The sequence below is a fragment of the Flagellimonas aquimarina genome, from assembly GCF_003149745.1.
Taxonomy (GTDB): domain Bacteria; phylum Bacteroidota; class Bacteroidia; order Flavobacteriales; family Flavobacteriaceae; genus Flagellimonas; species Flagellimonas aquimarina.
The window spans coordinates 115344-230686 of sequence record NZ_QGEG01000002.1 but is presented as its reverse complement, the minus strand read 5'-3'; the positions used below and the strand labels follow the sequence as shown (position 1 = coordinate 230686).

Genomic DNA, 115343 nt, shown 5'->3' with positions numbered 1-115343 from the left:
CTTCTTCCAAAATTTCTGCCGCCAAATCCTGTCCATCTTGTTCAATGGTAAAATCATGGATGGGAGGTTCATATCCTTTTTGGATTTCTGTTGTTTCAACATCTATAAATTCTCCATCCACGCTGGGGTACTCCCCATTTGTAACAACAATCTTGTCATCCCCATTTACTTTAAACCGCCATGCATACTCATACAATGCTTTGGGAGCATTATCCGGAACACTCATACCCTGTTGAATATTTGCTCCAATTTTGTAAGGCCTAAAATCTACCGATGGAAGATGGTTCAATACCTGATTGGCGAACAAAATACAACCAACCAATGATACTCCTCCAATAATCCAATTGACCTTGGAACCAAATATGGGCTTTATGTATTTTCTGCCAAAAAAGAGAATTAAAATAAAACCAAGTAGAATGATATCTTTAGTGAAAGACTCCCATGGAGTCAGTTTTACGGCATCTCCAAAACAACCGCAATCCGTTACTTTGTTGAAATACGCTGAATAAAATGTTAGGAACGTAAAAAACACTATCATGGACAAAAGGCTCCAGATAGTAAATTTTGGTTTAAAACCAATCAGTAAAAGTATCCCCAGAAGCACCTCAACAATGACGACAAAAATGGAAATTGACAATGCCAAGGGCATTAGAAAAGGTAAATTTAAAACCCCTTGACTAAAATATTCCTCAAGCTTAAAAGAAAAACCAACAGGATCGTTCAATTTTATAAGTCCACTTATTATAAATAAGACTCCAACAACAATTCTAGAAATCCATACCAAGTACTTCATCTTTTTTCACTTAAATGAATTAACGCAAACACCGCATAATTAATAATATCCTGATAGTTGGCATCTATACCCTCACTAACCAAAGTAGCTCCGGCATTATCCTCTATTTGTTTTACCCGAAGTAATTTTTGTAAAATCAAATCTGTTAGTGAGCTTACCCTCATATCTCGCCAAGCCTCCCCATAGTCATGGTTTTTGTTCTCCATTAAACTTTTTGTGATGGAAACTTCTTTATCATATAATTCAATAGCTTCATTAGCCTCAAGGTCCGGTTGTTCTGCAATACCTCTTTCCAACTGGATCAATGCCATTATGGAATAGTTAATTATTCCAATAAATTCTGACTGTTCTCCCTCATCCACCTTGCGCACCTCATTTTGTTGTAAGCTACGAATGCGCTGAGCCTTGATAAAAATCTGATCGGTCAGGGATGGGAGTCTCAAAATACGCCAAGCGGTACCGTAATCTTGCGTCTTTTTTAAAAATAGTTCCCGGCAGGTATTGATCACTGCATCATATTGTTGGGAGGTCTGCTGCATGTATTCTTGCTAATTTGCGTAAATTTCGTCCAAATAAATGGTACTTTAAAGCACTTCGCCAAAGATAATCAAACACAATAAAGCAGGAATTTTTTATGACCATAAACTGCAAAGGAGCACTCATAGACTTAAGTACCCCAAAAATAATGGGTATTCTTAACCTTACCCCAGACTCTTTTTATGATGGTGGAAAATATAAAGATGAAAACTCCATTCTTAAGCAGACAGAAAAAATGCTCTTAGATGGCGCCACTTTTATAGATATGGGGGCTTATAGTTCAAGACCAGGGGCAGAACATGTACCTGAAGAGGATGAGTTGAACAGGATGCTTCCCATACTGGAATTGGTACTCAATAATTTTCCGGAAACCTTGGTTTCAATAGATACTTTTAGAAGTAAGGTGGCATTGGAAAGTATACAAGCTGGTGCTGCAATCATCAATGATATTTCTGCCGGGAATTTGGATGCCGAAATTCTTAATGTAATAGCAGAATATCAAGTTCCGTATATAATGATGCATCTGAAAGGAACGCCCCAATCCATGCAGAAACAGGCTGTCTATGAGGATTTGATGAAAGATTTGTTGTTCTATTTTTCAAAAAAAGTAAAGGATGCAACCTTTAAAAAGATAAATGACGTAATTATTGATCCGGGATTTGGGTTTGCAAAAACAACAGCACAAAATTACAAGCTGCTTGTCAACTTAGATTTATTCAAGACTTTTGGCGCACCAATATTAGTTGGGTTAAGCAGAAAGTCCATGATATATAAAGTTTTGAAATCATCTCCAAGCGAAGCTTTGAACGGGACCTCTGCCCTGCATACGGTCGCTTTGTTGAAAGGAGCAAATATTTTGCGCGTACATGATGTTAAAGAAGCTATGGAATGCATTAAACTTGTGGAAGAATTAAATGTGAATGCCATGTAATTTTTGGTTCTTCTATTTTTGCTAATTTTACAAAAACACCGCGGTTGGATTTTTTTAATTTTCTTGAATTCAAAATCACAGATGTCATAGACATTGTGCTAGTAGCCGCCCTACTTTATTACATATACAAGTTAGTTAAAGGCACTGTTGCCATTAATATTTTTATTGGTATTGTAATCGTCTGGGCACTCTGGAAACTTACGGAGCTGTTACAAATGAAAATGATCAGCAGTATGGTCGGCGGATTCATGAACATTGGCCTTATTGCTCTAATCATTGTTTTTCAACAAGAAATTAGAAAATTTTTACTGATGGTCGGTTCTACCAACTTTGCATCTAAACGAAATTTTATTAGGCACTTTAAGTTTCTAAAACAGGAGGCCATGCCAACGGATACAGATGTGGATGCCATTATTGGCGCCTGTGAAAGAATGGGGAGTACAAAAACAGGTGCAATCATTGTTATCGAACGAACCAATTCCCTGGATTTTGTAAGGTCTTCTGGCGACTCAATGAACATTGAAATAACACAACCCATTCTGGAAAGTATCTTCTTTAAAAACAGCCCCTTACATGATGGAGCAGTTATCATTCAAGACAATTACATTACCGCTACACGAGTAATTTTGCCAGTCTCCAATGACCGAGATATTCCTTTGCGTTTTGGACTAAGACACCGTGCCGCTGTTGGAATTACCGAAAAAACTGATTCTATTTGTTTAGTGGTCAGCGAGGAAACCGGTTTAATCTCCTACATAAAAAACGGCGAGTTTGTTCCTTATAAAGGTTTAAATGAACTAACCAATTTCATCAAAAAGGATTTGGAATAGATGTATTGTAAAAATTGTGACAATTCATTAAGAACAGATTTTCGTTATTGTCCAAATTGTGGCGGAAAAGTTGTCAAAAACCGATTGTCACTAATGAATGTATGGCAAGATTTAAGTTACCAGGTATTTAACTTGGACAACACGCTATTCAAAACATTTAGACATTTGTTTTCCAAACCAGAAGTTGTTGTTGAAAGCTATATATCAGGAACACGAAAAAAATACATGAACCCAATAAGCTATTTTGCTATTGCGGTAACACTTTCGGGGGTCTTATTTTTTGTGCTTAGGAATGTATATGATGTGGAACTAACACGTAACAGTTTCACCGAAGCCCAGACGCCAAACTTGGATTTTGTGTTTGACTATCAAGGGTTACTTTCTTATATCATAATGCCCATTTATGCTTTAATGACCTGGCTACTTTTTATTGACAAGAAAAAGCTCAATTATACAGAACACTTGGTAGCCAATGCTTATATAACAGGTCAGACTTCTTTCGTTCAAGTACTGCTTTGTTTACCCTTATTTGGTTTTTTTGACATTAGATACGATATTTTCAATTGGGTATTCTTGCTTGCGATTGTGGTGTACCAATTCTTTGTTTTTGGAAGAATACACCAAACCCGATTTTTAAGCACCTTGTTTAGAGGGTTGGTCTACTTAATTCTATTTGTTATAGTAATGCTTGCCCTAGGAGTGGTAATTGTGCTGCTAGCAATGCTAATGGGACAGTTCACTATAGAAGACTTTGCTCCAAAATAGTTTAGGCAACTTCTTCAGCCAAAAATTGAGCTTCATATAAATCACTATAATAACCGCCATTTTTAAGAAGTTCTCGGTGCGTCCCTATTTCAACAATTTTTCCAGCATCCATTACAATAATTTTGTTTGCCTTCTTGATGGTTGCCAATCGGTGCGCAATAATAATAGATGTGCGCCCTTCTGTAATTTTATCCGTAGCTTTTTGTATCAATTGTTCAGAATAGGTGTCTACAGATGAAGTGGCCTCGTCCAAAATTAGAATGCTAGGATTGCTAACGTATGCTCTTAAAAATGCTATTAATTGACGTTGTCCACTAGAAAGCATGGTTCCACGTTCTTTAACGTTATATTGATACCCTCCCGGCAAACTTGAAATAAACTCATGCACTCCAATTTGCTTGGCAGCGGCCTCTATTTCTGATAGGGTAACAGATTCTTCTCTAAGTGAAATGTTATTTGCTATTGAATCAGCAAAGAGGAAAACATCCTGCAACACAATTGCAATATGAGAACGAAGTGACTTTAACGAATAGTCGCGTATGCTATGGCCATCAATTAAGATGTTTCCTGAATTTATTTCATAAAAACGGTTCAATAGGTTAATAATGGTGGACTTTCCAGCACCGGTCGCCCCTACTATTGCAACAGTCTCTCCCGCCTTTACATTAAATGAAATGCCATGTAAAACCTCTTCATTCTCAACGTAACCAAAACGAACATCAGAGAACTCAATGTTTCCTTTAACATCAGTTTTCTTCAATTTGCCTTCATCAGAAATGTGGCTTTCGGTATCTAAAATCTTAAATACTCTGTTGGCAGCAACCATCCCCATTTGTAATGTATTGAACTTATCCGCAATCTGGCGAAGTGGCCGGAAAAGTAAATCCATCAAGAAAAAGAATGCAAAAATGGATCCCGTATCATTTAAGGCAACATTTTCAATGTTTTGGATAACACCAAAATAAACCACTAAACCAATACCAATGGAATAGGAAATCTCTGCAATTGGAAAGAAGATCGAATTGTACCAAACAGTCTTCAACCAAGCATTTTGATGTTTTTCATTGATTTTTCTAAACTTCTCCTTTTCAATTTCCTCTCTATTGAAGAGCTGAACGATCTTCATTCCCGCAATTCTTTCCTGAACGAAAGAGTTAAGGTTAGAAACTTGGGCCCGTACTTCAATGAAAGCGATTTTCATTGCCTGTTGGAACAATCGCGTAGCCACAAGAATTATTGGCAAAATGGCAAAAACAATTAAAGCCAATTTCCAATTGATATAGATCATCACTGCCGCCCCTGAAAGCATTTTAAGCAAATCTGCCACTATAACAAAAAACCCTTGGCTAAAAATCTCCCCAATACGCTGCATATCTGCAACTGCTCTAGTAACCAAAACACCGATCGAGGAATTATCAAAGTATGTCATCTTAAAGCCCATCATCTTTTGAAAAAGTCTGATGCGAATATCTTTGATCACAGATTCCCCCAAGAGATTTGCATAATAGTTGAAAGAAAGTTGACATAATACCTGTCCAAATAAGGCACCCAGCATGGCGAGTACAACAAAAACCAGTTTTTCACTGTCTTTGTTGGATAACGCCTCATTAATGATATCTCTGACCAGAATTGGTGTTAAGACAGCAAAAGCAGCTGATAGGATAGCAACAATGGCCACGACCCAAAAAATAGTTCTATAGAGTTTAGTATGCGCAAAAACTCTTTTGAACAGACCAAAATCAAAGGCTTTTCCTATTTCATCATTCTTACTCATTAAATATATTTTTTGGGTATGAGACCTTAGTCAAATATAATCCTTTTGCGGGGACAGAAACTCCTGCTTCCCCCCTATTCTTACTTGTTATTATTGAATTGATTTCTTCCGGTTTCATCTTTGCAGTGCCAACGTCCAACAACGTGCCTACAACTGCTCTAACCATATTACGGAGAAAACGATCTGCGCTAATGGTAAAAATTAGTTTGTCCTCCTCTTTTTTCCATCCCGCCAGACTAATATCACAATTGAATGTCTTTACATCTGTATTGGATTTTGAAAAAGATTCGAAATCAGAATGCTCAAGTAAAAAAGAAGCTGCACGGTTCATGGCTTCAATATTCAAAGGTTGTTTAACGAAATGGGCAAAATCTGAATAAAAAGGGCTTTTTTCTTGGACCACCCAATATTCATAAGACCTTTCTATTGCATCGAACCTAGCGTGTGCATCTGATGTTACTGGGATAATTTTTTGAATAGATATATCATCTGGAAGGAAAGCATTAAGACGATATGCAAGTTCCTCTCTGTTCGGGATTAGATCAAAGTCAAAATGTGCAAACATTTCTTTGGCATGCACACCAGCATCTGTCCTACCTGCCCCAACCACTTCAATTTTATTTCGCAATAGGGTAGACATGGCATTTTCCAACACTTCTTGAACTGTAATGGCATTAGGTTGGTTCTGCCATCCATGATAAGCCTTTCCGAAATAAGAAAATCGGATAAAATATCTCAATTGGATTCTTTAAATTTAAGGCATTAAAGATACTTGAATCCCCCGCAAAAGATATCTAACCACTATTTTTTAGCATATTTTTAGCGTTATGACCAAAATTCTTTTGCTTTCAGATACTCACGGACACATTGACGAAGCTATTTTAAAATACGCCAAACAGGCAGATGAAATTTGGCATGCCGGTGATATTGGAAGCCTCGATGTTACAGACAAGCTTAAGGCTATTAGGCCCTTACGTGGAGTTTATGGAAATATAGATGACCACATCATACAGAAAGAGTTTCCAGAACACAACCGTTTTTTTTGTGAGGAGGTAGATGTATGGATAACGCATATTGGTGGTTATCCCAACAAATACAATGTTAGAGTGAGGGAGGATATAAAAAAGAACCCACCAAAACTATTTATCTGTGGCCATTCACATATTTTAAAGGTAATGAATGACAAAAAACTAAATCTATTGCATATGAATCCGGGAGCATGCGGAAAGCATGGGTTCCATCATGTAAGGACTATGCTCAGGTTTGTAATAAATGGAGACAAAATATCTAATTTAGAAGTAATTGAACTGGAAAAAAGATAACCTATGAAAGTAAAAGGTCATCTATTACTATTCATGTTTTTTGCAATTGCATGCTCTAAAAAAGAAAAAAAAGCAGTTCTTCATGCTTCTGCCCCCAAGTCGGGTGTTTCTCTTTACATTCTAGGAACCGCGCAAGATGGAGGAAGTCCACATATTGGTTGCAAAAAAGAGTGTTGTTCCATTTTATTTGAAAATCCAGATCATGAACGCAAAGTTGTTTCTTTGGGAGTTGTTGATCATGAAAATTCAAAATCATTCCTTTTTGAAGCCACTCCGGACATGCCTTCGCAACTAAGACTTTTAAAAGAACACTCCCAAAAAGATGAAGAAGCCCCTGACGGAATTTTCTTGACCCATGCGCACATAGGGCACTATACAGGTTTAATGTATTTAGGCAGGGAGGCAATGGGCGCTAAAGCAGTTGTGCTTTACTCAATGCCAAAAATGAAATCGTTCCTAGAAAACAATGGTCCTTGGAACCAGCTGGTAGACTTGAAAAACATACTTATTACAGAAATTGAAAACGAAAAAAGGGTACAGCTTACCTCAAACCTGAGTGTGATTCCTTTTACCGTTCCACATAGAGATGAATACTCGGAAACTGTAGGTTATAAAATCATCGGAAACCATAAATCTGCACTTTTTATTCCTGATATTGATAAATGGTCCAAATGGGAGAAAAGTATAGTTGAAGAGATAAGCAAAGTAGATTTTGCCTTTTTAGACGCTACTTTTCATGATGGAAAAGAGATAAACAACAGGGATATTTCAGAAATACCACATCCTTTTGTGATAGAAAGCACGAAACTTTTTGAAAGACTTCCGGACAAGGAAAAGGCAAAAATCCATTTTATTCATTTCAATCACACCAATCCTTTGCTCAATGATAATAGTGATGAATTCAATAACCTAATCAACCAAGGCTTTAACGTTGCTCAATTCAATAAAAAGATTGATTTGTAATTTCTTCTTTGTTCGTTTTTTTTGATGGTAAGATTTTTACATGTATTGCGTCTAAAGGAGCAAACAATTATTCAAAACAACATGAAAACACTTAGTTTAAAACTATTGACCATTACTGCATTTTTACTTTTGGCGTCTTGTGCGCAAAAAGCTAAAAAAGGAGAGACAACAGAGGTTGAGCCTGTTGAAGAAGTTTCTAAAGCCCCAGTTTATGACACAAACGAACCAAGGACGATTATGGCAGCCATTGCACACGCGCATGGTGGTTGGAACGATTTATGGAAAAAAGGAGATGTAGAATACACCTATGACTATAGATCAAATGGAAAAGCAGACGTATCCACAGAACGTTACATTTTTAACTCCGAAGCATCATACGGAAAGTACGCTCAACATGAAATCAATGTGATGCCTGATACAGAAGGTGAAGTAGTTCATTATTTTAATGGCAAGGAAACCGTTGTTTTTGTAAATAAAGAGAAAACTGAAGATCCCCAAGGCAATGCAGTGGGTGAGTTTTTAAGAAAGGCAAACCATTTTTGGTTTGTGATGCCATATAAATTGAACGATAAAGGAACCATTATCACTTATCAAGGCCAAGAAGGGTATAATGGCACAACTTATGACAAGGTTCACGTAACCTATGACCCTGCAATTACCGGAAAAGAACAAAATGACATCTACATTTTGTTTGTAAATCCAGAAACTAAAATGATTGATAGGTTTTTCTTTTCATTACCATTCTTGGGTGTTGAAGAACCTGTTATCCTCGCCAACTATGAATATGAGAATATAGATGGACAAATGATTTCAACAAAACGAACCTATTTTATGCCAAGCGAGCAAGGTTATGCAGACGAACCCAGCATTGTACAAACAATGACCAATGTAAAATTTGGCAATGGGTTTACTGAGGAAACATTAATGCAATAGTAAAGACCCTTTTGCATAATAAAAAGAAATAAAAAACCCGGCCAAGGCCGGGTTTTTCTCGCACTAATACTACTAAGATGTTAGGTTTAACGTAAGCGATCAACAGATTTTACAAGATCTTCATCCTTTTTGATAGCTCTGTTGGCCAGAACTAGAAAAACGATAGAAAATACAGGAATCAGCATCCCAATACCCTTCTCAGAAATAACATTTTCTCCGGATAAGTTTAGCGATCGGTAAACGAAAAATCCTAGTAAAAAAAGATTCAATATCATATTCAATCTGTTTACCACAAATTGATTTTGTCTGTTTTTGTACATAAAAATCGAAATCAAAGCTAAAGCTGCAGAGGCATAAAACCCAATACTGATCCACAATTCGCTTTTAGCAAAAAACTTCGTTCCATCGCCATCAATCCATAAATTCAATACAAACGGCAGTGCACCGGAAATTAGTGTCACTAAACCTAAAAAAAATGTTTGTATTCGCTGAATCATTGTTTAAATTGATATTGGATGGCAAAAATAAGTGTCTTTTCGGTAAATGACCTCTATTGTTGAAAAATAATTTGTATACTTGTGTCGTTATTAGCGAAGCACTTACCCAGGGAAATCTTTCCTATCGTAGTACCCCGATAACTTTTTACTTCAATTATACACATTATACAAGTTTAATTTATTCATTACTTAATGTTCGAGATTTCAGATCTAAAAGCTAAAAAGCTTCCTGAATTACAGGAAATTGCAAAAGGCCTCAATGTCCCAAAGTTTAAGACCCAAAAAAAACTGGACTTGGTTTACCAGATACTTGATGTGCAAGCATCCAATCCAAAAGTTTTGCAAGAAAGCGCTATAGTACCTAAAGAAAAAACTGCTCCAAAACCAAGAAGGGAAAGAGCTCCAAGACCTAAAAAAGAAACAAAGGAAATTGTTTCTGAAACTGTTGTTGAACCTGTTGTTGAACCTGCAAAGGTAAAAGCGGAATCGGAAACTGTTGAGAAAAAAGAGAATACACCAACAACGCAGCCCAATAAAAGGGAACCGCACAAGCAAGGTGGGGGGCAAAAACCTCAAAACAATAGAAGAAACAACCCTCATCAAAGAAATAGCGGCCATGAAAAAAAGAGCAGCAATTTTGATAAGGATTTAAAAAATAGGTACAAAGAACCTGAATTTGAATTTGATAGCATTATTGAAAGCGAAGGTGTTCTTGACATTATGCAAGATGGCTATGGCTTTCTTCGTTCTTCTGACTACAACTATTTGTCTTCTCCGGATGACATTTATGTTTCCCAATCGCAGATTAGGCTATTTGGCTTAAAGACAGGAGATACCGTACTGGGTAACGTAAGACCACCTAAAGAAGGGGAAAAGTATTTTCCTTTAATTAAGGTTAGCAAAATAAATGGATTAGACCCACAGGTGGTCAGGGACAGGGTTTCATTTGAACACCTCACCCCATTATTCCCTAAGGAAAAGTTTAAACTGGCAGAAAGACAAAGTACATTATCTACAAGGATAATGGATTTGTTCTCACCTATAGGTAAAGGACAACGCGGTATGATCGTTTCGCAACCGAAAACGGGTAAGACCATGTTGTTAAAGGATATTGCCAATGCAATTGCTGCCAACCATCCAGAAGTTTATCAAATTATCCTTCTAATAGACGAACGTCCTGAAGAAGTTACAGATATGCAGCGTAATGTGCGTGGTGAAGTGGTTGCCTCTACTTTTGACAAAGAAGCCACAGAACATGTCCGTGTTGCAAATATTGTGTTAGAAAAAGCAAAACGCTTGGTAGAATGCGGACACGATGTAGTCATTCTTTTAGATTCTATAACACGATTGGCCAGAGCTTATAATACAGTACAACCCGCCTCTGGAAAAGTATTGAGTGGTGGTGTTGATGCCAATGCCCTTCATAAGCCCAAACGTTTCTTTGGTGCGGCTAGAAATATTGAAAATGGGGGATCACTTTCCATTATAGCTACTGCTTTAACAGAGACAGGCTCCAAAATGGATGAGGTAATCTTTGAAGAATTCAAGGGTACCGGTAATATGGAACTGCAGTTAGACAGAAGAATTTCCAACCGAAGAATATTTCCAGCTATTGACCTTATTTCATCTTCTACGCGTAGAGATGATCTATTGCTGGATGAAACCACCATACAACGTATGTGGATCATGCGTAAATACTTGGCAGATATGAACCCTGTAGAAGCTATGGAGTTTATGGAACAGCGTATAAAACAGACCAAAAACAATGAAGAATTTTTGTTGACCATGAGTCAATGATCCATTGTTTCTAAAAGCTTGAAAATAGTAGATTTTAAAACCCTTTGAGTGATATCAAAGGGTTTTTTTATGTATTAATTTTGAAGAAAAAACATATCTTTAGAGCAGTTTCCTCATACTATGAACACTAAAACACTTACAAAATGAAAAACACAAGAAAAATAGCCACCCTTCTATTGGGTTCCATGTTTCTTATTTTAGGAGCTTGCCAAGAAAAAACTAAAAAAGAAGAACCACCACATGAAGAACCTAGAGAAAGAGTAAAACCACCAGAACAAATTATTTCCTTGGAAGAGTCCAAAGAACTGTATGACAATTATTCAAAGAATAGGGTAGAACTCATACAATCGTATGAAAGGGAAGAAAATGATGATGAAAAGTTTAAAGCAGCCAGATATACCTCATGGGATTATAAAACCCTAAAACAATATATGGCATTTATTGAACAAGAAGCAAAAGATGCCAAGGTCGATATCTCCACGGTTCGTTTTTATTTTGGCAACTACCCAAACAAAGAAAAATTCCCTGATGGAAAAAAAGTGGTGCACCCAAGACAAAACTCTATTTTTATGCTTCCCACCATAAAAATTGATAGCCTGGATTATGGATTCTATATAGGTGAGGATGGTAAGGCCAAATTAATCAAGGATGCTGTTGGTGCTAAAGGCATGGGGAGTATTTCTAAAAACGATGAAAAGTCTTATGCAGGTTTTGCTCCCAGCTTTTCTTCTCCACCTGCACTATTTGCAGGGCAAAGCTTGAATATGAATCATGGTTCTTCCGGACCTCCCCCAAACAACGATTTTTAGAATTACATGACCCAAGAGTTCATTCAATTTATTAAAGAACATTTTTATATACCCTTGTATTTACTTACATGGCTTATTGCTGTATATAGGTATAGAAGGTATTTTGATACAGTATTGAAATACCTTCCTATACTTATCATCTATACTTTTTTTACCGAACTCTTGGGTTACTTTATTAAAAACCATGCAGATTTTCAGTTTTTTTCAGACTATAGATATGATTGGCATAATGTCATCATATATAATATTTATCAGATAGTAACTTTTCTTTTCTTCTATTGGGTCTATTGGAAAACCTTAAAAAACAAATCTTCAAAAAAAATGATCAAGTATGGGGCTTATCTATGCTCTCTATCCTATTTGGTTAGCATTTTCTTTCAGAATCCATTGCACAAACAACTAACCTATGCTCATGCTATTGGTTCAGTAGCTTTGGTGTTGGCAATTATACTTTATTTTAAAGAAAAAAAATCAGAAGATAATCCTTATCCTCAAAAACACAATTTGCTATATTGGGTAAGCGCGGGTTTATTTGTTTTTTATACTTTTTTCCCTTTCATTTTGCTTTCAGATTATTTTAATTTTAGCATTTCCACCCAGTATCACCTTAGAATTACATTACTAACCTTTATAGCATTAATGTATTTGCTTTTCATTATTGGGCTTCTAATGGGAAAAAGAAAGGCTTTTAGGTAAGCCCTTTTCTGTTTTTACAATTACTTCCCAAATACCACATGTTTCACTTCTTTCACAACTTTATGTGGTCATTCATCGATTATAAATATAATTTTGTAAGTTTTTTCGTTCAAAAAAAGTAAAATTTATTTTATCGATTAAAACATGCCATTTATCGATACCTAAAAGTAAATCAACTAAAAACAAAATGTACCTCATTTAAGGGTACATACTTTTATTTAAAATTCGGATAGTAAATCCGCCAAATAGTTACAAAGATGAAGACATCCCAAATTGTTTTATCTGCTTTATGCTTGATCACAGCAATAACCTACACCTCTTGTGTAAAAGATAGCTTAGATGCCCCTGTTGAGCCAGACCCCCAAGGAGAAACCAACCCGCCTGTAGAAGAAATCCCTGTAGATGAGTTGGAACTTGCAGAATTACAAATACCAACTGATTTTGAGTTTAAGACGGAGAAAGAGGTAAGCTTAGTCATCAACGACAACACTTTAAATGTTAAATATGATGTCTATGCCTATAATGATGAAATAGTGATTGGTGAACAGATAACTTACCTAAACGAAGAAGACGAGGAAGAAACAGATTTTGATATTTCAGTGGATAACCTAAACCATCTTATTTTAAGCGGAGTTCCATCAGGTGGTAAAATTGAACATTCTTTTATAGTCCCAGACTATTTTGAAAAACTTTACATCCGCAGAAAAGAAGGTTTTAAATACTCATCGGCTGTAGTTGACATAGTTTCAAGTTTGGTCACCTATACATATCTACCCGATAATAGTGGAAAAAGAGCATCTAATGGTAAACCAATGGTAGAAGACTACTTGTACTGCGTTAACGGCGGAGGAGATTTATTCCAAGTAGATCCCGTAACAGGTGTTTATACCTTTATTTCCGATATGCCCATGGGAAGCTGGACAGCAGCCATTGACCAGGAAAACAAAATATTGTACTCCATAGGAAAGAGCAGCCCATATCCACTTATGAAATATGACATTGTCAACGACCTTTGGACTACCATTGGTAATGTTGGAAAAGGTGGCCCCAGATTAGATTTTAACAGTCAAGATGGGTTGTTATACTTTTCTACAGGAGAAAAACTATATACCATTGACCCCCAAAATGCCAATATTCTTTCAAATTGGGATATAAAAGGCTTAGACAAAAAGCAAGGAGGAGATTTAGCTTTTGCAGAGGATGGTACAATATTTCTTTGCTCGTTTTCTGGATTGTATAGACTGGCCCTAAATTCCAATGGAGATTATGATTCCACAAGAATCAGTGGTGAAGATCTGCCGTTCCAACCCACTTCCATGACATTTGACTCAAATAATGAATTATGGTTAGCCAATAATGGTGGAAATAGCAATCTAATTGTCATGGACACGGAAACCGGAGGATGGGAATATCGTTATGGCCCAAGTTCAACATCAGGCATAACATATGATAGAGCCATAAATGACTTGACCACATTCAGGATTTTTGATGAAGTTACTGTCGACCCCGATACAGATGGTGACGGAATTACCGATAGCAATGATGAGTATCCAGATGATGCTGACAAAGCTTTTGAGCAGTTTACCCCCAGTAAATATGGTTGGGGAACTTTGGCCTTTGAAGATTTATGGCCTTTTCTTGGAGATTATGATTTTAATGACACAGCAGTAAATTACCGGTTTGTGGCCGTATTGAATGCAGATAACATGGCCGTACAGTTAGATATCCATTTTGAGGTAACATCAGACGGAGCTGGCCTAATCAATGCCTTTGGTATAGAATTGGAAAGTATAGCCCCAAGTCTAATCGAATCTGTTACAGGAACCGTTTTGACAGAAAATTTTATCAACGTTGCGCCAAATGGGGTGGAACAAGGACAAAATAGAGCTGTAATAATATTATTTGATGATAACCACGCCATGTTAAACATACCTTCAATGGTGTCCATAAAATTTACAACTCCCATAACCACCAATCAGTTGGGCTTGGCGCCATTTAACCCTTTCTTAATTGTTAATGGGGACAGGGGCAAAGAAATTCATTTGCCAAACAGGTTCAGAACAACTTTGGGTGTGAATGATGCATCCGTAGAAGGCGTGAATAGAGATATTGATGGAAATTATCAAACCGACACTGGATTGCCATGGGCCATAAACGTTGTTCACAATTTTAAACCCCCAAAGGAAAATGTCCCAGTAAACCAAGCATATAATTTCTTTAATGAATGGGCCACTTCAGGTGGAACTTTGTTCCAGGATTGGTATAAAGATTCAAATGGTTATAGAAATGAATCGGAATTACAGGACTAGCCAGTTTAGTGATAATTATAAAAAAGAAACGCCTCATAAAGAGGCGCTTCTTTATGGTAATAGCCCCCAAAGGTAAAACCTTCTCCTTGCAACGTTTTTAACTGCTTTTACAACTTTGCAACGTAGTTCATCGACAAAATATAGGTTTTTGTAGGTTTTTTCGTTCATTTAATGAAATTCTTATCTATGAAGACGAAGAATAGGATTTTTAAGTTATTACTTATTTCAATTACGGCCTTTTTTATGCAAGGTTGTTTAAAAGAGAAGTACAATAACTATCTTGAGTCCATTGCCAATGATTCTACAGCTGTTGAGGATTTAATTCTTACAGATTTAAAATTTCCTTCCGACTTTGATTTTAGGACCGAAAATATTGTATCAGTCAATATCACAGATAATTCTCCCAATGCGCTTTATGAAGTTTACGCTTATAGCGATGAACTCATAAATAGCTTAGACAGCATTACGGGGCCCCTACCCAATAAACTTTTTGAGAGATTACCTTTTAACGGGTCCATCCAAGAAAGTGTAACACTATCATCCATAATTGACAATCTGTTTGTTGTTAGAAAATCAAACGAACACATTGATGATTTTGTGGTGCCAATAATACAAAATTCCGCTTCTTATACTTATAATGGCACTTCTGGAAAAAAAGCCATTTTTAAAACAACTATAGAGGAGAATCAGCGCAGCACCGATTGTGCAAATGTTTACGGTCAAAGATTTTACACAGATCTTAGCAACACAATAATTACAGATGATGGTGATGTTAACACCATATCTAACATCCAGTTTCCTAAACAAGGGGTAACTTCAATTATCACAGCTACCTCAGTAGATGGTGTGGAGCTTAAAAACCGTCTTTCACTTGCCGGTGCAGGTTTCTCTACCCCAATTTTCACCTTTTCAGGCTTTAATTTTTGGATAAGCTCAAGGATTGATACCAATAATGATTCAGATGGTTATGTGGAATTCGAAATGACATTTGATACTCCTGTTCAAAATCTGTTAATGCACTTTAGAAGTGTGGATGCATCAATGTATCAATTTGTTGGTGAGCAGCATGAAGAAACCATATTATCTGGGGGTGGAGAGTTCTTTTATGATGATTCGGAAAGAATACTAAAGGACATTGATTCTCGATCCAAGGGAAGATATTATAGAGATGGTTACGGATCTATTTTGATATCAGCAACCTCAGGAACTTTTGACAAAATTGTCTGGAGAAGAATTGATGACCCTACAACCAACTCCCAAAATGACTCTAATTGGTTTACATTTTCGGAAGTTGAAATTTGCAATGATCAAGATGGCGATGGTGTTGTAGATTCTGTAGATGAGTATCCGGAGGATGCAACCAAAGCATACTCAATAACCTATCCTTCAAGTTCAACAAAAGCTTCTATAGTTTTTGAAGATCTCTGGCCTTTTAAAGGAGATTATGATTTTAATGATACAGCTTTGGACTATTCAATAGTCAAGATTTTTAACTCATCAAACCAAATGGTAGCAATTGATTTTGATTATGTTGTAACCTCGGATGGTGCTGGTTTTGTTAATAGTATGGCTTTTGAAATAGAAGGACTCAACCCAAACAATGTAGCATCCGTAACAGGCCAAATTTTGGAGAGGAATGTTTTTAACCTTGCCAGTAACGGAACGGAGTTAGATCAACAGCATACAGTGATTGCACTATTTGATGATCATTCAATTCTGGTAAACCAAGAAAACAAAGTTAGTGTCACATTTGTCAACCCAATTTCCAACACTTCATTGGATTATGCTCCTTTTAATCCATTTTTAGTGGCCAATGGAGAAAGGGAAAAAGAAATCCATCTAGCCAATTACGAGCCAACAACATTAGGTAATTCCCAACCAGAAGTACAAGGAAACAATGCAGATACAGATGGTAGCTACACAACGGAGAATGGTCTGCCCTGGGCCATAAACGTAATTGAATCTTTTCCTCTATTACAGGAGAAAGAACCCATAAATACGGGCTATCTATATTTTGAAGAATGGGGATTATCTGGTGGTAACAACAGAAAGGATTGGTACAAAGATTTTCCTGGTTATAGAAACAAGTCAAAACTAAAAGGGAACTAAACTAATTTAGCAACCTTATTAAAGGAATTTTTAAAAAATTGAGGTAAAGCTTCAACTTGTTTTTAAGCGAATCAGAATTGTATATTAAGCAACTAGCATAAAACTAAAAGCGCCCCTTAAACAGGGGCGCTTTTAGTTTATAGAAATGAAATGGAATTACATTGCTGCAACTCTAGTCATTAACTTACTCTTTAAGTTAGCAGCCTTATTATTATGAATGATATTTCGCTTTGCTAACTTATCTATCATACCCACGACTGTAGGTAAAAGTGTTTCAGCAGCTTTTTTATCTTCTTCATTTCGCAGTTTTTTAATAGCATTACGCACAGTTTTGTGTTGATATCTGTTACGTAAACGTACTGCTTCGTTTCTTCTAATTCTCTTTAATGCTGACTTATGGTTTGCCATTGTCTTAATTTAAATGGATAACAAAAGATTGAAACTGGTAATAACCTATAATTTAAATCTTTCTTTTTTACTTTTCAATTATTCTTGTAGCCCGTAGGGGAATCGAACCCCTGTTACCAGGATGAAAACCTGGCGTCCTAACCCCTAGACGAACGGGCCATTTAGGTAAACTGAACAACTAAGAGTTAAATGAGCATGTTTCATCTCATATGACTTTTAATCAATCTACCCAGTATTTCACTGAACTTCGTAGCCCGTAGGGGAATCGAACCCCTGTTACCAGGATGAAAACCTGGCGTCCTAACCCCTAGACGAACGGGCCGGGTGCATAATTGCGGATGCAAAAATACAACTATTTTTAAGTCTTGCAAGAGTAAATTTTATTTTTTGCCGCCTTTTAGTAAGCCTTGGCAAACAGCACTCTCTGTATTGATGGTTTTCCGGTAACCATACACTTACCTTCCTCTTTTTCAGCATCTAAAAGAATACATCGTATTGTAGCCTTGGTCTCCTCCTTTATTCTATCCTCCGTTTCTGGGGTACCATCCCAATGGGCCAATACAAAACCTCCTTTTCCTTCTATAACTTCCTTAAATTCATCGTAGGAATCCACTTTGGTTATATGGGCTTCTCTATAGTCCAAGGCTTTCTTATGAATGTTTTCCTGAATTTCCTGCATTAAAGATTCAATTTTAGCAACAACATCCTCAGCCTTTACAGATTCTTTTTGTAACGTATCCCTTCTTGCAACCTCATATGTTCCATTTTCCAAATCTCGTTGTCCAATGGCTAAACGCACCGGCACACCCTTTAATTCATATTCATTGAATTTAAAGCCTGGTTTATGGGTATCCCTTTTATCATATTTTACAGAAATTCCTTTGGAGCGTAATTCCTTTACCAAAGGATTTACTTTTTCAGAAATAGCATCTAACTGCTCCAATCCTTTATAGATGGGAACGATCACAACTTGAATAGGCGCCAATTTAGGAGGAAGTACCAATCCATTATCATCACTATGAGTCATTACCAGTGCCCCCATTAATCGGGTAGACACTCCCCATGAAGTGGCCCAAACATGTTCCTGTTTTCCTTCTCTTGTGGCAAACTTAACATCAAAGGCCTTTGCGAAATTCTGTCCAAGAAAGTGCGAGGTTCCAGCTTGTAAAGCCTTTCCATCTTGCATTAAAGCCTCAATGCAATATGTTTCCTCAGCACCAGCAAAGCGTTCGCTTTCCGTTTTCGTTCCTTTTATTACGGGAACTGCCATATGCTCTTCCGCGAATTCTGCATATATATGCATCATCTGCTCGGCCTCATCTACCGCCTCTTGTCTTGTCGCATGGGCCGTATGACCTTCCTGCCATAAAAATTCAGCTGTGCGTAAAAACAAGCGTGTACGCATTTCCCAACGCACCACATTGGCCCATTGATTGATTAGTAGCGGTAAATCACGATAAGACTGTATCCATCTTCTATAGGTGTCCCATATAATGGTTTCTGATGTAGGGCGAACAATAAGTTCTTCCTCTAGCTTGGCATCTTCATCTACAATGATTCCGCTCCCATCTTCGGCATTTTTTAATCGGTAATGGGTAACAACTGCACATTCTTTTGCAAAACCTTCTACATGGCTTGCTTCTTTGCTCAAATATGATTTAGGAATAAATAGAGGAAAATAAGCGTTCTCATGCCCAGTTTCCTTAAACATTTTGTCTAATTGAGCTTGCATTTTTTCCCATATGGCAAAGCCGTATGGTTTAATCACCATACATCCCCTAACCCCTGAATTTTCAGCTAAATCCGCTTTTACTACAAGTTCATTATACCATTTGGAATAATCCTCGCTTCTACTCGTTAAATTTTTTCCCATCTACAATAGTTTGGCACAAAACTTGTGACTTTGTCTTCAAAATAGTTCGGTAAAACTAACTATTTTTAGTATGTTCAACAATAAAAATTGTGCAATGATAAAGTCTCTACTCCACTCCAAATCTCAAATCCTTACAGTATCCGTAATGGGCATTCTTCTTATGGCCTCTTGTGGTTCTTATCAAACGGCTTCATATTATGATGACGATGGAATTTATTCCAACAATAACCGCACAGTCCGTGTAGAAAAAAAATCAGCTGAAGCAGTTAGAATAGAAAAGCAAGAGAGTGATATTTATGGAGATTATTTTGGGCAAAAAGCAAATGAATACGATGAAATTTTAGAAGATGAGATTTTCACTGACGTAGACAGTTATTCCAGTAATATCGAGAATGACAGTATCCCTTTGGGCGAACAAACCGACTATTTTGCAAATAACAATTCCTATAATGGTAATCCAGGCTGGGGAGATAACCCTTCAAATGTAACAATAAACGTCTATGACAATTGGGGCGGTGGCTTTGGTTGGGGCGCCAACCCTTGGCTATGGAATAACTGGGGCTGGGGTGGCTTTGGTTATGGATGGGGCTGGAACAACCCATGGAGATGGAATCGTTGGGGCTGGGGCGGTGGCTTCGGTTGGGGCGGTGGTTATGGCTGGGCCGGTGGCTGGGGATCTCCCTATTGGGGTGGTGGCTTTGGCTGGGGCTGGGGCGGCTATGGCTATGGCTGGAACAGAGGATATCATAGAGGATATTACAATAGAGGCTATGCATACAATAGAAGTAGAAGAGGATATTCCAATAGTATAATTCCGGGGACATCACTTCGAGGAAGATCTAATTTAGCATCCAGAAGAAGCGGTTACTCCTCAAGATACAGAACCAGTGCTGGGCGTTCCAATGTAAGCAGGAGTGCATCTGCAGGAAGAAGCTCAAGAACATATAGAAGCGGAACCACTACAAGAAGGTCTGTAAGTGCTGATGCCATAGCAAGAAACCGAAGCTATAGAACAAGCAGAAGTACCAGAACAACTCCAAATGTGAATAGAAACTCTAGAACATACCGTTCTTATGGAACTTCGCCATCTACAAGAAGTAGCGGCACATACCGAAGAGGCACTACAAATAGAAATTCCTCTTCTGGTTACAGAACATCTGGACGAAGTACCAGAAGTTATCAATCTTCCGGTAGAACTGCACCGCGCAGTAGCAACTACAATAGATCATCTGGTAGCTCAAGAAGTTCCGGAAGTTATAGAAGTTCTGGAAGTAGCAGAAGCTCAAGAAGTAGCGGAAGTTACAGAAGTTCAGGGAGCAGCTCAAGAAGTTCTGGAAACTATAGAAGCTCTGGAAGATCTAGTAGGTCTTCAGGGTCTAGTTCAAGGTCATCATCTGGCAGAAGTGGAAGAAGGCAATAAATCTTAAAAAATTACGGTAAAAAAATCGCGAGAAATGAAAAGAATTTCAACTTTCATAATGGTATTGGCATGCGCATTGGCAAGTGCTCAAAACATAAATGATGTATTACGTTATAGCACGGAAAACATTCAGGGAACAGCTAGATTTCAATCCATGAGTGGTGCCTTTGGCGCCTTGGGAGGAGATTTATCTTCTCTCAATGTAAATCCAGCCGGTTCTGCTGTTTTTAATCACAGCCAACTTACTGTTTCCGGTTCCAATTACAATAGAAGCAATGATGCCCTTTTTGGCAACAGTCTTCGAAACACGGACATCAACTCGTTGGAGTTAAATCAAGTTGGAGGTGTTTTTGTTTTTAAATCTTCGGACAGTCCATGGAAAAAACTTGCATTGGCCTTCAATTATGATTTAGTACAAAATTTTGATGATGAATTTGTGGTTTCAGGAAATACTAATCAAGGTATAGACAATTACTTCTTAAATTTTGCCCAAGGGCAAGCTCTTGGACCCCTACGCATCCAACAAGGAGAATTCATTGAAGATGCTTATTTAGATATAGGTTCCAATATTGGCTTTGGTGCACAACAAGCATTTCTTGGGTTTCAAGCAGGTATAATTGAACCTACTGTTGATGAAGACACGAATACTTCTTATTTCTCAAATGCTCAATATAGCAGTGTAAATCAGGATTATCTGCAAAGCACCACAGGTTACAACAGCAAATTCACCGTAAATTTCGCCGGACAATATCAAGAGAACCTCTACCTAGGAGCTTCCTTGAACTTTCATACTGTTTTATATGATAGATTGACTTTGTTGGATGAAAATGGCTATGATGCCGATTCTCCGGTGCAGTTTACCACATTTGATAATCTTCTTCATACCGAAGGTTATGGATTTTCCTTTAGTTTGGGTGGTATAGCAAAGTTGAACGATAACATTCGTGTAGGTGGTAGTTACCAATCTCCAACATGGTACGAATTGACTGATGATACATCTCAACGCATTAATTCCACATTGGCAGAGCAGGATATTGACTTTATCAACTTCAGTATTGTCAATTTGTTTGAAGAATATAGAATAAAAACTCCGGCCAAACTTACTGGAAGTGTGGCTGTTGTTTTTGGAAAAGATGGTCTTTTGAGTTTTGATTACGGATATCAAGATATGTCTCAAGCTGAACTTAGACCAACTACGGACCCTAGCTTTGTATCTGAAAATGATTTTATCGCCGGCCAGCTAGGTGTTGTGAACACATATAGGGTTGGAGGGGAATATCGTATTGATGAAGTGAGTTTACGTGCAGGATATAGATATGAGAGCAGCCCTTATGAAAATGGAGATATGATAAGTGATTTAAACGGATACTCCGGAGGGATTGGTTATAATTTTGGAGGAAGCAGATTAGATTTAGCTGTCAATAGAACAGAACAAGATGTAAATACTTTGTTGTTTGATGCGGGAATAAATAGTTCCGCTATGATAAACAGGATAAACACCAATGTTACTTTGGGGTATACCTTAAAATTCTAGATAACTAAGACGTTATAACAAAAGGCCAGAGCGATCTGGTCTTTTTTGTTTAGCGCACTAAAGAAAAGTGCCTTCTTACCGATCGTGCAACAATGACCCCTGCATCATCACGGTCATAATCCAAACGGAACCAATAGTCCGAAGAGGGTAATTGTCTACCATTAAAAGTACCATCCCAACCTCCTGTTACATCTAATTCCTTTAATAGTTTACCATAACGATCAAAGATAAAGACACTGGGGTCCGTAAGGGTTTCAATTCCCAATACATTCCAATTATCATGTATTCCATCGCCATTGGGAGTAAAGAATTTTGGGTAACCAACCACTAGAAAAGGAAGAGGTTCGGTAATGCCACAACCATTTTTATCGTTTATGATTACCGTGTTTTCACCTGGTGGTACATCAAAAAATAATGGATCGTCTTGAAATTCGCCACCGTTAATGGCATATTCATAATCACCATCACCCAAAGGAATAATTTCAATATTGTAAGGATCTGTTTGATCGCTATTTACCAAATCATCTACCACACGTACTTCGTCCAATTCTGGAACTCCGTAAAATGTGATAAGAATATCATCCGTGATAACAGTGGCCAAAGTAGTTTCTATAGTCACTCTATAACGTCCAGAATTAGGACTTGTAACCGTAAATTCCGTTTGCGCCGGTCCACTTGCCAAAACTGTTTCATAAGTACCATCGTCATCCGCATCCAGTTCCCAAGTAACATTAGCTATTGCAGGTCCTGCTGGAGAATTTAAAGCACTTAACACTATATCTGGATCGCCTTCACAGGCAATAATATCCAATCCTAAAAATTCATCTCTTAATGTACAATCCAAAGCGGTATTCTGATCTGCATCTACAGAGGTTCCGGTAAATGTCAACGAAAAAGGCTCTGCATCACCATTAAAATTGGTATTGTAATTATTTATGAACAAATAGTAAATCTCTCCCGCAACTACATCTAACCATTCATCATAGGTATTTTGGCTTCCCACCACAAATGGTGCCCCTACTCTACCATCTATGGGATTAACTCCAATACCTGTAAAACCTGTGTCATTTACCTCGTAATTACACCGAATGGGTTGCGAAGTTCCATTACCGACAATTGTACAGAAATTTTGTCCACTGGTTTGATCAAAAGGACCGTACAGTGCAAAATCCAACTCGGAAGTAACAATTCCTCCAGGGGTAACAGGAAGTGCTTCAAGATCAAAACCGATCTGACCATCCGTTCCCGCTCTAAAAACATACCATGAAGTGTTGTTCTCAATATTGGCAGAACTGACGCTACCTTTTTCTAAACAACCAGATTGCACGATTACATCTGGGTCAAAATCGTCAATATCACCGCTTCCGTCCGTAGCTGATAAAATTGGCATATCAGCACAAACAGGAATTGCAGTTCTACAATCTGGGGAGTTTTGAGCATTTGCTCCTATAGTAAATAGAAATAAACAACAGATAGCGCTAAATAGAGCTCTCATAGAATTTTGGGGCTAAAGGTTATTCTGTAATCTACCTTGTATAACTGCCCAAAACACGCTTTTATTATTTTTTAACCGAAAAATTATACACTTAATCGATAAAATGCACGTTATCTTATCTTCTCAGGGAAAAATGGTTCTGTAAATATTTGGCATCTGTCCTATTTCCGTTATCATCGATATAGGATAATTTAAACCAATAATCTGTAGAGGGAAGCGGCTTTCCGTTTAAACTACCATCCCAACCAGCACTAAATTCTGTCATTTCCTTAATTAGTTTTCCATAACGATCATAAATGGTAACAATCGGAGAATTCAATACTGAAAGACCATCAATATGCCATGTTTCATTAAGGACATCACCATTAGGAGAGAAAATTGGTGAAAAACCGACAACAACAATATTTTCCGTCACTTCCCCACAACCAAAGATATCTCTCATGGTAACTGTGTGCATTCCTGCAAAAACTCCATCAAAAACATTGCTTGTTTGAAAAGCCCCATCGTCCAGACGGTACTCAAAGTTCCCATCTACCTGGGTGACAACGGTCACGGTATTGCTAGATTGCAAATCTTCTATTTCAATATCATATATGGCTGGCAAAACAGATGTCCTAACACTAACATTTCTATTTGTTTCACAGTTTATTCCGTTTGAAGAGTTGGTTACGGTCAACATGTATTCTCCTTCTTGTGAAACATTTATGGTAGGTGTTACTTCTCCCGTACTCCATGAATAGGAATAATTAGGGTTTGGCATAGTCTCACCAATAACAATTCCGCTAGAATCTTCACAAATAGTCACCTCTTCTGAAAAGGTAAGGTTTGGTGTTTCTATTGCATCAAAGACAAAACTTTCTGAAGCATCATAGCAATTAGGATTTGCCAAAGAAGCTGTTCTAACATAAATCACTTCTTGGCCAGAACTTTTTGCATATTGCTTCATCAAAGGATTAATACCTGTCAAAGCATCTGCCTGAGAACTATGGTAACTAACAATATAACTGTTTGGATCCTGCGCACCAAGTGCTTCTATATCTTTTGTTTCCAAATCAAAGATCATACCCTCTATATGGCATGAAATCTCCTCCATCATCGCTCCTGTTACGGGCACTGGATTGAATGCCACTTGAACATCACTAATTACCGTGCCAGTAGCGGTTGTAACCACGGTGCGGTACATAGCAGAATTTAAAACATTTAACGTTGGCGATACAGCCCCTGCTATTAACTGAAATCCACTGCCGGTATCAGCATACCATTCATAACCTGTTGCAGCGGGGGTTGTGGCATCTAAAACAACAGTTTCATTCTCACATGCTGCAATTGGTGGGCCCAGCAAATTGTTAACTATGGAGCAATCAAGTGCACTATTTGGGTTTGTAACCCAAATATCCCCTGTAAATTGAATGGAAAATCCGGAATTTACATTACTGAAATTGTTGATAAGGAGGTAATAGTCTTCACCCGGACTTACATCCACCCAATCTTCGTAATGGACTGAATCCATATCTCCTGTTGGGTCCTCTCCTACACCAATGAACGTTTTAAAATCACTGTTATCAAAGAAATTACAGCGTATGGGGTCCCCCAAATTGTTGCAATTACTGGCTCTGTAAAGAGCAAAATCCCAATCTTCAGCACTGTCATGACCAATATTGAATCCTAGCTGACCCGTGGCAGCTGTCCTAAATCTGTACCATACCGAATTGGATTCGATAGCTCCAGAAACAGTTTGCTCCAGACATCCGCTGGAAGTAGCTCCATTGAAATCATCTATACCATAACCATTGGCTCCTCCATTTATTGGTGTATTGCTGCAAATTGGGGTAGCATCAGCACATTCTGAAGTAACTTGAGAATGTGCCATTTGGCAAAAGAAAATAACCGCTAAAACTTTTGTTAACAATTTCACCATAAAGGGTTGTAAGTTTGGGTGTTATAAAAATAAATAGCCTTTTGCCTTAACAATAATTTATGTTGTCAAACTATACATACCAGATGTTAAATAGGCTATTAATGTATATCTTTGCTTTCTTGAAGAAATAGGAAATGAAACTAGAGCAGGCTTTGGAAGAACAGTATGAGGAAAGAGGCAACGACCATGTTGGCTCTTCAACAGAGACCCCTATTAGGGAAGACGCCTTTGTATTGAGTGAAGATGAAAAGATAGAAAGAATACAAAAAAGTGTAAGGGAAATAATGTTGACCCTCGGCCTTGATTTGGATGATGACAGTCTTAACGGCACACCAAAAAGAGTGGCCAAAATGTATGTAAAAGAGATTTTCGGAGGACTTCATCCTGATAGAAAACCAAAATCCTCTACCTTCAAAAACAAGTACAAGTATGGTGAAATGTTAGTGGAGAAAAACATTGTTCTGTATTCTACATGTGAGCACCATTTACTACCCATTATAGGCAGGGCCCATATCGCTTACATTTCTAACGGAACTGTTGTAGGCCTTTCAAAAATGAACCGTGTGGTCGATTACTATGCAAAACGTCCTCAGGTACAGGAAAGATTAAACATTCAAGTTGTTAAGGAGCTTCAAAAAGTGTTGGGAACAGAAGATGTTGCCTGTGTAATAGATGCAAAACACTTATGCGTAAATTCCAGAGGAATACGTGACATTGAAAGCAGCACTGTTACGGCAGAATATGGTGGAAAATTTAAGGATGAAGCCGTTAGAAGAGAATTTTTGGACTACATCAACCTAGATACCGATTTTTAATCATTAGTTTTTCAATGCAACTTTATAAGAACCAAAACCTAAAAGTACATAATTCACTTTCAGGAAAGAAAGAGGTTTTTCAACCCATAAATGAAGGCCATATTGGCATGTATGTCTGTGGGCCAACGGTCTATAGCAATGTTCATTTGGGAAACTGCCGCACGTTCATGTCCTTTGACATGATTTTTAGGTATTTTAAACATTTGGGCTTTAAAGTTAGGTATGTCCGTAATATTACGGACGCCGGGCATTTGGAGAATGATGCAGACGATGGAGAAGATAAAATCGCAAAAAAGGCAAAGTTAGAACAAATTGAGCCTATGGAAGTGGTGCAGCGATACACCGTTGACTTTCATAACACACTACAAAAGTTTAATTTTTTGCCCCCCAGTATAGAACCAACTGCCACTGGTCATATTATTGAGCAAATAGAAATTATAAAGGAAATCCTTGAAAAAGGATATGCATATGAGGCAAATGGTTCAGTATATTTTGATGTTCTAAAGTTTAACGAGAACAATGAATATGGCAAACTCAGTGGAAGAAAGCTGGAAGATATGATTGCCAATACCCGTGAACTTACGGCACAGGATGAAAAAAGAAATCCTCAAGATTTTGCACTTTGGAAAAAAGCAGAACCACAGCATATTATGCGTTGGCCTTCTCCATGGGGAGATGGATTCCCGGGTTGGCATCTGGAATGTACAGCCATGAGCACAAAATATCTTGGTGAAACATTCGATATTCACGGAGGTGGGATGGATTTAAAATTTCCCCATCATGAGTGTGAAATTGCCCAGGCAGAAGCTAGCAAAGGAAAATCCCCGGTTAAATATTGGATGCACGCCAATATGTTGACCCTAAATGGGAAAAAAATGTCAAAATCCACTGGGAACAACATATACCCTTCAGAAATATTTAGTGGTGAAAATGACATCCTAAGCAAAGCATATGCTCCCTCTGCAGTTAGGTTTTTTATGATGCAGGCCCATTACACAAGTATTTTAGACCTTAGTGATGATGCACTATTAGCCTCGGAAAAAGGGTATAATCGCTTGATGGATGCTATGGAAAATCTTCAGACCCTTAGCACAGGGGCCAAGTCTGATTTTGATTTTGGCGCATGGAAGCAGAAATGCTATGACGCCATGAATGACGATTTTAATACACCCATTCTTATTGCACATCTTTTTGATGCGGTCAAACACATCAATCTAATCAAAGAAGGTAAAGAAAGTATTACCAAAGAAGACAAAACATTGCTTGAAAATACACTAAACACCTTTGTTTATGATGTTTTAGGGTTGGAAAATCAATCTGCTGTAAAAGATGATTCCAATGCATTGAACGGTGTTATGGATTTGTTGATAGAGTTGCGCAATCAAGCACGGGCGAATAAAGATTTTGCCACTTCTGATCAGATAAGAGATAGGTTGACCGCCCTTGGCATTCAGCTTAAAGACGGAAAAGATGGTACCTCTTTCAGTGTAAATTAAATAGATATATCATATTGAACATAAAGGAATGTCAATTAAAAAAATTCTTATTGCGCCTTTTGTTCTTTTGGTCAGGTTGTACCAACTACTAATATCCCCGCTAACTCCGGCCACATGCAGGTATTCACCTACCTGTTCTGCCTATACCTTAGAGGCTTTGAAAAAACATGGCCTTTTTAAAGGAGGTTGGTTGGCTCTAAAGAGAATTTTTAGTTGTCACCCTTGGGGAGGAAAAGGATATGACCCGGTGCCCTAATAAAACCTTCTTTTTAAAGAGATGAATTTGCTAATCCGTGATTAAAGCAGAACTTCCAAAAATCAAGTTAATCTAACTTGGCAACCATTCAAAACATTTATCTTAGCTCAAAAATTTTTATACATGTATTTCCTTGGCTTTAATTGGAATCCAGATGACACGCTGCTTACATTAGGTTTTATCCAAATTAAATATTACAACTTACTTTGGATCGCTGCTTTTGTTGTGGGTTGGTATATCATGAAGAAAATCTTCCTGAACGAAAAAAAATCCATGGAGAAATTGGACTCCCTTTTTATCCACGGGGTGGTATCCATTATGTTGGGGGCACGCTTGGGACATGTCTTTTTTTATGATTGGGACTATTACAAAAATCATTTGTTGGAAATATTATTACCAATTAGGGAGAGTGCGGATGGATCATTGTTCGGGTTTATAAATGGATATGAATTTACAGGGTTTACAGGATTGGCAAGTCACGGGGCAACCATCGCTGCAATTATCGGTGTTTGGCTTTATTGCAGAAAATGGAAAGATATAAAAATGCTATGGTTGTTGGACAGAATGGTTGTTGCCTCAGCTATTGGAGCCGGTTTTGTTCGAATAGGGAATTTCTTCAACTCCGAAATCAATGGGAAAGAAGTGAAAGAATCTTTCTTTATGGCAACAAGATTTATTAGGGATTCAGATGATATGCCTGCTTACAAGGCAATGTCCATTACCAAGGAAAAAACCGCAAGCGCGGCATATAAAGCAATTGAAAACAATCCAGAATTTTCAAGTGTTCTAGAGTCTATCCCATTTCGTCATCCAGCACAATTATATGAGGGCATTTGCTACCTTTTTGTGTTTTTGGCCTTATACCTTTTATACTGGAAAACAGACAAAAAAGACAAGACAGGTTATCTCTTTGGAGTATTCATGGTAGCCCTCTGGACCATACGATTCTTCATTGAATTTGTCAAAAAAAGACAGAATGACTTTGACGAGTCTCTTGAGCTACTTTCAATTGGGCAATGGTTGAGCATCCCTATGATTTTGGTTGGTTTATACTTTATGTTCAGACCTGTTCCCAGTAAAATTACCAAGTAAGAATGAAAGCGTTTTTCACCACTCTGTTTGTTTTGGTTCTTTTATTGAATTCTTGTAAAACAGATACAAAAAAGGAGATAAAAACAGATGTTATCAGCTTCACTAAGGAAGGAAGTCTTGCCATTTTAAAATCAGAAACCGACTCAATAATAACCAGATTGGATATTGAGTTTGCTGAATCTGAGTATGAAACTCAAACCGGATTAATGTATCGAGAATCCATGGAAGAACATCAAGGAATGTTGTTCATTTTTCCTGATGTGGCCATGCATTCCTTTTACATGAAGAACACACAGATTCCCTTAGATATTATTTACATTGATGAAAACCTAAAAATTGCCAGCTTCCAAAAAAATGCCCAACCTTTTAATGAAAATGGGCTTACATCCAAAGTTCCCGTAAAATATGTTTTGGAAATTAATGCAGGCCTTTCAGAAAGATTGGGTTTAACTATTGGCGATAACATATCTTTTACCAAAGAATAGATGTCACGTTACCTATTAGAAAACCAAACCTCAGAACGACTGCAGTTTAGAAAATTTCTTCCCTCTGATTTTGACGATTGGATACCATTCTATCACAACCCATTGTCCACCAAATATTGGGATGGATTGCCCCTGGACCCCGTTGTAGCATGTAAAGAGCAATTTGCACGAGTTTTTGAGCGATATGAAGAGGGATCGGGCGGCATGAATGCCCTTGTCCTAAAAGAAACCAACGAGCTAGTTGGCATGTGCGGCCTTTTGGTTCAAATTGTTGATGGACTTGAAGAACTAGAAATTGGGTATTCTATTTTACCAGAATTTTGGTTGAAAGGCTTTGCTTTTGAGGCTGCCCAAAAATGTAAGGATTTCGCCTTTAAAAATAACTTTGCCAACTCCTTGATATCAATAATTCATGTTGATAACATGCCTTCAAGAAAAGTTGCGCTTAAAAATGGCATGTACTTGGACAAAACCACATCTTACAAGGACAATCCTGTTCATATTTTTAGGGTAAACCAAGTATAATCTTTATTTTCAAATTCATTTAATCCAATTCTGGATATTGACAGTTGAATGAATCAGCCTAAAAACTACGCTATACTCATCAATAATACATCCCAAACCAAAAGTTTGGTAAACAGTTTATTAAACAACTCGGTTGTTGAAGAGTTTAAAGAGTTCCATAACAAAAAAGGATTACTATTTTCAAGATCCGAGATTGAACGTTTCATGGATGAAGAGGAACGGCACGACGCTAAAATTCTAACAAGCGGAATTTCTCAATCTCTAAAATCCATGAGCAGTGGGGAACAGAAAAAAGTTCTTCTTCGTTATTTACTGGAGCAAAAGCCCCATTTTTTGGTATTGGTCAATCCCTTTGACAATTTGGACGTTGCCACCCAGAGCAATTTAAAAGAACAATTATTATCTATTTGCAAAACTACCAGTTTAGTACTGCTAGTAAGTCGTTCAAACGACGTTTTACCAATAACTACGGATTTCTTCAAATTAGATGGAAACAAATTGTTTTCTTACGCTTCGCCAGAAACATTCTGGAAAAAGCACAAACAAGCTTCCACTAAATTTATTGAAACAATTCCGCCACCAATTAAGCCACCAGAAGTTGAGGACATACGGCTTATCAATTTCAAAAACATATTCGTTAGCTTTGATGGTCGCCAAGTTTTAGACAACATTAATTGGACTATTAATAAAGGAGAATTCTGGCAGCTCATTGGTCCAAATGGAAGTGGAAAAACTACCCTGCTCTCTATGATTACAGGCGATAGCCACAAAGGTTATGGGCAAGACCTTACTTTGTTTGGCCAAAAAAAGGGGAGCGGTGAAAGTGTATGGGATTTAAAAAAGAACATTGGATATTTTACCCCGGCAATGACAGACAAATTTAGAGGCTACCATACCACAGAAAACATGGTCATCTCAGGGTTTTATGATTCTGTAGGTCTTTATACCAATCCGTCTGATCAGGAGAAGCGTACAGCAGCTCAATGGTTAAAACTTTTACATCTTTATGAGAAAACAACCACTCAGTTTTTGGAACTGACCACTGGTGAGAAAAGATTGGTTATGGTGGCAAGGGCCATGGTAAAGCACCCTCCCTTATTAATCTTGGATGAACCTACCGCTGGGTTAGATGATACCAGTGCAGCATTGTTCATTGCTTTGGTCAACAAAATTTCTCAAGAAAGCGAAACGGCAATCATTTTTGTCTCCCACAGAACCGAGGTTGGATTAGAACCACAATTTCATTACATTTTAACTATGAATAAAAATGGTTCCACCGGAAAAGCAACAAACCATGCGAATAGTTGAAGCAAACGCATCAGATGCAGCTCATATTGCCCTTTTAGCCAGAATTACTTTTACAGAAACCTTTGGCCATTTCTTTACGGATAAAACAGATTTGCATCAATATTTAAATCAAACTTTTGGGGTTAAAAAAATTCGCAATAGCATTGAAAAACCAAATAACATCTTTTGGCTTGCCTTTATTGAAGAGCTTCCGGTTGGGTATGCTAAATTGAAACTAAATTCTCCATCACAATTTATTACAGCGGAAAATCTGTGTCAACTTCAGAAAATATATGTCTTAAAAGATTTTCTGTCCAAGAAAGTTGGTCATTCGCTGCAAAATGAGCTTTTAAAAAGAGCAGCCGAAAGTAACTCAGAAAGAGTTTGGTTATCCGTGCTAAAAAGTAATGTCAGGGCAATCAAGTTCTATGAAAAAAATGGTTTTGAAACTATTGGCGACCATGATTTTCAAATTGGGAAGGAGCATTTTGAGTTTCAGGCAATGGCTAAAAACTTAACTTAAACCGAAATCCTTATGCGAGAAGACGTACTCAAAATATATGATAAGGTAGTAGAAGCAAATCCCAACTTCATAAGGAAAGGAAAAACCATGCCTTATACTTCTGCAAACGGATACATGTTTTCCTTATTAAACAAAGACGGGGAGTTTGGGATTAGACTTTCTAAAGAAGATACCCTTGAATTTGATAATGCTTATGGTGCCAAACCCCTTAAATCTCACGGAGCTATAATGCGAGAATATGTCCTGATTCCAAAGTCGCTTTTAACAGATGAGGAAACACTAGGAAAGTACCTTCAAAAAGGACATGAATATGTAATGTCCCTACCTCCAAAATAACATTCTTAACTATGGGGTTCTACGATTTATCCAAAGGTGAGCGAGAGGAATTGGTAAGCACAATTGAATCTAACATACTGGACGATTTTCAAAACGGACTAACAGAACATATCCATAGCTTTTTTTCAAATCAAGACACCTATATCAGAAAAGCCGCATATTTAGCCGTTGGAAAGATCTACAAAGACAACGGAATTGCAGCTACGGAGATTATTTCTGTTCTTGATAAACTTCTAGAGTCTGAACTTGAAAAGGTAAGACAGACAACTATCAACGCTGCGGGAGAATTAGGAAAAACCAATTTTGAAAATGTAGAACACTTTTTTGACAAGGGTTTGTTTGATGAGCATCACTCCGTTAGAAATGCCGTAATAGGTTCTATAAAAAAAATGGGGGAGAAAAATCCAGTCCCCGTTCTAAACTGGGCAAAGAAATACCTCCATCATCCCGACAAAGAAGTTAGACGCGAAATTTGTCATGGTATAGAACTTCGAGGACGAAAACACCCTCAAGATATCCTTCCATTGTTAAAACAGCTTCAGCATGACCCAACAGCTCGCGTAAAAAACACGTTGATTCATGTCTTGGGGCAAATTGCTTATAAAAAAGGGTGCTTGGAAACGGTAGTTAATGCTTTGAATACTTGGAAAAACAAAGAACTGGTCGAAAAAGCCTTGGATGAGATTGTAGACGTACACCATCGGTATAAAAACTTTGCTGTGCTTACTCAAAAACAAGCCATAGACTATATTGATGAAAATTATGGCCAAAAAAGTAAATAGATTTTAGGGATATAAAAAAAACCACCTTAAAGGTGGTTTTTTACATTTAAATATCTTAAAGAAGTCTATTCGTCAGCTCCTGCTATTTTCTTTTTTAATGCGTCAAACATAATAGGCGTTGCAATAAATACGGATGAATATGTACCCACAATTACACCAACAATCATCGCGAACATAAATCCTCGCAAGCTTTCCCCACCAAAGACGAATATAGCCAACAATACTATCAATGTAGTTAATGAGGTATTCAATGTTCGGCTCAACGTACTATTCAATGCTTGATTAATATTTTTACCATTGTTCCAACCTTTTAATCCGACAATTTCCCTAATCCTATCGAAAACAACCACGGTATCATTTAAGGAATAACCAATCACAGTAAGAATTGCCGCAATAAAGGCTTGGTCAATTTCCATGTTAAACGGCATGATACTACCAGTTAAAGAGAAGATTCCCAATACAATCATTACATCATGGAATACCGCCATAACAGCTCCTAAAGAGAATTGCCATTTTCTAAATCGTAATAAAATATAAAGGAACACAACAGCCAAAGAACCTATAATGGCTAAGAAAGCGTTGTTCTTAATATCATCCGCGATCGTTGGACCAACTTTAACAGATTGTAATATACCTATAGACTGTTCCGATGCACCTACTGTAAAGTTTTCAAAAGAAGTGCCATCCGGTAAATATTTTTGTAGTGAGGTGTACAGTTTATTTTGAATTTCGTTATCTACTTCAATACCTTCAACTTCAACTTTGTACGGTGTAGTTACTTTTATTTGATTGGCCTCTCCAAAAGTTTTCACATTTGTTCCGCTACCAAAAACGGCATTTAGCTCGGAAGCTATCTCTGATGGATTAACCGCTTTTTCAAAACGAATTTGATAGGAACGTCCTCCAACAAAATCAACCCCTTGCTGCAACCCTGTTGTAAATAATGAAAATACTCCAACACCTACTAAAATAAAGGAAACAACATATGCTATTTTTCGTTTGCCCAAGAAGTCGATGCTCATGTTCTTGAAAAGGTTCTTGGTCATAGCTGTAGAGAAATCCAAGCTTCTTCCTTTTTTGGAAACATACCAATCCACCAACAATCGTGTTATAAAAATTGCAGTGAACAAAGAGGTAACAATACCTATTAATAAGGTAGTTGCAAAACCTTTAATTGGACCCGAACCGAAAATGAACAATATGATTGCGGTTAGTCCTGTTGTAATGTTCGCATCTAGAATAGAGGACAGTGCATTACTAAAACCATCAGCAACGGCCTGCGCTTTTCCTTTACCTCGTGCCAATTCTTCCTTGATACGTTCAAATATCAAAACGTTGGCATCAACAGACATACCAATGGTCAAGACAATACCGGCAATACCAGGTAAGGTCAATACAGCACCAAGGCTTGTCAAAACTCCAAAAATCAAGAGAATGTTCAATATTAGGGCAATGTCTGCAAAGATTCCAGCTTTACCATAATAGAAAACCATCCATACAAGTACAAAGGCCATTGCGATCAAGAAAGACATAAAACCACTGTCAATTGCTTCTTGACCTAAAGATGGACCAACAACTTCTGATTGTATGATCTCTGCTGAAGCAGGTAATTTACCCGCACGTAATACGTTAGCAATATCTTTAGTTTCATTCACGGTGAAAGTTCCAGTAATCTCTGAACGACCACCAGATATTGGTCCTGTTGAAACCCCAGGAGCTGTATACACTTTGTTATCCAAGACTATGGCAATACCGGTCTGGTTGTTAAATGCATCGCCGGTCAACTTCTCCCATTCCTTTGCTCCTTTTGTGTTCATGGTCATGCTCACCGCGGGCTTATTGTACTGGTCAAAAGTATCTTGGGCATCAGAAACCACATCTCCGCTTATTCTAGGGGTATTGTCTCTGTTGGACTTTAAGGCATACAATTCAGCTAACTCAGAATCTTTAGCGGATCTTTCCCATAGAAACTTCGTAAACTGAACATCGTTTGGTAAAAGTCTTTTTATTTCTCGCATTCTAAGGTATCCGCCTATTTCCGCAGTATCTGTAACCAATACCCTGGCAATTGCATGGCTTCCCGGGCTAGCAGGAATTAATTTACCTAATAAGGGATTCACTTGAGCTGTTAGGTCCAATGAATCTTGAGCAACATCTGATAACAAAGAATCAATCTCAGATTCAGGCTTGGAAATTTCGTCTTCTGACTCAACAGGTTCCAAAATCTCCTTAAGCTTTTCATTAGCGCTTACAAAAAAGCTTCCCAGGCTCTGATTGCTCTGCGAATAAGTCTCCCAAAACTCCAATTGGGCTGTGCTTGACAACAATTCCTGTGCTCTGGCAATATCTCTTGCTCCAGGTAACTCGACCAAAATACGCCCAGAATTTCCTTCTCTCTGAATATTAGGTTGTGTTACTCCAAAACCATCAATACGCTCACGAAGCACTTCAAAAGCGGAAACGATAGATTCATCAATTTTGGTCCTAATGATAGGTTTAACCTGATCATCGGTCATCTGAAAATTGATGACATCACTCAATCCCTTGTTTGCGAAAATATCGGGAGAAGCTAGTTTAGCATCCCCTTTAATATTGTCAAAAGCTTCAAAAAACAATTCCAAATAGGTATTATCACTATTCTTAGAGGCACTGTCCGCATCTGCCAAAGCTTTATTGAAAATTGGGTTTTTGGTATTGTTCGCTAGACCTTTCAATATATCTTTTACCGAAATCTGTAGCGTTACGTTGATACCACCTTTAAGGTCCAACCCTTTGTTTAACTCTTTTTTCTTAGCATCGTCATAACTAGTGTAACCCAAAACCGGATTGCTCCCAATAGAGTCTAAATATGATGCTTCTAAAGCCTCACGCTTTGCTACATAGTCTTCTTCAGCTTCCGAAATTTGGTTAACGGCGAATGTTTCAGCATCCTTTTCCAACTTACTTGCGATGAAAGTATAGGAAAGCTGATAAATACTTACCAAACCAAAAAGGAGCGCAAAAAGCTTTATAAGTCCTTTATTTTGCATTGATTATTAAATTTTTAGAAGTTTTCTTAAACAGCGTGCAAATATATCATTTCCCACAAGATTTGCCAATAGAATTTATGGGAATTACAAATGGGCGGTTTCCCGCCCATTTGTTTTAAATCTTAAAATGCATCAAAGTTTACAATTGAAGTAGGCCATTGGTTTTTTTAACTCCTTCGGCACTTTCTTGCATTTTGGCTTTTTCCGCATCGCTTAATTCGATTTCAACAATCTTCTCAATACCATTTCTACCCAACAGTACCGGCACCCCTATACAAATATCGTTAAGACCGAACTCTCCTTCCAACAATGTGGAGCACGGAAACATTTTTTTCTGGTCGCAAGCAATTGCCTGCACCAATCCAGAGACAGCTGCTCCGGGAGCGTACCAGGCACTAGTTCCTAAAAGCTTTGTGAGTGTAGCACCTCCTACTTTGGTGTCTTCAACTACCTGTTGCATACGGTCTTTGGACAAAAACTCAGAAACCTTAACACTATTCCTTGCCGCATGTCCAATTAGTGGCACCATACCTTTATCACTATGACCTCCAATGACCATACCGTCTATATCAGAGATTGGAGCTTCTAAGGCTTCTGCCAATCTATATTTGAAACGAGCGCTATCTAAAGCGCCTCCCATTCCTATGATTCTATGTCTTGGTAAATCTGTGGTTTTATGAACCAAATAGGTCATTGTATCCATTGGATTGCTTACCACTATCAAAATAACATTGGGAGAATGTTCCAAAAGACTAGAAGATACCGTCTTTACGATCCCAGCGTTAATCCCTATAAGTTCTTCTCGTGTCATTCCTGGCTTACGAGGAATACCTGAAGTGATTACAGCAATATCACTACCAGCCGTCTTAGAATAATCACTTGTACTTCCAGTAATTTTGGTGTCAAAACCATTTAGTGAAGCCGTCTGCATCAAATCCATTGCCTTGCCTTCAGCATATCCTTCTTTTATGTCCAATAAAACAACTTCTGATGCAAAATTTTTCATTGCAATATATTCGGCACAACTTGCACCAACGGCGCCTGCTCCAACTACGGTAATTTTCATCTTTATAGGTTTAAATTTTAATGGTTCAAAAATAAGGCATTTAGGTAAGAAAAAAACTGATTTTTGGCATTTTAGGTAATATCTATTTTCCTATGGCTTTGTAGGTAAATTATCCTTAATGTTAACGAAATATGCAGTTCAACGAAGAAATATAAACTAGATCTACCATACATCGAATTTGTAACAATAGTTCTTCATAAATCAGCGTTCTAATAATCCCAAATTATGTTTAACCTACTTAACCTATGAAAAAATTCTTTTCATTGTTGTCAATTGTATGCATAATTGCAATTAGTAACTGTACAAGTATTCCAGAAAACAATGACCCTATTTTGGGTATCTGGGCACGTGCGAACTCCGCTTCTGACAACAAAAATGAAAATACTACTCGAGAGGAGTGGATTTTCAACGACGTATACTTAGGTAGATATCAAAGTTATTCTGACTCTAACCTATTGTATTATACCGATTTTAAATGGTCTGAAGAAAATGGCGTTTATACCATTATTTATTCTGATACTGAAATAACCGATGTTAGTGTAAGTTTAGAACAGACCAATGACCCAGAAATATTAGCTCTGGATAATGGTACTGTCTTCGCCACCAGAGAGTAATCAAGAAGACGCGCAATATGAAAATTATAAAGGCCCCGACTTTCGTTGGGGCCTTTTATATTTTATATGATAAATCTATGGACTATCTAAATCCAAAGTTCACTCCAAATGTAAAGGTGCTAAACTCAGCAATATTATAGTCTGCGTTTAATCTAAAGAAACCTAACTTCAATTTTGTTCCAATATTACCGGAGACTCCACTAATATTATTACCAATTGCAAATGGGTCGTTATAAACGATTGGGGCACCAACGGTTGTTTCAATTTCATACCTACCTAAAATATCGGTATCGGCTTTTCCTGTGATATAATTTAGTCCTCCATAAAAATTGATGACCGGCAAACGAGTAGAAACTACGGCACTAAAGTTCCAAGAACTAAATTGGGCGTCAATACGTTGGTTTTCTCCATTTATGACATCTGTACTTGTAAAATCATACTCGCCACTTAATTTGGTGTATCCAATTACTGCAGAAATTGCAACAGGCAACAATTTATCTGCTGGAAGGTGTTTTGTGAAATCATGCTGAACCCCAAAGCCAATTAGCCCAATAGAGACATCATCTGTCTTTATTTTAGGTAAGAAGCGTGCTTTTACCTCTGTTCCTTTAATAAGACCTACACTAGCTTGAATGTATCCTGAAGGAACAAAGTTCAAATCTTCGGATGAAAGACCAGAAGGCAGTTCAAAGACTGTGCTAACTTGCTGGCCTTCAATGGTTGCGTTGACCGCAACATCCACCCCTTCAATGTCACCTAATGCAGTTGCAACCTCTTTGGAAGTACTGCCATCGGTAAACGTAAGGTTTTCATAATCTGCCGTATTCAATGTGAAGGCCTTTTTATCACCTTTATTTTTAAATCCAGTAATATTACCAATGATCGAAATTTCAAAACCGCCCAGTGGTTTTGCATCGGCTGAGTTATACCATCCATTGGAGATGCTATAAACCCCTGCTTCCGTAACTGGCGCGAGCCAAGCCGTTGTAAAACGCTCGGCATCATTTAAACCTGCAGCTAAAAGATCATTTAAGTTAGATTGCGCCATTCCTAAGGAAAAACTACACAATGCGAGTAAAAGAACAATTCTTTTCATCTTGTAAAATTTTTCCTAAAACTAAAAAACTCGCTTTGTAGGAGCGAGTTTTTGTTGTGAAATGCTATTATCTATACATCTATGTTCGCATAGACAGCATTTTTCTCTATAAATTCACGTCTTGGAGGTACCTCATCACCCATTAACATGGAGAAAATACGATCAGTTTCTGTCGCATTATCTATGGTAACTTGTCGTAAAGTTCTAAAATCGGGATTCATTGTAGTATCCCACAATTGCTCTGCATTCATTTCACCAAGACCCTTATACCGCTGAATACCGGCTCCACCATTCATGGACTCTACAATCTCATCACGTTCCTCATCGGTCCAGGCATATCTTCTTTTAGTACCTTTCTTAACCAGATATAATGGTGGGGTTGCAATGTAAACATGTCCTCCTTCTATCAATTCACGCATATATCTGAAAAAGAACGTAAGAATCAAAGTCTCAATGTGGCTACCATCCACATCCGCATCGCACATGATCACTACTTTGTGGTAGCGTAATTTTTCAAGATTTAATGCTTTACTATCCTCTTCGGTTCCAATCGTGACACCAAGTGCGGTGTAGATATTTTTAATCTCCTCGTTTTCAAAAACCTTGTGCTGCATGGCTTTCTCAACGTTCAAGATTTTACCACGTAGTGGTAATATTGCCTGAAATTTTCTATCTCTTCCTTGTTTGGCTGTTCCTCCTGCGGAGTCACCCTCTACCAAGAACACTTCACAATTGGCCGGGTCCTGATCTGAACAGTCTGATAATTTTCCTGGAAGACCTCCAATACTCATTACCGTTTTACGTTGGACCATTTCTCTAGCTTTCGCAGCTGCATGTCTCGCTGTAGCCGCCAAAACCACTTTTTGGACTATTACTTTTGCATCGTCTGGATGTTCTTCCAGATAATTAGTCAGCATTTCTGAAACTGCCTGACTTACCGCACTAGTCACCTCTCTATTACCTAGTTTAGTTTTGGTCTGACCCTCAAACTGAGGTTCTGCAACCTTAACCGAAACAATGGCTGTTAATCCTTCCCTAAAATCATCACCGGCAACCTCAAATTTTAGTTTATCAAGCATTCCAGAACTATCTGCATACTTTTTTAAAGTAGAAGTCAACCCTCTTCTAAAACCTGACAAATGAGTCCCCCCTTCGTGAGTGTTGATATTGTTCACGTAAGAGTGAAGATTTTCTGTAAACCCTGTATTGTAGACCATGGCCACTTCTACAGGAATTCCATTTTTTTCGCCCTCCATTGAGATTACACTTTGGATAAGTGGCTCACGATTACTATCTAAAAACTTGATAAATTCTTTTAATCCTTCATCAGAATGAAAAGTTTCCGAGATAAATTCTCCTTTATCATCTTTATTTCGCTTATCCGTAAGGGTAATCGTAACCCCTTTGTTCAAATAAGAAAGCTCACGCATTCTATTTGCCAAAGTGTCATAATTATATTCTGTGGTTTGAGAGAAAATAGTGTTATCTGGCATAAAGGTTACCTCCGTGCCCGTTTCTTTACTCTCACCTATACTTTTAACAGGGTATGAGGTTTTACCTCTTTCATATTCTTGCTCCCATACTTTTCCTTCTCTAAATACCGTAGCTTTTAAATGAACAGATAAAGCGTTGACCACGGAAACACCCACACCATGAAGACCTCCAGAAACTTTATAGGAGTCTTTATCAAACTTACCACCAGCACCAATCTTTGTCATTACAACTTCCAAAGCTGAAACTCCTTCTTTTTTGTGCAATCCTACTGGAATTCCTCTACCATTATCTTTGGTTGTTATGGAATTATCCTCATTGATAGTAACATTAATAGTATCACAATGACCACCCATGGCCTCATCAATGGAATTATCCACTACTTCATATACCAAATGATGCAATCCTCTGGAACCGACATCTCCAATATACATGGAAGGTCGCATACGTACGTGTTCCATCCCTTCCAGGGCTTGGATACTATCCGCTGAATATTGGTTTTTTTTAGCTTCTTCGCTCATATAATTTCTGTATTAGCCTTGAAATTTTCAAATCTTACAAATATAAGCAATACCCAGTGAAATTAGGTGCTTGAAGCCTTTTGCACCTCTCAAGTTATCAACAAGTGAATGTGGAAAAAAAGGTTTGGTTTTTTGGCTCAGAACTGACCATAAAATGCATCAAAAAGCCCCTTAAAAAGGGGCTTTTCTGACTAATTGAAAATGAAACAAAACGACATCTTCCTACTACATATCTCTTTGGTTGGTTAGTTATTTTGCATAGGCGTCTTCATGGACATTGGCTACAGCCCTTCCTGAAGGGTCATTCATATTTTTAAAGGCTTCATCCCATTCCAAAGCTATTTTGGTGCTACAAGCCACAGAAGGTTCTTGTGGAACGCTCAGTGCAGCGGCATCTGAAGGGAAATGCCCTTCAAAAATGGAGCGGTAATAATATTCTTCTTTGCTAGTAGGGGTCTGTATTGGAAATTTAAAATGTGCGTTAGCCAATTGTTCATCACTCACCTCCTGCTCTACCAGCTCTTTTAATGTATCTATCCAACTGTACCCTACACCATCAGAAAACTGCTCTTTTTGCCTCCAAGCCACACTGTGTGGCAAATAGGATTCAAATGCTTTACGAACAACCCATTTTTCCATACGCTCACCATTGATCATTTTGTCTTTTGGGTTGATACGCATGGCAATGTCCATAAACTCCTTATCCAAGAAAGGAACACGCCCTTCTATTCCCCATGCTGCAAGTGACTTATTTGCTCTAAGACAATCATACATGTGCAGCTTATCTAGTTTTCTTACTGTTTCTTCATGAAAATCTTTAGGGCTTGGGGCTTTGTGAAAGTATAGATATCCTCCGAATAGTTCATCTGCACCTTCTCCTGATAAAACCATTTTTATACCCATAGATTTTATTACCCTGGCCATTAAATACATAGGAGTGGAAGCCCTAATGGTAGTAATATCATAGGTTTCTAGGTTAAAGATTACATCCTTAATCGCATCTAAACCTTCTTGTATGGTAAACTTTATCTCATGGTGAATAGTTCCAATGTGCTCCGCAACTTTTTGGGCGGCCGCTAAATCTGGCGAACCTTCCAACCCTACTGAAAAAGAATGCAACTGAGGCCACCAAGCTTCTTTTGTATCACCTGATTCAATCCTCATTTGGGAATATTTTTTTGCGATTGCAGAGGTTACAGAAGAATCCAATCCACCAGATAACAACACTCCATAAGGTACATCTGACATTAGTTGACGATGAACCGCAGCTTCCAAAGCATCTCTAATCTCCATAATACCGGTTTCATTTTCTTTTACAGCTTCATAATCCATCCAATCCCTCCTATACCACCTTTTAAACTTACCGTCTTTACTATGTAAATAATGACCGGGAGGAAACAATTCAATTTTTGAACATATTCCCTCTAAAGCTTTAAGTTCTGAAGCCACATAAAAGGTTCCATTTTTATCCCATCCAATGTAGAGCGGAATGATTCCCATATGGTCTCTTGCGATGAAATACTCGTCTTTTTCACTATCATATATGGCAAAACCAAAGATTCCGTTTAGCTCATCAACAAAATCAACGCCCTTTTCTTGGTACAGTGCCAAGATTACCTCACAATCAGATTTGGTTCTAAACTCATAGTTTCCTTCAAACTGCTGTCTAAGCTCTCTATGATTATAAATTTCTCCGTTAGCCGCCAAAATTAATTTTCCATCAGCGCTGAAAAGAGGTTGCTTTCCAGATGCCGGATCTACAATGGCCAATCTCTCATGAGCCAGTATCGCTTTATCATCTGAATATATTCCACTCCAATCTGGACCTCTATGCCTAACTTTTTTGGACATTTCCAATAGTTGGGGTCTTAACGCTTCTGTACTTTCCTTAACATCAAACGCACATACTATTCCGCACATAACTTTTATTTAATAACAATTTTAATACAAATATGGCCCCATGGTTTCATTAATAAAACATTAAGCCATTATTTAGTTATAATTTGATATCAAATATTTGATATTAGAAGAGAATCAACACTATATAAAGTTATTTCACATAAATATTGAACATTTTGAAAGGTTGGCAAATTTTAACGTCTCTTTATAAAAACCTCATTTAATTACGCGCTAGTTTTGGGGACAACTAAAATTTTAATCATGAAAAATGTATTCTTACTTACTTTCTTAACCCTAGCAATGGTTTTTTCTACAGAAGCCACAGCCCAAAAGTTTGGTGGTTTAGATAAAAGTCCTGCGGACATTGCCGCTTATCCTTCCAGTTATAGAGTTTCGGATAAGGCCGTTCGTGTAATTTATAGTCGCCCTCAATTAAAAGGTCGAAGTCTTTCAGAACTTGCCCCTGCTGGTAAAGTTTGGAGAACTGGAGCTAACGAAGCGGCGGAAATCACCTTTTACAAGGATGCCACTGTTGGTGGAAAAGCTGTAAAAGCTGGAACGTATGCATTGTTTACAATTCCTGGAGAAGATGAGTGGACCGTTATTCTTAACAGCAATTTGAATCAATGGGGCGCATATTCATACGACAGTGCTTCAGATGTTGCTAGAGTAACTGCAAAGGCCAGTACTGATAGCGAGTCTTTGGAAGCATTCTCTATTGCTTTTGATGAAGCTGGAAGCAATATGGTCATGGGATGGGGAACCACTCGTGTTTCTTTAGCTATGAGCCTGTAATCAAAATAGTTTTAATGTTGAAAAAGCGAGCCCTTTGGCTCGCTTTTTTATTTTACTTGATTCCCTCCAACAAAAACCTGCTCTGCTTTTAAGTTGGGAATACCATCAACTGGCATGGTCATAATATCATCACTTAAAATCACAAAGTCAGCAAATTTGCCAACTTCTATACTTCCTTTTTCACTTTCTTCAAAATTTGAATGTGCTGCCCAAATGGTCATTCCCTTTAAGGTTTCTTCTCTCGAGAGTGCATCCTTCATTTGAAAACCTCCTTCAGGGTATTTTTCCAAATCTTGACGTGCAACAGCTGCATAAAATGTTAAAAAAGGACTTACATGCTCTACTGGAAAATCGGTACCTAAAGCCACCGTACCCGCTTTATCCAACAATGTTTTAAAGGCATAGGCACCTTGTACACGTGCCGCTCCCAAACGATCTTCCGCCCAGTACATATCACTGGTAGCATGTGTAGGTTGTATGGAGGGAATTATTCCATTTTCAAAATAATCAAAATCCGCTTCTGAGATTACCTGTGCATGCTCCACCTTCCATCTTCTATCTTGTTTACCTTCCAATGCTTTTTTATAAGCTCTTAAAACAACAATATTTGCAGAATCTCCAATGGCATGGGTATTCATCTGATATTCGGAAGCTGCTATACGTTCTGCCAAACCTTCAATTTGGTCTACTGGAGTAACCATTGCCCCAAAATGCCCTTCTTTATCTGAATACGGTTCTCTTAATGCCGCACCTCGGGAACCCAAAGCACCATCGCCATAAACCTTTACAGAACGCACATTTAACTTATCTGTCTTAATAATTCCCTTATCCAAATAATAATCCAGATTATCATTGGTATTACTCACCATAGCATAGACTCTTATTGACAATTCTCCTGCATTTTGAAGACTATCAATCAGCTCAATTGTGGATTTGTACAAGCCTGCATCGTTAACAGTGGTTAAACCATAATCCAAACATAAACGCTCTGCATCTTTTAAAGCCTGTATTTGGGTGGCCCTATTAGGCTGCGGAATAACAGCATCTATCATTCTCTGTGGATTGTCCACGAGTACACCTGTTATTTTTCCGTCTTTTTTTACGATTTCTCCTCCTTCAATTTGGGTACTGGCAGTAATCCCTGCTAAATCCAAAGCTTTTTGGTTCACCAAATATGCATGCCCATCTACTCTCTCTAAAGCAATTGGAGTATCAGGAAATAGTTCATCCAACTTTTCTTTTGTAGGAAACTCTTTAATGTCCCAATCGTTTTGGTCCCATCCTCTTCCTTGAATAAAATTGGCTGGGTGTTCTTTTTGAAAAGCCACAACTTTGTCAATAATCTCATCAAAACTAGAAGTGCCTACCAAATCAACAACCTGCTGGGTAAGGCCCAATCCATAAAAGTGACAATGTGCATCTATCAATCCAGGAACAATGGTTTTTCCTTTGGCATCTATCTCTTTCTTTGCTTTATATTTTTGATTGATGTTGCCTGTATTAGAAACGGCCACAATTATTCCATTATTTACGGCAATACTGGTTGCCTTGGAAAAATTGGCATCTACCGTATACACATTGGCATTGAAAACGATTAAATCTATCTCTTCTTTTGGGTTACAAGAGACAAATAAAAGAGTGATTGAAAAATAGAAAAGAAACTTATTCATTTTTGAAGGTTTCCTCCAAAAATAGAAAATGTAATCGTATGTATTTGTTATCCCCTTACTTATCTTCAAATTGGGTCATCACAAATTCTACTCTGCGATTAGAAAGATGGCTCTCTTTAATTTTCCCATTTCCGAGCGGTCTTGTATCCCCAACACCTTCCCAAACAATACGATTGTCGTCAATGCCAAGGTTTTTTAGATAAAGCGCGACTGCTCTAGCTCTTAAAGATGATATGAATTTGTTGTATCCAGGCTGCCCAACATTGTCCGAGTGTCCAGTAATCTTCATCTGCACCTCTGCATTTTCTTTGAGGTACTTGAATATTTTTTTGACGCTTGCTATCGCCTCCGCATCCAGTTCGTATCCTTTGGGTTCAAATGGGTTGCGCTCTAGAACGTATATCTTGTCTTTTTCATAATTAACCCTTGGCAACTCTTCCAGAGCTAAATTATCAACATAATAATAGGAGAAATCGCTTGATAATACAGCCCCCTCTTGATCTAACAACTCTGTATTTACATTGTTGCTAAAATTACCCACAATGATATGGTTTTCATAGCCTTTAGCCTCAAATTCAGCTGTTAGGGTAACCCAACCATCGGTGCTAGCCAATGATTTGTTCGGTTTTAGCCTTACCTTATGAAACGCTATATCCTCTTGTAAATCCATGCGTGAACCGGTTAAAGCTGAACCGTTTGGGAACTTTACTTTTTTATTGACCAATACAATGGACATATTTTTCAACGCTAAGCTAGATGTTTCGGCTAAACTTAATTGTAATGTAATTCTATAAGGATGTTTTTCTCTGAGCGTTTTACCTGTATTCAACTGAACATACTCACGGTAGTCATTTAATGCATAGAAATAAAGCCCTACATAGCCTGAGCCCTCAGCTGCTTTTTGAGAGCCTTTAAAGTTAGATGGTATTCCAAAATCACTTGATCCACATGCATTAAAATAGTCACCGGAACTTGACGTTGGCAAAGAAACATTCTCTAACAAAGTCCCAAAATTGGTGATGTTCAACGGGCAAGATTTGTAGTTTTCAAAGCTTGGGTTTAAAATTAAATTCTGTCCAAAAAGTGAAGCCCCTGTCAAAAAACAAAAGATGGTAAACAAAAAAATACGAGTAACCTTATAAAACATAGTTATGTTGATTTTAGGTTCTCGTACCGCCTATACAAACGTGATTTTTTAACCCATATTGTTTAACTTCAGTTTTTTTGGTGTTGTCAATTTCATCTTTATTATGATACTAACTTCCAATAAAATTCGTTAGTATAGTCCAAATCTTACTAGGATGCGCTTAGTGACCTATATGCTAGTATTGTGTATTGTTCCCTATTTTGGTCTTGGCCAAAATAAGATAACCGGTAAAGTTGTTGACCAGCTTGGATTTCCTGTTTACCGTGCTTCTGTTGAAATAAACGGAACGGACATTGTTACCTACACTGATTATGATGGCTCCTTTTTACTAAACAGTGAAAAAGACTTTCATTGGAAAATCAACATCAAGTCCAAAGGGTATAAACCAGAGTCTTTCTTTGTTTTAAGTGGTGGTAACGCCGGCAATATTGTCTTGGAATATGATGCTGATATAAAGAAACTCCTAGATGGTAGTTCTAGCTTACATCAAAAGTTTTATTGGGATTCATGGAACGAAGCAATTTTGTTCCCCAGATCGGAAAATCTTTTGGCAAGTGTTTTCAGTCTATCAAACTAATTGAATCGTTCTTCTTGCCGGTTTAAGGTTTCTTATTGATGATAGATCATCATTCATCTACAAATTCGGTCATCACAAATTCAACTCTGCGATTTTTTCTTCTTGCCTTATCTGTGAATGTGCTATCCAGAGGGATTTTATTTCCATAACCGGTATAGGTAATACGCTTTTTTTCAAGTCCCAATCTAATTAAATGGCGTGCAACGGTATTGGCCCTTTCATTGGACAGTACATCATTGTATTCTTCAGAACCCAAATCATCCGTATGTCCGCTAATGGATACTTTTAGGTTAGGGTTCTTTATTAGATACTCATAAACATCCTTCAAACTTTTTTTTGCTTTAGGCTCAAGCTCAAAGCGATCAAAATCAAAATTTACATGATTCAGCACGTAGCTCTGATTTGGCTTGTATTCGGGGCCCAAATAAATAAGGGTTACATCATCTAAATAGTAATATGAATATCCTTCATCATTGACCGTGTTCTTTCCAAAATCCAAATAATGCGTACCTCCGTTACTTTTAAAATTTCCTAAAACCAAGTTGTTTTCAAATCCTTTTGCGACCATGTCCAATTCAACTTGCATCCAGTTCTTTTTATCGTCATAAAATCCATGGGAAGAAAACTGTTTGGCATGAGTTGTTTTGGTAATCACAGAGGACAGGGTAGCATTGGAAAGCTGCCTCTTGGTATGAATGGATAACGGTTTTTCGGAAAACACAGCTCCAATATCCATTACCGCCCCATCGGATTTTTCAGAAAGACTCAAAGAAAGACTCAATTTATATCTATGCCCTTTTTTCAAGGTTTGGGATAACTGTACTTGGATATATTCTCTATAGTCTTTTGGAGCAAATAAATACAGACCGGCATAGCCGTTTCCTTCAAAAGCTTCTTGTTTTCCTTTAAAATTAAGTGGAATTCCTAGTTTGGTCTTGCTACATTCGTTAAAGTAGTCTGTGGTGCCAAGCGTTGGAGCACTCCAGTATTCTGCATCCTTGTTTAGATTGCTCATCTTAATAGGACATTCTACAAAATCTTCAAAACCGCCATTGTGCACCAGGTTTTGTGACACCGCCGATGAGAAAATCAGGGTAAAAAGTGAAAGGGGCCATATGTGAATAAATCGTAATCGCATGACTTCCAATTAAATTGGAGCAACCGACCTTGATTAATTAAGCAGGTCATTATTGAAGAATATAACGATTTTCCTAATGTTTTATTGCGTTTTTACTTACAAACGGACACTGTCTGATAGGTTCGCTCCTATTATCATCATTAGTCAAAACCAATAATTGTAAGATGTGTAACAAATACCTTTTCTCTACATAACAAAAAGATCCTGACAAATTCAGGACCTTTTTAACACCAACAAGAATCTTGTTTTTAGGAATACAATTTCTTGACCTTCCTAAAATTTTCCTTCGTCACCTTCTCTCCTGTCTTAGCGTGATGTTCAATAGCAATGAAATAATCTCGAATTAATTTTTTAAAACTACCTTTTGCCATAGCCCCCATAAATGCCGGTTTAGTTCGAAAGTGCATTTCAAATGTGATTTTACTTTTCCCATTCGCCAAGGCCTTTACACTATAATATGCCTTTGTATATTCTGAGTCCACAGGAAAACGACCAGCTTGATATACCGTATTGGTAAAACTCATTTTCTCTGGATTATAGTCTACCATTTTTTCTTTCAGGAATTTGGTTCCCTTTTCATTAAAGTGGCAAACTCTTTCTGCTCCTTCTCCGGCTTTCAACGACCCGTTAATGTAATTGGAGGAAATAATCTTGGGGTGCGAATAGGCTATTGCCCCATAATCTTCACCTATAATGGCCCAAACTTTTTCAGCAGGGAGATCAATTACTTTGGACTCAGTAAATTTTTGCACTTTTTTTTGTGCCCTAACTACCTGAGTGGACACCACGGTTAAAAGTAAAACCGCACTTACTACAACTGGACTTTTCATTTTTAAATTGATTTTAGAATGAAACAATATTTGATGAAGTAAAGTTGCTGTTCTTTGAAGTCTTTTCTTTGTTCTTTTAGGCCAAAGAATTGGACTTATGGTCCATACGGAACACTGAGGGAGAAACTGAAAACTGTTTGACAAAGGATTTAGAAAAACTGGACAGGTCCAGAAATCCGCAGTCATATGCAATATCTGATATCCTTAAATCCGTGCCCTTTAAAAGTTTTGATGCCTTATTTAGCTTTTGTTTTCGAATGTACTTTGCCGGAGAGTCCTTATAATGTTTGGCAAACTCCCTTTTAAAAGAAGATACGCTTAGGCTGGTCAACTTGGCCAGTTCGTCAATATTCAAGTTGTTGAAAATGTTTGTTTCGATCACAGATTTAAAATCGAACTCTATTGTAGAAAAAAGTCTTGAAATCAATTGTTTTAAAACTTCGGCATTATTGGACCTAGCCAATAACAACATAAGTTCTTTAAGTTTCAAACGCATTAGCTCCTCACTCACCAACGCGGGATTCTTAAAATAGAACTGAAGACTCTCAATATAATTTCCAAGAAGTTCGGAAGCTTCATATTTCTCTATTGGTGCTTGACTTACTTTGTCTAAATCCAGTAAAAAATTGGGAAAATCCTTGTCGTAAATCATTTTCAGCACATCTGGATATAAGTGTACCGCCACCGCCTCACAATACTCGCTCCCTGATCCTTTTACCATATCAGCAAGATAATTTCCGCACTGCAGTACCACACCTTCATGAGTATTTATCTGCATTGTATTGTTGGGCGTCATCAATTTAGAATTTCCATGAACCAAATAAAAAAAACATGCCTCATTGGGCATTCCATAAAAAAACCGAAAGGGTGGTGATACCACTGCCTTTTCGAATATTTTTTTTCCAAAAAGTTCGATTTGTCGGTGTTCTTTAATCACAAGTTTCCTATAATGATTAAAGTTAGGGGTTTACAATGAAAATGATAAGGTCTAAAAGTTCATTGACTTGTCATTTTAGTCCAATGACACTTAAAAATCAAACTTGTATGAAACCCCGGCAAGGGCCTGAAAACCTTGAACCCTAAAATTGGACCAACGCTGATAGTCATTATTGGCAATATTGGAGGCTTTTACAAAAACAGAAAGTTGCTCATTGAAACGGTACCCAACATGAGCATTGGCATCGAAAAAACTGTCCAACGTTACAATGGTAGAAGGAAATAAATTGGGCGGAGTACTTGCCAATGCCGTTGATATTAAATCCTCACGTTCTCCAACATAAAACAAACTAGCGCCAAGGTACCATTGTTTGTCTATTTGGTAATCCATGAACAAAGATCCTTTAATACTTGGCAAGTTCCACGCTGGGTTATCTGTTTCTGTATCGTAATCATAGAACTCAGCATTGATTCCTAAAGTAAAGTTTCGGTTTAGATCTATGTTCAATTCTCCAAAAATTCCAAGTGTTTTTACATCATCATAAAAGACCTGAAAGGAATTCCCATAGAAATAACCTTTTTCATCATCTCTTACTAAGTTCTGCGGATTTAAAAGGAACAATGGCTTTCTATTTTCTGCAGTGTACGAGCCTTTAATGTTATAACTAACGTTAGATAGCAATTGACCTTTTAAACCTAAGTATCCCTCGTATTGTTGATCTGTTGGCAATACGGATAAGGTTGGAGATACATAAGGGTTCTCCTGTACAAAATCATAATAAGAGTTTTGTTTTAGTTCCCCTTCTATTCCACCGTATGCGATTACGGTTTCATCCAGCAACCGATAAGAGGCGGTCACCGCCGGATAAATATAAAAATTGCTGTCGCTATTTTCCGTATCCAATCCATACACAAGATTGGCACCCAAATTAAGGGTAAGATCATCTCTTAGTATTAAAAGACTAGGGTTTACACCTGCTTGAAATTGGCTATAATTTATTTCACCATCGTTTACGGTATTGTTTAAAGATGCATTTTTAAAGTTTCCGTTTACATAATCCAATTTTGTGTTGATCGTCACCAACTCCTCGGTAATAGGCAGTTCTATGCTCGGGCTAATAACTGCCCGGTTCTCTCCTGATTCTGTAGCATCCCAAAACCGTCTCAACAAGATATTTCCCTTTTTAAAAAAGGAATCTTCCAAATTCAGATGTGCTTTCGCTTCAGCGTTAAAATAATTTTGTCTTTCATCAATTGTGCCAACAGTGGCATCATCAAAAGCACCATTTTCTATTCCGTACCAATTGTATAGTTGATGTTGGAGCCCAATGTCCGCGCCCCATTCCATGTCTCTATCTTTTTTAGCATAAGAAACATCAAATTTTGTATTATAAAAATCTGCATCCAGTGGTGTGGTTTCTATTGCTCCACGGGATGAATGATGGCTTAACCCAAAATCCAACAGGTCTTCTCCCCTATTAAATTCCCGGCTAGTATAAAGATCTACCAGAGCATTGTTGAAATTCCCAAGCCCTACCGAGGCGTATGAATTATACAAAGTAGGTGGCGGAGTTTTCTTTACTCTTGATGCTTTTCCTTTAGCAGGTGTAAATGTAGAGGCCACAGGAACGGAGAAAATGCTATAATTAATTTTCTTTTTTTGAAGGACGATGGAATCATTAAGGTTAGGAGTAGATTTTAATTTAAAGGCATCTGAAACAGTAGGGGAATACGGTTTTACAACAGTAACTGTTTCAGTGCCTATATCATCGGTTTCCTGCGCTAAAACAGTATCCCAAAGGCTCAAAAATAGAATGGATAATATATAGATGTTCTTGTACATGACTTGCTGTGATTTAGTTCCCATTTGGGTCTACTGAGGAATTACTTTGTGCTTCACGGGCCTTAATAATGGACAACTCTCCTTTTGCTTGGGCCACAATATCATCATACTCGGTAAAATTGGTGATTACACTTTCCAAGATATACGTTGCTTGAAAAGCATCCTCCAAACCATAAAAGTTCTTAGCCATAATAATAAGACCTTTTCCGCCCCATTTCTTATGCCCAGAATAGTCCTTTGCCAGTTTTTGAACAGATACATTGGAAGCTTCAAAGTCCTGGTTCTTATTTTTGAAATAGGCATCATAAAACCAAGCTTCTGCTGCCATTTCTCCAATTGCTATTTTCCTAACTTCTTTATATGCCGTCTCCGCCAATACTTCATTATTGGTTGCAATGGCCGAACGGGCAATCATAATTTGCGCATCACTCTTAATGCGATTATCAATTTTTGGGGCTTTCAACACCTTTTCTGCATATGTTATGGTCTGGCGATAATCTTTTTGTCCATAATAACCTTTCATTAAATTGGACTGTGCAAAGGTTCTGTTCTGTACAATCTCTGCAGTGTTCTCTAATTTTTCCAAATACGGTATGGCACTCTGGTAATCTTGTTTTCCAACGTAAATCTCGCAAACTCTGGTAAGTGCTTGCTCAGTAAATTCTCCATTGCCCCTATCTGCAATAATCTGATATTTGGGTAACGCCAGGTCCTTGTTCCCTTTTGAAAAATAAATCTGGGCCAAATTAAAATTCACCTTTAACGCATGAAGTCCGTTTGGAAATTCTTTTAGGTAATCTTCGTACCCTCGAATGGCCATGTCAGTTTTTCCTTCTACATATTTTCTCTCTGCGGATTCAAAACTTGCATTGTCCAGTTCAGTATCCGTAACTTCAACAAAATCCAAATTTCTTGCCCAAGCTGCATATTCACTAACCCTGCCTTCATCTACATACACCAATTTAGCTGTAGCCACAGCTTGTTTTGCTTCTTGCGTTTTTGGGTACTTCTGCACAACTGCCTTTAATTTTGTTAAAGCCTGGTCATTTCTATTGGCATTATAGTGCACTAGTCCTTGCCGCAACATGGCGCGCGGTGCGAATTTGCTCCTGCTAAATTCATCTACCAATCTATCATACGTTTGCAAACCAATGGATTCTTTGTTGCTTTTGATATAAGAATTACCAAGTTCAAATAGCGCGTCATCTCGTAAGGAAGATTTGGAATACCTGGTTAAAAATTGATTTAACTCATCAATCTTAACGGAATTATTTCCTAGAAATCCACTGCACATGGCTTTTTGGAATGCTGCATAATCTCTTTCTGGGCCATTTAGTTTTGAAGATTCATGATAAGCGGATTGAGCGGAGCGGTATTTACTGGTAACGAAGTAACTGTCCCCCAAGCGTAAATAACTATCGTTCAATCGTTCGTTATCATCTGTATCAGAATTCGTTACATTCTTAAAATATGCAACTGCCCTGCCATAATCTTTTAATTTAAAGTGGCAATATCCCAAATTATAGTCCAAGTCTTGGTATTCCTCCAATTTCTTTGAAGCTGGAAGTTTCTCAAATTGACTAAAATCTGTAAGTGCTTCATCAAAGCGATTTAGTCTGTACGCCGATTCAGCTTTCCAATATAAGGTCCGTGCTTCAAAATCTGGATTTTCTACACTTCTTAAGGATTTTGAAAACCTTTCAAATGCAGGCTCATAATCCCCATCCATAAACAATTCTATCCCTCTGTAAAAAGCTACTTTTTGATAGGTTTCCTTGCTTGCATAGCCCTTATTCTTTTCCAATAACACCATAGCCCCCTCAAAATTCTTGGAGGTGATATAAGAATCCACAAGCAATTCTTGTATTTCCTGTTGGTGCTCATCTTTAGGATACTTTTCCAAATAAGTGGTCATTACCTGCGGAACTGGTTCATAAGCATTTCCTATTTCATAGCTCAATCTTGCGTAGTTTAAAAGCGCGTCTTTTTGGATCTCTGCACTAAAATCCATTTCAGATGCATTTCTAAAAGCATTAAGCGCTTCTGGCTTTTTATCCAACTTCAAATAACATTCTGCCAAATGATAATAGGCGTTTTGTGAAACACTGTTTGTGCCTCCTATGATTTTATTAAACTGTTGAATGGCTCCTTCATAATCCCCTTTTTTATAGTGGCTATAGCCCGTTAGGTAGTAATCCGTATTACTCAGTTTGCCTCTTCTTCCCCTGTATTTTTTTAAATAGGGTATCGCTTCATCGTATTTTTCAAGGTTAAAGTAACTCTCACCTATGATTTTGTTTAGCTCTGATATTTCTTTTCGGTCGGACTTTGGCAAGTGATTTTTTGCCATGGCAATGGCTTCTTCAAAATTCCCAAGCTTAAAATTTAGGTCAGCTTGGTAATAGGAAAGCTTTTCATTGAGCAACTCAGGATCTGTAATCTGGTCAAAGCGTGCACTTGCTTCATCATAATCGTCCTGTTCATATGCAATGTATCCCAAATAATATTTTGCCTGCGAACCATATTTAGGTGAATTGCTCACCTTGCTCAAATAGCGTTCCGCAGCCTTGGGCTTTTTGGAAGCATATAGCGCATAGCCGTTATTGAAGTTAAAACGTTCCTTGTCTGTATTGGACATTGCAGACTGATCCACCTTTTTGTACCATTTTAAGGCGTAGGGGTATTTTCCTGTCTCAAAATAGTAATCGGCCACATCTAAAAAAGCAGAGTTTCGCTTTGTGGAGGTGGGATAGCGCTCTACAAAGTCCTCCATTTTTTTATCCGCTCCACGCTGACCCAATCTAATTGCGGCATTAGCTGAATAATAAGCGCTGTTAGCTTCGGTCTCAACATCCTTGGTTGTGACTTTTACTTTTTCAAAAACAGCCTGAGAGGCTTGATACTGTTGATTATTATAAAGGGCCAATGCATCTTGAAAAGCCTTGTCCTTGTGTGAATAAATTTTGGTTTCTTGAGCTCTAACAATAAAAAGAGCACCCAACAAAATGGGGAAAAGAAAGAGATTTTTTCGATTCATAGTGTTCTACGCTGTTCTCGATTGATTGTTTACATAACGTCAAAATTTGGGCCAAAGTATATTTGAAAGTGAAGAAGCGAAATTTGGACAGGCTTAACGCTTTATAATTTTAGAACTTAGTACCTTTATTTTTTTAATGTGAAACTATGCCCGAAACTATCGTAAAATTACAGGACGTCGCTGTTTTTCAAAATGAAAATTTAATTCTGAACAATATTACCCTGGAAGTCAAGAAGGGGGAGTTTGTCTACGTCATTGGAAAAACAGGAAGTGGTAAAAGTAGTTTTATGAAGACCCTGTATGCAGATATTCCTTTAAAACGGGGAACCGGAAGTGTGGTAGATTTTAATTTAAAAAAACTTCAAGAAAAAGACATTCCCTTCTTGCGGAGGAAATTAGGTATTGTTTTTCAAGATTTTAAATTACTTCCAGATCGTAACATAAACAACAACCTTCGTTTTGTTTTAAAAGCCACTGGATGGACAGATGCTGCGAAAATGGATAACAAGATCGAAGAGGTTTTGGACAAGGTAGGAATGAAAACCAAAGGTTTTAAATTTCCACATGAGCTTTCTGGGGGGGAACAGCAGCGCATAGCTATTGCCCGAGCGCTACTTAATGACCCAGAACTTATCCTAGCAGATGAGCCTACAGGAAACCTAGACCCCCAAACAAGCGTAGAGGTTATGAAGGTGTTGCAGGATATCAACCAAAGTGGACGTACAATAATCATGGCCACCCACGATTATGCACTCATCTTAAAATATCCCCACAAAACATTAAAATGTGATGGAAGCAAGGTTTTTGAAGTTATTCAAAAAGCGATATAATCATGATTCTTAAAAAACAAGATTGTAAAAGGGACAAAAAGTCTAGACCCTTTATTGGTATACTTCTATTTTTAATATCAATAGTTTTGATGGCCGTAACGGGGCCTGTAGGACTCATTTACGGTTTTTTTCAGCAATTGTTTACCAAAGGCTTGGGAGGAATAGGTGAGTTTGCTCTAAAAATTGCTGTCTCCATAGATCAGCTTGGGAATGTTATTATGCAACATCTTTTTAACTTATTATGGATAAAAAATGGAGGGTATGAATTTGGGAACAGCGATGAAACCATTTCTAGTGCTCTTGGTAAAAACAAGCAACTAGGCACATTATCTGGTTTTGGAAAGGCGATAGACAAAATTTTGGACAGTATAGATGCAAATCACTCTCTAAACTCTATAGACTACTATATTCAGCCTAACGAAAAGGACCGTTGACAAATAAATGAATATTGTTGACCAGTTAATCCTTTGACCGCCAAAAGTTTTTTGTTTATTTGTTAAAACTAAATTTTCTTCCCTTTTATGGAAATTCTTGGTATTGATATAGGCGGATCGGGCATTAAAGGTGCATTGGTGAATGCCGAAACCGGAGAAATGTTGACAGAAAGATATCGCATACCCACTCCTAGTTCAAGAAAACCAGAAGATATGGCGGAAGTCATATCTCAAATTGTTGATCATTTTGATTACAAAGGCCCTGTGGGCTGTGGTTTTCCTACAATTGTTAAAAACGGGGTTTGTATGTCGGCAGGAAACCTTCATTCAAGTTGGGTAGGTGTAAATATTGATGAATTGTTCACCAAGGTCACCGGCCATGAGTTCACCGTTTTAAACGATGCTGATGCTGCGGGCTATGCTTCAATGAACTACGGGGTTGGAAAAGGAAAAGATGGTCTAGTACTTATGATTACCATTGGTACGGGATTGGGCAGTGGTGCTTTTTACAATGGTGTATTGCTGCCAAATTTTGAATTGGGTCAAATTCCATATAAAAAATACAAGAAAATTGAAGAGTGGGCAGCTGCATCAGCAAAAGAAAGAGAAGGCCTAACTTTAGAAAGATGGGGCAAACGCTTCAACAAATTCCTAAAATTGGTAGAATTGATCATCTCACCAGACTTGATTATTGTTGGTGGGGGCACATCAAAAAAATGGGGGGAATTCAACCATTTGATAACCATTGAGACCGATGTTGTAAAAGCAGAACTCATGAACCATGCTGGTATTATTGGGGCTGCTGTTGCCTGCCTGAGGGAACAGCATCATGGTCATTTAAGTGAGAAAGCCTAGTCTATCTTATTCCGTTTTCTATCTACTTCTTTTAGATAAATCTTTCTAAGTCTAAGGTGACTTGGAGTTACCTCAACATACTCATCTTTTTGTATGTATTCCAACGCTTCTTCCAACGAAAATTTGATAGCAGGAACTATTTTGGCTTTGTCATCTGCCCCTGCGGAACGCACATTGGACAACTTCTTTGTTTTGGTCACATTCACTGTCATATCATCGCCACGTGAATTTTCCCCAATGACCTGCCCTTCATAAATATCTTCTCCCGGATCAATAAAAAACTTGCCCCTGTCTTGAAGTTTATCAATAGAATAAGGAATGGCTGTGCCATTTTCCATGGAAACCAACGATCCATTTTGTCTTTGAGCAATTTCTCCCTTTAAAGGTTGGTACTCTAAAAAACGGTGTGCCATTATGGCTTCACCTGCGGTAGCAGTTAGCAATTGGTTTCTAAGACCAATTATTCCTCTGGATGGAATCAAAAATTCGCATAGCATTCGAGAGCCCTTGGCTTCCATGCTGGTCATTTCACCCTTTCTAATAGAGACCATTTCCACTGCTTTTCCAGACACTTCTTCTGGTAAATCAATGGTTAAATGTTCAACAGGTTCACATTTTACCCCATCAATTTCTTTGATAATAACCTGAGGTTGTCCTATCTGAAGTTCGTAACCTTCTCTGCGCATGGTTTCAATCAATACGGAAAGATGCAAAACTCCTCGACCGAAAACCATGAATTTATCGGCGCTATCTGTTTCTTCAACGCGAAGTGCCAAATTCTTTTCCAATTCTTTTTCCAAACGTTCTTTAATGTGTCTGGATGTAACAAACTTACCATCCTTGCCAAAGAATGGGCTATCATTAATCGTGAACAACATGCTCATGGTAGGTTCATCAATGGCAATGGTCTTTAGCTTTTCAGGATTTTCTAGATCAGCAACGGTGTCACCAATTTCAAAGCCTTCCATACCGACTATTGCGCAAATATCCCCCGCTACAACTTCTTGTACTTTTTTGCGACCCAATCCTTCAAAAGTAAAAAGTTCCTTCACTTTGGTCTTTACGATACTACCATCCCTTTTAACCAAGGAGATCTGTTGACCTTCCTTTAAAGTACCACGTTGTAATCTACCGATAGCAATACGTCCTGTAAAAGATGAAAAATCCAAAGAAGTGATCAACATTTGAGTAGACCCTTGCTCTGGCTTAAATTCAGGAACATGATCGATGACCATATCCAATAGAGGTTCAATATTTTCAGTAGGTTTTTCCCAATCTTCGCTCATCCAGTTCTGTTTGGCTGAACCGTAAACTGTTGGGAAATCCAATTGCCATTCTTCAGCCCCCAATTCAAACATTAAATCGAACACCTTTTCATGCACTTCTTCCGGAGTACAATTTTCTTTATCCACTTTATTGATAACAACACAAGGTTTTAATCCAAGGTCAATAGCTTTCTGTAAAACGAATCGGGTTTGCGGCATAGGCCCTTCGAAGGCGTCTACCAATAACAGTACACCGTCTGCCATATTAAGCACACGCTCCACTTCCCCTCCAAAATCGGCGTGACCGGGAGTATCTATAATGTTTATTTTAGTGTCTTTATAAACAACAGAAACGTTTTTGGAAACAATAGTAATTCCTCGTTCCCTTTCAAGGTCATTATTATCCAAAATCAAATCACCTTTGTTCTCATTGTCCCGGAACAACTGGCAATGAAACATGATTTTGTCAACCAAAGTTGTTTTACCGTGGTCAACGTGTGCTATGATAGCAATATTCTTAATTTTGGACATAACCTGATTTTTAAGCCTGCAAAGATACTGCTATTTTCTGCTTGTTGGCACTATCAAATGTTATTTTTATCTTATTGATTTTTAGGGAGTTTGCATTAACTACCTATCCGTTTATTTTCATCTTCAAGCCCTGTCTTACGTTTTCTGGCCTTTTTTATTTCGTTTCGACCAAAATCATAGGTAAAGCTGAATGCCACTTGCCTAGAATCACTTCCTCCTCTCCCATCTATAAAGAGCGTTCCAAACTGGGTTGTCCCCGTCCAAGGAACGGTATATAAAATATCGTTAAAGGCCAATCTTCCAGTCACCCTATTATTAAAGAACTTCTTTTGAAATGCCAAATTCAGAGAGCCTAAGGCTTCAGTCTGATAGGTACCTCCCCAAATTGACGGTGAACTATACCAACCAGAAACTTCCATTTTAAAACCTTTGGACAATGTAAAAGTGTTCTGGGCATAGAAACTTAAGGTTTCTTGCCTTACAGGTAAAAACTCAAGGCTTGTGGCTTTGTAATCACTGATGTAAGCGTTAAGGCTAAAATAGATATTCCACCATTCATACATTTTCTTGGGATATGAAACCCCAAAATTGATGACTTCCTGATCTGCTACGTTTAATGTGGTTAAAAAATTGGCACTCTCTCCATCTGCTACGGTAACACGGGCAAAAAAATCTGAAATGTACGAATAACTCAAAGAGGTGGTTAAACGATAATTAAAGGTGTGGGATAGTTTTATGTTATCTGTGTACTGCGGTTGGAGAAAGGGGTTTCCTTTGCTAAATGACAGCTCGTCCAATTTATACTCAAAGGGATTTAAGGATTGATAGTTGGGTCTCTGTATGCGCTTGCTATAGGTAAGTGCAAATTGGTTTTTCCGATTCAGTTGAAAAGTCAAGCCCCCAGAAGGAAAAAAATCAGTGTAATCTCTTTGTACTCTTTCATCACTACTATCCTGAGTACTTTCCAATTCACCATCAGATACTGTATTTTCCACTCTAAGACCTGCCTGAATGTTCCATTTGCCCCATTTACGATTGAAATTTACATAACCGGCGTTTATATTTTCAGCATAAGAGAATTGATTGCTCTGTAAAGCATCTAGAACATTCTGACCGTTGATTTGGTTGAAAAAATCAAAAGTATTATCCGTATTGACTTGGGAAAACTTAAATCCAATACCCAACTTTCCTTTTAAAAAGTTTTGCTCAAAATCCGTTTTAATGGTAACAATATCTATATCTATTGGTGTTTGCTGAAAAGTGATGCGTTCATTCAGTATCTGAGTCTCATCCCCATTAAAATATACATTGGGCTGAAACGCGTTCCTATCACTGTTATATTTACCATAATCCAAATCAACATTTACACTGTAGCCTAACGTATCTGAGTATTTGTAGTTAAAGTTTGCATTGATGTTGTAAGAAGTATTGTCTGTCTGGTTCAACGCAACCAATACACTGTCTATTTGAGCGCTATTTGCCAGCCTAATTGGTGTTCGGGCGTTATTTGTACTGAAACCATTGTTTAAATTGGCATTAAAAATAGCACCAATGGTGTTTTTGGAATTTAAATAATGATCATAGCCCAGCTTCAGATTGTTGCTATTCCTATCACTTATTCTATTGCTTCTTGAATCAAATTGTGTCTCGGACTGTGTTCTTAAAAGGTCTATGAAGCTGGTACTTTTCCCAAATCGATTGCTGTAGGTACCGTATAGATTTCCTATTCTACCTCTATTGTTAAAGTTTAAGCTAGAGTTATACCTTGCAAAATCCCCATTGGTCAGTCCAGAGGTGTATGTTCCATTGGTACCTAAACTTTTATCCTTCTTCAGCTTTATATTGATGATTCCTGCATTACCTGCAGCATCATATTTGGATGAAGGTTGGGTAATAATCTCCACTGCCTCAATATCCGTTGCCTGAATGCTCTCCAAATAATTGAACAAATCCTCTCCTTGTAAAACGGATAATTTTCCATCAATAAAAATTTGAACACCGGTTTTACCTTCTAAAACAATCCCTCCATTGTTGTCCACTATTACCCCTGGTGCTTTCCTTAACAACTCAAAAGCACTTGTCCCCGTTGCATTGATGGTATTCTCCACATTGAACACGGTTTTATCTGCAAAAACCTGTACCATAGGTTTTTCAGCAACAACTGTTACTTCTTCCAAACTTTCGGTAGTTTCATATAACAGAATTACTCCTAAATTAAGATTGCCGCCATTATAGTTTAGGTTTCTATCGTAATCCTCATACCCAATGCTAGAAATGTTTAGATTATATTCTCCTGGCAAAATTCCTTGTAATACAAAGCCCCCATTTTCTTCACTTATAGTAGCCTTGACCAAAGTAGAATCAATGGCCCTATTAAGGGTAATAGCTGCATATGGAACCGAATTCCCTAGTTCTGATTGCAGGACCCCATTTATACTTTGCGCAAACGATAGACTTGATAGGAATAAAAAGAAAGCCGAAATACTGATTTTCATGATATTTATTTTAAATAGATACCCAAAATTTCCAATTTGGTTACATATTTAAAAGGAGAATCTGCCCAATGGCCTTATTTGGTGATGAATGGACCGGACCATCCATCGACGTATAGGACCATTCACCTGTATTGGTTTTTATAAAATATGCTTTGTCATTACCTTTCGTGAAAGAAAAATAATGGGCAATAAGGTTATTTGGGGCATTACGGTAAAAGAGCTTTTAATCGTTTTATCATTCTACATTGTATCTGCGTTTTTTTATCATCTTACCGTCTGGTCCAGCTCAGCGCAGTATACCACTACCAATTCAGCACTTCTTGGACTTAAAGCATTTGCTGACGGCGGAGGGCTTCAATATGGAATATTTTTATTGTTCACTATTCCTATTTGGTGGTTAATTTTTATAAAGTTGAAGCACATTAAGCTTTGGAAGCGTTTGCTATTGCACATGCTCTTTTTACCTATTTTTATTTATACCGCCCAAATACTGTATTATTATGTTTGTGAAGCATTGGGATGGTTTCATCTTGAAGGTACCGGACAAGTATGGGATCTGTACATTCCCGCTCTCTTTTATCTTATTCAGTTTGGGATATTTCATGCATATGAGCATTACAAGGATAATCAAGAGAAGTTGAAATTGGAAGGAGAACTTAAGCAAGCCGCCCTAAAAAGTGAGTTGGCCGCCATAAAAGCACAATTAAATCCACATTTCTTGTATAATGTATTTAATACCATCAATGCTTCTGTTCCTCCCAAACAAGAAAAAACCAGGCAACTTATTGCCACACTTTCCGATCTGTTTCGGTATCAGCTCAAAGCTTCTAAAAAGGAATTTGTAACTCTTGAAGAGGAACTGGATTTTGTAAAAAAGTATCTGAAATTGGAAAAAGCACGTTTTGAAGAACGACTTAACATCGAGATTAATGTTCCGGAATTCTTATACAAAGAACAAATCCCTCCAATGCTTTTGCAGCCTTTGGTAGAAAATTCGGTCAAGCATGGTATTTCCAACAATTTAAAGGGCGGAACTATTTCCATAACCATTTTTAAGGAAGCCGAAAAATTAAAGTTTGAAATTGCAGATACTGGAATTGGGGCAAAAGACAAAGAGAGCTTATTCAACAAAGGTGTTGGGCTCACAAATACGCGATTGCGCCTATTAAAAATGTATCAATCCAAATTGGAAGTTTTGGATAATTATCCACAAGGTCTTAAAATATCCTTTGTGTTATGAAGAAAGTCTTAATTGCAGATGACGAAAAGGCAGGTAGAATTCTTATTAAAGAATATTTAGAAGATTATCCAGATCTAGTGCTCATTGCGGAGGTAAATAACGGGGTAGATGCTATTACGGAAATAAACAGGTTTAAGCCAGATTTGGTTTTTTTGGACATTCAAATGCCCGGTAAAACAGGTTTTGAAGTATTGAATCATTTAGAAGAAATTCCAAAAATCATCTTTTCAACAGCGTACGACGAATATGCGCTTAAAGCCTTTGAGGTTCATGCGGTGGACTATTTATTAAAACCGTATACCAAAGAACGTTTTAAGATAGCCGTAGAACGTTTAAACTCGGACAACCAAAAAATAGAAGGTTTGGCCCAGAGCATTTTTATGGAAGAGACTTCTTATCCCAACCGGGTTTTGGTGCATCACAATAAAAAACTGATAACCATCAAATGCGAAGAAATTATATGGATTGAGGCTTATGGCGACTATTCTAAAATTCATACCATCAACCAAATTCATCTCAGTAATTTTGGTATCTCTGACCTGGAACAGAAGCTTAACCCTCAATTGTTCTTGAGAGTACATCGTTCTTCAATGATTAATCTAGATCGGGTCAAAGAACTTAATAAATATGGTAAAAGTTATGATGTAACCATGGAAAATGGAGATGTCATTAGGGTAAGCCGTGGTTATATGGATACTATAAAGAAGATTATGCTATAAGATCATCGACCAACACACCATCTTTTTTCACTTATTATCCATCCTATACTAAGGTTAACAACCGGATGAACACCGCCTCTAAAAGGTCCTACATAATAGCCCGCTCCGGCATCAATAGAAAAACTCAATCCAGAATTGTAACTTCGTTGAAGGCCATACACCAGTCCACCATAACCATGAACTCCTTTTACCAATCTGTTTTCCACAATACGATCGTCAGGAGAAAAAAATGCCACAGTGGGAGCAATATAATTTCCTGAGTTTCCATAAATCTGTCTACCCCTCCTATCTCTGCTATTTAAATTATGATAGTATCTATTCTGAACTGTAATTGCGGGAAAGAAATCATAGTCCTCAATTGGTTTGGAGCTTGCCGGCTCTATTGCTGCTTGCCATGCTACCCTAAAATCCAAGGTACTATTGACCCCCAACGCCATCTCATATTCCAGACCTGGGTTAAAGAGATTTATTTTGATCTGTCTTACCTCGCAGTTTTTGCCAAATTGGGCATTTATCAAAGTGCAACAAAAGAATGCTGCCAAAAAGATAATTCTATGCATTGTAGGTTAATTTGGTACTATTATAACATATACTTTTTCAAAATAGTATTTTTGCCAAAACATGTATTGATGCAATTAGACGTAATCCCCCAGTTAAAACATACAAACAGTGGTAATTTTTTCTTGCTTGCGGGCCCTTGTGCTATAGAAGGCGAGGATATGGCACTCCATATAGGGGAACGTGTTGTTGAGATTGCTGACAAGCTCAAAATTCCATATGTTTTTAAAGGAAGTTTTAAAAAAGCCAACAGGAGCAGAATAGACTCTTTTACCGGTATTGGTGATGAAAAAGCTTTGAAAATACTTAGAAAAGTATCAGAAACCTTTAATGTTCCTACGGTTACGGACATACATACAGAACAAGATGCAGCTATGGCAGCGGAATATGTGGATATCCTTCAAATTCCTGCTTTTTTGGTTAGACAAACAGATTTGGTCGTAGCCGCTGCAAAAACTGGTAAAACAGTTAACCTAAAAAAAGGGCAATTTATGTCTCCCGAAAGCATGAAGCATGCTGTTACCAAAGTAACGGAGACAGGCAATGAACAAGCGATCATAACCGACCGAGGCACCATGTTCGGTTACCAAGATATGATCGTGGATTTTAGAGGCATCCCAACCATGAAACAGTATGCGCCCGTTGTACTAGATGTAACGCATTCTTTACAACAACCAAATCAATCTTCTGGCGTTACAGGAGGTAGACCCGCACTTATTGGAACAATGGCTCGTGCTGGAATTGCGGCAGGAGTTGACGGACTTTTCATGGAAACTCATTTTGACCCAGCCAATGCCAAGAGCGATGGGGCAAACATGCTGGACCTAAGCTTACTTGAAAAACTATTGACCGATTTGGTCGCCATCAGGAAAACCATTAATAGCCTCTAACCAACTTCTCATTTGAATGGATTTTAAGAAAATTGTTCAACTACTATTTTATTGTTGTTTTTTAGTGGTAAATGGTCAAAAAGATGATGAATTTGGAAGCCTTACTTCTTTTGAGAAAAATTTTGAAACGTACGAGAAGGATTCAACTGCAAATGCAATCGTACTTTTTGAAAAAGGTAAAGCTCATTTTGAAGTATTAGGTAGAAAAATAAGGCTGATCAAAGAATACCATGTCAAGATAAAAATTTTAAAAAAGGAAGGTTTTGATGAAGCCAATATTTCCATTCCATACTATCATAAAGATAGACTAACCGAAATAGTTGAAAAGATTAATGCCATAACCCATAACGGAGATTCAAAAAGTCATGTTTTGGAAAATAAGATTTATACCTCTGATATAAGTGAAAATCGGTCAGAAAAAAAATTCACTTTTCCAAATGTACAGGAAGGCAGTATTCTGGAGTATGAATACAAATTGATCACACCTTACATGTTCAATTTAACAGGATGGGTATTCCAAAGTGATATTCCAAAAATAAGTAGTGAATTCACCGCTGAGATACCAGGAAATTATGTTTACAATAGAACCCTCATTGGTTCCTTAAAACTGGATATTAACGAATCCATTCTTAAAAAAAATTGTTTTCACATAGAGGGTTATGCTAAAACTGGTGATTGTGAGGTGGTCAAATATGGAATGAAAAATATCCCGGCTTTTAAGGAAGCGGAAAATTATATGTTGGCTCCTTCAAATTACATTTCAAAAATTGAGTTTGAGCTATCTGAGTTTAAAGGATTCGATGGAGTTCGGGAAAAGTATACCAAAACTTGGAAAGATGTGGATAAAGAGTTTAGAGCTGATAAAAATATTGGAAGACAGCTTTCAAAAAATTCTTATTTCGAAAAAAATGTGCCGCTCGAACTTTTTAATGAACCTGATGACCTTAAAAGAGCAAAAAAAATATATGAGTTTACAAAAAGCTATTTCACTTGGAATAAAAAATACAGCATTCATCAAAATAGCAGAGTAAAAGATGCTTTTGAGAAAAGAACGGGGAGTGTGGGAGAAATTAATTTGTCCCTAATTAACTTGCTTAATGCTTCTAATATTAAAGCAGAAATAATGCTCATGTCAACTAGAGAAAAGGGGGTGCCAAAAAAAACACACCCCGTAATGTCGGATTTTAATTATCTAGTGGCAAAAACAGAGATTAATGGGGTAAGCTATCTTTTGGATGCCACTGATAAGGAAATCCCTTTTGGAATGCTCCCTTATAGATGCCTAAACCTTTATGGCAGGGTAATGGATTTTAAAAACGGAAGCTATTGGCACGATATTCAACCGGAAGAGAAAAATAGAAGCCTAGTTAGGGGCATGGTTTCTTTGGACTTGGAAAACCAAATAATTGAAGGAAGTTTTAATACTATTCAAACAGGGTATTACGCAGTCAAAAAAAGAAAAGACCTTGAGGCATTCTCCAACGAGGAATATCTTTTAGGAATTGAAGATTCCTTTGCAAACGAGGTAACCATTTCGGATTATCAGTTACAGGAAAAAATCTCAGATGAGAAAACGGTTTCAGAACGGTATAAGTTCAAATGGCAAATTGAAAAAGTTGAGGACAAACTATATCTAAACCCCTTTTTCATTAAATTCTTTACAAAGAATCCCTTTATCCTTGAGAAACACAACTATCCAATAGATTTTGGATATAACAGGAACTTTAAGTATCAGATGCACATTAAAGTCCCCGAAGGATACAGTCTAAAGAATTTACCACAAAACAGCAATATTGTTCTGGGCGATGATTCAGGTCATTTAAGATTGTTGTATGAAGAAAAGCATGGCTTAATTACAATACTTTTTGATTTTTCCATTAAGAAGTCTCATTACCCTCCAGATTACTACAGTCCTCTTCAAGAAATCTTCAAAAACGCCGTAAATGTCCAAAAAAATTCACTGATTGTATTGGAAAAAATATAGATGCTATTTCCAAAACCCTTTGTGGTTTACGCTAAGGGCATCTTGCAGGACCTCAACCAAAATTTGGCCATCTATTTCTTCCAAAGTAGTGTAGCGTAAGGATTTCATTACTTTTCTTCCATCCGTGGTCATTTTATTTAGATGCTTGGTCAGATGGGTCGCACTCCAGAAACCCACATCTACGTACCTCTTTTTGGAAGATACGTTCAAATAGCAAAAAGGCTTGCCCTCCAAATAATAAAATGGAATTCTATATTTGAATTTTAATTCCAACTCTGGAAAAGTAGTTTCAATCAGTACTTGCAACTGTAGTAAAATACTTTTAAAGGGTTCTTCTTGATTTAAAATATAGTCTTCTGCCGGATTCATACTTCAAAAATCGACAATACCTATTGATTAATCATTTCTTAACCAAGAAAAAATCTTTACGCCTCCTTAGCTAAATGCTAGTTTTTATAACTTTGAGAAAACCACACTTATGAAACTCCAACCACTTTTAGTTGTTCTTCTTTTTTCCTTTGTGCTAAATGCCCAAGAACATTCGCACAAAAGTTTGGGCGCTATTGTGTACCCAAATGTTCCCGGTTACAAAACTTTGAAAACAGATTTGCACCAACATACTGTATTTTCTGATGGAAACGTTTGGCCTACCATTCGTGTGATGGAAGCCTTACGGGACAACTTGGACGTAATCTCATTGACCGAACATATAGAGTACCAACCCCATTCCGAGGACATTCCACATCCTGATAGAAATCGTTCCTTTGAATTGGCGCTGCAAGAGGCCAAGAATCATGATCTATTAATTGTGCATGGTTCTGAAATTACAAGAAATGCACCAGTAGGACATAGCAATGCCATCTTTATTTCTGATGCCAATAAGCTGCTGCAAGAAGACGCTGAAGACGCTTTTGCCACAGCAAAAAAACAAGGTGCTTTTGTGTTTTGGAATCATCCGGCCTGGTATCCCCAAAATCCCGATGGAAATCCCAATTTGAGTGATTTTCAAAAAAATCGAATCAAAAATGGGGAGTTACATGGTATTGAAGTGATCAATACAACCGACTACGCCGAAGAATCTTTAGCTCTAGCCCTAGAAAACAATTTAACGATTATGGGAACGAGTGACGTGCATGATCTAATTGATTGGGACTATATTGAAAAAGGGCACAATAGGCCAATTACGCTGGTTTTTGCCAAAGAAAGGTCAGAAACTGCCTTAAAAGAAGCTCTTTTTGCAGGTAGAACGGTTGCTGTCTTTAATTCGCTATTGGTTGGAAAGGAAGAGAACTTAATTCCATTATTAAAAGCATCCATTGTTCTAGAGGATGTTGAGTATATCAATAAAACCTCTATTTTGAAGGTTACCATGAAAAACGTTTCGAGCAGTGACCTCTTGTTTGAAAACCAAATGGAACATACATTCTATTCAAGTTCTCCCGTTTTTACGGTTCCTGCGAAAGGAACAAAAACCATACAAATAAAAACTCTGAAAAGATTGAGTTCCATTGAACTAAAAATGAAAGCTTTGGGAGCTTATGTTGCTCCTAAAAAACATCCCGTAGTAAAATGGCAGATTGACGTTGGTAATAACTAAACCAAGGAGAAAAGCGCAGAACCGTTGATTTCATCATCAAAGTCCGTTTTTATCTTTTCTATGAAGTCCTGTGGCGTTTTTTCTGATATCCAAACCCATTGGTTTTTTATATCCACATCAAAATGGAAAGAAGAAAAATCTCCATGGCACTCATTATCCATGTGGGATAATAGAAATTTGGTTATTCTAGGTCGTAATCGATATTCTAAATCTATACAGACCTTTTTAATGGTTGGATTGGTATCTCCAGAAATTACCCAGTTGAATTTCACAGTTTGGTTATAAAAGGAAAGCTCAAGATAACAAAAAATGTCTTTTAATGAACAGTGTTCTTTTGCTGTTCGACTAACCACATTTTATTCCAGACCATCCACGTAATCTTGAAGGTAAGCGTACCGTTTGGTAAGGCTTCCATTCTGCGTCATTCTCGCTCTTTCTAGAATTCCATTTTCATCGTTATTAAAGAAAGCCGGTATCACATGTTTTGAAAATGCTTCTCCAAAACCATTACTGGCATCTCTGGGCAATTCACAGGGAAGGTTGTCCACGGCCATTACGGCAATAGCTTCTGGTCTTTTAAAGTCTGTTTCCTTTTCTGTTTGTGGATCATAGCCATAAATGGGCTCAGCAATGGTAGACGGTTTTATTGTTGAGGCAACGGGACCGTCAATATCACAGCTAACATCTGCTACTACCTTTATTTTAAAATTGGGGTGCTTTGCATCTTCACGCGTGTACAAATATGGAGCCCCGTCACCATAAAAATGGCCTGCTATGTAGAAATCCGTTACTTCTGCAAAACGAAAAAAATTGGACCTGTACTCATAGGGGTTCTTAAAAAAGTCTGCTTTGTTGCCACGCACACCGTCCTTGCGCTTGTTATACTCCGAAGCATCTATTTGGCAATATACAGGTTCATTGAAAGTATCTTTAAGGTATTCGGCCACGTTTACTTTTTTTAGACCCATGGCATCCAACATTTCTCTAGATCCGTTGCCCACTCTACCCCTGCCTGTAAGCATAATCTTTATGTTTGGCAGTTTTATTTTTTGAAGCTCAGAGATCAAAGCCTGCTGGTCCTTTAAAGTTTCCGCTTTTGGAAGATTAAAAATGTCAAACTTTAGACCATAGGCCCGAATGCCATTATAAGCGCCCACTATGCCCGCATAACGGCCAAATGCCACTAGACGTTGCCCATTGCTATTGGTAATTACCTCATGATCGTAGAGTTCTATATTTTTTTCTAAAATGGCTTTAAGTAGGGGACGGTTATAAGGTTGTTTTTTGATGGTATGTGAGAAGAAAAAATACTTTTTGCTCGGAATTAAAGCTTCTATTGGGACTTCTTTTACACCAAGTAAAACATCGCAATTTTCCATATTGCGGGATATTGGAATGCCTTTTTCTTGATATTCATTGTCCTTAAACACCCTAATAGGGGAAGATTCTACAGTTAATTGCGCTTCTGGAAAGGTGGAAAGGACATTTTGACACTCGATCGGGGACAGCACCACCCTGCGATCTGGAGGGTTTTTTCGTTCTCTTATAATTCCGAACTTCATAAATGATCTGGTATAATTATTGACCTAAAATAAGGGTATTGAAGAGGTGGTACAAACTTTTTTCTCCTTTGATAGATAAAAGTTAACTTTGCCGCCCGCGTTAGGGATAGAGGCAAGTACATTGTACAGCCGATAGCCCGACCCTTTTAGAGAAAGGGAAACGCCATATTTGTTCTTTGAATTATGGGGCCGACCGGTTTTGACAGCGAGACCAATGGCAATGTAAGCATGTCGAGCGCTGGGATACAGCTCGTTAATCTCATTTTCCACACTTTTAATTGGCGATAATAATTACGCTCTTGCCGCTTAATCCGAATTATAGTAGGATTTAGCCTCGTCCCTACTAGGTAGGGAAGCGAGATGTTCCTGGATAGCCCTTGTTGACGGCGATTCGTTTTGGAGCACCATAAAAGTCAACATAAGGGTGTTGTTCGCTTTGGCAATGTCACTAAAACCTTAAGAAGCTAAGTGTACGATAGGCGGTCTTTGGTCGGTCGTGCATCGAAAATTGAACAAGGACTAAGCATGTAGAAAGCATTGACTTTGCTTGTTTGGACGAGGGTTCGACTCCCTCCGGCTCCACTTTTTAAGCCTCCTTCTGGGGGCTTTGTTTGTTTTATTGCGATGCTGCATCAGAGCATCGTTTTTAGCATGCCACCCTCTTGCTTTGCATTTTTTACTCGTAAAAACTCGCTTCAAACTGTAAACTATCAGCTCTTCAAACAATATCAAATCCAAGGAAAAGAAATTAAAAGTCTTTTGTTTTTTACATTCAGAGCATTTTCTCTTTTTCGACCCAACAAATGGCAATAATTGATATCAAATCTTATTAAAAAAGGGGGTTATACGGTGAGTATTAATAATAGGAGGTATTGGAAAGCCTATTACATCTAAAATCTTGGAGTTAGATTCTGGTCTTTATACGTCTATTTTATATCCATCTGGATTAATGTTTCCCGGATTGCATTTTTTTTCTTTTGGTCCACAGCTACCATATCAGCGTATTTAGACCATTGGGAGACCACTTCATTGACATGACCAATGATTTCCCGTGCATTCTTAATATTCATGGATTTTGCCATATTGAGAAAATCTGCCAATGAAATGTTGTTGCGCTTGCCATTGATGCTCAATGCATGTTGGCTTACCCACACACTATCAGGCCTATAGGCATGACATAAATCATAGGCCGGTGCCAATTCCCATTTTCCGTCATGCTTTAGCCGGAATGAAAAATTTTTCGTATGGTCGTCACAATTTCTACTCAGCACATTAAATACCATTCTCCGAAACATCTCTTCTGCCTCCGGGTAACTCAACTTAAGTTCTCGCATGGTCTGAAACAACTGCTCATAACTAAAGCTGGTGACTTCGTTATAATCGAAATGTTTGAGACCGCAGAAGGTTTGTATGTGGTGTTTTATGTTTCCCTCTTCCCTATCAAATCTTTTCGTCATAAAGTGAGCCCGTCCATTTTCCTCCAATAGCTCACAGGGCATCATGTCAACACCACAATCCTTGGCCATTAGGTAATAGGCCATTTCCACACGTCCATATCCTTGCGTATCCCCAAGTTGCACATCACTTACACCATCAAGTTTAATGAGCCAATGCTCAAATCCTTTGGGCACATTGGACTGTCCGGACCTGACCTCACCTGTTTTTCTATTGAGTGCAATCACAGCTTTTGGCCGTGCCCCCCCTGCTGATGTCCCTATCGTGATCATTTGACGTATTGCGTCTTCCTGCTCACTTTTTACGTTAACCGTGAAGTCTTCCCTTTGTTTTAGCATTTGTCTTGCAATATCCACAAGACTATCTACTTCTACCTTAAATGTATTCCGTCTTCTTTTTGGTTTTTCCGGCTCAAACTCCAGTGCCCCCATTCCCCTGACGCCTATGAAACTCAATTGCTCTACGGGATTCATACTATTTTCCGGACGTCCCTGTTGGGCCAGCCAGACATTGATCAGTTGGTTTCCGTATTTATCCGGCAACACATCCGCCAATAGCCCAGGCAATCCCTTAAACGTATCGTATTCACTGTTTCTTTCGGGTCTCAGCTCAGGAAAGGTAAAAATGGTCTGCCCACTGTTCAGGGGCATTTTGAGCGGAGAGAGCTCCCAGCCTTCGTTGACAAACTTTTTATCATATTCAAAAACACCTAGGTGTTGATCTGGATCCCAAGCAACGGCACCAACTAGCTTACCCCATATCTTAATAAATGCAACACTGTCCATTACCATTCACTTTTTTCCGTTCCGTCTTTTTTGTTACCACGCGCCCTTTCCCTTTCTTCTTTTCTTTGCTTTGCCAAGGCAATGGGACTCACTTGTTTTTGAACCTGGAATGCATCCATGACAAATAACAGGTCCAACATGCGCAACACCTGTATCAAGGTGGCAACGGTTACCGTTTCCCCTCGCTCCAGTAAACTAAGGGTGGACCTGCTGATATTGGCCTCGTTAGCCACTGTGCCTTGGGATAGGTTCTTTTTTAGTCGATGGTGCCTCACAAAAAAACCTATGGTTTCCATCAAGGATTTATCACTCATTGAGTGCCAATTATTGTACAATTTATCATTCATTATATTTATTTTTATCACTTATCGCATGAAATATCATACAAATTTACAAAAAACAAATTTAATAAAAAATCATTTTGAATGATAAGTCGTTCATTATACATAAAAAATATAGTTTTTGAATGATAAATCATTCAAAAACTATATATAAAATAAAAAAGATAAATAGTATTTAAAGGGAATCGTTCCTTACAGAATCCTCTTTTTTGATCTGCCACGCTTCATCGTAACCGTTTTTCAATTTATAAATGTTAGGAGAGTATTCCACTTGCCTTATCAAATACTGAAAAGTGGTGTCTACCGGTATTTTAGATTTGATATATTCCTTTATCCTAAAATCTATTTTCTCGCGAATCAATGGATGTTCTTTGACCATGGCCTGTTGGTATCTTGCAGCAGGTACGCTCAGTAGTCTAGCCAGCGGCGGTTCGACAACCCCCCAATTTTTCAGATCATATAGTTGATATTTATTCAGGGCATCATCAATAGAATCATTGTGCAACTTGAGTTTGTCCATAATTGCTATCGGATCTTCCACCTCGCCCCTCATGCTAGATTCAACATCTTCCAGACTTATTTTATGGGGCATCATTATAAGTTCGACAGCAAAACCCCTGGCCTTCAACTTTTCCAGAATGTAGTAGGGCAAAATGTTAGTTGAAGTAATTGTTTCGATAATTGATTGGTATTCACTTGGGTCAGTCTTTGCATTTGGCTCCAATTTATACTCTTTCAGTTTTTGCTTGACATAAAAATCTTTTGAATTAATTATATTGATAAAGATGGGCTGAACATTATCAGTGTACTCTAATGTACCATCTTTAGCCATGGCATCGTAAACTTCCATCGCGCTCAATAACCCGGAATTCTCAAAGTAGCCCCCGTCAATAAAGGCACCCTTTTCTTTGATTTTTGCAGTGGGACTGAAAATCGGGAATCTGTTTGTTGTAGAAACTGCACCATAATAAGTCAAAGTCAAGGAATCAGCTTTCTTGAACTTATTGGTAATTAAAGCTCCCGGAAACGCATCATCCGGAAAAGGTACGGAGGTTGCAACACCTTGCTGCCCCCCAACCCCTGTTGAGTTCAATATCAATAACGGGTACTGTCCGTCCCTATTTTCATAAGCTTCTCTCCAAACATCCTCAAGCCCCTTGGTATTGAAACTATCTAGCTGAGTTAATTTTGCATGTACTTCCATACTTCTGTAGGATCGATCTGTTCCATGGTGGCTATAATACGGATTATATTCCCTCAACCAATCCCTGCCCAGCAAGTAAACTAACTCATTAGACAGCACATTGGACCTACCTATTTTAAATATTTCCTCGTAAAAAGTTGGGGCCTCCCCCAAATGGGCCACCAAAGAGGTATAGTTCCCTATTCCAACGGCACCACCAGAAACTCCAGAAACGACCAAGGTTTTTGAAAAAAAATCCTCTCGGTAAATACTATCCAATTCGTTCAGAAGCAACAAATTCCAGAGATTTGCCTTTAACCCTCCTCCATAGGAGCCTATGAAGAAATAATTTTCCTTACCATTACCAGGATGGTTCTCCATCCTACTCTTTAAATAGGTTTTGAAATCCATGTCTGTTTTACGAACAACCCTATTCAACTCATGCAAGTCATTGGACTGACGAGACCCATAATTTGCCGCAGCAATAATTAGAATCAGCATCAATGGAATTCCGAACCTAAAAAATCTTCTAAACCTGACACCTGTATTTCTACCATAGTATAACAAGTGTTTAAAGATTATCATAAAGAGGCTGTATATTAATATGATGTAGAACAAAATGACAACAATAGGATTCAAAAATGTAGCCATTGGCACACTGTAATTGGCCCAAAAAATGACTGCCAAGGATAAAATACCACTAAATCGCATTAACCTCAAATAGGTGATATTGTCACTGAGGTTTCCAAATGCCATAAACAGTCTTCTTGGCCTCTTGTTCGGATTTTTCCTATAATATGCTATAAAATAACGTGCAATCCGATCGTCATACATCGTTCGATTTTTAAAATACAGCCTTTTCGTTATGAAGACATATTTCAAAAAAGCACGGGATATTTTGAACATGATATAAAGAAACATCTGCAGCCCCAGTACAATCATGAAGAGAAGAACTGCATGTCTATGCCACTTCAGTTCCGACGCCAAGATGGCGACTAGGACAGCTCCAAGAACACATAAGAGAAAATAATGTGGAAACCATCTCACATAGGACAAAATGTACCCAATGTTCTTATTCAACGTGGCTGGGGGCACTCCCTTGCCATACAGGACATTCGTCCAGTGCTTATGGGTCATGCCCTCTAGATAATAGATAAATACCGTAACGGCAAAAACAAATAGGCTGATTTTCAACACATTGAAGTGCACCTCAAAATATCTGGATATGACACCGAACATGATATTGAAAACTGCAACGTACAGCAGCAATCCCAAGCTTCTTCTAAAACTTAGTACTACCGGGTTCCTGAAAGGGCTATTGGCAGATAGCCCGCTGGTATCATAATATATAATTCCAAATCCAAGTAAATTTAGCCTTGAGTCCATTCGTAACCTCACCTCTTTATTGATGTCACTGGACCATATATCGGTATAGATTGGGTAATGGGAAAGTATCAGGGACAGAAACATTAGCAAAAAGAAGAAAATCACAATGTTGGGAGGATTGTAGAACAGTTGCACCACTAAGGTGCCGCCCTGTGGCATCAGAGTAATCAAAAGGTAGATTGTCGCTATAAAGAACAAACTTACCAATGAGGTATTCACGAATCTTAAGAACGATTTGAAATTTTTGACAATAAAGGTTTGCAACAACCAATACAGAAAAAATAAAAGACAAATGACATAAGCTCCTATTTTTAGATATACCATGGCCTGTAGACCAACAAAGGTGTACGTCAAATATAGAATACCCTCTGTCACATCGGCCAAATATGCGATACTGGCTAGGATTACATATATCTTAATGGACCAGTGCAGCCCATTGAACCTAAAAAAGTCTCTAAAAGTAGTTTTGCTTATTGCCATCCCAATAAGCGTAAGGGTAAAAAAGGCCCATACGAAATCAAGTACGAAAAAGGCCTCGTACCACCACCTATTTTTGGAGTTCTCAGGTTTTTGAATTATCTCCGATACCGTTTCAAAACAATCGAAATGACCATGTTGGGGTGTCGTAATGTAATCATTGATCCAAAAAAAACTTGGGCAAATCAACATAGCCAATGACAATAAGACCCAAAAAATAAGGGGCCAATTTTCTTTTTTTGAAAGCCAAATAAAAAGCATAATTAAAACTTTATAATAAACGTTGGTCTGAAATCAGTAGTTCAACGAACTATTCTTTTACTTGTTCAGGTACTTCTTTTTGTTTAAAACGATTAACGAAAGAGGTCAAGTTTGTCGCATAACCCACGAAGAATTGAGGAAATATAGCGTCCGTTGGAGTGTGATAAGCAACCCCTAGTCTTGCATAGACTCCCCCATTACTTTTACCAGGACTAGTTAACCAGTAAAAACTAGAGGAAAAGTTGATGATATTATGATTTAATAAAAAATCGTTATCCTTAATATCAGTAACTATATCATCTCTAAAATCCCTGCTATTCAACGTTAATCTGTCATTGAGACTAAATTTTTCTAAACTGAGCATTAAATCCGCACCAAAATTATCTTGAGGTCGAAACTCAAACCCTACATAAGGCCCATGGGAAATTGACAAGAGTTGACCATTTGTGATTTCATCCTCATCACTTGACTCAGTATTCGTATACCTAAATCCTGTTCTATAAAATCCAAGATTATAACCAAAAGAAATTACCGAAAACCAACCTTTTGCTTCGATGCTAATCAGGTCGGTGCTCATAACAGCATTTAGATTATTTTTCCTCAACAAATCGAAATGTGGGACTTGTTCGTCATCAGTAAAACCGATAAACCTGTTTTCATCCTCAAAGCTATTGCTAAGAGCTATATTTGATATAATACGAAACTGTCTAAATGCCGAAACACGTTCCCAGCTCCCTAAATTTAGCGGTTTCAACAAACTAGCCTGGGCATTAAGTGCAGAATTACTGTTCTCCGTATTAAAACCCATTAAATCTGAATAGACTACTGCATTGAAAAAATCCAAAAAGCGTCGTTGCTTAACCACAAAAGAACCAACACCATCATTCTCATCATCATGGGACAATATAACTTTTTGATTTGCAACCGAATATCCAAAGTTTCCTGATTTACCTTTTATTATTGATTTGTAGTCAAAAATCTCCGTAACAGGGACTTTTATTTTTATACCCTCTTCAATTTCTCCAACTAGATGATACTTATACTTTATCAATTGACTTACATTCCTATAAAATAAAAATGCCCGTATGGGAATGCTATAATCTCCATTGACTAAATCAATAGTCTTATCTCCTATACTGGCCTCTACATGTATGGTGGTAGCTTTGTTATTAAAAAAAATCAACACAGCATTTTTAAACTGTATTTCTTTACCATCATACTTATATTTACGAATCTCCTTCCTATACTTACGAATCTCTTTGGCATCACCTTCCTTTTTCTCAGGTTTTTCCCTTATGGGTAAAGTTGTCTTTTTGTTCAAAATTATCCTTGCAATATCTTGGTCCCCAAAGCTATCTATTGCTTCAGTGGTTTTTTGAGAATCACTTTTTTCTTCTTTTTCAAGTTTTTTGAATTCTGTACAAGAACTAAGGTCAAGTTCATTTATTTCTGACTTTGCCACACTGCCGTTTTTCTTTATGGTCTCCAGCAATTCTTCAACCACCGCACACTCCGCAACGATTTCTGCTTTCAGCTCGGTGATTCTTTGAGTGGCCTTGTCAAATTCACCATCCTTTTCCGAGGGTTTTAATTTTTTAAGGTTGTTTTCAAATTCTTCCTCCTTTTTTTTAATAAGCCCTCCTATAATCTGTAACTTTTCCAATATTTGTTTTCCTTCTATTTTTCCACAAAGCTCCTTAGGATTGATACTATCTGAAACAACAATATCTTCTTTAGCCACTAAATAGCTGTACAGGCTTGTCGCCAATAAACATGAGGTATTTAGTTTGTCCTTTTCCTCGTCGGACATGGAGGCGTATCTTTCCAAAGATGTCATGATTTCATTATGAAGTTGGCTTAATTCTTGAACAGACGGGTTTTGAGTTTCCTGTCCAAAGCATGGTACAATGCTTAAAATCAATAATAACAATGTTACTTTTTTCATCCGTTTAAGTTTGGTATAACACAATAAATGAATCAAGACCGAAATTTCTTTGAGTCTCAAAAGTTTTAAGAACTGTTTGGGGGATGCCTAAAACAATCTGGAGGAAAAATCTATGAAATAAGTGTTGAGGTTGTCTTCGCAAATTAGCACATTCCTTCAAAATATCATTACACAAAAATCTTATAAATTATATGGGTATTGTGCAGTTTTTTAACAATTTTTATCCTAATTCTTTATAAATACTGTTAAAAATCACCAATTAGGTGAACATAAATTCTTGATAAGTCGAAAAGCCCTTACATATTAAGATTTTTTAAGGTAGGTTCTAGTCCCACCTGCACCCACCAACTTATCAATCATAATCATCACAATATTTCCAACCGTTTGAGGTTTTGGACATGGATACATCATCAATCCATAGTTTGGATGGGTCTTTTTTATATAAAATAGCAAACGGGGTTAAATCCACTGCCTTAAATTTCACCTTTACTTTAGCAGTGTTCATGGTCGGAATCTCTTGAACTTCTAAAACTTCATCCACTTCATAATTAAAAGTTTTAAGGGTTACAAAGTTTGAATTCTCCCTTGCTTTGACAATAAAATCCTCTGCTTTTTTGGTAAGCGATATATCGTACTCTTTGTAATATCTTTCTTGTCTTCTGATTTCCGCTTCTCTCCTCCAACTGGCAAGAGGGTCGTTAGAATTTGAAAGTGGTTTTAACTTTGGCTTTTCAATCAAGGTCAGTTCTAGATATCCATCATCCCTTAATTCTTCATACTTGAGCACTTCCTCTTTTTGATTTTTAGAAAATTGCACCTTATTGATTTTAATTGAAACGCTTCTATCTTCTGGTTCACTCTCCAGACAATCAGATATGATATCCTCTGCTTTTGAATTGGTCAACTTACCCGAATCGCATGAAAAGACAAGCAGTGAAAAACACAATATCATTATAGTTCTTTTCATTTTTTTGAAGCTATTAGTTTTAAATACAATAAAATTTTGAGAGAGATTTGCGCTAGTTCCCTTATAAGACTGAGGTATAAAGGCAGGAAATAAGTTATGCCCAAAATTCCCATAAAAAGGCCAAAACCTCCAAAATAGCTGTTTGCCCCTCTAATGGCCATTACAATTCCAATAGGATACGCCAGAAAAATTAATGCATCAAAAATGCTTATCAACCAAACGTACAAAGGAAATTCATCTGATAATTGATGTACTTCTCCATTTTCAGACTTTGCGTTCGAGAGGTTTTTTAATGCATTGATATAAATTTTGATCGGTAACGTGAACGGTTTTATGATTAGTAATTCAAGTACACGCAAAAGTGCCTTGCCCCAATCTAGCTTTTTAAATTCTTTGGTGACAGTTTCCATTAATTTGAGCAGTTGTTTAAAGATTTTTCCATGACCAGAGCTTGAAATTGTTGTCTTTCCTCATAACTTTCGTACTTCTTCTTCATTTTTTCAGCAAATTTTTGAACCTTTTCACCATGCTTTTTCATTGATTCAACATCCGCTTTTCCACTGCCCATTGCATTCATTGCTCCACCCATTGCCATTTTTATCGACTCGCACTGTAAATCAGCCATTTTTTCTGCATCACCCTCCATACTAGAGCAGGACACCATTGTAATAAATACAATTAGCAGCTTTATTTTGTTGGTATAATTCATATTAGTTTGATTTGGTAACAAACCTAATCTCATCATTCCTATTTTTATTACGGCTTTCCGTAATTACTTGCTTATCATTTTAAAATGATTGAAATTGCGCTTTCCCCAGTATATGAAATGGTTCTTTTATCATTCTTAAAGAAAGAATGTACCTTTTCAAATAATCTTTACGGACTTCACCACCAAATAGTGCTTTGATTGGAAATAAACCATTATCTAAGTGTGCATTAAATTAGAGTCCAAAGAATGAAACTGAAGAGAATACTGATTTTAGTAACAGTAGCTTTGGTATTGTTCTTTATTAAATACCAGCTACTAAAAGAAGGTGTTCTTTCCATTCTGCTATGGATACTTAGTATTCTTTTGATAGGGTTCCTCAAAAAAAAATACTTCAATCAAAAGAGGAGTACTAATTTGGATGACCTGATCTTATCGGATACAAAAAAGGAATTCCTTCGCGATTCATTACGAAGTCAAGCAATTACCAGAAGCAAAAGCACCCTTAGAGTTTCTGGCAACAACAATCTGGAATATATTGAAACCCTAAATTGGCGCTTACATACAGATAACGATCTGTTCGAAACACATGATGGGTCTTTATACAGATTATTATCCACAGTAAAGCACAAACAAAAAAACAGTTTTATCATTTTTGGTGAGTCTGGGGTAGGCAAAACGTTTGCAGTTTTTGACTATATAAAAAGGGGTATTGAAGTAGATTCAGATTTTACACCTATACTTATTTCATTATCTGACTGGAACGGCCAAAAATCACTTCTTCAATGGACCAGAAATAAAGCATCCAAAATATACCATCTAGATGGAGAAAGGCTTGAAGCGGGACTGAAAAGAGGTCTTATTTTTCCAATATATGATGGGTTGGACCGGGTCAAAGAAGAAAACATCATTCCGTTGTTTGAAAAACTGATGGCCTTATCCGCCAAAACTTCGTTAGCAGTAGTAATGAAAACGGAAACATATGGAAAATTAAACCGTGAATACACCACAAAAGACAAGTTTTGGAAGTTGCCTTATAACTTGATCGAGCTAAAAACTTTAAAACCCAAACAGGTTGAAAATGTTTTAAAAGAAAATGGAGACAGTCAAAAATTAGAAATCTTTCGCTCCAATCCCAAGTTTAAATTTCTTTGTAGGTATCCCCTTTTCCTAAATTTACTCATAGGGATCGAGTCTAAATTTATTAAAGATAATTTAGGAGCCGAGCAGCTCTCACATGAGGATTTTTTTAACCAGATATGGGGGTGGTACGAGTTAAAAATGCTAAACGGTTCTAGTTTTCTATCTAACCACAAAAAAAAGAAGCTAAAAATTTGGTTAAGGAAGATAGCGCTGAATTCTGGGCTGTTCTTCCCTGAAGAGCTGCAGCCCTCTTATCTTGATTTTAGATGGTCTGTCATTACATATTATCTTGTCTCTAGATTATTAGGAGCTACATTGGTGTCCATAGCGGCGGGTTTATTTCTAGCGGGACCTTTTGACTTTTGGGACGCGGCCATTATAGGGGGCATAACCACCACATCCATTGACCTTATTAAGTTATTTTTTAATGCATCATATAAAATTGAAGAATCAATTTTTAAAATCAAAGACCACAAACTCATTCCGCCGGTAGCCAATATTGTAAAAAGGACTGTCCCCTTAATATCTGTGCTGGGGATTTATTACGGTTTTACAACACCTAGGTCCGCCAAATACGGAGGCGAAATGTTAATGAACGGCATGTTTTCCTCTACTGAGGCTCTAGTTGGTATTATTGTAGGGATATTGCTCTCCATATTTTTTGGTATCCGAAGCAATTGGGAACGGAGAGATTTTGACATAAGACCTGTTGAACGAATAATTGGCAGTCTTAAAAATTACTTCATCTCGGGATTTGCAGGTGGTCTTTTATTGGGAATTATCGTTGTCCCTATTTTTTACATTTTTAATTTTTTCACTAATGATGTATCATCCATCAATGCTTGGCTTAACCAAGAATTGTATTTACAGGACAAATACTTGTTTGCAGGGTTTGCGGGTTTCTTTCTAGGCTATCTTTTTTTTGGGCTTTTTGGTTTTTTACAGGGCAATAGGGTCATTCTTGAACAAACAGAAAAACTTGAGATTACAAAGCGAACTCCAATAACCAAATCTTTTACCAATGCTCTTAAGTCAGCTCTTATTTCCACTTTGGTCACTGGTGCTCTATTAGGAAGTTATGTTGGCCTAACAGAAATGGAGGTCACGGCAGTGTTCAAAGCTTTAAAAACTGCCTTTGGCTTTGGGGTTCTGGCATTTGCCTGGTTTGGCGGTTTGGATGCCATCTATCATTGGTTATTAAGGATTATACTATCGCTTGAAAAAGGTTTCCCATTATTCATTCGCTCATTTTTGCTCCACCTGTCTGAAATTGGTTTTGTTAGGCCTGTAGGTTCTGGGTATGAATTTATACACCCATCACTTCGGGATTACTACAGAAACTCTCCTGTACCAAAAAAAACAAAGAAATCCATGTACCTAATTCCAATTGGTATAGTAATCGTGTTGTCTGCACCAATATGTTTTAAATTAGTTAGTAGGTTCCAAAACGAATCGCATTGGCAAAATGAACATGGATACAATATAAACATCAACAGTAATTTAATCCATCATGACAAGGGCTTAAAAAACGTGTTTGTCGTAAACGGCATTAAAGATGACACTGAAAAGGCAATTCAGATAAATGCCAATGGAAAGGTGAAATTGGGATCTTTTGTGGGCTTTGTTTCCCCTGCCGGCACAAAATCCGGTTTTTTAGGAATGAGTTTGGGCAACACATGGAATAGACCTAGTTTGGAAAAACTTAATCATGGAGCACTTGTGTTTAGAAAAAACAATGGAAATTGGGTTAGCTTTCCAGAAAATGATTTAATTCAATACGGTAGAAATGAATCGCACTTAAAATTTACTGTAAAAAATGGCGATGTTTTGGAGGCCGTTATAAATGATAAAGAATGGCAAAACAATTCAGGGAAGTTTAATATTACTTTTGAAAATACCACTAAGATGTTGAAAACACCCAAAATTGTGGCACATCGGGGAGGGGCAGCTCTATTTACCGAAAATTCTATGGAAGCAATAAAGAATTCGCTTCAATTAGGCGTTGATATCGTTGAAATCGACATAAGGATGTCCAAAGATGGGCATTTAGTGCTCATGCACGACAAAAGTGTAAATAGGACCACAAATGGAAAAGGTTCTGTCAGCAATCTAACTTTAGAAGAGATTCAAAAATTAAATTTGAACGATACTTCTGCAAATACCGGTGTTCCCACTCTTAATGAGGCCTTAACCTTAATTTCAAAGTATGAAACAAAGCTACTGATTGAGGTTAAAACAGGTAAAAACTACAACCAATTACTAGAAAAATTGGTCAGTGACATTACTGAAAAAAAAATGGGAGAACAAGTGTACATTTTTTCCTTCAACAGGTCCTTTTGTGAAGAACTTAAGGAACGTTTTCCAGAACTTACGGTAGGTGTCTTCGTTTTAGGACCTTCTTCCATTAAAAAACTACCAAACGTAGATATTGTGGGGGTGGAATACCACAGCATATTGATTTTTGATTCTTGGTACAAGAAATTACAGAAAAAATATAGCTCAATATATGCTTGGAATGTAAACTCAAGAAGTTCAATGCAAAGACTAACAGCCAAAAATATCAATGGCATTATCACGGACAATCCAAAAGAACTTCAGGAATTATTAAATCAATAAATAAAAAGAAAAATCAAGTAAACCCCTTAATTACTGAATTCAGAGAGAATTTCAAGCAATGATTCATCAACGCCCGTGTCATCTATAATATCATCTTGATAATCTTTGATTGCCGAAAACATGTTTTCTTCAAAAAGCAGTTTATCATCTTGTGGCAAGAATAAAAGGCTTAGCAGTCCAAAACGGCGGTACTTTTTTTTTGATGTTACGATTTTATCTTCTAGTTTTTCCAAACGCCTTTCTAGCAAGCTCTTAAAAAAAGGTTCCAGTTCATCACTTTTCCACTCTTCTAAAAGTAGCATTAGTTGCTCTTTGGCCTTTGGCCCCAAACTTTTCTTAAGCTCTTCCAAACTATAGCTCTCCAAAATATCGGAAATATCATCACTTTTCTCCTCCATTTCAGAAATTCTTTGTAGCGCACTATTCATTTTTTTGCCAAAAATTAAATCAATCCATTTTTGCTCAGGCTTGTTATGTGCGTAATATGCTTCTATTTCATTTTTGTATTCAATGGTATACTCTAAAAAAGAAAGCCTTGAATTACCTTCTATAAAGGCGGTGAGCACATCCAAGGTTTTTTTTTGTGGACGACCTGGTTTTTTTCCACCCCATCCGCTAATCAACTTTTCCCTGAGTTCAAAAGCTCTATCTATAGATCTGGGCACTACCATTTCATGAGTTTTGCTCTCTCTATCTGCAATTTCCTTAAAGTCAACGTCGTATTCCTCTTCCTTGATAGCATCTATCAAATAAATAAAACTAGGCAGGTGTGCCTCTGTTAGTCTATTGAACCCCATGCCCTAAATGTAAAAAAAAATGGTTGCCCATTTTCTTTCTGTTGACGTTTATGTGTCTTGACATGTCCGACATGTCAATGTAAGTCACTGAAATACAGTGTAATTAGCTCTTATAATTCTAAAACAATTTATTATGAGAACTTTTATTTTAACACTTATTTTCGCTATGTCACTTTGTTCCATTTCTTGCACTAAAGAAGATGTTGCAGATCAAGAAGCACTAGCTACAATTGCATCTGGCGAAGGCTCTACATCCAGTCCTAAAGATGGAAAGGATTAAATCAACTCTGGGTGTTTTGTAAAAGACACCCATTGTTTTTTAACAAAAAAAGGGTTAATTGATACTATAATTAAAAACTATTACCAGTTGGCAACAAAATCATTAGCTTACTTTGCCTAGAAAATCTGGGTTAAATTAGGTTGGTTAAAAGGAACCCCTCTAGGTAATTTTTAGTTTTTTCAATTATAAAATTCATGAGCACGTACAAATTTTTACTGATAATATCATTTGGCAGCTTTTTGTTCTCATGTCAGCAAGAAAAATCACATACCGTCTCCACCCCTCTTTCACAGAGTTATCCTTTAGATAGCTTCCAATTAAAACCGGCAGATACCATTGTTTTTGAGGAAATCCTTCTTAAGTCAAAATTCTTTGAAGAAAAAGGCAATCATGATTCTGTCCTTAAATATGACAAACTATTGATGACATTGGCAACAGAAACCAATGCCCTGGAGTATCGTGCCAAAGGAGAATCATATGTAGGCTACGATTTTAGAGAAGCTCAGCAATTTGATAGCGCATTTTATTACTATCAAAGAGCAAAAAACAGCTTTCTCGAATTGTCTGATAGCACTCAGGTCGGGAGGAAACTATTAAATATGGGCCAATTACAATATCGCCAAAATGATTTTTATGGATCTAAGGAGTCCATAACTGAAGCGCTACAGTTTTTTAATAAGCAAAAGGATAAAAAGTTCATAACCTGGTGCTGGAACGAATTGGGCAACAACTATACTAGTTTAAATGATTTTGAAAACGCAAAGAACAATTATGAAAAGGCAATAAATGCTGAAAAAAATCTTGTTGACAAAATCATATATATAAATAATTTGGCCATACTCCATTCAAAAAACGCCAACTATACAAAAGCCATAGAGCTCTTGGGCAATGCAATTGAAACGATTCCAGAAGACTTTAGTGAAGAAGAATACGCAAGGCTGATTCATAACAAGGCCGAGGCAAAATGGAAACTTACCAATGATAATATTTTACATGACTATTTTATTGCTTTGAAAATAAGGAAAAATATTGGCGATAAAAGAGGGTTACTTTCAAGTTTTATTGGTTTTTCAGAGTTCTATGAGCACTCCAATCCAGACATCTCAAAAAAGTATGCAGATACATTAATAGGTCTATCAAAAGAATTAAAAGTCCCCAGAGCCGAAATTGAAGCGTTGCAGATTTTATTCCGGCTAAAGCCAGATAACATAGCATATAAAAACAGGTATATCTTTCTACAGGACAGCCTATATAAAGAAGAATTGAAGGTTAAAAACCAATTTGCACACCTTAAATATCAGGATAAAGAAGAAAAGGCCCGGTTATTGGCCCTAGAAGCTGAAAGTGCCAAACAAGAAGCCCAGTTGGCCCAACAAGAAACCCAAAAAATACTTTTTCTTTCGTTTAGTGCCGTTTTACTTATGGGAGGAACCTTCTTATTTTTTCTACTGAAACAGCGTCATAAAAAGGAGAAACTAAAGGAAATCTATAACACTGAAAAGCATATCAGTCAAAGGCTCCATGACGGTTTGGCGAACGATATTTTTAGTTTAATGGCAAGGGTTGAAAACAAAGAGCGAATAAAAAACACCGAGTTTCTTGATCATTTGGAAAATATTTATGCAAGAACACGTGAAATATCTCATGAAAACAGTCCTGTAAACATTCATGAGCATTTTCTAGACGAACTAAAGAGTCTTATATTGACTTTTCAAAGCGATAGCATAACAATAGTAACCAAAGGCCTGGAAGATATCCAATGGGCAACTCTTAGCGAACAAAAATGTGTGGCCTTGCACAGGGCATTAAAGGAGCTTTTGGTCAATATGAAAAAACACAGTCAAGCCAATTTGGTAGGATTGCAATTTTCATACTTCAAAAAAAACATACGATTGGACTATAAGGACAATGGTATTGGTTTTCCTACAGATATAAAGTACGGTCTTGGATTACAAAATGCGGTTTCCCGTATTCGAAGTTGTGGTGGTACTTTTACTTTTACTCCAAAACAGGGAATAGGCGCCTCAATCGAGATTTCCATTCCTAACCAATCTGGAGTTTAATGTTCAAAAAAGTTTTAGTTGTAGAAGACTTGGATAGCATAGGCTATGGCATAGCTGTTATGCTAAAGCAAGAACTGGGTGTGGGCGAAGTTGTGCTATCACAATATTGTGGTGATGCCTATCTTAAATTTATGCGATCGGTAAAAGAACAAGAGGCGTTTGACCTTCTCATTACAGACTTGTCATTTAATGAGGATCATAGAGAGGACAAGATTGCAAATGGAAAGCAATTGATAAAAAAAATCCGGGCATTAGGCCATAAAACCCCTATCATTGTTTGTTCTGTTGAAGAAAAGCCGGCAGCGGTAAAAAAACTGTTTCAAAGCCAAGACATTTCAGGTTATGTGGTTAAAGGAAGAAGTGGATTAAAAAACCTGTTAAAAGCTGTTGAATCTGTGCAAACAGGAGGTACATATCTTTCACCACAACTATCCGGAGCAATAAGGCAAAGAGGAATCTTTGAGGTAGAGGATTATGATGTAAGACTACTATCTCACTTGTCCAACGGTCTCACACAGGATGAAATAGCGAGGTATTTTGATCAAAACGGTATTTCTCCCAGTAGTCTAAGTTCAATTGAGAAAAGATTAAACAGATTAAAGGACGAACTCCGAGCCAAGAATACTATCCAATTGGTAGCCAATGCCAAAGACCTAGGATTAATCTGACACCTTGAACCCCAATAAACGGCTTTTTTGACCCTTGGTCGAATTTAAAATTTTTCCTTTCTTGATTACGGGTTCCCGTAAGGGTAACTTAACTATGGGTGCTAGGTTTGTTTAGCAAGATCATTCAACCTAAAAAATCTTGTCAAACCAAACCAACACTACCTGTGAAAATTCTTAAAAATATATTCTGGGGCCTTGTCATTGCAACACTTGGCATGACCAAATCAAATTCCCAGACGGAAAAAGCTTCTCATGGCCAGGCTCAATCAAATTCAGACAATAACATTGTAAACTGCGGGCATTTACTTGATGGTCCTTCCTTTTACATAAAACAATTGGAGAACAAATCTCTGGATAACATGTTCACGCTTACCAAACTGCAGAAGCAGCAGATTGGTAAAGCGAATTACAAACAGGTTATTAAAAAAAATAAGTTGCTCAACGAGTTCCAAAACAAAACAAATGTTCTTCAGACTTTTGAAAACATTAAAAAAAACGCCAAAAGCTCCACACAATTCAAGTTGCATATTATAGCATCTAAAGACATCAATGCCTTTACCATGATAGGAGGTCATATATACCTCACAACTGGTTTATTGTCTTACATAGATTCCATGGATGAGCTTGCTTTTATTTTAGGTCACGAAGTTGGTCATCATGAAAAGCTTCACTTAGAAAGAAAAGTAAAAAAAATAATGGCGACATCCACTTTTTTTGGCGCCACAGGTGCGGAAGAGTTTGCCAAGATTGCCATTGACCTAAACAGTAAATTTTCTGCGCCTTTTGATCAAATAAATGAGTACGAGGCAGACGAGTATGGCTTTGAACTTGCAAAAAAAAGTGGATACGATGTAAACAATTTTGCAGATTTTTTTAAAAAACTGGAAAAAAATGAAAAAAGGTCAATCCTTATAAAGCTTAATTCTACCCATCCCTTTTCAAGCGATAGAAGGAAATGTTTGGAAAAGTACATTGCCAATTAATACCAATATGAAAGAAAAAGATTTATCCATTCAGGCAATTGGTATAACAAAGAAGTATCCTAAAAACAAAATTGGGCTTCAACCGCTGTCCCTAGAAATAAAGAATAAAAGTTTTGTTGCCCTCATGGGACCTTCCGGCTGCGGAAAATCTACATTGCTCAAATGTTTAAATGGCGATAACCCTGCCACCTCGGGTGAAGTTTATATAAACGGGCTTTCACTGATCGATAATTATGATCTGGTCAAAAAAAGTATTGGCTACGTTCCACAAGATGATATCATTCATAGAGAACTGAGTGTTTACAAAACACTTTTTTATGCAGCAAAACTGCGATTGCCGGATGGTACACCAAAAGAAGAAATCGATATACGCATCAACAAAGTTTTAAAAAGCTTAAAACTAAATCAACATGACCAAGGCAATCAACAAGGACAAAAAGACATCAAGGACAAAAAAGTAAAAGAGTTGTCCGGTGGTCAAAGAAAAAGAATTTCAATTGCAGTTGAACTGCTAACCGAACCTTCTATTCTATTTTTAGATGAACCAACTTCGCCTTTAGATCCTGAAACAATTGACAGTTTTCTAAAAAGTTTAAGGGATTTAGCTCAAGAAGGCACCACCATTATAATGGTTACCCATAAACCTGAAGATCTTAACTATGTGGATGAAGTTGTATTTCTTGGAGTAAAGGGTCATTTGGTTTATAAGGGACTTCCCAATAAAATAACGGAACATTTTAATGTTGACAGCATCATTGAAGTTTACAGTAAAATGAGCGATCTGGAGAAGGTTAAAAAAAACTACCATCCACCAAAAGAGGATTCTCATTCTTTGAACTTAAACCCAAAACTGAATAAACGCAGGCCAGATTCTAGCTTTCAACAACTTTATTGGCTTGCAAAGAGGTACTTGAACATTAAGCTCAATGACCACAGTAATCTATTATTGTTATTGCTGCAACCAATAATCATTGGAGGACTTGTCAGTCTGGTTTTTAGCGAATTTAGAATAGGTGTGATCTTTTTAACCGCCATTTCTGCTATTTGGTTTGGAGTTAGTAACTCAGCAAAAGAAATCGTAAGCGAATTGCCCATTTACAAAAGAGAACGCATGTATAACCTAAACATAAACACATACATTGTCTCAAAACTGCTTATTCTTTCACTAATTGCCTTAATACAGGTTGTAGTATTTGTAGCCATCATCTATTTCAATTTTAAGATCAATGCAATAACCGAATTTCCAGAAACCTACCTAAGACCATTTTGGGAAAGTGTTGGTTTTCTATTTATGATTTCTTGTTCTGCTACTTTAATAGGTCTTTTTCTGTCATCTTACTTTAGCAACACAGAAAAAGTTATGACCGTAGTCCCCATTACGCTCATGCCCCAAATAATGTTGGCAGGTGTAATGACAAAACTAGACACCCGTTTTATTGAAATCTTAAGCTTTTTCACTTTAGGCAGATGGGGCACCGAAGGATTCGCAAGATTACAGGATACTTATTTTGAAAACAGTGCAATTGAAACCGAAAGCGTTTTAATTCCTGAATTCAACCCGGACGGTTACCATAAAAATGATTGTAAATGTGAAGCTTCAGGCGCTTTGAACCAACTAGGACTCTATGATGAGAGTTTAATTGACAAAGGTGTTCTAATAGGTGGCGCCTTCAATAATCTGGCCACAAATGTATTGGCAGTTCTGATACTGAGCTTTATCATGTATCTCTTGATATTTATTTCACTCAGCAAAAAGGACAGCATATGAAAAAGTCAATGTTATACCTTCTCATCTGCGTGCTCTCTTTTTGCTCTTGTAATGTAGCAGAGCCCATATTCATCTCTAATGATAACTTAAAATTTAAAAGTGTAAACGACTCTATTTTGCAGTTTTCAATTGATTCTTACATATACAATCCAACGAAGCTTAAATACCAATTAAAGGAGTTGTTTTTTGATATTAACTATGATGGAGGAAAGATTGGTAATGGAAAATTGATCGCTCCAATACAGATTAAACCAAAGGATACTATCGCACTTCCCTTTAGTTGTAATCTTAGCCTTGCTCAACTGCAAAAAAAACACAAACAGATCTTATCTAAGGATAGAGTTGACTTTTATTTTGTTGGTGAGGCTTTTGCCGTGCATCCAATAAAAAGTATAAGGAAAGGCTTTGAACTAAAAATTCCCTACCAGGCAAAAAGCTTTATTTCTAACAATATGTTGAGCAGCGATTTGGTCTTTAAGCATATTGAAATTGAAAAAATCAACCCGTTCTCAAACAGTAATCCCACCAAATCAAATTTTCGCATCAAAATTGGAATCCACAACAGTCAATCTTTTGATTACAAAATTCGGAAAATTGAAATTTCACTTAAATCAAAAAGCACCAATAGAGTTGTTCTAGAGGGAGTTTTAGATACCATAGTTGATGCCCCTAGTTTACAAACCATTAAGATTCCACTAGACATTGAGTCGAACAATCTAAACATATTACAAAATTTGGGCACCTTTTTTCTAAGCAGTGACAGTTCAAAATACATAGGTGCCGGATCGGTAACCATAAGCATAGAGGGCTATGATTTTCAAATCCCCTTTCTTCAAGAGTTTGATATAGAGACGAATCCCTTTGGCAGCATAAGGGTTAACCCAAATATTGATGGCCCTGATTACTGCTCCGCTTATCAAAAGATACATTCACACTTGTAGACAATTACAATATGGAACCTCTAGATAGAAAAAAATCACAATCAAAAAGAAGAAAAAAAAAGAGACTGCCCATTCTCATATTGTCAGCAGTCATTATGATACTGATTGGGGGGTACTTCTATTTTTCTGCCACCAGCAATGTAGAAGCGCTTGCCCTTGCCCGTGAAGGAAAAAACTGGGGATTCATTGACAAAGGTGGGAAAGAGGTTATACCCTTTAAATATGAAATGGCGTGGAAAATGTCTGAGGGTTTGGCCTTGGTCAAAAAAAATGGGAAATGGGGTTTTGTAGATAAGAACAATAAAATTAAGATTCCGATGATATACGAAAGTGCACAGCCGTTTTCTGACAGCTTAGCGGCAACAAAACTAAACGGGAAATGGGGATTTATAGACCATGAAGCCAATATGGTGATTGAAGCAGAATTTGAAGAAGCCATATCGTTTTCTGAAGATTTGGCTCCTGTAAAAAAAGCAAATAAATGGGGCTTTATAAACAGATCTGGAGAGGTCATCATACCATATAAATACACCAGTGCCTATCTATTCTCTGAAAAATTGGCCCCAGTAGGAGTTAATGGATTTGAAGGGTTTATCAATAAAGAAAATATTATGGTAATTCCTCCAAATTTTGATTTTGCACTACCATTTTCAGAAGGTCTTGCACCTGTGAGCAAAGGTGGAAAATGGGGGTTCATCGCAAAGAACGGTAAAACTATTGTTGAACCAAAGTACGAACAAACTTGGGGCTTTTCCGAAGATTTAGCTCCTGTTAAAGTAGATGGAAAATGGGGTTTTATCAACAGAAAAGGAGAGGAAGTAATTGCACCAAAATATGAAGACGCTTTTGTTTTTCTAAACGGTCTTGCTCCGGTAAAAGTTGATGGGCAGCAAGGGTTTATCAATAAAGAGCAAGAAATCATTATAAAGTTCAAGTACGATTACGTCGACGCTTTTTACGATATCGACTAGGTGCACAAAAATTGAAATTAAAATAGCAAAACACAAAAATGAAAATCATGAGAATGAAAAAATGTTTAATCCCCTTGTTATTTCTTAGTCTATTTACGTTTGGCCAAGAGTCGACCATTGGTCTACAGTCCATAAAATCCTCTAATCCTTCAAGCGATTATGTTGAGGCGGAATTGATTTTTCAAAAAGTAAAGGAAATTTTGGTCAACTCCAGAAGTTTCAAAGTTTTGGACAGGGAAAGTTTGGGCATAGTTTTAACGGAGCAAGAAATACAAAAACAAATCACATCCATAAATGCAAAAGTTGTAGATCAGGGCAGAATTGCCGGTGCAAAAAATATAGTTGGAGGTAAGTTAATAAGTGTTGAGTATAAAAAAGCTCTGAATATACTAGGTAAATCAAAGCTTGAAGGACAATCGTTACAAAGGGCCATATTTAGTTTTTCAATTGATATAATTGATACTGAAACCTCACAAACTCTAGAGACCAAAACCTTCAAAATAGGATTGACCAACACAAAATCTTTAGGAGGACTTACAAAGCCAGAAGCATTTGTAAGCGGGTTAAACTCCTTGACAAAAAATCTTAAAAAATTCCTGAACAAGTTTGTTTCCAAATCAATTGCGATTCTTTCCATTGAAGAAGAAAAGGGCGGGGCTGCTAAAAAAATCCTAATCAACACAGGAGAAGCCAATGGCGCTAAAAAGAACGATAAAATCAGCATCTATGAATTGTCCATGGTTACGGTTGGAAATACGCAGACCCAACGTGAAAAATGGGTTGCTGATATAAAAATCGATGCCACTGAAGGAGAAGAATTATCCACCGCGGTAGTAATAAAGGGAGGAAGAGAGCTTTTGGATAAGTTTAATTCCCAGGCCAAATTAATCTGTAAATCTAAATAGCATGAAAAAAACAATTACAATAATGGTTCTTCTTTTAATGGCTTGTGGAAGCAATAAACATGGTGATTTTGATTCAGCCGAGGTGAATTACATTTCCAATGACAGGCTGGAATCCTTAACCGTAAGTAGCTTCGATATTGGTGAAAATCAAGAAGAAGCCATTTTTAACGCAAAGAGACTAGCATTTCAAAATCTATTCTTTAGAGGCATATCAAATTCCCCTTTCAACAAACCCTTGATAGGAATCAACGAACATGTTGAATATAAAAAGCACAAGGACTACCTAAATTCTTTCTACAACTCCCGCATGGGAACCTTTATTACAAATTACACCCAATCAGTTTCAAAGGTTAAGAGGGGTAAAAGATCGGCCAGAATTGATATGACCATAAATATGTTGGCCTTAAGAAAGGATTTAGAAGAAAATGGAATAATTAAAAAATTTGGACTATGAAAAATATGACATTGATACGCAACATCTTTTTGGTTTCCATACTATATGTTGTAAATACCTTTGATCTTCAGGCGCAAAGAGGTTGTGAAGAGGTAAATACGATACAACCTAGTATAATGGTATTGCCCAGAACTGTAAAAGGAGAGGATCTAAGGACTATTATGGATGAACAACCAGAAGTTAGAGTGGCCATCTCAAAAGTAAAACAAGCTTTTGATGATAGAGAGTACACTACCTTGGATTTTGAAACAACTCTAAAAGCCAGAATGCGAGATGAAGTAGTCACAAAAGAAACACAAACAGAATTCAAGAATAGAATTTTCAGAAATATTCCTTCTGATATTATTGTGGAAATAGATGTAATAATAAGTAATCTAGATCAAGGAAATAGGGCAACGATCATCTTGGAAGCGAACGTAACCGACAACGGTAATTCTATGGCAAGTGTACCTATTGAGGGAAATATGTACTATACGCCAGATAAGATTTTATTGATAGGAGCGGCATTGAAAAAGAAGAATGACAACAATGAACTACTTCTCGACGAATTTTTAAGAAAAATGAATGAAAAATGGGCGGAGATTAGGGAAAAAGGAAAGACCGTTAAAATGGAATTCAGTCTTTCCGAAGATGCCAACATTACCATGGATGATGATGTTCCTTCAGAAAACACAAAACTAAAATATTTAATTGAAGATTGGTTGGAAAAAACTGCCTACAAAAATTATTATGTAGTGACTTTTGTGACCGAGACCAAACTAATGGTCGAGGAATATAGATACCCCGTCCGTGACCCAAAGAATTGCACTAATATGACGGCACGCAAAATTGAACGCAAACTAGACCGTTTTTTTGACAAAATAGACTTGCCCGTGAAGTTTGACAATAGCAGAGGTACCATTTATATCAACATATTATAACTAACAATCATGAAAACTAAAATATATCTAATAGCACTTCTTTTCCTGGCGAGTTTTAATTCGATTCAGGCTTTGAACAATAATGAATCCGAAGACAATTTGAACATATCGGTTGTTGTTCCTCTTCAAATGGAAGGCCTGACCAGTGGACAGCTTTCAAAGATTGAATCAAAAATGCTAAGAATGGTGAGCAATTATGGCATAGCTGGGGAAGGTTATACCGATAAGTTCATCATGTATCCCAAATATGAAATATATGACCACAAAATTGTGGAAGGTCTACAAAATGTTCATGTAATTGATGTAGAACTAAATTTTATTATCAAAGAAGTAAAAACAGGAAAGGTTTACAGTGTGTTTAATCAAGAAATTACCGGTGATGGCTATTCCAAAAAAGAAGCGATAAACCAAAGCATCTCTCAGATAAAGACAAAAGGAGAAAAAATCAAAAACTTTTTACAAGATGCCAAGACCAAAATTTTAGAATATTACCGCTCTAACTGCAATAGACTTTATAACGAGGCAGATACCATGGTCGAGCAGAAAAGGTATAATGAGGCAATTGCTTTGTTGTATCCAGTACCAAAGGAAGTAGGTGGCGATTGCTACAAAAAAATACAAAGAAAGCTAGATGAAGCTTATAATGGGTATTTGAACAAAACTTGTGAAAAGAACTTGGTACGGGCAAAAGCCGAAATTTCAAAAAACAATAATGAAACAGCTCTAGAAATATTGGGCGCTATTGAGACCGAATCCAATTGCCACTCTTCTGCTCAACAGTTAAAAGTAAAAATACAGACAAGGACCAAAAACAATGGACAAAATTCTGGAACTTCCGATTCAAGTACCGAACCAGTTGAAAGCAAAAAAACCAATGATTCAGTAAAAACACCAAACACCAATTTGGTTGATGATAAAAAACCAACAAAAACCGTAAATACATCCAGCCCTGTTTCTGGTAATGAGAGAGAAACACGTAGAGCTAAAAAGAGAAAAAAAATGGGAGAAATTGCCAGAACCGAATTCAAACGTACAAGACACCAAGGAGAAATGGATCGTGCAATGCAAGAGGGTTAATATCCACACATTGAAAATATAACCATCCAACCATGACTCTTAAAACAAAACCATGATAAAAGAAACCAAAATCATTGCGCTTCTCATTTTACTAACGGCACCTTTATTGGTTTCAGGCCAAGTTGAATATATTGGACTGGCACCATTTAAAACAACTGATATCAATAACTACGCAGAAGCGGAAGCAATAACTGAAAAAGTAAAAGAACTTTTTTCTGAGCGGAATAGATTCACGGTGCTGGACAGAACCAAATATTCACAAACCATTATATATAAGGAGATTGAAGTTCAAAAAAACATAGAATATATTGAAGGTTACGTAATTGAACAAGGCAAGCAAAATGGGGCGGAGGCCATTGTTGGGGGCAACCTTACCTCATTAACCTATGGAAAGGACAAAAACGGGCTCTACGAATGCTCCATGACTTTTAGCATAACCATAAATGATATTGAAAATGGACATGTAATAGGTTCAAAAAACTTTAATACTCCGGCCTTTTGTTTAACCTGTGCCGGCGGCACCAAGACCGAAACATTGTCTTCGGTCTTACGGATATTACAAAAGAAAATACGTTCATTCATTATTGAAACGTTCCCTATAACCGTTGACATAGAAGATGTATACGAATCAAAAGGTGGAGGCGAAATCATTATCATAGCTGGAGAAAAAGAAGGGATAACAGCAAAAGACAAATTCAAGGTTTACGAAATCATCAAAAGTGGAAACCGAACTAGAAAAGCAGAAATTCTTGAGTTTAATATAAACCGTGTCGAGGGGGATTTTTCAGTTGGCAAAATCAAGGGAAAAAAGTTTGATTTACTATTGGAAAAATTTAAAAACCCTAATGCAAAGCTTGAATGTGTTACACTTTCAAAGTGATAAATCATATAAGCTTTAACATGTTAAACGAAAAACCATAACCCCATTCTCAATTTGAAACTCTTCATTGTTACAGGGAAAAAGCCATGTAAGTGAGGTCATATTTAACACCATGGGAAACTTTTTATTCGTCATTTCTTCAAGAGAGCTGCTTTGCTCAAATCATTCCAATTGCCTGAGCGTAATTTATCGAATTTATCCGTGTTTCATCCAAAGTTAGCTATGGAAAACTCTGGATATGGATTACCGTAAGGATAATCACCCGTTCAAGATTAGGTTTGGTGTGTAATCACTAAACACAAAGAAAATGGATAAGAATATAATCAAAGTAGCAATGTTCCTGCTATGTATTGCTTTACCTCTCAGCTGTACCAAGGATGAGCCTTTGGTACTTTTACAGCCAGATGCACTGGTCGCATCAACAGATTTTGCGCTAAAAGTAGAACTAACTTGGAATGCGGTCTCCAAAGCAGAAGGCTATAATATTTATCGCGCAGATTTTAACTTTGCCTTAGAAGATGTTGTTTTCAGCTTGATCGACAAAGTTAAAAGTATAGAAGCTTTTACCGACCTAACTGTCAATTCCAACTCTCAGTATTATTATAAAATTGAGGCTTTTAATGGCGATGTAATCAGCGAAACTTCCACAGAAGTCATTGGTCAAACCAGAGTAATCTCTGCCTCAGAAGCTTTTGATGTTTTGGCGGAGTTCACAGGAGGCACCGTTTATAATGCCAATAATGCTCAAGAAGTGCCCGGTGCAATCATAGATATCATAAATGATAATGCAGTGACCAATACGGACCTGGTCTTCCTAATTGATAATACTTCTAGCATGAGCGATGACATTGCTCAAGTAAAAAATTCAATCAACAACATCATTGACCAACTTCCTGCCGGTGTAAGGCTTGGCATGGCAGTTTACAATGATGCCAATTCTACAACCGAGTGGTACAATAGTATAGATTTGAATACCAACTACGATCATGCAATTGCCTTTTTAAACAATATAAGGGTTTTTGGAGGTGGAGATGCTCCCGAATCTGTCTATGATGGTATTTTTCTAACACTAAACCAAATGTCCTGGGCTTCTGAATCACAAAGAATTACAATAGTCATAGGAGATGCACCTCCTTTAGAAGGGTCCAGAACTGTTTACAGCTTGAAAGATGTTGTAGATGAGGCAAATAGGCTTGAAATTGATGTAAATCTTTACCCAATTCTAATTGCAGACTTTTAAAGAGCTGTCTATGACCCAGCCAAGTGGATTTCATCCATTGTCCCATAGAGTCTTTGGGTATAAAAACGGGCATACACATAGGGAAATCCGTAAAAAATAACATAAGAACATCATTAGGTTTGACGGCAACAGAGAATCAGTTATTAAAACCGAAAACTATTTAATCATGAAAAAATTATTTATCACTTTAAGTTTAGCCCTTTTCACAATGGTAAGTATAAATGCCCAGGAAATTTCAGAATCCGGTGTGTTGGGCGCGGGTATACAGGCTACCAGTTTAAACTATGGGTTAAGTGCACGTTACAATCTTACAGAAACTCATGGGATACAAGCTGTTATTGGTGGTGCCAACTATGGTTTTGGCGGCAGTGTAAGTGCTTTCACATTTACTGGCAGGTATCTTTATAGTTTCACCTCAAACACAAACAACCTAAGACCATACGCAGTAGGACAAGTTGGTGTCTGGACAGTAAAATACAAGGATAATTTCTTTGGAACCAATGCAAATGAAAGCGAATCGTCAATTTCATATGGAGCAGGCGCGGGAATTGAATATGCTTTCAGCGGATTGGAGCAATTAGGTTTTAATGTTGAAGCTGGTTACGGTGGAGGTTCTTTTGGCGATGGTTTCAGTTACTCAGGTATCTTTTTTGGTGGTGGAGTACATTACTACTTCAATCTTTAGAAATAAACTTATAACAATAAGTGTTGAGTTAGTTTATTAGGCAGTATGAGCCAGTACAACTTGTAAAGTATGCTACTGGCTCTTTATTGAAAAATGCACGCCAATGTATAGAAATAGTATCAAATTATTCTTTTTAAAAGTATTATCACTGGCATGTTCATTAAATGATTGAACGAAGATTTACCCAATCAGGGGAACAACATCTTTTCTATTAAAAAACAATAAGAATTAGGATACTCCTTGGTTCACTAACTCACGATTGCACTTTTTAAACCAGAAAAATGGTTGAAAGGTTCAATTATTCGGTAAAACCAGCTTCCTCTACCCTTTATCCGCTCTTCCATTCCTTGGTCGATTCCTTTATGACAAAATCTTGGGTCTTTCCCAACTTTGTTAAAAATAAATCCCAATGAAAACAATACTTAACAACATTAAAAAAGAATTCTCCATTCCAGATAATCTAACTGCGGCCATTAGTTGTTTGATCATCTCCATAACAGTTTTCTTTATTATGGCTGTTATTGGTAGAGAAACACTATTATAATTCTTTCATAGTATTTTAAGGCTTAAGGTTCCGTATTAATATATACCAAAACCACTCTGCTATTTGGTGGGCTTTTACTTTATGCATAAATTCAATTATTAATTGTTTTTACGGATTTGTATACCATCATAGACATAGAAACCACTGGCAATGGTATAAAAGGGAACAAGATTACAGAAATCGCCATTTTTAAGTTTGATGGGGAGCAGATTATTGATGAATTCACTTCTCTTGTAAATCCATTGTGCCCTATACCTCAATTTATTACAGGTTTAACCGGCATAGATGATCAGCTCGTTCAACATGCTCCAACCTTTTCTGACATTTCTGATAAAATTCTTGAGATTACCAAGAGCAGTATTTTTGTTGCCCACGCAGTAAACTTTGACTATGGTGTGATCAAGGAAGAATTTAGGCAAATAGGTGTTGATTTTTCCAAGAAAAAACTCTGTACAGTCCGTTTGTCCCGTAAACTCATTCCTGGGCTGCAATCCTATAGTCTGGGCAAACTTTGTTCTGCCATTAGTATACCGCTTACAGATAGGCATCGTGCCAGAGGAGATGCCCATGCTACAGTGCTTTTGTTTCAAAAACTAATCAATACTCCAGATTCAGAGGTTGTATTTCAAAAATTTCTTAATTCAAGAAATCAAGAGGCCACTTTGCCCCCACATCTATCCAAATCTGTTTTTGACGGGATTCCTCAAAAGCCCGGTGTTTATTATTTTAAAAATCAGAAAGGTGATATTATATATGTTGGCAAGGCGATCAACCTTAAAAAAAGGGTTTTGAGCCACTTTTATGACAAGAGCACCAAAGAGATCCAAATGTGCAGTGAAACTGCAGATATCGATTTTGAACTTTCAGGAAATGAACTTGTTGCGCTTCTCATGGAATCAGCCGAAATCAAAAAACGTTTCCCCCCTTATAACAGAGCGCAAAAACGAATCGTAAAACAGTACGCCATATTTGCATATGAAGACAGAAAGGGAATACTACACCTTGCCTTTAATGCCATAAAAGGAGTTCCAAATCCACTTAAAATATTTTACAACCAAACAGATTGCAGAATATATTTAAAGGAAATATGCAAAGCATTTGCACTTTGTCCAAAATATTGTCATTTACAACAAACTAACGAGGCTTGTTCCCACCATGAGATAACTTCTTGTGAAGGTGTGTGTCGTGATAATGAACCTGTGCTTGAATACAATAAAAAAGTTGAAGCCGCCATGGCTAAAATAAAAGCAATGCAATCTGAGGTAACGATTATTAAGGAAAAAGGCAGAAACGAAGATGAACATGCGGTTATTCTAATTACCGAAGGTATGTATAGGGGATATGGGTTTATTGATCAAGAATTGGAAATTTCCACAATAGAAGATATTGAAGCCTTTATCGTTCCACAGAAAAACACAATAGAAACCGAGCGCATACTCAATTCTTACATATTGAAAAATGAAAAGGTAGGTAAAGTGGAAACCGTTTTTGAAACGTAGGGAGGGCAAATAAGGTTAGTCCTTAATCTTCTTGTACATACGAACTATAAACAGCACCCATGCAAGAAATATTACTGCAACTACAATGGAGTAACCTAAGACAAAATCCATTATTTTTTGTATTTCAAATAATTCATAAAACCTAAAATGGTCGGTGCCCAAAATGCTATAAAAATAGCATCCATTTTTTTTCCTTGAAGGAAAAGTACTTCTGCAACAATGATAATTGATACCACAACCAGGAGCATGATGCAGTTCATAACTCCCACCCTTTCAATAAAATTTCTGAACATTAAGTGTATTTCGTAAAATTGCTTCCACTAATATACTTAATATAACGATGAAGAATATAAAAAAATTGTGATTTCCTTAACATTTATTTTTGGAAGAGAAACCTCACACAAATAAACTTACCTTAAATATACTTTCAATATCTTTTGTATACTCAAAACCGGTATGTAATTCTCTTTGCGCAACAGCATAGGGATAAAAAGTTATTGGCTCTATACAAACCATATTTCTTACTTCTGTCCAGCACATAAAATGTCCAAAACCTTCAGTTTTAATGGTAATATCCTTTTTATCCTTTAGTGTAATAAATTTGCAATTTTCAACTTGTAAGGCTCTGCTGCCCACTGCCAAAACCTCATCCAAATTTATTTTTTCTTCATCAGTGATTATGACCGGACTGTCCGTATAAAGTTTGAAGGCCGGGTGGTAACCTAGCATGAAAGGCATATCCCGCTCGCCAGAGATGGTAAAACTAATTTCCAAATTGCCCTCTTTTAGCTCAAAAGACTTTTTAAAAGTAAATGTATATGGCCAAAACAGCCATTCTTTATTGGATTTTTCAGGGAATTTGGAGTTTTTCACCCTTGTTCCTGCTATATATTCCTTTTTGAAGATGGCTGCTGTTTCGGTTTGAGAGATTAACTCATATTTCAATTCTCTCAACAATCCGTGCTGGTCTTGAATTGCTCCGCTACCTCTTGGCACCTGTACTCTAAAGTCGGCTTCGTTCAATGGTCCAATAATGGGGAACATTTCAGTATCAGAACTTCTCCAACCAGGGCTACCTTTTTGGTGGACGAACTCATGGTTTTCTGATATAAAGCTTACCAGCTCTCCTTTATCAATCCCAACGGTGCAATTTCTTTTTTTGAGCTGCACCATTATTTGGTATTAATCAATCTATAAATCAATATTGCGGTACGTTTGGTTAACGCCTCAATGGTATTAAGATTAACGGTTTCTTCTGGGGTATGTGCCCCGGAACCCATTGTACCAAGTCCATCTAAACAATCTACATATTCAGCAACAAAAGATACATCGGCAGCTCCCCTTCTGCCAGGGTCATACGCCAAAACTTCACCCTGATCTAAATCTAAACTCACATCATTTAAAAGATTTAAGAGCGCCTTGTTTCCTTCCGTTGGTTTCATTGCAGGATAACTATCCGTAAACGTAACTTTTGCGGAGGTCTTCGGGAGGTTATTGGACACAATCTCCCTCATTTTTGTCCTAGCTCTTTCTTTTTGCTCTTCGGAAATAAAACGTAATCCTCCCCTAACCATTGCTGTTTGCGCAACAACATTGCTTTTTCCAAAAACGTCTCCCTTACTGGTAGTCTTGTCAAAATTTACAAATGTACCGCCCAACAATGTACCTGGATTGAAAGTCAATAGATCTTCCCCTTTTACATCTGTATAAAATTGATGAAGAATACGTGACATCTCGAATATGGCACCTGCTCCGGTACGTTCGCTAAAAATACCAGAGGAGTGGGCTCTTTTTCCCTCAACTTCCACTGCCCAACCAGAAGACCCTCTCCTAGCCACAGTTGCATAGTTGAATCCTGTAGAAGTTTCAAAACCTAAGGCAATATCGCTCTTCTTTGCAGCCTCGACCAAATCTTTTCTGCTAACGGTCAAAGGTTTACCTGTACTTTCCTCATCTCCAGTAAATGCAACTATAATTTGTGCATTTTTCAGTAACCCATTATCATGTAATGCCTTTAGGGCATAAAGTACAATAACATCCCCGCCCTTCATGTCATTTCCTCCCGGCGCATGGGCAATACTGTCATTGACCAATTTAAATTCTTGGAAAGGACTGTCTTCTTCAAAAACAGTATCTAAATGTCCAATGAGCAACAGTTTTTTTCCTTTGTTGCCAGAAGTCTCAGCAAACAAATGACCAGCACGGTTCATTCCATCTGGCATTTCAATCCAATTTGTTTGAAAATTGATTCCTTCAAAGGCATCTTTAAAAACCATACCCACTTCTTTTACTCCTTTGGAATTTAAGGTGCCACTATTTATGTTGACCACTTTTTCTAAAAAAGAAATAGCGTCTGGATTACTCTTTTCTACTGAAGCAATAATCTTCTTTTCCGTTCTGGAAAGTCTTTGGGCAGTTAGTGAAATTGAAACTAAAAAACTTAAGGCAATAAAAAAGTTTTTACTTTGCATATTGGCTGATTTTGATTCTAATTTAAAGAAAATTTAGTCTATATATCCTTTCTCGCGCATCCAATCATCATTGAACATCTTACCCACATAACGACTACCATGATCATGGAACAATACTACAACCACATCATCTTTGGAAAAATGATCTTTTAGCTGTAACAATCCTTTAATGGCGGCTCCTGCCGAATTCCCCAAAAACATCCCTTCTTCCTTTGCCAAGCGTTGCGTATAAACGGCAGCATCTTTATCTGTTACCTTGGTAAATCCATCAATAATATCAAAATCTACGTTTTTTGGTAAAATGTCTTCTCCTATCCCCTCCGTTACATATGGATAGATTTCCTTTTCGTCAAAAATACCTGTCTCGTGATATTTTTTGAATACAGAGCCATAAGTGTCTATACCCCATACTTTGATATTGGGATTTTGTTCTTTAAGATATTTGCCTACACCCGAAACCGTTCCTCCAGTGCCTACCCCAACCACAAAATGGGTCACTTTACCCCCAGTTTGTTTCCAAATTTCCGGTCCTGTACTCAAGTAATGCGCTTTGGCATTACTTGGATTATCATATTGGTTTACGTACCATGAATTTGGAATTTCTGTGGATAAACGTCTAGCTGTTGAATAATAGCTTCTTGGATCATCTGGTGCTACATCCGTTGGGCAAACATGTACTTCACTACCTACGGCCTTAAGAATGTCTACCTTCTCCTTTGATTGCTTATCGCTGATAACGCATATCATTTTATATCCTTTGACAACTGCTGCCAGCGCCAATCCCATTCCTGTATTTCCTGAAGTACCCTCTATTATGGTACCACCTGGTTTTAAAATTCCAGAAGCCTCCGCATCTTCAATCATTTGAAGTGCCATTCTGTCCTTGACGGAATTCCCTGGATTAAAAGTTTCATACTTGGCCAAGACCATACAAGGAAGATCGGCCGTTAATTTATTTAGTTTTACCAATGGCGTATTTCCAATGGTTTCAAGAATGTTATTTGCATATTCCATAGTGCTCGCAAAGATAGTTTTTTGAGTTGGTGACAATGTCAATAAAATCCAAAAAAAGAACACCAAAACCAAGGTCTGTTATTCAAATTTAATTGCTTTGACAGGGGTTATTTTTGTGATAATGTAGGATGGCACCAAAAGCATAACCAAGCAAAGTAGCATTACCCCAAGGTTTAACAGCAGAACCGTAGAAATATCAATATGCACTGGAATATATTCGATATAATATTCCTCAGGATTGGGAAATTTAAACAATCGGAATTTATCTTGAAGGTAAAGCAGTGTTAAACCAATGCCATTGCCCCATAACAGCCCTATTGCTATTAAATAAGTGGCATTGTACAAAAATACCTTTCGGATGCTCCAATTCTCAGAACCTAAAGCTTTTAAGACCCCTATCATTTGAGTCCGTTCCAAAATAAGCACCAATAAAGCTGTAATCATGTTTATCCCCCCAACAATAATCATTATTCCTATGATAAGTGCAATATTAAAATCGAACAGACTGATCCATTCAAATATCCTAAAGTATTTGGTTTTAATATTTTGGGTATCTAGGCTGGACAATGTTTTGCTATAAATTTCATTGCTCTTCTCCTCAAGTTGGTCAAAATCTTCTATAAACACTTCAAAGTTTCCAACTTCATTGGATGCCCATTTATTCATTCGCTGTATATGACGAATATCTACAAAAACATAGGTAGCATCAAACTCCTCAAAACCACTATCATAAATTCCGGTGATTTTAAACTTTCTATTATTGGGGACTTTGGAGGCATCTCCGTCTTTTAGAAAAAATGAGAAAAAAGAATCATCAACTTTTAACTGTAATCGATTTGCCATCATCCTTGAAATCAACACCTCATCATTGAGTTTTCCCGAGTAATCCGGCAATTTCCCATCAACTATGTATTCTTCAAAAACGGCCCAATTGTAATCTTGGCCCACTCCTTTGGCCAACATCCCTTCAAAAGTGTCCTCGGTGCGTATAATCCCACCTTTTGTAGCTACCGCTTGCACATGAGAAACCCCTTCAACATCTTTAAATTCTGGATAAAAATCCTGCTCCAATGGAACTGGATCTACAGAAACTTCGGAGGTATTATTGTCGTAATTTGAAATTTGAATATGGCCATTAAAGGCAGCCACCTTTTCTCTAATTTTATGTTTTAGCCCAACCCCGGTAGCAATTGCAATAAGCATCATTACTACGCCAATGGCAATGGCTGCTATGGCAATTTTTATTATAGGGGCGGAAATGCTAATTTTATGCTCCTTCCCTGTAATCAGGCGCTTGGCTATAAACAATTCTAAATTCAACGAATGCCCATTTTATCTATTTTCAAAAGTACAGTTTTATTGTTGGTTTTGCTGTTTTCTTCATGTAAGGGACAGGAAAAAGAAAGTAAGCTCACCACTGTTAGCGTAGAAACAGATTCTATATCAAAAATTAGTGTTGCTGCCAATAGAACAGAAGAATACCTCCCATTACTCAAAAACAAAGTCATTGGGGTGGTCGCTAACCAAACCAGTGTTGTTTTTAAAGAAAATGGACACACACACTTGGTAGATTCCTTGATCTCGTTAAAAGTTGGTGTCAAGAAAGTCTTTGCTCCAGAGCATGGGTTCAGGGGGAAGGCAGATGCAGGAGAATTGGTCAAGGACGGTTTGGATACCAAAACAGGCTTACCCATTATATCTTTATATGGCAAAAACAAGAAACCTTCAAAAGAGCAATTGGAAGGGCTTGATCTTGTGATTTTTGATATTCAGGATGTTGGAGTGCGATTTTACACCTATATAGCCACATTACAATTAGTGATGGAAGCCTGTGCTGAAAGTAACATTCCCATTGTTGTTTTGGACAGACCAAATCCTAATGGTCACTACATTGATGGCCCAACAATGAAAAAGGAACATACTGGTTTTTTGGGCATGACAACAATTCCGTTGGTATACGGTATGACAATTGGTGAATATGCACGAATGATCAATGCTGAAGGATGGCTAAAAGGAGATACAACTGTTGCTTTGACCGTTGTTCCACTTAAAAATTACAAGCATCATTCTGAGTATCATGTTCCCATCAGACCTTCCCCTAACCTCCCAAATGATGTATCTATCAATCTTTATCCCAGCTTGGGCCTTTTTGAAGGCACCAATGTTAATGCTGGGCGTGGAACTGAGTTTCAGTTTCAGCGGTATGGAGCATCTTTTTTAGATAGTGTGCAATATGATTTTAGCTATGTGCCTAAACCTAATTTTGGGTCCAAACACCCAAAAGAACAAGGTAAAACTTCCTTTGGAAGAGATTTATCCCAATCTGAACGAATGGAATCGGTTTCTTTACAATGGTTGCTCGATGCCTACCAAAACACCTTGGACAGGTCGAAGTTCTTTATTACCGCATCTTTTACCAAACATGCGGGAACGCCAGAATTGCAAAAACAAATTGAAGAGGGACAATCAGAATCAGAAATAAAAGCAAGTTGGAAACAAGATTTGGATGCTTTTAAAAAAATAAGGCAAAAGTATTTGATCTACGATTAGTTTTCTGTGGTAGGTCTTTTGTATTTATGAAAAGGTTGTTTAAGCAACCCCATTATACTACTATTCTCTTTTTCATCAGGAAAGGTATCCACTCCGTAAACAATTGAATTTACATCCATCCTCATAAAGGTTCCAAATAGCCTGTCCCAAATAGAAAAAATATTGCCATAATTTGAGTCTGTATAAGGCAATTTGTAATGGTGATGCACTTTATGCATATCTGGACTCACAATAAACCAACTTATTGCATTGTCAACTTTCTTGGGCAAACGTATGTTCGCATGATTAAATTGAGAAAGAACAACCGATAAACTTTGATATAGCATAATGACACCAATAGGGGCACCAACAATGAAAACACCTATTAAAGTAAAAGTATACCTAATTAAACTCTCCAATGGATGATGTCTGTTCGCAGTGGTAGTGTCCACATTATGATCGGAATGATGCACCAAATGAACCATCCAAAGGGGTTTTACCTTATGTTCAACCAAATGCGCAGTATATGCTCCAATTAGATCAAGAAGCATAACGCCTAGAACAACATACAGCCACAGAGGCATTTCTGGCAACCAATTAATAATCCCAAATTGGTTTTCTACCGTCCAATCCGATGTTTTCAATAATAAAAATGCTAGTGGAAAGTTGATAATTATGGTTGTGAGCGTAAAGAAAAAATTAGGAATGGAATGACGCCATTTTTTATACTTAACACTAAAAAGTGGCACTATTCCTTCTAAAACCCAGAAGAACGTAATTCCTCCGACCAGAATAAGACTTCTGTGCAGTGCCGGAATATTTTCAAAGTATGTGATTATCTGCTCCATCTAAATAAGTACCAAGGATAGATTCCCGTCTAAAATAAGTAATATTTGAAAAAGACCTTTTTTACCCTTTACCTATTTTTTTCAACTATCTAAATTCCAGTTAAATCACAACACCTTAAATGCTAACAAAAAATTCAGATTATCGGTTTTTGAAATAGTTGGAAAATCAGAAAATCGTGGATTAAAACCATACCTGATTTCACCGCTAACAAACTTGTATCTAAGACCCGCACCTAACAAAAAGGTAATCCTATTGGTGACAATATCCCCATTTAAAGGCTCTCGTTCTCTCCTGTTTTCGGCCTCAAAAAAAACTGAATTTGAGTACTCCTCGCTTTTGTCAGAAACCTGAACTGCCTCATTAAAACCCGCATTTACAAAAAAACGAGTGCTATTCAAATCATTTCCAAAATTGTACCTTACTAATCCGTTTATCTCCAGATAACTAACATCCACATCAAGAAAGTAATCAATGTACTGTTCTGGTAATCTTTGATTTCGGTAAAACGCCTCAAACTTGTAGTTTTGCAAAAGGAATTCTGCATAAAATTGTAGCTTTTTTGTTCTTTGTAATATGTTAATATCAAAACCTATTCCGTAGGCAGGTGTTCCATTGCTTTCATTTTCAATTTGGTAATTGCCATAAAAACTACCATTATCAATTCCATAAGAAGTTAACTTATAACCCCCAATAGCATATAAAGAGAATTGGATGGGATATTTTTTTTCAATAAAACTACTTTCACCAGACTGACATTTGTTATATGCAATTATAGCACGCTTTAAACTTGTTTTATTAAACTGAACATTTTCATTTTTAGACAGTTTCTGACAGTCCGAGAATAAAATGTTCAATTGACCAACATATTTATTAAATGGAGACTTAGTAGATCGTATCAAACGTATGAGTTCGATAATCTTCCCTCCCTTCTCTACAAAATAATGCGTTCTATTATCCCTATAGGTGTACAAGTTTGCATTTCCTTGAACTATTACCTTTAAAAAAACCTGCTTACGGACAGATTTCAACTCTTTGAAATCTGATAGATTCTGAATGTCCTGTTTTGTGATATTAAGATCTACAGTTTTTGAGAGATATCTATCATCGTCTATATCAAACTCTAAAATCTGGGATGGTTTGTAAATCGCAGTTTCTTCGTCAGACTTTATCTCAATTTCAGCTGGTGTCTTTACCCACCCACCGTATTTGGCAATGCCTTTTAATGATGTTCCATCAACCAATTTAACTTCAATATTTTGAGCATTCAAAATTGGTAAATAAAGAAAAAACATGCAGATTACAGAAGTAATATAGCTTTTCATAATAAGATATTTCTGATTTTTTTAATGAGTTTGCAAGTATAGCAATTTTTCAATTCTCATAATAGTTATGGGCTATTTACCTAGTTTCTTTTTCATCTCTTCAACAATGTTAAAAGCAGCAGGGCAAATAGCTACATTTTTAAGGGTAAGATTGTTGATTTGATGAAACTTTTTACGGTCTGTATGGGGAAACTCTCTACATGCCTTTGGTCTTACATTATATATGGAGCAATAGTTGTCAGCTCCAAGAAAAGCACAGGGCACTTTCTTTAATACATAATCATTTTCTTCATCTACTCTCAAGTACTCATCAATAAATTTTGAGGGCTTCGTTCTAAAGTGTTTTGCAATTCTCTCAACATCTGTATTGGTAAAAAGAGGACCTGTTGTTTTGCAGCAATTGGCACAAGTAAGACAATCCGTTTTTTTAAACTCAGCCTCATGCAATTCACTCATCATATAATCCAGATTCTTTGGCGGGCGTTTTTTCAGTTTTGTAAAGAACCTTTTATTTTCAATATGTTTTTCCCTTGCTCTTTTTGGTAGCTGTTCTAATTTCTCTTTCATGAGAGACAAACATAAAAAACACATTTCATTTAAACCTTTATCTATTAATAAAGTCCCATTTTTGCATCAATTATTTTAATTTATGTTGGATATTCTTGGAACGGCCTTGCTAGATTACCATTCAGGGAAATACACGGAAGACATTAAAACCTATTCATCTCTAGATGAAGAAGATAGTATTCCGCTTCCCTATCTGTTCAGGTGTTTTGAAGAAATGCCTTTATTGGAGCAAAAAGCATTGGAAATGGCCAGAGGAACCATTCTTGATATTGGTTGCGGCGCTGGAAACCACGCCTTATATCTACAAAAAAAAGGATTTGATGTTACTGCCTTGGACGCTTCAAAAGGAGCTATTGAAATTTGTAAAAATAGAGGTGTTACATCTTCTGTTCACAATTCGTTTCTTGATTATAATGACTCAAAATTCGATACCCTATTACTGCTTATGAACGGGATAGGTTTAGCTGGAAAACTGAATAACTTGAGCTCTTTTTTGAATCACTTAAAATCACTATTACAACCAAAGGGACAAGTTTTATTGGATTCCAGCAATATCATTTATATGTTTGAAGAAGATGAGGATGGTGGGTTTTGGGTTCCAAACAATGGAGATTATTATGGCGAAGTAACCTTTGTCATGGAGTACAAGAAGCAGAAAAGTGCTCCTTTTGAATGGCTTTACCTTGATTTTGCTACTTTACATAGTGCTTGCTCCGCCCTTGATCTTAATTGTGAACTTGTAAGAGAAGGAGAACATTACGACTATTTAGCAAAACTTTCTCTAAAATCATAATAGAATGGCCTCCTTATCGTTTTTAATACATATCAAATTAATATGAAAAAGAAAATCTTAATTGCCATTATATTTGTTTTCGGATGCATCATTGGTTGTTCTAATGATTCAGATGACGCGCCGACCACTCAAAATGTTAACAAGTCTGCCAATCTTCAGGCAACAGGTTCTTCCGCAAATGATTTTTTATCCAATACTAATTTTGATAGACTTTTAGTTGAAATCGCCTATGTTGAAGGATTTCAACCTTCCGGACAGACAGTGGCCAATTTTGAAGACTATCTTAGAGAAAGAACTTTTAAACAGAACATAGAATTCTCCTTTAAAAGTCTTTCATCTCCCAATGAAGAAACGCTTGTATTGGAAGAGATCTCTGAATTGGAAAACGAGAATAGAACTGCTTATAATGATGGCACCACGCTAGCGGTGTACATCTATTTTGCCGATGCCCCCTCTGATGGAGATGATGAGTCTGAAGGCTTGGTAACTCTAGGTGCGGTTTACAGAAACACGTCTATGGTAATATATGAGTCAACTATAAGGGATTTGGCAAATAGAGCAACTACAATAACCTTGACAGACGTAGAAACAGCTACGCTCAATCATGAGTTTGGACATTTATTTGGTTTGGTTAATCTTGGAACCACACCGGTGAACAATCATGAAGATGCAGAGGCGGAAAATCATTGTAATGTTAATGGCTGCCTTATGAGAGCTGAACTACAGTTTGGCGGTCCTATGATGAAAATGCTGGAAAGCAACGCATCCAAAGGATCTGCCGCGGTTCCCGTGCTTGATGCTGAGTGCATTCTTGACTTACAAGGTAACGGGGGACGCTAACTTTACCTACTACGGAATATTTAAGTATTTGTGCGTCTGCAGAGACACTTTCCATTTGGGATTTTGCATTACATAGTCCACGATCAAGGGAACCATTTTATCCCTAACGCTCCATTCTGGCTGTAAATAGAGAATACAGTTTTCATTTACTTTTGCCGCTTGCTCTTCTGCAAAGATTAAATCATGCTTATTGTAGACAATGACTTTTAGCTCGTTTGCCACATTGTATATCTCTTCCTCTGGAAGTTTATTTTTCTTCGGAGAAAGACAAATCCAATCCCAAGTTCCTGTTAGAGGATAAGCCCCAGAAGTCTCTATATGCGTTTGAAGGTTTTTTGCCTTTAATGCAGTGGTCAATGGTCCCATGTCCCATGTAAGCGGCTCGCCGCCAGTAATTACTATGGTATCTGAATAAGACGCTGCATTGTCCACAATACTGTCGATTGAAGTAGGCGGGTGCGTTTCGGCATTCCAACTCTCCTTAACATCGCACCAATGGCACCCAACATCACATCCTCCAATACGAATAAAGTATGCTGCGGTCCCCTTATGATAACCTTCACCTTGAATGGTATAAAATTCTTCCATTAAAGGGAGCATATGCCCTTTGTTCACCAAATCATGTACCTCTGCTGTAACCATTTTGCAAAGATAGGGTTTAGTTCATCTTAGACCTAGGTTTAAACTTATCTGATCGCCATAACCTCAATCTCAATTTTAGCTCCTGCGGCAAGGTCTTTAGCTGCAAAAGTAGTCCTAGCCGGTTTGTTGGTGAAATACTGTGTATATACTTCGTTAAAGGCTTTAAAATCATTGATATCACTTAGAATCACAGTGCATTTAACCACATTGTCAAGCGATAATCCATGATGCTGTAAAACTCCTTGAATGTTCTTGATGGTCTGTTTCGTTTCGCCCTGAATACCTCCATCAGCCAATTTTCCAACAGAGCGGTCCATGCCTATCTGTCCTGCTAAAAAGAACAGGTTTCCTGCCTGAACGGCTTCACTGAATGGAGCCTTTGCTCGTTCAGGATTTGCAGGCTTGTGAAAAATGATTTCTGTTTTTTCTTGTGAATAGGTATTCGTCAATACCCCCATAAACAAAATAGAAAGAAAAATACGAAGAGTAGCTTTCATAAGTGCGTTTTTAAATTTGCCTAAAATTACCCTATTTTTATCGGAAATTGAATACCATGGGCAGCAAAGAAAATTTCTTTGAACATATTGAAAAAGGCTATACAACCAAAGGTGACTTCATTACTATGGGTGCTGGAATGTACAATGGCGAAACAGTGACCAACGCTTTTGTGAAAATTCCTTTAAAGACACTTAACAGACATGGACTTATTGCCGGCGCAACAGGTACTGGAAAAACAAAAACGCTTCAGGTTATTGCCGAGAACCTCTCCAATAAAGGCATTCCAGTTCTTCTAATGGATTTAAAAGGTGACCTAAGTGGAATTGCACAACCTAGCCCAGGCCATCCTAAAATTGATGAACGTCATGAAAAAATTGGCCTTCCTTTTGAAGCCAGCGGATTTCCAGTAGAGATTTTATCCCTTTCAGAACAAGATGGTGTTCGCCTAAGAGCTACGGTCTCAGAATTTGGTCCTGTCTTGCTATCCAGGATTCTTGACCTAACCGTTACCCAAGAAGGAATTGTTGCGGTTGTATTCAAGTACTGTGATGACAATAAGTTGCCATTACTGGATTTAAAAGATTTCAAAAAAGTATTGCAGTATGCCACTGGAGAAGGAAAAAAAGAATTCCAAGAGTCTTATGGTCGAATTTCGACCAGTTCCACCGGAACTATTCTAAGAAAAATCATTGAACTGGAACAACAAGGAGCTGATTTGTTCTTTGGCGAAAAATCCTTTGAAGTGGATGATTTGGTTCGTATTGATGAAAATGGCAGAGGTTACATCAACATTATAAGGCTTACGGATATTCAAGACAGACCAAAGTTGTTTTCAACATTTATGTTGAGCCTATTAGCTGAAATTTATGCCACTTTTCCTGAACAGGGAGATAGTGATAGACCAGAGTTGATTCTTTTTATAGATGAAGCACATTTAATCTTTAAAGAGGCTTCCAAGGCTTTGTTGGACCAGATTGAAAGTATTGTAAAATTAATCCGATCTAAAGGAATTGGACTTTATTTTGTAACCCAGAACCCAACCGATGTCCCTGATGATGTGTTGGCACAGTTAGGGTTAAAAGTACAGCATGCCTTAAGGGCGTTTACCGCAAAAGACCGAAAGGCCATAAAACTAACCGCCGAAAACTATCCAGATTCTGAGTTTTATGATACTAAGGAAGTATTGACATCATTAGGAATTGGCGAGGCACTTATTTCAGCATTGGATGAAAAAGGACGTCCTACTCCTTTGGCGGCTACCATGCTGCGCGCGCCAATGAGTCGTATGGATGTTTTAACGGAAGCTGAACTCAAAGAAACGTTGGCTAAATCCAAATTGATAAAAAAATACAACGATGATGTTGATAGAGAAAGTGCCTATGAGTTACTAAATGAAAAGATAGAAAAAGCGCAAAAGGAAGCCGAAAAAGAAGAAAAGCAAAAGGCAACATCCCGAAGTAAAACATCCACAAGAAGAAGTACACGAATGAATCCGGTTGTAAAAGTTTTGACAAGTGCTACATTTATTCGTGGGGTGCTGGGAGTTTTGAAAAAAGTTATCCGATAATTTTTATGAAAAGAACACTTATAGTTTGTGTATTTGCATGCTGTTTGGCATTTATACAGTGCAGCGAAAAGAACACTACTTTTTTAATCACGGAAAACTCCGTGGGAACTCTTCAAAAAACATCTCCTGTAGATACCTTGGAAGCAATCTTTGCTCAGGATTCCATTGTAAAAGACACCTCCAAACTTAAAATTGGGGCAACAGCGGAAAAAATCATGGTTTTTGAAAAAGGAGGCAAGCATCTTTTGACACTAACCTCAAATTTGGACAGCATTCCAACTATAGGAAATATTAGAATATTTGATTCTCGGTATACTACTGACAAAGGGATTGGCTTAAACAGCACATTCAAAGAAATCCTAAATAACTACAGCATAAAAAAAACGGTAACAACACTGAATAGCGTAGTCATATTTCCTAAACACAGTAATCTGTATTTTACAATTGACAAGGAGGAATTGCCATCTAACCTTAGGTACACCACTTCCAATATTGAAACTGTCCAAATACCGGACAATTCCAAAATAAAATATTTGATGTTGGCCTGGGATTAATCACTGTTAATTAAATCCTAAAAGCCGCAGCTACTTATTTTCGTTTGGTTAATTTGATTGTCAAACCAATCCAAATGAAGACTATATACTTTCTCACCACCTTTCTTGTTCCCTTTGCCTTGCTGGCTCAATACGATTTTGAACCCACAGCGGAACATCCGTTTGGGCTACCAAATCCGAAGGCGCCAAAAGAACTGATGGATTTTGCACCAATGATAGGGGAATGCAATTGCAAGTCTGAGACCAGAAATCCGGACCAAACATGGGCAGAGCCCGTAGATATGATCTGGCGGTTTAAATATATTATGAACGGCATGGCCATTCAAGATGAAACTTTAAAAAAAGATGAAACCTATTCCGGCAGTATTCGTCAATTTAGTCCAGACAGTACCAGATGGTATGTTCATTATTACACCACCCGAACTGTTTCGACCACATTAAGGGCTTGGGAAGGAAATAAAAACGAAGAGGGCAAAATTGTATTGTATAGTGAACAAAAGGCTCCAAACGGTATTGATGGTTTTTACAGACTTTCATTTTATGACATTGATGACAAAGGTTTTAAATGGGTTGGCGAATGGGTAGATAAAACTGAATCTGTAGTTTTCCCAACTTGGCGAATCGATTGCTCCAATGGTAAAATTTCAAATACCGATGAAGGTGAAAAAAGTAAAATAGTTGCTGCTTCCAGAGCTTTTTCAACAGCATATATGAACCAAGATTTTGATGTCATGGCAAATAGTTATACGCAAGATGCCAAACTCATTCCATTAGGAATTCCCATAATAGAAGGCAGAGAAGCAATAAAAGCACGATGGGAAATGGGAAAGGAAACCAAAATTCTATCTCACGGTATGGATGCTTCCGAAATAAATATCATCGGTGATTACGCATACGACTATGGATATTACCATGGTACTAGTAAAAAAGGAGAAGAACCTGTGTCCAGTTGGAAAGGGAAATATGTGGTTATCTGGAAAAAAGAAGGTGGTGACTGGAAAATGTACATTGATATATGGAATAGGCTCAAAGATTAGAACAAACCATATTTTTCTCTGTTTGCAATCACTTTTGGGCTATTCGTCTGCATCCATTCGGTCAATTCCAGTAGCTTTTCAACATAGGTTTTTCCAAAATCGGTTAAACTATATTCTACCCTAATGGGGACTTCCGGATACGCTTTTCTAGAAATGTAACCATCAGCCTCCAATACTTTCAAGCGCTGACTTAAAACCTTGTTAGATATACCGTAGACAAACTTTTTAAGCTTGTTGAAACGTAAAACTGGAAAATATCCCAACCAAAGAATAATCAAAGTGCTCCATTGATCTGAAGCAACAGACATTACATCGCGAACGGGGCAAAGTTCAGGTGGATTTTTATAATCAATATGCCCAAACATTTTTTCAATTTTTTTTGCCGTTCTAAGTTGTTGATTTTCAGTAACAGTTTCCATAATTATACTTGGTTTTGAATAGGTGACTTCTTTTTTCTTACAAAAGGATTCTGTATTTTTAGTTTCTTTTAAAGAGTAAGTTACAAAAAGTAACCTAATGAAAAAATTAATCACCAAAATACTACCTCTGGCATACGGCCAATATTTTAACCTGTTTGCACTATTTGCACCACAAAAAACCGCAGACAAGGCCTTTAACTTGTTTTGTACTGTTAGAAAAGGAAGGGTTTTACCTCAACAGCAAGCGTATTTGGATAACGCCAAAAATGAAGTAGAAACTGCGGCTGGACATAAACTGCAATCTTATCATTGGCCAGGTAACAAAGAAACTGTCTTGTTAGT

At 37.3% G+C, this 115343-nt stretch carries 103 protein-coding genes, 2 tRNA genes and 1 other RNA gene (2 of these 106 cut by a window edge); 59 read left to right on the top strand and 47 right to left on the bottom strand.

All coding sequences use genetic code 11. The features are described 5' to 3' along the window. Positions 1-793: the 5' portion of a BT_3928 family protein gene (locus tag DKG77_RS07780; RefSeq protein ID WP_109661910.1), read on the bottom strand. It extends 302 nt beyond the left edge of the window; the window shows 793 of its 1095 coding nt (coding positions 1-793); the start codon lies at positions 791-793; its stop codon lies off the left edge, out of view. Further along, positions 790-1332, bottom strand: coding sequence for a DUF1599 domain-containing protein (locus DKG77_RS07775; protein WP_109661908.1), 543 nt, complete (start codon positions 1330-1332; stop codon positions 790-792). Before DKG77_RS07775 ends, DKG77_RS07780 begins: the two co-directional genes overlap by 4 nt. Positions 1333-1427: 95 nt before the next feature. Between DKG77_RS07775 and folP the strand changes: the two genes are divergently transcribed. The 3 genes from folP (at position 1428) to DKG77_RS07760 (ending at position 3856) form a co-directional block, all read left to right on the top strand. Further along, on the top strand, positions 1428-2261 hold the full coding sequence (gene folP, locus DKG77_RS07770) for a dihydropteroate synthase (RefSeq protein ID WP_109661906.1): 834 nt from the start codon (positions 1428-1430) through the stop codon (positions 2259-2261). Positions 2262-2305: 44 nt separating this feature from the next. Beyond that, on the top strand, positions 2306-3091 hold the full coding sequence (gene cdaA, locus DKG77_RS07765) for a diadenylate cyclase CdaA (protein ID WP_109661904.1): 786 nt from the start codon (positions 2306-2308) through the stop codon (positions 3089-3091). A 93-nt stretch (positions 3092-3184) separates the two neighbouring features. Beyond that, positions 3185-3856 carry a DUF3667 domain-containing protein gene (locus DKG77_RS07760; RefSeq protein ID WP_165819367.1) on the top strand — a complete coding sequence of 224 codons (672 nt, stop codon included), beginning with the start codon at positions 3185-3187 and terminating at the stop codon, positions 3854-3856. A 1-nt stretch (position 3857) separates the two neighbouring features. On the opposite strand, the gene DKG77_RS07755 is transcribed toward DKG77_RS07760, so the two are convergent. Both DKG77_RS07755 and truA read right to left on the bottom strand, forming a co-directional pair. Then, entirely contained in the window at positions 3858-5630 is a 1773-nt protein-coding gene (locus tag DKG77_RS07755) for an ABC transporter ATP-binding protein (RefSeq protein ID WP_109661899.1), read from the bottom strand. Continuing rightward, positions 5623-6369 carry a tRNA pseudouridine(38-40) synthase TruA gene (gene truA, locus DKG77_RS07750; RefSeq protein ID WP_109661897.1) on the bottom strand — a complete coding sequence of 249 codons (747 nt, stop codon included), beginning with the start codon at positions 6367-6369 and terminating at the stop codon, positions 5623-5625. Before truA ends, DKG77_RS07755 begins: the two co-directional genes overlap by 8 nt. 88 nt (positions 6370-6457) lie before the next feature. Here truA and DKG77_RS07745 point away from each other — a divergent pair, with 88 nt between their 5' ends. From DKG77_RS07745 to DKG77_RS07735, 3 genes are all read left to right on the top strand, one after another. After that, positions 6458-6952: a metallophosphoesterase family protein gene (locus DKG77_RS07745; RefSeq protein ID WP_109661896.1), complete on the top strand. Its 495-nt coding sequence runs from the start codon at positions 6458-6460 to the stop codon at positions 6950-6952. Positions 6953-6955: 3 nt separating this feature from the next. Then, a complete protein-coding gene (locus tag DKG77_RS07740; protein ID WP_109661894.1) occupies positions 6956-7915 on the top strand; it encodes an MBL fold metallo-hydrolase in 960 nt (319 codons plus the stop codon). Positions 7916-7996: 81 nt separating this feature from the next. Next, positions 7997-8848, top strand: a complete 852-nt coding sequence (locus DKG77_RS07735; RefSeq protein WP_133248436.1) for a DUF6503 family protein — start codon at positions 7997-7999, stop codon at positions 8846-8848. Between the two features lie 86 nt (positions 8849-8934). Here the strand turns inward: DKG77_RS07735 and DKG77_RS07730 are convergent, their stop codons facing one another. After that, the gene (locus DKG77_RS07730) at positions 8935-9345 is read right to left on the bottom strand and encodes a DUF4293 domain-containing protein (RefSeq protein WP_109661890.1); all 411 of its coding nucleotides are present in this window, start codon (positions 9343-9345) and stop codon (positions 8935-8937) included. 192 nt (positions 9346-9537) lie between these two features. Between DKG77_RS07730 and rho the strand changes: the two genes are divergently transcribed. The 5 genes from rho (at position 9538) to DKG77_RS07705 (ending at position 17065) form a co-directional block, all read left to right on the top strand. Continuing rightward, the gene (gene rho, locus DKG77_RS07725; protein ID WP_109661888.1) at positions 9538-11142 is read left to right on the top strand and encodes a transcription termination factor Rho; all 1605 of its coding nucleotides are present in this window, start codon (positions 9538-9540) and stop codon (positions 11140-11142) included. 143 nt (positions 11143-11285) lie between these two features. Further along, positions 11286-11951, top strand: coding sequence for a hypothetical protein (locus DKG77_RS07720; protein ID WP_109661886.1), 666 nt, complete (start codon positions 11286-11288; stop codon positions 11949-11951). A gap of 6 nt (positions 11952-11957) precedes the next feature. After that, complete coding sequence (locus tag DKG77_RS07715) at positions 11958-12647, top strand: hypothetical protein (protein WP_109661884.1); 690 nt, start codon at positions 11958-11960, stop codon at positions 12645-12647. A 257-nt stretch (positions 12648-12904) separates the two neighbouring features. After that, on the top strand, positions 12905-14956 hold the full coding sequence (locus DKG77_RS07710) for an LruC domain-containing protein (protein WP_109661882.1): 2052 nt from the start codon (positions 12905-12907) through the stop codon (positions 14954-14956). 186 nt (positions 14957-15142) lie between these two features. Next, a complete protein-coding gene (locus DKG77_RS07705) occupies positions 15143-17065 on the top strand; it encodes an LruC domain-containing protein (RefSeq protein ID WP_165819366.1) in 1923 nt (640 codons plus the stop codon). Between the two features lie 156 nt (positions 17066-17221). On the opposite strand, the gene rpsT is transcribed toward DKG77_RS07705, so the two are convergent. From rpsT to proS, 4 genes are all read right to left on the bottom strand, one after another. After that, positions 17222-17473 (bottom strand): 30S ribosomal protein S20, encoded by a 252-nt coding sequence (rpsT, locus tag DKG77_RS07700; protein ID WP_109661878.1) that lies wholly within the window; start codon positions 17471-17473, stop codon positions 17222-17224. Positions 17474-17560: 87 nt separating this feature from the next. Then, positions 17561-17632: transfer RNA gene (locus DKG77_RS07695), tRNA-Glu, on the bottom strand. Positions 17633-17723: 91 nt separating this feature from the next. Then, a tRNA-Glu gene (locus DKG77_RS07690) sits at positions 17724-17795 on the bottom strand. Between the two features lie 75 nt (positions 17796-17870). Further along, complete coding sequence (proS, locus tag DKG77_RS07685; RefSeq protein WP_109661876.1) at positions 17871-19346, bottom strand: proline--tRNA ligase; 1476 nt, start codon at positions 19344-19346, stop codon at positions 17871-17873. A 94-nt stretch (positions 19347-19440) separates the two neighbouring features. On the opposite strand from proS, the gene DKG77_RS16890 reads away from it, so the two are divergent. Next, a complete protein-coding gene (locus DKG77_RS16890) occupies positions 19441-20766 on the top strand; it encodes a hypothetical protein (RefSeq protein WP_133248435.1) in 1326 nt (441 codons plus the stop codon). 34 nt (positions 20767-20800) lie between these two features. Next, positions 20801-22300, top strand: coding sequence for an OmpP1/FadL family transporter (locus tag DKG77_RS07670; RefSeq protein WP_109661870.1), 1500 nt, complete (start codon positions 20801-20803; stop codon positions 22298-22300). 49 nt (positions 22301-22349) lie between these two features. On the opposite strand, the gene DKG77_RS07665 is transcribed toward DKG77_RS07670, so the two are convergent. Together DKG77_RS07665 and DKG77_RS07660 are read right to left on the bottom strand one after the other, a co-directional pair. Continuing rightward, positions 22350-23795, bottom strand: a complete 1446-nt coding sequence (locus DKG77_RS07665; RefSeq protein ID WP_109661868.1) for a T9SS type B sorting domain-containing protein — start codon at positions 23793-23795, stop codon at positions 22350-22352. Between the two features lie 115 nt (positions 23796-23910). Next, positions 23911-25713 carry a T9SS type B sorting domain-containing protein gene (locus DKG77_RS07660; RefSeq protein WP_109661867.1) on the bottom strand — a complete coding sequence of 601 codons (1803 nt, stop codon included), beginning with the start codon at positions 25711-25713 and terminating at the stop codon, positions 23911-23913. 134 nt (positions 25714-25847) lie between these two features. Here DKG77_RS07660 and folE point away from each other — a divergent pair, with 134 nt between their 5' ends. The 10 genes from folE (at position 25848) to DKG77_RS07610 (ending at position 33310) form a co-directional block, all read left to right on the top strand. Then, positions 25848-26528 (top strand): GTP cyclohydrolase I FolE, encoded by a 681-nt coding sequence (gene folE / locus DKG77_RS07655; RefSeq protein WP_109661865.1) that lies wholly within the window; start codon positions 25848-25850, stop codon positions 26526-26528. 14 nt (positions 26529-26542) lie between these two features. After that, entirely contained in the window at positions 26543-28024 is a 1482-nt protein-coding gene (cysS, locus tag DKG77_RS07650) for a cysteine--tRNA ligase (protein WP_109661863.1), read from the top strand. Between the two features lie 28 nt (positions 28025-28052). Beyond that, positions 28053-28280 carry a membrane protein insertion efficiency factor YidD gene (gene yidD, locus DKG77_RS07645; RefSeq protein ID WP_165819365.1) on the top strand — a complete coding sequence of 76 codons (228 nt, stop codon included), beginning with the start codon at positions 28053-28055 and terminating at the stop codon, positions 28278-28280. A 123-nt stretch (positions 28281-28403) separates the two neighbouring features. Beyond that, positions 28404-29372, top strand: a complete 969-nt coding sequence (gene lgt / locus DKG77_RS07640; RefSeq protein ID WP_109661861.1) for a prolipoprotein diacylglyceryl transferase — start codon at positions 28404-28406, stop codon at positions 29370-29372. 2 nt (positions 29373-29374) lie between these two features. Beyond that, positions 29375-29857 (top strand): DUF192 domain-containing protein, encoded by a 483-nt coding sequence (locus DKG77_RS07635; RefSeq protein ID WP_109661859.1) that lies wholly within the window; start codon positions 29375-29377, stop codon positions 29855-29857. Next, the gene (locus DKG77_RS07630) at positions 29858-30382 is read left to right on the top strand and encodes a GNAT family N-acetyltransferase (protein WP_109661857.1); all 525 of its coding nucleotides are present in this window, start codon (positions 29858-29860) and stop codon (positions 30380-30382) included. Between the two features lie 48 nt (positions 30383-30430). Beyond that, on the top strand, positions 30431-31690 hold the full coding sequence (locus DKG77_RS07625) for an ATP-binding cassette domain-containing protein (protein ID WP_109661855.1): 1260 nt from the start codon (positions 30431-30433) through the stop codon (positions 31688-31690). Then, positions 31677-32192 carry a GNAT family N-acetyltransferase gene (locus tag DKG77_RS07620; protein WP_165819364.1) on the top strand — a complete coding sequence of 172 codons (516 nt, stop codon included), beginning with the start codon at positions 31677-31679 and terminating at the stop codon, positions 32190-32192. Before DKG77_RS07625 ends, DKG77_RS07620 begins: the two co-directional genes overlap by 14 nt. Positions 32193-32204: 12 nt before the next feature. Next, a complete protein-coding gene (locus DKG77_RS07615) occupies positions 32205-32528 on the top strand; it encodes a hypothetical protein (RefSeq protein WP_109661852.1) in 324 nt (107 codons plus the stop codon). Positions 32529-32539: 11 nt separating this feature from the next. Then, on the top strand, positions 32540-33310 hold the full coding sequence (locus DKG77_RS07610; RefSeq protein ID WP_109661850.1) for a HEAT repeat domain-containing protein: 771 nt from the start codon (positions 32540-32542) through the stop codon (positions 33308-33310). 65 nt (positions 33311-33375) lie between these two features. Here the strand turns inward: DKG77_RS07610 and secDF are convergent, their stop codons facing one another. Further along, positions 33376-36339, bottom strand: coding sequence for a protein translocase subunit SecDF (gene secDF / locus DKG77_RS07605; protein ID WP_109661849.1), 2964 nt, complete (start codon positions 36337-36339; stop codon positions 33376-33378). A gap of 139 nt (positions 36340-36478) precedes the next feature. After that, positions 36479-37405 (bottom strand): malate dehydrogenase, encoded by a 927-nt coding sequence (locus tag DKG77_RS07600; RefSeq protein WP_109661847.1) that lies wholly within the window; start codon positions 37403-37405, stop codon positions 36479-36481. 245 nt (positions 37406-37650) lie between these two features. Between DKG77_RS07600 and DKG77_RS07595 the strand changes: the two genes are divergently transcribed. Further along, positions 37651-38019 (top strand): hypothetical protein, encoded by a 369-nt coding sequence (locus DKG77_RS07595; RefSeq protein WP_243414887.1) that lies wholly within the window; start codon positions 37651-37653, stop codon positions 38017-38019. An 82-nt stretch (positions 38020-38101) separates the two neighbouring features. Here the strand turns inward: DKG77_RS07595 and DKG77_RS07590 are convergent, their stop codons facing one another. The 3 genes from DKG77_RS07590 to asnB form a co-directional block, all read right to left on the bottom strand. Further along, positions 38102-39115, bottom strand: coding sequence for a DUF6588 family protein (locus DKG77_RS07590; RefSeq protein ID WP_109661845.1), 1014 nt, complete (start codon positions 39113-39115; stop codon positions 38102-38104). 71 nt (positions 39116-39186) lie between these two features. Further along, a complete protein-coding gene (gene gyrB, locus DKG77_RS07585) occupies positions 39187-41127 on the bottom strand; it encodes a DNA topoisomerase (ATP-hydrolyzing) subunit B (protein WP_109661844.1) in 1941 nt (646 codons plus the stop codon). Between the two features lie 249 nt (positions 41128-41376). After that, entirely contained in the window at positions 41377-43047 is a 1671-nt protein-coding gene (gene asnB / locus DKG77_RS07580; protein WP_109661842.1) for an asparagine synthase B, read from the bottom strand. Positions 43048-43287: 240 nt separating this feature from the next. Between asnB and DKG77_RS07575 the strand changes: the two genes are divergently transcribed. Further along, positions 43288-43821: a DUF2911 domain-containing protein gene (locus DKG77_RS07575; protein ID WP_109661840.1), complete on the top strand. Its 534-nt coding sequence runs from the start codon at positions 43288-43290 to the stop codon at positions 43819-43821. Positions 43822-43868: 47 nt separating this feature from the next. On the opposite strand, the gene DKG77_RS07570 is transcribed toward DKG77_RS07575, so the two are convergent. Both DKG77_RS07570 and DKG77_RS07565 read right to left on the bottom strand, forming a co-directional pair. After that, entirely contained in the window at positions 43869-45491 is a 1623-nt protein-coding gene (locus DKG77_RS07570) for an amidohydrolase (protein WP_109661838.1), read from the bottom strand. Positions 45492-45546: 55 nt separating this feature from the next. After that, on the bottom strand, positions 45547-46638 hold the full coding sequence (locus DKG77_RS07565; RefSeq protein WP_109661836.1) for an OmpA family protein: 1092 nt from the start codon (positions 46636-46638) through the stop codon (positions 45547-45549). A gap of 154 nt (positions 46639-46792) precedes the next feature. On the opposite strand from DKG77_RS07565, the gene DKG77_RS07560 reads away from it, so the two are divergent. Then, a complete protein-coding gene (locus DKG77_RS07560) occupies positions 46793-47215 on the top strand; it encodes a carboxypeptidase-like regulatory domain-containing protein (protein ID WP_109661834.1) in 423 nt (140 codons plus the stop codon). A 49-nt stretch (positions 47216-47264) separates the two neighbouring features. Here DKG77_RS07560 and DKG77_RS07555 read toward each other — a convergent pair whose 3' ends face one another. The 5 genes from DKG77_RS07555 to DKG77_RS07535 all read right to left on the bottom strand — a co-directional run bounded on the left by DKG77_RS07555 (position 47265) and on the right by DKG77_RS07535 (position 54999). Further along, a complete protein-coding gene (locus DKG77_RS07555; RefSeq protein WP_109661832.1) occupies positions 47265-48353 on the bottom strand; it encodes an OmpA family protein in 1089 nt (362 codons plus the stop codon). 248 nt (positions 48354-48601) lie between these two features. After that, positions 48602-49183, bottom strand: a complete 582-nt coding sequence (locus DKG77_RS07550) for an SRPBCC family protein (RefSeq protein WP_165819363.1) — start codon at positions 49181-49183, stop codon at positions 48602-48604. Positions 49184-49259: 76 nt separating this feature from the next. Beyond that, positions 49260-50030 carry a helix-turn-helix domain-containing protein gene (locus tag DKG77_RS07545; protein WP_417935476.1) on the bottom strand — a complete coding sequence of 257 codons (771 nt, stop codon included), beginning with the start codon at positions 50028-50030 and terminating at the stop codon, positions 49260-49262. 180 nt (positions 50031-50210) lie between these two features. Further along, positions 50211-51962, bottom strand: coding sequence for a porin family protein (locus tag DKG77_RS07540; RefSeq protein ID WP_109663658.1), 1752 nt, complete (start codon positions 51960-51962; stop codon positions 50211-50213). A gap of 13 nt (positions 51963-51975) precedes the next feature. After that, entirely contained in the window at positions 51976-54999 is a 3024-nt protein-coding gene (locus tag DKG77_RS07535) for a tetratricopeptide repeat protein (protein WP_109661827.1), read from the bottom strand. 146 nt (positions 55000-55145) lie between these two features. Here DKG77_RS07535 and DKG77_RS07530 point away from each other — a divergent pair, with 146 nt between their 5' ends. The 3 genes from DKG77_RS07530 to ppgK all read left to right on the top strand — a co-directional run bounded on the left by DKG77_RS07530 (position 55146) and on the right by ppgK (position 57118). Continuing rightward, complete coding sequence (locus tag DKG77_RS07530; protein WP_109661825.1) at positions 55146-55829, top strand: cell division ATP-binding protein FtsE; 684 nt, start codon at positions 55146-55148, stop codon at positions 55827-55829. A 2-nt stretch (positions 55830-55831) separates the two neighbouring features. Beyond that, on the top strand, positions 55832-56263 hold the full coding sequence (locus DKG77_RS07525) for a hypothetical protein (protein ID WP_207785445.1): 432 nt from the start codon (positions 55832-55834) through the stop codon (positions 56261-56263). A gap of 87 nt (positions 56264-56350) precedes the next feature. Then, positions 56351-57118 (top strand): polyphosphate--glucose phosphotransferase, encoded by a 768-nt coding sequence (gene ppgK, locus DKG77_RS07520; protein ID WP_109661823.1) that lies wholly within the window; start codon positions 56351-56353, stop codon positions 57116-57118. Here the strand turns inward: ppgK and typA are convergent. Beyond that, on the bottom strand, positions 57115-58914 hold the full coding sequence (gene typA / locus DKG77_RS07515) for a translational GTPase TypA (RefSeq protein ID WP_109661821.1): 1800 nt from the start codon (positions 58912-58914) through the stop codon (positions 57115-57117). The two genes, ppgK and typA, sit on opposite strands and share 4 nt — an antisense overlap. A gap of 95 nt (positions 58915-59009) precedes the next feature. Continuing rightward, positions 59010-61409, bottom strand: a complete 2400-nt coding sequence (locus tag DKG77_RS07510) for a TonB-dependent receptor (protein WP_109661819.1) — start codon at positions 61407-61409, stop codon at positions 59010-59012. A gap of 181 nt (positions 61410-61590) precedes the next feature. On the opposite strand from DKG77_RS07510, the gene DKG77_RS07505 reads away from it, so the two are divergent. Both DKG77_RS07505 and DKG77_RS07500 read left to right on the top strand, forming a co-directional pair. Beyond that, positions 61591-62649 (top strand): sensor histidine kinase, encoded by a 1059-nt coding sequence (locus tag DKG77_RS07505; protein WP_109661817.1) that lies wholly within the window; start codon positions 61591-61593, stop codon positions 62647-62649. Continuing rightward, positions 62646-63368, top strand: coding sequence for a LytR/AlgR family response regulator transcription factor (locus DKG77_RS07500; protein ID WP_109661815.1), 723 nt, complete (start codon positions 62646-62648; stop codon positions 63366-63368). Before DKG77_RS07505 ends, DKG77_RS07500 begins: the two co-directional genes overlap by 4 nt. Before the next feature lie 2 nt (positions 63369-63370). On the opposite strand, the gene DKG77_RS07495 is transcribed toward DKG77_RS07500, so the two are convergent. Next, on the bottom strand, positions 63371-63928 hold the full coding sequence (locus DKG77_RS07495; RefSeq protein ID WP_133248434.1) for a hypothetical protein: 558 nt from the start codon (positions 63926-63928) through the stop codon (positions 63371-63373). A 69-nt stretch (positions 63929-63997) separates the two neighbouring features. Here DKG77_RS07495 and kdsA point away from each other — a divergent pair, with 69 nt between their 5' ends. After that, the gene (kdsA, locus tag DKG77_RS07490) at positions 63998-64816 is read left to right on the top strand and encodes a 3-deoxy-8-phosphooctulonate synthase (RefSeq protein ID WP_109663656.1); all 819 of its coding nucleotides are present in this window, start codon (positions 63998-64000) and stop codon (positions 64814-64816) included. 16 nt (positions 64817-64832) lie between these two features. Next, the gene (locus DKG77_RS07485; protein ID WP_109661810.1) at positions 64833-66800 is read left to right on the top strand and encodes a DUF3857 domain-containing protein; all 1968 of its coding nucleotides are present in this window, start codon (positions 64833-64835) and stop codon (positions 66798-66800) included. Between the two features lie 3 nt (positions 66801-66803). On the opposite strand, the gene DKG77_RS07480 is transcribed toward DKG77_RS07485, so the two are convergent. Beyond that, on the bottom strand, positions 66804-67169 hold the full coding sequence (locus DKG77_RS07480) for a DUF1801 domain-containing protein (protein ID WP_109661809.1): 366 nt from the start codon (positions 67167-67169) through the stop codon (positions 66804-66806). A 109-nt stretch (positions 67170-67278) separates the two neighbouring features. Between DKG77_RS07480 and DKG77_RS07475 the strand changes: the two genes are divergently transcribed. Continuing rightward, positions 67279-68397 carry an Sb-PDE family phosphodiesterase gene (locus tag DKG77_RS07475; protein WP_109661807.1) on the top strand — a complete coding sequence of 373 codons (1119 nt, stop codon included), beginning with the start codon at positions 67279-67281 and terminating at the stop codon, positions 68395-68397. On the opposite strand, the gene DKG77_RS07470 is transcribed toward DKG77_RS07475, so the two are convergent. Both DKG77_RS07470 and DKG77_RS07465 read right to left on the bottom strand, forming a co-directional pair. Continuing rightward, on the bottom strand, positions 68394-68669 hold the full coding sequence (locus DKG77_RS07470; RefSeq protein WP_109661805.1) for a hypothetical protein: 276 nt from the start codon (positions 68667-68669) through the stop codon (positions 68394-68396). The genes DKG77_RS07475 and DKG77_RS07470 overlap by 4 nt on opposite strands. A gap of 84 nt (positions 68670-68753) precedes the next feature. Then, entirely contained in the window at positions 68754-69959 is a 1206-nt protein-coding gene (locus tag DKG77_RS07465) for an NAD(P)-dependent oxidoreductase (protein ID WP_109661803.1), read from the bottom strand. Positions 69960-70144: 185 nt separating this feature from the next. Here DKG77_RS07465 and ssrA point away from each other — a divergent pair. Next, positions 70145-70544, top strand: a transfer-messenger RNA (tmRNA) gene (gene ssrA / locus DKG77_RS07460). Positions 70545-70885: 341 nt separating this feature from the next. Here the strand turns inward: ssrA and DKG77_RS07455 are convergent. The 7 genes from DKG77_RS07455 to DKG77_RS07425 form a co-directional block, all read right to left on the bottom strand. Continuing rightward, complete coding sequence (locus DKG77_RS07455; protein WP_109663655.1) at positions 70886-72199, bottom strand: type II toxin-antitoxin system HipA family toxin; 1314 nt, start codon at positions 72197-72199, stop codon at positions 70886-70888. Then, on the bottom strand, positions 72199-72546 hold the full coding sequence (locus DKG77_RS07450; RefSeq protein ID WP_109661801.1) for a helix-turn-helix domain-containing protein: 348 nt from the start codon (positions 72544-72546) through the stop codon (positions 72199-72201). The genes DKG77_RS07455 and DKG77_RS07450 overlap by 1 nt, the downstream gene beginning before the upstream one ends. Positions 72547-72715: 169 nt before the next feature. Beyond that, the gene (locus DKG77_RS07445) at positions 72716-75847 is read right to left on the bottom strand and encodes a hypothetical protein (RefSeq protein ID WP_109661799.1); all 3132 of its coding nucleotides are present in this window, start codon (positions 75845-75847) and stop codon (positions 72716-72718) included. Between the two features lie 49 nt (positions 75848-75896). Then, positions 75897-77792 (bottom strand): hypothetical protein, encoded by a 1896-nt coding sequence (locus DKG77_RS07440; RefSeq protein ID WP_109661797.1) that lies wholly within the window; start codon positions 77790-77792, stop codon positions 75897-75899. A 352-nt stretch (positions 77793-78144) separates the two neighbouring features. Continuing rightward, the gene (locus DKG77_RS07435) at positions 78145-78759 is read right to left on the bottom strand and encodes a hypothetical protein (RefSeq protein WP_109661795.1); all 615 of its coding nucleotides are present in this window, start codon (positions 78757-78759) and stop codon (positions 78145-78147) included. Further along, positions 78756-79169, bottom strand: a complete 414-nt coding sequence (locus DKG77_RS07430) for a hypothetical protein (RefSeq protein WP_109661793.1) — start codon at positions 79167-79169, stop codon at positions 78756-78758. The genes DKG77_RS07435 and DKG77_RS07430 overlap by 4 nt, the downstream gene beginning before the upstream one ends. Continuing rightward, the gene (locus DKG77_RS07425) at positions 79169-79468 is read right to left on the bottom strand and encodes a hypothetical protein (RefSeq protein ID WP_109661791.1); all 300 of its coding nucleotides are present in this window, start codon (positions 79466-79468) and stop codon (positions 79169-79171) included. Before DKG77_RS07425 ends, DKG77_RS07430 begins: the two co-directional genes overlap by 1 nt. 246 nt (positions 79469-79714) lie before the next feature. On the opposite strand from DKG77_RS07425, the gene DKG77_RS07420 reads away from it, so the two are divergent. Then, a complete protein-coding gene (locus tag DKG77_RS07420) occupies positions 79715-83224 on the top strand; it encodes a glycerophosphodiester phosphodiesterase family protein (protein WP_109661789.1) in 3510 nt (1169 codons plus the stop codon). 26 nt (positions 83225-83250) lie between these two features. Here DKG77_RS07420 and DKG77_RS07415 read toward each other — a convergent pair whose 3' ends face one another. Next, on the bottom strand, positions 83251-84021 hold the full coding sequence (locus DKG77_RS07415; protein WP_109661787.1) for a hypothetical protein: 771 nt from the start codon (positions 84019-84021) through the stop codon (positions 83251-83253). 133 nt (positions 84022-84154) lie between these two features. On the opposite strand from DKG77_RS07415, the gene DKG77_RS16975 reads away from it, so the two are divergent. From DKG77_RS16975 to DKG77_RS07345, 16 genes are all read left to right on the top strand, one after another. Beyond that, positions 84155-84301, top strand: coding sequence for a hypothetical protein (locus DKG77_RS16975; RefSeq protein ID WP_165819361.1), 147 nt, complete (start codon positions 84155-84157; stop codon positions 84299-84301). Between the two features lie 194 nt (positions 84302-84495). Continuing rightward, on the top strand, positions 84496-86364 hold the full coding sequence (locus DKG77_RS07410; protein ID WP_109661785.1) for a tetratricopeptide repeat-containing sensor histidine kinase: 1869 nt from the start codon (positions 84496-84498) through the stop codon (positions 86362-86364). Further along, a complete protein-coding gene (locus DKG77_RS07405; RefSeq protein ID WP_109661783.1) occupies positions 86364-87032 on the top strand; it encodes a response regulator in 669 nt (222 codons plus the stop codon). The genes DKG77_RS07410 and DKG77_RS07405 overlap by 1 nt, the downstream gene beginning before the upstream one ends. Positions 87033-87196: 164 nt before the next feature. Further along, positions 87197-88015, top strand: a complete 819-nt coding sequence (locus tag DKG77_RS07400) for a M48 family metallopeptidase (RefSeq protein WP_133248433.1) — start codon at positions 87197-87199, stop codon at positions 88013-88015. A gap of 7 nt (positions 88016-88022) precedes the next feature. Beyond that, positions 88023-89783, top strand: a complete 1761-nt coding sequence (locus DKG77_RS07395; protein ID WP_133248432.1) for an ABC transporter ATP-binding protein/permease — start codon at positions 88023-88025, stop codon at positions 89781-89783. Further along, positions 89780-90724, top strand: coding sequence for a hypothetical protein (locus tag DKG77_RS07390; protein WP_109661777.1), 945 nt, complete (start codon positions 89780-89782; stop codon positions 90722-90724). The genes DKG77_RS07395 and DKG77_RS07390 overlap by 4 nt, the downstream gene beginning before the upstream one ends. Positions 90725-90819: 95 nt before the next feature. Next, on the top strand, positions 90820-91695 hold the full coding sequence (locus DKG77_RS07385) for a WG repeat-containing protein (protein ID WP_165819360.1): 876 nt from the start codon (positions 90820-90822) through the stop codon (positions 91693-91695). 53 nt (positions 91696-91748) lie between these two features. Continuing rightward, complete coding sequence (locus tag DKG77_RS07380) at positions 91749-92600, top strand: CsgG/HfaB family protein (RefSeq protein WP_165819359.1); 852 nt, start codon at positions 91749-91751, stop codon at positions 92598-92600. Position 92601: 1 nt separating this feature from the next. Next, complete coding sequence (locus DKG77_RS07375) at positions 92602-93054, top strand: hypothetical protein (RefSeq protein WP_109661771.1); 453 nt, start codon at positions 92602-92604, stop codon at positions 93052-93054. Beyond that, a complete protein-coding gene (locus DKG77_RS07370) occupies positions 93051-93974 on the top strand; it encodes a DUF6175 family protein (RefSeq protein WP_109661769.1) in 924 nt (307 codons plus the stop codon). Before DKG77_RS07375 ends, DKG77_RS07370 begins: the two co-directional genes overlap by 4 nt. 9 nt (positions 93975-93983) lie before the next feature. Further along, positions 93984-95051, top strand: a complete 1068-nt coding sequence (locus DKG77_RS07365) for a hypothetical protein (RefSeq protein ID WP_109661767.1) — start codon at positions 93984-93986, stop codon at positions 95049-95051. 52 nt (positions 95052-95103) lie between these two features. Further along, a complete protein-coding gene (locus tag DKG77_RS07360) occupies positions 95104-95931 on the top strand; it encodes a hypothetical protein (RefSeq protein ID WP_109661765.1) in 828 nt (275 codons plus the stop codon). Positions 95932-96238: 307 nt separating this feature from the next. Further along, positions 96239-97171: a VWA domain-containing protein gene (locus tag DKG77_RS07355; RefSeq protein ID WP_109661764.1), complete on the top strand. Its 933-nt coding sequence runs from the start codon at positions 96239-96241 to the stop codon at positions 97169-97171. A gap of 166 nt (positions 97172-97337) precedes the next feature. Further along, positions 97338-97856: an outer membrane protein gene (locus DKG77_RS07350; protein WP_109661762.1), complete on the top strand. Its 519-nt coding sequence runs from the start codon at positions 97338-97340 to the stop codon at positions 97854-97856. A 409-nt stretch (positions 97857-98265) separates the two neighbouring features. Then, complete coding sequence (locus DKG77_RS17210; protein ID WP_279305970.1) at positions 98266-98400, top strand: hypothetical protein; 135 nt, start codon at positions 98266-98268, stop codon at positions 98398-98400. A gap of 116 nt (positions 98401-98516) precedes the next feature. Further along, positions 98517-99899, top strand: coding sequence for an exonuclease domain-containing protein (locus DKG77_RS07345; RefSeq protein ID WP_109661760.1), 1383 nt, complete (start codon positions 98517-98519; stop codon positions 99897-99899). Positions 99900-100295: 396 nt separating this feature from the next. On the opposite strand, the gene DKG77_RS07335 is transcribed toward DKG77_RS07345, so the two are convergent. The 4 genes from DKG77_RS07335 to DKG77_RS07320 all read right to left on the bottom strand — a co-directional run bounded on the left by DKG77_RS07335 (position 100296) and on the right by DKG77_RS07320 (position 104704). Further along, positions 100296-101072 (bottom strand): aldose epimerase family protein, encoded by a 777-nt coding sequence (locus DKG77_RS07335; RefSeq protein ID WP_109661756.1) that lies wholly within the window; start codon positions 101070-101072, stop codon positions 100296-100298. Continuing rightward, complete coding sequence (locus tag DKG77_RS07330) at positions 101072-102370, bottom strand: M20/M25/M40 family metallo-hydrolase (RefSeq protein ID WP_109661754.1); 1299 nt, start codon at positions 102368-102370, stop codon at positions 101072-101074. Before DKG77_RS07330 ends, DKG77_RS07335 begins: the two co-directional genes overlap by 1 nt. Positions 102371-102403: 33 nt before the next feature. Further along, a complete protein-coding gene (locus tag DKG77_RS07325) occupies positions 102404-103384 on the bottom strand; it encodes a PLP-dependent cysteine synthase family protein (protein WP_109661752.1) in 981 nt (326 codons plus the stop codon). Positions 103385-103462: 78 nt separating this feature from the next. Continuing rightward, on the bottom strand, positions 103463-104704 hold the full coding sequence (locus DKG77_RS07320; protein WP_109661751.1) for an ABC transporter permease: 1242 nt from the start codon (positions 104702-104704) through the stop codon (positions 103463-103465). Between the two features lie 3 nt (positions 104705-104707). Here DKG77_RS07320 and DKG77_RS07315 point away from each other — a divergent pair, with 3 nt between their 5' ends. Continuing rightward, on the top strand, positions 104708-105934 hold the full coding sequence (locus tag DKG77_RS07315) for an exo-beta-N-acetylmuramidase NamZ family protein (protein ID WP_109661749.1): 1227 nt from the start codon (positions 104708-104710) through the stop codon (positions 105932-105934). Here DKG77_RS07315 and DKG77_RS07310 read toward each other — a convergent pair. From DKG77_RS07310 to DKG77_RS07300, 3 genes are all read right to left on the bottom strand, one after another. Next, positions 105931-106761 (bottom strand): sterol desaturase family protein, encoded by an 831-nt coding sequence (locus tag DKG77_RS07310; RefSeq protein WP_109661747.1) that lies wholly within the window; start codon positions 106759-106761, stop codon positions 105931-105933. The two genes, DKG77_RS07315 and DKG77_RS07310, sit on opposite strands and share 4 nt — an antisense overlap. A 105-nt stretch (positions 106762-106866) precedes the next feature. Then, complete coding sequence (locus DKG77_RS07305; RefSeq protein WP_133248431.1) at positions 106867-108084, bottom strand: COMM domain-containing protein; 1218 nt, start codon at positions 108082-108084, stop codon at positions 106867-106869. 72 nt (positions 108085-108156) lie between these two features. Then, a complete protein-coding gene (locus DKG77_RS07300) occupies positions 108157-108651 on the bottom strand; it encodes a YkgJ family cysteine cluster protein (protein ID WP_109661743.1) in 495 nt (164 codons plus the stop codon). Positions 108652-108733: 82 nt separating this feature from the next. Between DKG77_RS07300 and DKG77_RS07295 the strand changes: the two genes are divergently transcribed. Together DKG77_RS07295 and DKG77_RS07290 are read left to right on the top strand one after the other, a co-directional pair. Continuing rightward, positions 108734-109444: a class I SAM-dependent methyltransferase gene (locus DKG77_RS07295; RefSeq protein ID WP_109661742.1), complete on the top strand. Its 711-nt coding sequence runs from the start codon at positions 108734-108736 to the stop codon at positions 109442-109444. Positions 109445-109486: 42 nt separating this feature from the next. Then, positions 109487-110284: a hypothetical protein gene (locus DKG77_RS07290; protein WP_109661740.1), complete on the top strand. Its 798-nt coding sequence runs from the start codon at positions 109487-109489 to the stop codon at positions 110282-110284. A 9-nt stretch (positions 110285-110293) separates the two neighbouring features. Here the strand turns inward: DKG77_RS07290 and DKG77_RS07285 are convergent, their stop codons facing one another. Together DKG77_RS07285 and DKG77_RS07280 are read right to left on the bottom strand one after the other, a co-directional pair. Further along, positions 110294-110926 (bottom strand): 7-carboxy-7-deazaguanine synthase QueE, encoded by a 633-nt coding sequence (locus tag DKG77_RS07285; RefSeq protein ID WP_109661738.1) that lies wholly within the window; start codon positions 110924-110926, stop codon positions 110294-110296. 44 nt (positions 110927-110970) lie between these two features. Beyond that, a complete protein-coding gene (locus DKG77_RS07280) occupies positions 110971-111423 on the bottom strand; it encodes a RidA family protein (RefSeq protein WP_109661736.1) in 453 nt (150 codons plus the stop codon). Between the two features lie 56 nt (positions 111424-111479). Here DKG77_RS07280 and DKG77_RS07275 point away from each other — a divergent pair, with 56 nt between their 5' ends. The 3 genes from DKG77_RS07275 (at position 111480) to DKG77_RS07265 (ending at position 114582) form a co-directional block, all read left to right on the top strand. Then, the gene (locus DKG77_RS07275) at positions 111480-112991 is read left to right on the top strand and encodes a helicase HerA-like domain-containing protein (protein ID WP_109661734.1); all 1512 of its coding nucleotides are present in this window, start codon (positions 111480-111482) and stop codon (positions 112989-112991) included. Positions 112992-112996: 5 nt separating this feature from the next. After that, the gene (locus tag DKG77_RS07270; protein ID WP_109661731.1) at positions 112997-113545 is read left to right on the top strand and encodes a hypothetical protein; all 549 of its coding nucleotides are present in this window, start codon (positions 112997-112999) and stop codon (positions 113543-113545) included. A 74-nt stretch (positions 113546-113619) separates the two neighbouring features. Continuing rightward, complete coding sequence (locus DKG77_RS07265; RefSeq protein ID WP_109661730.1) at positions 113620-114582, top strand: YybH family protein; 963 nt, start codon at positions 113620-113622, stop codon at positions 114580-114582. Here the strand turns inward: DKG77_RS07265 and DKG77_RS07260 are convergent. Beyond that, positions 114579-115001 carry a winged helix-turn-helix transcriptional regulator gene (locus DKG77_RS07260; RefSeq protein ID WP_109663653.1) on the bottom strand — a complete coding sequence of 141 codons (423 nt, stop codon included), beginning with the start codon at positions 114999-115001 and terminating at the stop codon, positions 114579-114581. The genes DKG77_RS07265 and DKG77_RS07260 overlap by 4 nt on opposite strands. 97 nt (positions 115002-115098) lie before the next feature. Here DKG77_RS07260 and DKG77_RS07255 point away from each other — a divergent pair, with 97 nt between their 5' ends. Continuing rightward, positions 115099-115343, top strand: the beginning of a protein-coding gene (locus DKG77_RS07255) for an alpha/beta hydrolase (RefSeq protein WP_109661727.1). The gene runs 595 nt beyond the window's last position; only the first 245 of its 840 coding nucleotides appear in the window; it begins with the start codon at positions 115099-115101; the stop codon falls past the right edge of the window.

What these genes read in the sequence shown, in the direction of transcription:
- DKG77_RS07710 (WP_109661882.1), top strand. Translation starts at nt 12,905, where the DNA reads ATGAAGACATCCCAAATTGTTTTATCTGCTTTATGCTTGATCACAGCA.
- yidD (WP_165819365.1), top strand. Translation starts at nt 28,053, where the DNA reads ATGTCAATTAAAAAAATTCTTATTGCGCCTTTTGTTCTTTTGGTCAGG.
- DKG77_RS16975 (WP_165819361.1), top strand. Translation starts at nt 84,155, where the DNA reads ATGAGAACTTTTATTTTAACACTTATTTTCGCTATGTCACTTTGTTCC.
- rho (WP_109661888.1), top strand. Translation starts at nt 9,538, where the DNA reads ATGTTCGAGATTTCAGATCTAAAAGCTAAAAAGCTTCCTGAATTACAG.
- DKG77_RS07370 (WP_109661769.1), top strand. Translation starts at nt 93,051, where the DNA reads ATGAAAAATATGACATTGATACGCAACATCTTTTTGGTTTCCATACTA.
- DKG77_RS07280 (WP_109661736.1), bottom strand. Translation starts at nt 111,423, where the DNA reads ATGAAAGCTACTCTTCGTATTTTTCTTTCTATTTTGTTTATGGGGGTA.
- DKG77_RS07745 (WP_109661896.1), top strand. Translation starts at nt 6,458, where the DNA reads ATGACCAAAATTCTTTTGCTTTCAGATACTCACGGACACATTGACGAA.
- secDF (WP_109661849.1), bottom strand. Translation starts at nt 36,339, where the DNA reads ATGCAAAATAAAGGACTTATAAAGCTTTTTGCGCTCCTTTTTGGTTTG.
- DKG77_RS07430 (WP_109661793.1), bottom strand. Translation starts at nt 79,169, where the DNA reads ATGGAAACTGTCACCAAAGAATTTAAAAAGCTAGATTGGGGCAAGGCA.
- DKG77_RS07405 (WP_109661783.1), top strand. Translation starts at nt 86,364, where the DNA reads ATGTTCAAAAAAGTTTTAGTTGTAGAAGACTTGGATAGCATAGGCTAT.
- DKG77_RS07425 (WP_109661791.1), bottom strand. Translation starts at nt 79,468, where the DNA reads ATGAATTATACCAACAAAATAAAGCTGCTAATTGTATTTATTACAATG.
- DKG77_RS07635 (WP_109661859.1), top strand. Translation starts at nt 29,375, where the DNA reads ATGAAAGCGTTTTTCACCACTCTGTTTGTTTTGGTTCTTTTATTGAAT.
- lgt (WP_109661861.1), top strand. Translation starts at nt 28,404, where the DNA reads ATGTATTTCCTTGGCTTTAATTGGAATCCAGATGACACGCTGCTTACA.
- DKG77_RS07660 (WP_109661867.1), bottom strand. Translation starts at nt 25,713, where the DNA reads ATGGTGAAATTGTTAACAAAAGTTTTAGCGGTTATTTTCTTTTGCCAA.
- kdsA (WP_109663656.1), top strand. Translation starts at nt 63,998, where the DNA reads ATGCAATTAGACGTAATCCCCCAGTTAAAACATACAAACAGTGGTAAT.
- DKG77_RS07300 (WP_109661743.1), bottom strand. Translation starts at nt 108,651, where the DNA reads ATGAAAGAGAAATTAGAACAGCTACCAAAAAGAGCAAGGGAAAAACAT.
- DKG77_RS07450 (WP_109661801.1), bottom strand. Translation starts at nt 72,546, where the DNA reads ATGAATGATAAATTGTACAATAATTGGCACTCAATGAGTGATAAATCC.
- ppgK (WP_109661823.1), top strand. Translation starts at nt 56,351, where the DNA reads ATGGAAATTCTTGGTATTGATATAGGCGGATCGGGCATTAAAGGTGCA.
- DKG77_RS07565 (WP_109661836.1), bottom strand. Translation starts at nt 46,638, where the DNA reads ATGTTTTATAAGGTTACTCGTATTTTTTTGTTTACCATCTTTTGTTTT.
- DKG77_RS07735 (WP_133248436.1), top strand. Translation starts at nt 7,997, where the DNA reads ATGAAAACACTTAGTTTAAAACTATTGACCATTACTGCATTTTTACTT.
- folE (WP_109661865.1), top strand. Translation starts at nt 25,848, where the DNA reads ATGAAACTAGAGCAGGCTTTGGAAGAACAGTATGAGGAAAGAGGCAAC.
- DKG77_RS07775 (WP_109661908.1), bottom strand. Translation starts at nt 1,332, where the DNA reads ATGCAGCAGACCTCCCAACAATATGATGCAGTGATCAATACCTGCCGG.
- DKG77_RS07440 (WP_109661797.1), bottom strand. Translation starts at nt 77,792, where the DNA reads ATGAAAAAAGTAACATTGTTATTATTGATTTTAAGCATTGTACCATGC.
- DKG77_RS07615 (WP_109661852.1), top strand. Translation starts at nt 32,205, where the DNA reads ATGCGAGAAGACGTACTCAAAATATATGATAAGGTAGTAGAAGCAAAT.
- DKG77_RS07755 (WP_109661899.1), bottom strand. Translation starts at nt 5,630, where the DNA reads ATGAGTAAGAATGATGAAATAGGAAAAGCCTTTGATTTTGGTCTGTTC.
- DKG77_RS07575 (WP_109661840.1), top strand. Translation starts at nt 43,288, where the DNA reads ATGAAAAATGTATTCTTACTTACTTTCTTAACCCTAGCAATGGTTTTT.
- DKG77_RS07410 (WP_109661785.1), top strand. Translation starts at nt 84,496, where the DNA reads ATGAGCACGTACAAATTTTTACTGATAATATCATTTGGCAGCTTTTTG.
- DKG77_RS07325 (WP_109661752.1), bottom strand. Translation starts at nt 103,384, where the DNA reads ATGGAATATGCAAATAACATTCTTGAAACCATTGGAAATACGCCATTG.
- DKG77_RS07500 (WP_109661815.1), top strand. Translation starts at nt 62,646, where the DNA reads ATGAAGAAAGTCTTAATTGCAGATGACGAAAAGGCAGGTAGAATTCTT.
- DKG77_RS07530 (WP_109661825.1), top strand. Translation starts at nt 55,146, where the DNA reads ATGCCCGAAACTATCGTAAAATTACAGGACGTCGCTGTTTTTCAAAAT.
- DKG77_RS07525 (WP_207785445.1), top strand. Translation starts at nt 55,832, where the DNA reads ATGATTCTTAAAAAACAAGATTGTAAAAGGGACAAAAAGTCTAGACCC.
- DKG77_RS07625 (WP_109661855.1), top strand. Translation starts at nt 30,431, where the DNA reads ATGAATCAGCCTAAAAACTACGCTATACTCATCAATAATACATCCCAA.
- DKG77_RS07535 (WP_109661827.1), bottom strand. Translation starts at nt 54,999, where the DNA reads ATGAATCGAAAAAATCTCTTTCTTTTCCCCATTTTGTTGGGTGCTCTT.
- DKG77_RS07305 (WP_133248431.1), bottom strand. Translation starts at nt 108,084, where the DNA reads ATGAAAAGCTATATTACTTCTGTAATCTGCATGTTTTTTCTTTATTTA.
- DKG77_RS07760 (WP_165819367.1), top strand. Translation starts at nt 3,185, where the DNA reads ATGAATGTATGGCAAGATTTAAGTTACCAGGTATTTAACTTGGACAAC.
- folP (WP_109661906.1), top strand. Translation starts at nt 1,428, where the DNA reads ATGACCATAAACTGCAAAGGAGCACTCATAGACTTAAGTACCCCAAAA.
- DKG77_RS07355 (WP_109661764.1), top strand. Translation starts at nt 96,239, where the DNA reads ATGGATAAGAATATAATCAAAGTAGCAATGTTCCTGCTATGTATTGCT.
- DKG77_RS07630 (WP_109661857.1), top strand. Translation starts at nt 29,858, where the DNA reads ATGTCACGTTACCTATTAGAAAACCAAACCTCAGAACGACTGCAGTTT.
- DKG77_RS07335 (WP_109661756.1), bottom strand. Translation starts at nt 101,072, where the DNA reads ATGGTGCAGCTCAAAAAAAGAAATTGCACCGTTGGGATTGATAAAGGA.
- DKG77_RS07435 (WP_109661795.1), bottom strand. Translation starts at nt 78,759, where the DNA reads ATGAAAAGAACTATAATGATATTGTGTTTTTCACTGCTTGTCTTTTCA.
- DKG77_RS07475 (WP_109661807.1), top strand. Translation starts at nt 67,279, where the DNA reads ATGAAACTCCAACCACTTTTAGTTGTTCTTCTTTTTTCCTTTGTGCTA.
- DKG77_RS07285 (WP_109661738.1), bottom strand. Translation starts at nt 110,926, where the DNA reads ATGGTTACAGCAGAGGTACATGATTTGGTGAACAAAGGGCATATGCTC.
- DKG77_RS07620 (WP_165819364.1), top strand. Translation starts at nt 31,677, where the DNA reads ATGCGAATAGTTGAAGCAAACGCATCAGATGCAGCTCATATTGCCCTT.
- DKG77_RS07595 (WP_243414887.1), top strand. Translation starts at nt 37,651, where the DNA reads ATGAAAAAATTCTTTTCATTGTTGTCAATTGTATGCATAATTGCAATT.
- DKG77_RS07270 (WP_109661731.1), top strand. Translation starts at nt 112,997, where the DNA reads ATGAAAAGAACACTTATAGTTTGTGTATTTGCATGCTGTTTGGCATTT.
- typA (WP_109661821.1), bottom strand. Translation starts at nt 58,914, where the DNA reads ATGTCCAAAATTAAGAATATTGCTATCATAGCACACGTTGACCACGGT.
- DKG77_RS07380 (WP_165819359.1), top strand. Translation starts at nt 91,749, where the DNA reads ATGAAAAAATGTTTAATCCCCTTGTTATTTCTTAGTCTATTTACGTTT.
- DKG77_RS07730 (WP_109661890.1), bottom strand. Translation starts at nt 9,345, where the DNA reads ATGATTCAGCGAATACAAACATTTTTTTTAGGTTTAGTGACACTAATT.
- DKG77_RS07570 (WP_109661838.1), bottom strand. Translation starts at nt 45,491, where the DNA reads ATGAATAAGTTTCTTTTCTATTTTTCAATCACTCTTTTATTTGTCTCT.
- DKG77_RS07455 (WP_109663655.1), bottom strand. Translation starts at nt 72,199, where the DNA reads ATGGACAGTGTTGCATTTATTAAGATATGGGGTAAGCTAGTTGGTGCC.
- DKG77_RS07415 (WP_109661787.1), bottom strand. Translation starts at nt 84,021, where the DNA reads ATGGGGTTCAATAGACTAACAGAGGCACACCTGCCTAGTTTTATTTAT.
- DKG77_RS07545 (WP_417935476.1), bottom strand. Translation starts at nt 50,030, where the DNA reads ATGCCCAATGAGGCATGTTTTTTTTATTTGGTTCATGGAAATTCTAAA.
- DKG77_RS07395 (WP_133248432.1), top strand. Translation starts at nt 88,023, where the DNA reads ATGAAAGAAAAAGATTTATCCATTCAGGCAATTGGTATAACAAAGAAG.
- DKG77_RS07505 (WP_109661817.1), top strand. Translation starts at nt 61,591, where the DNA reads ATGGGCAATAAGGTTATTTGGGGCATTACGGTAAAAGAGCTTTTAATC.
- DKG77_RS07375 (WP_109661771.1), top strand. Translation starts at nt 92,602, where the DNA reads ATGAAAAAAACAATTACAATAATGGTTCTTCTTTTAATGGCTTGTGGA.
- gyrB (WP_109661844.1), bottom strand. Translation starts at nt 41,127, where the DNA reads ATGAGCGAAGAAGCTAAAAAAAACCAATATTCAGCGGATAGTATCCAA.
- DKG77_RS07365 (WP_109661767.1), top strand. Translation starts at nt 93,984, where the DNA reads ATGAAAACTAAAATATATCTAATAGCACTTCTTTTCCTGGCGAGTTTT.
- DKG77_RS07465 (WP_109661803.1), bottom strand. Translation starts at nt 69,959, where the DNA reads ATGAAGTTCGGAATTATAAGAGAACGAAAAAACCCTCCAGATCGCAGG.
- DKG77_RS07310 (WP_109661747.1), bottom strand. Translation starts at nt 106,761, where the DNA reads ATGGAGCAGATAATCACATACTTTGAAAATATTCCGGCACTGCACAGA.
- DKG77_RS07290 (WP_109661740.1), top strand. Translation starts at nt 109,487, where the DNA reads ATGAAAAAGAAAATCTTAATTGCCATTATATTTGTTTTCGGATGCATC.
- DKG77_RS07275 (WP_109661734.1), top strand. Translation starts at nt 111,480, where the DNA reads ATGGGCAGCAAAGAAAATTTCTTTGAACATATTGAAAAAGGCTATACA.
- DKG77_RS07445 (WP_109661799.1), bottom strand. Translation starts at nt 75,847, where the DNA reads ATGCTTTTTATTTGGCTTTCAAAAAAAGAAAATTGGCCCCTTATTTTT.
- DKG77_RS07385 (WP_165819360.1), top strand. Translation starts at nt 90,820, where the DNA reads ATGATACTGATTGGGGGGTACTTCTATTTTTCTGCCACCAGCAATGTA.
- DKG77_RS07590 (WP_109661845.1), bottom strand. Translation starts at nt 39,115, where the DNA reads ATGAAAAGAATTGTTCTTTTACTCGCATTGTGTAGTTTTTCCTTAGGA.
- DKG77_RS07480 (WP_109661809.1), bottom strand. Translation starts at nt 67,169, where the DNA reads ATGAATCCGGCAGAAGACTATATTTTAAATCAAGAAGAACCCTTTAAA.
- DKG77_RS07510 (WP_109661819.1), bottom strand. Translation starts at nt 61,409, where the DNA reads ATGAAAATCAGTATTTCGGCTTTCTTTTTATTCCTATCAAGTCTATCG.
- DKG77_RS17210 (WP_279305970.1), top strand. Translation starts at nt 98,266, where the DNA reads ATGAAAACAATACTTAACAACATTAAAAAAGAATTCTCCATTCCAGAT.
- DKG77_RS07485 (WP_109661810.1), top strand. Translation starts at nt 64,833, where the DNA reads ATGGATTTTAAGAAAATTGTTCAACTACTATTTTATTGTTGTTTTTTA.
- DKG77_RS07740 (WP_109661894.1), top strand. Translation starts at nt 6,956, where the DNA reads ATGAAAGTAAAAGGTCATCTATTACTATTCATGTTTTTTGCAATTGCA.
- DKG77_RS07540 (WP_109663658.1), bottom strand. Translation starts at nt 51,962, where the DNA reads ATGTACAAGAACATCTATATATTATCCATTCTATTTTTGAGCCTTTGG.
- DKG77_RS07420 (WP_109661789.1), top strand. Translation starts at nt 79,715, where the DNA reads ATGAAACTGAAGAGAATACTGATTTTAGTAACAGTAGCTTTGGTATTG.
- DKG77_RS07670 (WP_109661870.1), top strand. Translation starts at nt 20,801, where the DNA reads ATGAAAAGAATTTCAACTTTCATAATGGTATTGGCATGCGCATTGGCA.
- cysS (WP_109661863.1), top strand. Translation starts at nt 26,543, where the DNA reads ATGCAACTTTATAAGAACCAAAACCTAAAAGTACATAATTCACTTTCA.
- DKG77_RS07550 (WP_165819363.1), bottom strand. Translation starts at nt 49,183, where the DNA reads ATGAAAAGTCCAGTTGTAGTAAGTGCGGTTTTACTTTTAACCGTGGTG.
- DKG77_RS07610 (WP_109661850.1), top strand. Translation starts at nt 32,540, where the DNA reads ATGGGGTTCTACGATTTATCCAAAGGTGAGCGAGAGGAATTGGTAAGC.
- DKG77_RS07360 (WP_109661765.1), top strand. Translation starts at nt 95,104, where the DNA reads ATGATAAAAGAAACCAAAATCATTGCGCTTCTCATTTTACTAACGGCA.
- proS (WP_109661876.1), bottom strand. Translation starts at nt 19,346, where the DNA reads ATGGGAAAAAATTTAACGAGTAGAAGCGAGGATTATTCCAAATGGTAT.
- DKG77_RS07555 (WP_109661832.1), bottom strand. Translation starts at nt 48,353, where the DNA reads ATGCGATTACGATTTATTCACATATGGCCCCTTTCACTTTTTACCCTG.
- DKG77_RS07265 (WP_109661730.1), top strand. Translation starts at nt 113,620, where the DNA reads ATGAAGACTATATACTTTCTCACCACCTTTCTTGTTCCCTTTGCCTTG.
- DKG77_RS07560 (WP_109661834.1), top strand. Translation starts at nt 46,793, where the DNA reads ATGCGCTTAGTGACCTATATGCTAGTATTGTGTATTGTTCCCTATTTT.
- asnB (WP_109661842.1), bottom strand. Translation starts at nt 43,047, where the DNA reads ATGTGCGGAATAGTATGTGCGTTTGATGTTAAGGAAAGTACAGAAGCG.
- DKG77_RS07600 (WP_109661847.1), bottom strand. Translation starts at nt 37,405, where the DNA reads ATGAAAATTACCGTAGTTGGAGCAGGCGCCGTTGGTGCAAGTTGTGCC.
- rpsT (WP_109661878.1), bottom strand. Translation starts at nt 17,473, where the DNA reads ATGGCAAACCATAAGTCAGCATTAAAGAGAATTAGAAGAAACGAAGCA.
- DKG77_RS07260 (WP_109663653.1), bottom strand. Translation starts at nt 115,001, where the DNA reads ATGGAAACTGTTACTGAAAATCAACAACTTAGAACGGCAAAAAAAATT.
- DKG77_RS07315 (WP_109661749.1), top strand. Translation starts at nt 104,708, where the DNA reads ATGCCCATTTTATCTATTTTCAAAAGTACAGTTTTATTGTTGGTTTTG.
- DKG77_RS07390 (WP_109661777.1), top strand. Translation starts at nt 89,780, where the DNA reads ATGAAAAAGTCAATGTTATACCTTCTCATCTGCGTGCTCTCTTTTTGC.
- DKG77_RS07720 (WP_109661886.1), top strand. Translation starts at nt 11,286, where the DNA reads ATGAAAAACACAAGAAAAATAGCCACCCTTCTATTGGGTTCCATGTTT.
- DKG77_RS16890 (WP_133248435.1), top strand. Translation starts at nt 19,441, where the DNA reads ATGATAAAGTCTCTACTCCACTCCAAATCTCAAATCCTTACAGTATCC.
- DKG77_RS07665 (WP_109661868.1), bottom strand. Translation starts at nt 23,795, where the DNA reads ATGAGAGCTCTATTTAGCGCTATCTGTTGTTTATTTCTATTTACTATA.
- DKG77_RS07715 (WP_109661884.1), top strand. Translation starts at nt 11,958, where the DNA reads ATGACCCAAGAGTTCATTCAATTTATTAAAGAACATTTTTATATACCC.
- DKG77_RS07495 (WP_133248434.1), bottom strand. Translation starts at nt 63,928, where the DNA reads ATGCATAGAATTATCTTTTTGGCAGCATTCTTTTGTTGCACTTTGATA.
- DKG77_RS07350 (WP_109661762.1), top strand. Translation starts at nt 97,338, where the DNA reads ATGAAAAAATTATTTATCACTTTAAGTTTAGCCCTTTTCACAATGGTA.
- DKG77_RS07705 (WP_165819366.1), top strand. Translation starts at nt 15,143, where the DNA reads ATGAAGACGAAGAATAGGATTTTTAAGTTATTACTTATTTCAATTACG.
- DKG77_RS07330 (WP_109661754.1), bottom strand. Translation starts at nt 102,370, where the DNA reads ATGCAAAGTAAAAACTTTTTTATTGCCTTAAGTTTTTTAGTTTCAATT.
- DKG77_RS07295 (WP_109661742.1), top strand. Translation starts at nt 108,734, where the DNA reads ATGTTGGATATTCTTGGAACGGCCTTGCTAGATTACCATTCAGGGAAA.